This window comes from Streptomyces sp. JHA26, assembly GCF_002005565.1.
Taxonomy (GTDB): domain Bacteria; phylum Actinomycetota; class Actinomycetes; order Streptomycetales; family Streptomycetaceae; genus Streptomyces.
Window position 1 is genome coordinate 1 of record NZ_BDJC01000002.1, and the last position, 115343, is coordinate 115343.

The following is a 115343-nucleotide window of genomic DNA, read 5'->3' on the forward strand; positions in this document are numbered from 1 at the left end:
GCCGCCGCCGCGGCCGCCGCCCGCTCCGCCGCCCGGCGCGCCTCCTCGGCGCGCATCAGGGCCTCCTCGGCCTTGCGCTGCTTCTCCAGGCGCCGGGCCTCGGCCTCGGCGCGCAGCCGGGCCTCCTCCTCGGCCTGCCTGCGCAGCCGCTCCTGCTCGGCGCGGCGGCGGGCCTCCTCCTCGGCCCGCGCCTTCTCCTCCGCGAGGAGCCGTGCCCGCTCCTCCTCCGCCTTCCGGCGTGCCTCCTCGGCCCGCTGCCGGGCCTCCTCGGCCTGCCGCTCGGCCTCGCGCCGCTGCGCCTCCTCCAGCTCGCGCCGCTTGCGCTCCTCCTCCTCGGCGCGCAGCCGCTCCAGCTGCTCGAGGCGCTCGCGCTCCAGGCGCTCCTCCTCGGCCTTGCGCGCGGCCTCCTCCTCGGCCTTGCGCCGGGCCTCCTCCTCGGCCTTGCGGCGCGCCTCTTCCCGGGCCTCGATCTCGGCCTCGGACAGCGGCAGCACCTGGTCCAGCCGGTGGCGGACGACGGTGGTGACGGCCTCGGGCTCCTGGCCCGCGTCCACGACGAGGTAGCGGCCGGGGTCGGCGGCGGCCAGCGTCAGGAAACCGGCCCGCACACGCGCGTGGAACTCGGCGGGCTCCGACTCCAGGCGGTCCGGTGCCTCGGTGAACCGCTCGCGCGCCGTCTCCGGCGGGACGTCCAGCAGGACCGTCAGGTGCGGGACGAGCCCGTTGGTCGCCCAGCGGTTGATCCGGGCGATCTCGGTCGGCGACAGGTCGCGCCCGGCGCCCTGGTAGGCGACCGAGGAGTCGATGTACCGGTCGGAGATGACCACGGCGCCGCGCTCCAGCGCGGGCCGGACCACGGTGTCGACGTGCTCCGCGCGGTCGGCGGCGTACAGCAGTGCCTCCGCGCGGTGCGACAGACCCGCGCTCGACACGTCCAGCAGGATCGACCGCAGGCGCTTGCCGACCGGCGTCGCCCCCGGCTCGCGGGTCAGCACGACCTCGTGCCCCTTGCCCCGGATCCACTCGGCGAGGGCCTCCGCCTGGGTGGACTTGCCGGCGCCGTCGCCGCCCTCCAGGGCGATGAAGAAACCGTTCGCCGCGGGGCTCGGCACCGGGTCGTCGCCACCGAGCAGCGCGTCCTTCAGGTCCTGCCGCAGGGGCACTCCGGAACGGTCGTCGACCTTGGCCAGCACCAGCGCGGCCACCGGCAGCAGCAGCGCGCCGACCAGCATCAGCACGAACGCGGCGCCGCCGTGCGCGAAGACGAACTTGCCGTTCTCCAGCCGGTGCGGCCCGATCGCCGCCGCCACGACGGGCGCGATCACCGCGCCGAGCGCCACGTAGACCCGGACGACGGCGTGCAGGTGCTCGGTCGTCCGGCTCCGGCGGTGGTCCTCGGTCTCCTGGTCGAGCAGCGCGTGCCCGGTGTTGGCGGCCACGCCCGCGCCGACGCCGGCCAGGGCGAGGAGCAGCAGCACGGTGGTGACGTCCGGGACGAGGCCGGCGGCCAGCAGGGCGACGCCGACGAAGGCGATCGCCAGGGCCAGCAGCCGCCGCCGCGACAGGGACGGCAGCAGGGCCGGCGCCGTGCGGATGCCGACGACCACCCCGCCGGTCAGGGCGCCGACCATCAGCCCGTACAGCACCGGGCCGCCGCCCAGGTCCTTGGCGTGCAGGACCGCCACGGCCACGGCGGCGGACACGACCGCGGCGACGGCCGCGCAGGCGAACACCAGCAGCGGCAGGGCGCCGGTGCGGCCCTTGTCGACACCGGCGGCCGTCCGCGGGCGGCGCATGCCTTCCAGCGGCGACCGGGCGCGCGGGGTGCGGATCGCGGGCAGCTCGAGGAAGGCCACCAGGGACAGGGAGGCGGCGAACAGTCCGGCCGCGACGTACGAGGCGAGTGCCGCCTGGTGCTGGGCGAACCAGTCGACGCCGGCGCCCAGCAGGTTGTTCAGCAGTCCGGCGACGACGAGCACGGCTCCGGCGAGGGGGATCGCCGCGAAGCCGGTGCGCAGCGACAGGCGGCGCAGGGCGTCCATGTGGTCCGGCAGGGGGCGGACCGTCGCGCCCTCCGGCGGCGGCGCGGGCAGCAGGGCGGGGGCCGCGCTCTCCCGGCACACGGTCCAGAAGCGCTCGGCGACGCCGGTGACGAAGCCGGTCACCAGGAGGGCGGCGAGGGCGTCGTCCGGTGTCCAGTCGATCCACAGCGGCGCCACGATCAGCAGCACCGCCCGCAGACCGTCCGCGCCCACCATGGTCCAGCGGCGGTCGAGCGGACCGTCCTGCGAGGTGAGCGACGTGAGCGGGCCGAGCAGGACCGCGCCGAAGAGCAGCGTCGCCAGGATGCGGACGCCGAAAACCGTCGCCACTGCGAACGCCACGCCCCGGTAGCCCCCGCCGAACGAGCCCGCTCCCGTGGCGGCCTGCACGGCGAGGAGGACCAGCACCAGCAGGGCGAGGGTGTCGCCGACACCCCCCACGAGCTGTGCGCCCCACAACCGCCTCAACTGCGGTCGTCGCAGCAGGGCGCGGACGGCACGCTCGCGGGAGTCCGCGACGAGGGCGTCGTCCGGGGCGGGGTGAGAGGCCGTTGGCTGCTCGGCTCGCGTCATGCGTTCAGCCTATCGGGCGCCACCGTCAGGCCGTGGTACCCGGCCGAACGTACGCACGCCCCGACACCGAATCGATGCCGGGGCGTTCGCTCAGCGAACGACAGTACGTGCCGCGCGGAGGACCTGAGACCGGCTCAGTCCTCCGACCCGGGGGACGTGGTCGCCCTCTCGGCGGCCGCCTTCGCCGTCGTCCCGGCCGTCGTCGTCTTGGCCGTCGTCTTCTTCGCCGTCGTCTTCTTCGCCGTCGACTTGGCGGTCGTCGACTTGGCCGCGGTCTTCTTCGCCGCCGCCTTCTTGGCCGGGGCCTTCTTGGCGGTGGTCTTCTTCGCCGCGGTCTTCTTCGCCGTCTTCTTGGCGGGCCCCTTGGCGCGCTTCTCGGCGAGCAGCTCGTAGCCGCGCTCCGGCGTGATGTCCTCGACGCTGTCGCCGGAGCGCAGGGTCGCGTTGGTCTCGCCGTCGGTGACGTACGGGCCGAAGCGGCCGTCCTTGACCACGACCGGCTTCTCGCTGACCGGGTCGGTGCCCAGTTCTTTCAGCGGCGGCTTGGCCGCGGCCCGGCCACGCTGCTTGGGCTGGGCGTAGATCGCCAGCGCCTCCTCCAGCGTGATCGTGAAGAGCTGCTCCTCGGACTGGAGGGACCGCGAGTCCGTGCCCTTCTTCAGGTACGGGCCGTAGCGGCCGTTCTGCGCGGTGATCTCGACGCCCTCGGCGTCGGTGCCGACGACGCGCGGCAGCGACATCAGCTTCAGGGCGTCGTCCAGGGTGACGGTGTCCAGGGACATCGACTTGAACAGCGAGGCCGTCCGCGGCTTCACGGCGTTCTTGCCGGTCTTCGGGGTGCCCTCGGGGAGCACCTCGGTGACGTAGGGGCCGTAGCGGCCGTCCTTGGCGACGATGGTGTGGCCGGTGGCCGGGTCGGTGCCCAGTTCGAAGTCGCCGCTCGGCCTGGCGAGCAGCTCCTCCGCCAGCTCGACGGACAGCTCGTCGGGCGCCAGGTCGTCGGGCACGTCGGCGCGCTGGTGGTTCTCGGCGTCCTTCTCGCCGCGCTCGACGTACGGGCCGTAGCGTCCGACGCGCAGCACGATGTCGTTGCCGACGGGGAAGGACGACACCTCGCGCGCGTCGATCGCGCCGAGGTCGGTCACCAGTTCCTTGAGGCCACCGAGGTGGTCCCCGTCGCCGTTGCCGGCGTCGGCCGCGCCGCCCCCGCTCTCGCCCTCGCCGAAGTAGAACCGCTTCAGCCACGGCACGGACTGGGCCTCGCCGCGGGCGATGCGGTCGAGGTCGTCCTCCATCTTGGCGGTGAAGTCGTAGTCGACGAGCCGCCCGAAGTGCTTCTCCAGGAGGTTGACCACGGCGAAGGACAGGAAGGACGGGACGAGCGCCGTGCCCTTCTTGAACACGTAGCCGCGGTCGAGGATCGTGCCGATGATCGACGCGTACGTCGACGGGCGGCCGATCTCCCGCTCCTCCAGCTCCTTGACCAGCGACGCCTCGGTGTAGCGGGCCGGGGGCTTGGTGGCGTGGCCGTCGACCGTGATCTCCTCGGCCGTGAGCGCGTCGCCCTCGGCGACCTGGGGCAGGCGGCGCTCGCGGTCGTCCAGCTCGGCGTTCGGGTCGTCGGCGCCCTCGACGTAGGCCTTGAGGAAGCCGTGGAAGGTGATCGTCTTGCCGGACGCGCTGAACTCGACGTCCCGGCCGTCGGAGGCCGCGCCGCCGATCTTCACGGTGACGCTGTTGCCGGTCGCGTCCTTCATCTGGGAGGCGACGGTCCGCTTCCAGATCAGCTCGTAGAGCTTGAACTGGTCGCCGGTCAGTCCGGTCTCGGCGGGCGTGCGGAAGCGGTCGCCGGAGGGGCGGATCGCCTCGTGCGCCTCCTGGGCGTTCTTGACCTTGCCGGCGTACGTGCGCGGCTGCGTGGGCAGGTAGTCGGCGCCGTACAGCTGCGTGACCTGGGCGCGGGCGGCGGCGATCGCCGTGTCGCTCAGGGTCGTCGAGTCCGTACGCATGTAGGTGATGTAGCCGTTCTCGTACAGCTTCTGGGCGATCTGCATGGTCGCCTTGGCGCCGAAGCCGAGCTTGCGGCTGGCCTCCTGCTGGAGCGTCGTCGTACGGAACGGGGCGTACGGCGAGCGGCGGTACGGCTTGGACTCGACGGAGCGGACGGCGAAGCGGGTGTGCTCCAGCGCGGCGGCGAGCGCGCGGGCGTTCGCCTCGTCGAGGTGGAGGGTGTTCGCGCTCTTGAGCTGCCCCAGGGAGTCGAAGTCGCGGCCCTGCGCGATGCGCCGTCCGTCGACGGTCTGCAGGCGGGCGACCAGCGACGACGGGTCGGAGGCGTCACCGGCGCGGCCGGTGCCGAAGGTGCCGGTCAGGTCCCAGTACTCGGCGGAGCGGAACGCCATGCGCTCGCGTTCCCGCTCGACGACGAGCCGGGTGGCGACGGACTGGACGCGGCCGGCCGACAGGCGCGGCATGACCTTCTTCCACAGGACCGGCGAGACCTCGTAGCCGTAGAGGCGGTCGAGGATGCGGCGGGTCTCCTGGGCGTCGACGAGCTTCTGGTTGAGCTGGCGCGGGTTGGCGACGGCGGCGCGGATGGCGTCCTTGGTGATCTCGTGGAACACCATGCGCTTGACCGGGATCTTCGGCTTGAGGACTTCCTGGAGGTGCCAGGCGATGGCCTCGCCCTCGCGGTCCTCATCGGTGGCGAGGAAGAGCTCGTCGGAGTCCTTCAGCAGGTCCTTGAGCTTCTTGACCTGCGCCTTCTTGTCAGCGTTGACCACATAGATCGGCTGGAAGTCGTGTTCGACGTCCACACCGAGGCGGCGGACCTCGCCGGTGTACTTCTCGGGTACCTCGGCAGCGCCGCTGGGAAGGTCGCGAATGTGCCCGACGCTCGCCTCGACGACGTAGCCGGGACCGAGATAGCCCTTGATCGTCTTCGCCTTGGCAGGCGACTCGACGATGACGAGTCGGCGGCCGCCGTTCGCGGTCTCGCTGGTCGGGGACAACTTCGCTCTTCTCTCCGGTCGACGCTGGGGCCTGACCCAGGCGGTGCTCCCGGGGTCGGGTCGTACTGCACTTCGGTCGTGACGCTGCGGAGTGTGACGGTACCTCCCGCCCCCGTGTCAAACGGGAAAAGCCCGCAACGGCCACTCGAACGGTAACCCGACGAACCCTGTTCCTGCCGCCCGGAGTGTCCACCGGCCCGGATACGCATATCCGGAGCGCAACCCCCCGGTTACTGGGACGGGGGACGGGCGCCGACCGGATCCGGCCTCTCACATGCGCGTCAGACACCATGCCCCGACGGCCAGCGCGGTCACGGCGACGACACTCGCGACGGTCGCCGATGCGACGGGCCTCACACCCAGCGCGACGGGCCGACCGTGCCGCACCCGTGTCACGGTCCACACCAGCAGACCGGCCCCGAACAGGGCGAACACCATTCCCGCGAAGACCGCCGGCCCGCTCTCCATGGTCCCCGTGCCCCTTTTCTCCGTCCGCGAGTGCCCAGCCTCCGCGAGGCTGTCACGCGTGGACGGCGGGCAGGCGAACCCGAAGTGAACGAGGAACCGACGGCTCCCGCCCGTGGCTCGTTCCGCCGGGTCCGCCCCCGGCGCCAGGGCCTCCGGGGGCGGTCGGCCGCGCCTCCTCCGCCGCCGGGAGAAATCCCTACGCCGGTTCCAGGAACCCCTGCTCCACCAGCAGCCGGATCTGCGCGGGCGTGCGGTCGCGCAGCGCCACCGGGTCCTCGCCCACCAGCTGGGCGATGGCGTCCAGGATGCGGCCGGCGCTCATCGTGCCGTCGCAGACGCCCGCGAACCCGGCGCCGACGGTGTCGACCCGGGTGGCCCGGCGCATGCCGCGGTTCTGCCGCAGCACGACGTGCTCCGGGTCCTCGGCGCCGGGCAGCCCGACCTGCTCCTGGACGACCTCTGCGGCCAGCGTGAAGCACGACTCCAGCAGGGCCGCGTCGTCGTGCTCGCGCAGGTAGTCGAGGCGGGCGAAGTGTGCCCGCACCGTCTCGCCGAGCGGCTGCTCGACCGGGTGCGGCCACTCCTCCGTCGTGATCGACGGCTCCGCGGCCGCCGTCCTGCGCAGCGTGATCCAGCCGAAGCCGACGGCCCTGACCTTGCGCGCCTCGAACTCGTCCAGCCACGCGTCGTAGCGCGCCTGGTACTCGGTCTCGTCGCCGCGGTGGTCGCCCGCGTCCCTGAGCCATAGCTCGGCGTACTGCGTGACGTCCTGCACCTCGCGCTGCACGATCCACGCGTCGCAGCCGCGCGGCACCCAGGAGCGCAGCCGGTCCGTCCAGTCCTCCCCCTCCACGTGCTGCCAGTTGGCGAGGAAGTGCGCGAACCCGCCCTCGCTCAGGCGCTCCCCCGTCCGTTGGACGAGCGTGCGGCACAGCTCGTCCCCGCCCATCCCGCCGTCGCGGTAGGTGAGGCGGGCGCCCGGGGAGATCACGAACGGCGGGTTGGAGACGATCAGGTCGTACGTCTCGTCGTCGCGGACCGGCTCGTACAGCGAGCCCTCGCGCAGGTCGGCGGCCGGGGCCCCGGACAGGGCGAGCGTGAGCGCGGTGATGCGCAGCGCGCGCGGGTTGACGTCCGTCGCCGTGACGCGCGTGGCGTGCCGGGCGGCGTGCAGCGCCTGGATGCCGGAGCCGGTGCCGAGGTCGAGGGCGGCGGAGACGGGGGTGCGGACGGTGAGGCCGGCGAGGGTCGTGGAGGCGCCGCCGACGCCGAGGACGACGCTCTCCGCCCGGCTGCCGGCGTCGCCCTCCCGTCGCCCGTCGTCGCCCCTCGCGGGAGCGCCGACGCGCACGCCTCCTGCTCCACCGACCGCGCAGCCGAGGTCGGACACGATGAACCAGTCCTCGCCGTCGGGTCCGCCGTACGGCCGTACGTCCACGGTGGCCGCGAGCTCGCCGTCGACGGACACGAGCCACCCGCTCTCCAGGCACGCCTCGACCGGCAGGACGTCCGCCGCGCGCGCGTGGGGCACCGGTTGCTGGAGGAGGAACAGCCGGACGAGCAGTTCCAGCGGCGTGTCACCGCGGGTGACCCGGAGCGCGGGCACGACCTCGCCGCGCGACAGCGCCGCGTAGGCGGGGGCGCCGAGCAGCTCCAGCAGTCCGTCGGCGGTGAAGGACGCCCCGAGCAGGGCGTCCCGCAGCCGCGCGGTGACGTCGGGGCGGTCGGCGGAGGGCAGGGGGGAGAGGCTGGCGTTACTCACCTCACCATTGTGGCCCGCGCTCCGCCCCGTGCCCGCCGGGCGCGGGCCCGTCCGCCCCACGGCCGCCGTCCGGCCGTGCCACGGTGTCAGCCCGCGGCCGCCGGTGACGCGGTGGCCGACTTGCAGCTGGGCTGCTGGGCCATCGCCTTGCCGACGTCACCCTCCTCGAGGGTCTTCAGCGCGTCGCTGCCGGACTTGCCGAGCTTGTTCAGCTCGGTGGCGACGTCCTTGAGGCCGTCGGCGAACTTCGCCTGGTCCTTGGTGTCCAGGCCCTCCACCTGCTTCTTCAGCGAGGCGTAGGAGGCGGAGAGGCCGTTGAGCTCCTTGACCGCGTCCTGCTGCTTCTTCTCACCGTCCTCGACGTCCGGCGCCCCGGCGTTCTGCACCGTGCTCGCCATCGCCTTGTAGGCGTCGGACATGTCCTGGAAGGCCTTCGCGTCGGTCTTCTGGACCTGCTCCGGCGTGCTGTTGTCCGAGGTCTCCTTCTGGATCGCGGCGTTGGCGGCCTCGATCTTCTTGGCCTGCGGCTGCACCCCGTCACAGACCTGCTTGGCCCAGGCGTCCAGCTTGTCGTCGCCGTCGTCGCTGCTGCATCCCGTCAGCGCCAGTACCAGTACCGCACCGCCGGACAGTGCGGCCGCGAGCTTCTTGTTCACCGGATTGGTCCCTTCCATGGCTCTCGGCCCCGGAACATACACGCCGGATGGAGGACACTCGCAGGACGAACATCCATTAGGACCGTATTGCAGCCATTTGCACCAGAGAGAGAAGGGTCACGGCGAGGGCGTGCGAACGACGGAAAGGGCGGACGCCGCGTCAGTACGCGTCGTCCGCCCGTGCCTTGAGCGGGACTTCCCGCCGTCGTCGAAGGCGGCGGTTACGAAACCACCGCCGCATCAGGCGACTTGGGTTCCCGGTCGGCGCCGCCCTCGTCGCCCACGGCGATTCCGCGCCGCTTGGACACGTACACCGCCGCGGCGATGACGACGAACGCGACGACCGCGATCAGCACCCGCACGCCGACGCTCCTGTCGGCGCCGTAGGAGAACTTGATGACCGCCGGCGCGATGAGCAGCGCGACCAGGTTCATGACCTTCAGCAGCGGGTTGATGGCGGGGCCCGCGGTGTCCTTGAACGGGTCGCCGACCGTGTCCCCGATGACGGTGGCCCCGTGGGCGTCGCTGCCCTTGCCGCCGTGGTGGCCGTCCTCGACGAGTTTCTTGGCGTTGTCCCAGGCGCCGCCGGAGTTGGCGAGGAACACCGCCATCAGCGTGCCCGCGCCGATCGCGCCCGCCAGGAACGCGCCGAGCGCGCCCACACCGAGTGTGAACCCGATGAAGATGGGTGCCATCACGGCGAGCAGCCCGGGCGTGGCGAGTTCCCGCAGGGCGTCCCTCGTACAGATGTCGACGACCTTGCCGTACTCGGGTTTCTCGCTGTGGTCCATGATCCCGGGCTTCTCCCGGAACTGCCGCCGCACCTCGAAGACCACCGAACCCGCCGACCGCGACACCGCGTTGATCGCCAGCCCCGAGAAGAGGAAGACGACCGCCGCGCCCGCGATGAGCCCGACGAGGTTGTTGGGCTGCGAGATGTCCATCATCAGGCTCATCGGGGCGCCGTCGCCGCTGAGCCTCTCGCCCACGTCCCGCGCGCCGGTGGTGATCGCGTCGCGGTACGAACCGAACAGCGCCGAGGCGGCGAGGACGGCCGTGGCGATGGCGATGCCCTTGGTGATGGCCTTGGTGGTGTTGCCGACGGCGTCCAGGTTGGTGAGCACCTGGGCGCCGGCGCCCTCGACGTCGCCGGACATCTCGGCGATGCCCTGGGCGTTGTCGGAGACCGGCCCGAAGGTGTCCATGGCGACGATCACGCCGACGGTGGTGAGCAGGCCGGTGCCGGCCAGCGCCACCGCGAACAGCGCCAGCATGATCGACGTACCGCCGAGCAGGAAGGCCCCGTAGACGCCGAGACCGATCAGCAGGGCGGTGTAGACGGCGGATTCCAGGCCGACGGAGATACCGGCGAGGACGACGGTGGCGGGGCCGGTGAGCGACGTCTTGCCGATGTCCCTGACGGGCCGCCGGGTGGTCTCCGTGAAGTAGCCGGTGAGCTGCTGGATGAGGGCGGCCAGCACGATGCCGATCGCCACGGCGACGAGCGCGAGGATCCGCGGGTCGCCGTTCTTCCCGGCGATGGCCGCGTCGGTGACGCCGTCGAGGTCGGCGTACGTGCCGGGGAGGTAGACGAAGACGGCCACCGCCACCAGGACCAGCGAGATCACCGCGGAGACGAAGAAGCCCCGGTTGATCGCGCTCATGCCGCTGCGGTCGGCCCGGCGGGGCGCCACCGCGAAGATGCCGATCATGGCGGTGATCACACCGATCGCCGGCACGAGCAGCGGGAACGCCAGTCCCGCGTCGCCGAAGGCCACCTTGCCGAGGATCAGCGCGGCCACCAGCGTCACGGCGTACGACTCGAAGAGGTCGGCCGCCATGCCCGCGCAGTCGCCGACGTTGTCGCCCACGTTGTCGGCGATGGTCGCGGCATTGCGCGGATCGTCCTCCGGGATGCCCTGTTCGACCTTGCCGACCAGGTCGGCGCCGACGTCGGCGGCCTTGGTGAAGATGCCGCCGCCGACCCGCATGAACATCGCGATCAGCGCGGCACCGAGACCGAACCCCTCCAGCACCTTCGGCGCGTCGGCCGCGTACACCAGCACCACGCAGGAGGCGCCCAGGAGGCCGAGCCCCACCGTGAACATGCCGACGACGCCGCCCGTGCGAAACGCGATCTTCATCGCCTTGTGCGAGACGAGGGTGAGGTCCTTTTCCGGTTCACCCGCGGCCGGTGTCGCTTCCCGCGCCGCCGCGGCGACGCGCACATTGCTGCGTACGGCGAGCCACATGCCGATATAACCGGTGGCCGCCGAGAACGCCGCGCCGATCAGGAAGAACACCGATCGCCCGGCACGCTGATTCCAGTCGTCCGCGGGCAGCAGCATGAGCAGGAAGAACACGATGACCGCGAATACGCCGAGCGTGCGCAGCTGCCGGGCCAGATAGGCGTTCGCGCCTTCCTGGACGGCGGCCGCGATCTTTTTCATGCTGTCGGTTCCCTCGCCCGCCGCGAGCACCTGGCGTACCAGGACTCCCGCGAGCACCAGCGCGGCCAGCGCGACGACCGCGATGACCGCGACCAGGGCGCGGTTCCCGTCGGTCAGTACGGCGGCGGCGACGGTCGAGGCGTCGACCGACCGATGAGGGAGGGAAAGCTCCGCCATTCGTCCTCCTTGACGCTTGGGCTGAGCTCAAGATGTGGACGGGATCGTAGGTACCGGAACCTGATCGAAACAGTGCACGACAAAGGGAATACCTCTGTCAACCGGAAGGACGCCGGACGTAGTAATGCCCTTCCGGCATTAATCCGTGATCCCTCCGCCTGATCCTTTTCCGCCCGCCTGATCCTTTCCGCTTACCTGATCCTTTTCCGCATCCTTTTCCACGGGATCGATCGTGAATGAATTCACTTATCGCCCGCACGGCACCACTGTATGCGCGCCCCGCACCTTCCGCACATGACGAAGGGCCCTACGAGGTAGGGCCCTTCGGATGACCGGGAGTACCGGGTGATCGGGAGTGTCAGACCGGCGGCAGTACCGCGGGCGTGGTCGGCCACGTCATGCGGATCCGTCCGCCGTCCTGTCCTGCCGAGACCTCCACGTCGTCGACGAGACCGCTGATGACCGCGAGGCCCATCTCGTCCTCCTCGGTCTCCGCGTCGTCGGCGGCGCCCGGCGCTCCGGTCCCGGGTGCCGCGTGCGGCGCCTTGTCGCCGACCTCGATGGAGAACTGCTTCTCCTCCTCGATCAGCGACACGTTGACCGGCGCCGTGATGCCGCCGTGCTGATGCAGGCCCACGGCCCGGGTGCAGGCCTCGCCGACGGCGAGCCTGACCTCGTCGAGGACGGCCTCGTCCACTCCGGCCCTGCGTGCCACCGCCGCCGCCACGAGACGGGCGGTGCGGACATGCTCGGGCAGCGCGCTGAAACGGAGTTCGACGGTGGCCATGCATCCCCCTCGGAACTGCGGGCGTGCTTCGAGGGGCCGGGCCGCCGACAGCCTGGCCCCTCCTTGGTTCGGTCGTCCCGGGCCCGCGGCCCGGGACCGGTCGTCAGTCGGTGGCCGCCACCGCTTCCTCGACCGAGGTGTGAATGGGGAACACCTTGGTGAGGCCGGTGATACGGAAGATCTTGAGAATGCGCTCCTGGTTGCAGACCAGGCGCAGCGAGCCCTCGTGGGCACGCACCCGCTTCAGTCCGCCGACCAGCACGCCGAGCCCGGTGGAGTCGAGGAAGTCCACGCCCTCCATATCGACGACGAGGTGGAAACTCCCGTCGTTCACCAGCTCGACCAGCTGCTCGCGCAGCTTGGGCGCGGTGTATACGTCAATTTCGCCACCGACCTCGACGACCGTACGATCGCCGACGGTACGGGTCGACAGGGACAGGTCCACGGATCCTCCAGCACCTTGCTATCGAGCGGTCGTCCCTCGGGACACCTCGGCTTGAAGCCCCCAGGACGGTTCGCCAGCCGCGATGGCATTCAATCACTTACCGGCAGGCGTGCACGACGCCTTGGTCCCATTGTCCGTCACGCCAGTGACACACTCGGTGCCGATGGCCGAGAATCACCGATCCGATCGACCCCCGACGGGGCCCGGCTCCCGGCCGGATCCGGGCACGGTCCTGGGCCGGCTCGCCGCGGGACCGAACCGGGCTGCGCGCATCACTCATACGGAGCACTTGCCCCCGCGTGCGGGCCGTCATGCCGTCTGGCCGGACCGGATTCGCCCGGAGGTCGTCGCGGCGGTGCAGGCCGCGGGCATCGAACACCCCTGGGCCCACCAGGCACGGGCGGCGGAACACGCCCTGGACGGCGACTCGGTGGTCGTCGCCACCGGCACCGCCTCCGGCAAGTCCCTGGCCTATCTGGTGCCGGTCCTGTCGACGCTCCTGGACGGCTCCGAGGCCCCCAACGGGCGCGGCGCCACCGCCCTCTACCTGGCCCCCACCAAGGCACTGGCCGCCGATCAGTGCCGGTCCGTGAAGGAACTCGCGCGGCCGTTGGGCACATCTGTGCGGACCGCCGTGTACGACGGCGACACGCCGTTCGAGGAACGCGAGTGGATCCGCCAGTACGCCACCTACGTCCTCACCAACCCGGACATGCTGCACCGCGGGATCCTGCCGTCCCACCCCCGCTGGTCCTCCTTCCTGAAGTCGCTGAAGTACGTGGTCGTCGACGAGTGCCACACCTACCGCGGCGTCTTCGGCTCCCACGTCGCGCAGGTCCTGCGCAGACTGCGCCGTCTGTGCGCCCGCTACGGCGCGTCGCCCGTGTTCCTGCTGGCCTCCGCCACCGCCGCCGAGCCCTCGGTGGCGGCCCGCCGGCTCACCGGGCTGCCGGTGGTCGAGGTCGCCGACGACGCCTCACCGCGCGGTGAGCTGGTGTTCGCCCTCTGGGAGCCGCCGCTGACCGAACTGGAGGGCGAGAAGGGCGCACCCGTCCGCCGCACCGCCACCGCCGAGGCCGCCGACCTGCTCACCGACCTCACCGTGCAGGGCATGCGCTCGATCGCCTTCGTACGCTCCCGGCGCGGCGCGGAACTGATCTCGGTGATCGCCCAGGAGCGCCTGGCCGAGACCGACCGGTCGCTCGTCCGGCGCGTGGCGGCCTACCGCGGCGGTTACCTCCCCGAGGAACGCCGGGCCCTGGAGCGTGCCCTGCACTCGGGTGAACTCCTCGGTCTCGCGGCGACGAACGCCCTCGAACTCGGCGTCGACGTCTCCGGCCTGGACGCCGTGGTCATCGCCGGCTACCCGGGCACCCGGGCGTCGCTGTGGCAGCAGGCCGGGCGGGCGGGCCGGTCCGGGCAGGGGGCGCTGGCGGTCCTCGTCGCCCGGGACGACCCGCTGGACACCTTCCTCGTCCACCATCCGGAGGCCCTGTTCGACCAACCGGTGGAATCCACCGTGCTCGACCCCGACAACCCGTACGTCCTCGCCCCCCACCTGTGCGCCGCCGCGGCCGAGCTGCCCCTGACCGAGGACGACCTGGAGCTCTTCGGCCCCGCCTCGGGGGAACTCCTCCCCCAGCTGGAGGCCGCGAAGCTGCTGCGCCGGCGGACCCGGGCCTGGCACTGGACGCGCCGTGAGCGGGCCGCCGACCTGACCGACATCCGCGGGGAGGGCGGACGCCCGGTCCAGGTCGTCGAGGCCGGGACGGGCCGGCTGCTGGGCACGGTGGACGCCGGTGCCGCCCACACGACCGTCCACGAGGGCGCCGTCCACCTCCACCAGGGCCGCACGTATCTCGTACGGTCCCTGGACCTGGAGGACTCCGTCGCCCTGGTCGAACAGGCCACGCCGTCGTACTCGACGGTGGCCCGCGACACGACGTCGATCTCCGTCCTCGACACCGACGTCGAGGTGCCGTGGGGCGACGGCCGCCTGTGTCTCGGCTCCGTCGAGGTCACCAACCAAGTGGTCTCCTTCCTGCGCCGGCGTCTGATCACCGGTGAGGTCCTGGGCGAGACGAGGCTCGACCTCCCTCCGCGGACCCTGCGCACGCGGGCGGTGTGGTGGACGGTCACCGAGGACCAGCTCGACGAGGCCCGGATCGGTCCGGAGATCCTCGGCGGCGCCCTGCACGCCGCCGAACACGCGTCGATCGGCATGCTGCCCCTGTTCGCCACGTGCGACCGCTGGGACATCGGCGGCGTGTCGGTGCCGCTGCACCCGGACACGCTGCTGCCGACGGTCTTCGTGTACGACGGCCATCCGGGTGGTGCGGGCTTCGCCGAGCGCGCCTTCCACACGGCCCGGGCCTGGCTCACGGCCACCCGGGAGGCCATCGCCTCCTGCGAGTGCGACGCCGGCTGCCCGTCGTGCATCCAGTCCCCCAAGTGCGGCAACGGCAACGATCCGCTGCACAAGCGGGGGGCGGTACGCCTGCTCACGACGCTGCTGCGGGGAGCGGCTGGGGCGGAGGCGGACGCGGAGGTGGAGGTGGAGGTGGAGACGGGCGCGGATGCGGAGACCGGGACGGAGGCGCGATAGGCGTCGAGCAGCCGCCGTCCCGCCGTCCCGTCGCGCCGTGCCGTCCCGTCTCCGGGGCGGCACCGTCTCCGAGGCGGCACCGTCTCCGAGGCGGCACCACGGACTCACCCCGCGGGGGCCGCGACCGCCGACTCCGCCGCCGGAACCGGTCTCGCCCCGGCCACCACGTCCGCCCCCGCCGGACCGGCCCGGGCCCGGATCTCCGCTCCGAAGGGACCCCGGCCCGACGCCACCGTCACGTCCGAGACCTGGCCGATGACCGCGCACCGCACCAGCCGCACGCCCTGGGCCCGCGCGATCCGGTCCGCCCGGGTACAGGCCCCCGTGGCGCCGAGCGACCAGTGGTCGGCCGCCGCGAGCGCCGCGAGGTCGGCCCCGCCGGCCGCGCGGTGCCGGACCACGACGGCCTGCCCCAGGGCCAGCACGACGCCGAACACCAGGCACAGGACGGCGATGGCACCGACGCTCCAGACGGTCGCGGACCCCTGGTCACGCCTCCCGGGCGCGTACCGGCCGGTCACCCGGCGGAACGAGAAGCCGCTCCTCACGGTCCCGCCCCCGTCTCTTCGCCCACCGGCGTGTCGGCCGTCCGGTCCGGCTCCGGCCCCGGCGTCGGCTCCGCTGCCGGTTCCGCAGGCGGGTCCACCGCGGGACCACCCGCACCGTCCCCGGTCGGGCCCACCGCCTGCTCGACCGAGGCCACGGCCTCCTCCCGTACCTCGAAGGGCAGGCCGTGCAGCATCGGTGGTGCGGCCACGACCACCACGCGGACGCGGTCCGCCTCCCGGGTGACGGTGACCCGCGCGCCGTGCGGCGCCGCTTCCCGGGCGACCCGGACGACCGCGTCGGCCGGGTCCTGACGGGCCGCCGCGCGGGCCCCCGTGCGGGCGGCGTCCACGCACTGGATCTGGGCGGCCACGACCAGCAGGCCCCACACCAGCGCCATCGCGAACACCACGAGCACGGGCAGCACCACGGCGGTCTCCGCGGTCACGAACCCCCCGTCGGCTCTCCCGCGGGCCCCCGGCCCCGCCCGCCGCTCACATCCGCGCATCGAGGGCCTTCTTCACGATGCCCTGGAGCTCCGCGCTGACCGCCCCGCTCGTCACCACCTTGTAGAGCACCACGGCGAACGCCACCGCCGCGACGATGCCCATCGCGTACTCGGAAGTGACCATTCCCGTGTCCCGCCGCAGCGCAGTCCACCGCCACGCCGCACGTGCCCTGCGCACCAGGGCACGCAGCCGTGCCCGTACCAGTCGATTCATCACAACCCCCGTGAGGTCCGGTTCCGTCGTTCACTCGTTCGTCATTCGCTCGTCCGCCGGGCACTCGCCCGCCGGCCTCATGCCATTCCGTTCCGCCCCGTCACCCACCACTCCCTCCAGCGCCCAGCACCCCGCCCGCGAGGCCGATCACCACCGGCAGTACGCCGACCGCGACGAACGCGGGCAGGAAGCACAGCCCCACCGGCGCGGTGACCATGACGGCCGCCCGGCGGGCGCGGACCGTCGTGGCGCGCGCCCGGTCGGCACGGGCCTGGGCGGCGAGCCGGGCAACCGGCCCTGCGGCGGGCAGGCCGGACACGTCGGCGCGTTCCAGCAACCGCGCCAGGGGAGCGGCGTCCGGCAGCGCGGCCAGCCCGCGCCAGGCACCGACCGGTTCACCACCGAGCCGTACTTCCGCGGCGCCGCGCACCAGCGCGTCCCCCACGGGCCCGCCGAGGGCGTCACCCACGGCCCGGGCCGCGATCACCGGGCCGGCGCCCGCCGCGACGCATGCCGCCAGCAGGTCGGCGGCCAGGGGCAGTTGACGCGCGGCCTCCACGGCGACGGCCTCCTGCGCGGCCGGTCCGGCGGCCGACCGCTTTGCGTGGCGGCGCCACAGCGCCGCCGCCACGGTCAGCCCCACCACGGCACCGGTGACGCCGCCCACCAGGACCCATCCGGCCCCCGCCGTCCCCACCAGGGGCAGCCACCTGCGCGCGGTGTCCAGCACCTCGCCGCGCCGTGGACCGGCGCGGGCCGGCACCGGGACCAGCAGCAGCGCGAGCCGCCTGCGCACCGCCCGCTCCCGCCGCACGGCGTCGGCCCGGCCCACCAACCACCCGACGACCAGCACCGCCCCCAGCACCACCCCCAGCCGGTGGACCACGTCCCCGTTCACGCCGCCGCCTCCGCCGCACGCACGATCCGGGAGACCCACCACACCCCGAGGCCCTCCAGCACCGCGCCGGCCAGCAGACAGCCCAGACCCCCTGCGGTGTGCAGCAGCACGTGCAACGGGTCGGAACCGAGGGCGACACCGAGCAGGAGGCCCAGCACCGGCAGGCCGGCGAGCATCACCGCCGTGGCGCGGGCACCCGCCAACTGAGCACGCAGGTCGGCCCGTTGGTCCCGCTCGGCGCGCAGCGCGCCCTCCAGCCGTTCGAGCCCAGCCGCGAGTCCGGCGCCCTGGTCGACGGCCACCCGCCAACAGGCCGCGAGGCCCCGCAGCCCGTCGGCGCCCGGCCGGCGTGCCGCCGCGACGAGCGCGGCCGGTACGTCCCCGCCGAACCTGGCCGCCGCCAGCACCCCCGCCCGTGCGTCGCCGAGTCCTCCCGAGTCGTGGGCGGCGCACAGCAGCGCCTCGCCCGGCTGCCGTCCCGCCCGCACCTCCCCGGCGAGCGCGCCGCACAGCGCGATCACCGCGTCCTGCCGCCGCTCCCGGTCCCGCCGTTCCCGACCGGCCAGCCGCACTCTCCGCAGCACCGGCACCCCGGCCACCCCCGCGACGACCGGAAGCACCGAGGCGCCCAGTACCGCCAGCACCAGCCCGGCCGCCAGGGACCACCACTCGCCCCGCAGCCGACCGCGGACCTGCCGCAGCCCGTCCCTCACCCGGCGCACCGTGAGCGGCCCGGTCCCGACCGTCCCGCCGCCCGCGAGCAGTACCCGCGCGCGCCGGGCCCCCGAGTGCCACCCGGCCGTCAGCCACGCCCCCGTTCCCAGACACGCCAAGGCGGCGGCCGTCGTCAGTTCACCCGTGCCCATCACCTGTTCGCCTCCCTTCCGCGGGGCGTGTCCCGAGCCCTTCACCGCACAGCAGTTCCCGCAGTCGCCCCCACCCGCGCTCGGCGACGAACGCCTCCGCGCCCCACCGCAGCGCCGGAACCGTCCGCACCAGGCCCGACGGGTCCCGTTCCAGTACGTGCACCTCGGCGATCCGCCGCCGCCCCGCCCGGTCCCGCTCCAGGTGCAGGACGACCGACAGGGCTGCCGCCAGCTGGCTGTGCAGGGCCGCCCGGTCCAACCCGGCGGCGGTGCCGAGCGCCTCCAGTCGGGCGGGTACGTCGGCGGCGGCATTGGCGTGCACGGTCCCGCACCCGGCGTGGCCGGTGTTCAACGCGGCGAGCAGGTGGACCACTTCGGGTCCGCGCACCTCGCCGACGACCAGCCGGTCCGGCCGCATCCGCAGGGCCTGCCGCACCAGGTCCTCCAAGGTGACCAGGCCCGCGCCCTCCTGGTTGGCGGGTCTGGTCTCCAAGCGGACGACGTGCGGATGGTCCGGCCGCAGCTCCGCCGAGTCCTCGGCGAGCACGATCCGTTCACCGGGGCCGACCAGTCCGAGCAACGCGCTCAGCAACGTCGTCTTCCCGCTGCCGGTGCCGCCGCTGACGAGGAAGGACAGCCCGGTCCGCAGGAGCGCCCGCAGCACGCCGTCCCCTCCGGGCGGTACGGTGCCGGCCGCCGCCAGCTCGTCGAGCGTGAACGCGCGCGGTCGTACCACCCGCAGCGACAGACACGTACAGCCGACGGCCACCGGGGGCAGCACGGCGTGCAGCCGGGTGCCGTCGGGCAGCCGGGCGTCCACCCACGGCCGGGCGTCGTCGAGCCGGCGCCCGGCGACGGCGGCGAGGCGCTGCGCGAGCCGCCGCACCGCTCCGGCGTCCGCGAAGGCGACCGGCGTGAGCTCCAAGCCGCCGCCCCGGTCCACCCAGACCCTGTCCGGCGCGGACACCAGTACGTCGGTCACCGACGGGTCGGCGAGCAGTGGTTCCAGCGGTCCGCTGCCGACGAGTTCCGACCTCAACTGCTCGGCGGCACCGAGGATCTCGGCATCCCCCAGCACGCGCCCCTGCTCCCGCAGCGCCTGTGCCACGCGCGCGGGAGTCGGCTCCGCCCCGCTCTCGGCGAGCCACCGCCGCACGCCGTCGAGCAGCCCGGAGGCAGACCCCGGGGCCGTCCCGGGACCGGCCCCCGGGGCCACCGCGGAAGCCGGGGCCGGCGTCACCGCGGAAGCCGGCGTCGGCGTCATCGCGGAAGCCGGGACCGGCGTCACCGTGGAAACCGGGGCCGGGAACGTCCTCGAAGCGCCCGGCATCTGCCACCGGGCCGGCCCGGTGGTCACCCGGGAGGCCGCACCGGCGGACGGCTTCGGAGCAACCCCCGTGGCGGCCCCCGCCTCCGCCCTCGCGCACGACCCGGCGGTCGGCCCCGGGGACTGCTCGGGCCCCATCCCCGTGGCCGCCCACGCTGGTCGCCTCCACGCCTTCCGAGGGCTCACCCCGGTGGGCCGCCCGGGTGCCACCCCAGCGCCCACCCCGGCGGGTCGCCCGGACGCCGCCCCAGTGCCCGCCCCGGCGGGCTGCCCGGGACCAGCCCCCGCGGTCGCCCCCGCAGGCCGTCCCACCAGCCCCGTCACCTCCGGGGGCCATCCGGCCGAACCGAAGGTCAGTCCCATGGTCGGCCGGTCCGCACCGTCCGTCGCACCGGCCCGCACGCCCTCGCCCACCGCGGCGTCGGCACCCGTCGGCGTCCTCATGCCGCACCGCCCGTCTCCGCCGCCAGCGCCCGCTCCCAGAACTCCCGGCAGAAGCGCGCCAGGGGCCCGCGTCCGGCTCCGCCCGGCGGCCGCTTGCCCTCGGTCACCCGCAGCAGCCCGGCCTCGACGGGCACGTCACCGACCAGGGGCAGCCCGAGCAGCCGGGCCACCTCGCGGTCGTCGAGCCCCGGCGCGTACGGGCCCCGCACCGCGACCCGCAGGTCGCGCAGGACCATGCCGACCGCGGAGGCGACCCGTCCGGCCGCCGCGACGGCGCGCAGTTCGGCCGGGACGACGAGCAGTCCGACGTCGATCTGGGCGAGGACCTCCGCGACCCCGTCGTCGATCCGGCGCGGCAGGTCGACGACGACCGTGCCGCCCCTGCGCCGCGCCGCGGCGAGGACCGCCCGTACGGCCTGGGCCGGCACGGTGAGGCAGTCCCCCCGGTCCCAGCTGAGGACACGCAGCGAGTGCAGCTCCGGCAGCGACTCCTCCAGGGCGCTCCCGCCGACCCGCCCGCGTGAGGACGCGAACGCGGGCCACCTCAGTCCCTCGGCCGTCTCGCCGCCGAGCAGGACGTCGAGTCCGCCGCCCAGGGGGTCGGCGTCCACCAGCAGGCTGCGCAGCCCCTGACGGGCGGAGGTGACGGCGAGGGCGCAGGCCAGCGTGGACGCTCCGGCACCGCCCCGGCCGCCGATGACACCCACGGTGAGGGCGGGCCGGCCGACGCCCTCCGCGACGTCGGCGATGCGGTCGACCAGCCACTGTTCACCGTCGGGCAGCATCAGGACGTGGTCGGCGCCGATCTCGACGGCCCTCTGCCAGACCCCGGAGTCGTCCTGGTCGCGGCCCACCAGCACCACGCCCCGTCTGCGCACGGCCCCGCGTACGCGCCGTGCGGCGTCGTCGCCCACCAGGACGAGCGGCGCCGTCTCCCAGCTGCCGCGCCGCCCGGGCACCGAGGGCTCCCCGGGCACCGAGTGGTGCACCTCGGGTGTGGCGCCCGCCGCCGCGCACAGGCGCAGCAGGTCGTCGAGGAGGTCGGTGTCCTCGGTGACGATCAGCGGGCCGCTCTGCCGCCCACCGGCGGCGGGCGGCGGATCGTGTGTGACGGTCCCGGTCATGACCGTGTCCCCCTTCGTCGTGTCCTACGTCGTGTCCTGCGTCGTCGCGTCATCGCCTTGTCGCGTCGTCGCCTTGTCGCGGCCCGCTTCTTCGCTTCACCGCTCGCCATTGCTCGCGTGGTCCGCGGTCCGCGGTCCCGTGATCCCGAGGCCCGCCTCTCCGAACCGTGTGAAGAACCGGAAACCGGCCATATGCGTCCGGCAAAGCGAACCGGCCATGAGTGGTCGCGGCCCGAACGCGTGGAATCACGGTGCAGCGATCCGCGAAAACGTGTGGATCTTGGTCAATAACTGTGGAGGGCACGGACGCTGTGAATATCGCCGTCACCCATACCGGTGAGTCCGGAACCGTCCCGGCGCACCCTGCACACAGCTCCCGCAGCGCAGCTCGACAACCACCCACAGTCATAAATCATGAGCATGACAAACGCATGGACGCACACCGTCCGGACGCGCCGACCGCGCCACCAGCGGAAAGGAAAACCCACCCGGACATGCGACGACCCCCGCCGGGGGGGAGAGCGGGGGTCGTCTCCACGGCCGACTCGGGGGGGGAGGAGTCGGACCGGGTTAGCACGGTCGCGAACGATCCGTGACTTCCATGGTGTACCCGAGAGCCCTCTCAGGCAAACCCACACGCCCCACCTTACGCCGAATGGGCTGCGCCTATGCTCGGGGTCGTGGAAAACCACTCCTCGCCCCGTACCGCGGCCTTCTTCGACCTGGACAAGACGGTCATTGCGAAGTCGAGCACACTCACCTTCAGCAAGTCCTTCTACCAAGGCGGGCTGATCAACCGCAGGGCCGCCCTGCGTACCGCCTATACCCAGTTCGTCTTCCTCGCGGGCGGCGCCGACCACGACCAGATGGAGCGGATGCGCGAGTACCTGTCCGCGCTCTGCCGCGGCTGGAACGTGCAGCTGGTCAAGGAGATCGTCGCCGAGACGCTGCACGACCTGATCGACCCGATCATCTACGACGAGGCCGCGTCCCTGATCGAGGAGCACCACACCGCCGGCCGTGACGTCGTCATCGTCTCCACGTCGGGCGCCGAGGTCGTCGAACCGATCGGCGAGCTGCTGGGCGCGGACCGGGTGGTGGCGACCCGCATGGTCGTGGGCGACGACGGCTGCTTCACCGGGGAGGTGGAGTACTACGCGTACGGCCCGACCAAGGCCGAGGCGATCCGCGAACTGGCCGCGTCCGAGGGGTACGACCTCACCCGCTGCTACGCGTACAGCGACTCGGCGACCGATCTGCCGATGCTGGAGACCGTCGGCCACCCGCACGCCGTCAACCCGGACCGCGCCCTGCGGCGCGAGGCGCTCGCGCGCGGATGGCCGGTTCTCGAGTTCCACCGGCCCGTACGGCTCAAGCAGCGGATCCCCGGCTTCGCCGTGCCGCCGCGCCCGGCACTGGTCGCCGCCGCCGCGATAGGCGCCGCGGCGGCCACCGCGGGCCTCGTCTGGTACGCGAGCCGACGCCGGGCGGCGGTGGCCTGACGACAACCCTTTCACCCGTGTTTGACCGTAGAAGTAAAGAAGTGCGGCAAGGGCTTCCGCTTGCTTCCGGTCAGGAGTACAAAGGACTCAACGGCCCGCGAGACCAAGGACATCCGAAAGGATCGCCTTCACAACGCATCTGGCCCCACGGACCGAGCATGAACACCGGGCACCCACGCGACGTCGACCCGTCGATTACGGGCCAGCCGCACCAGGTGACGGGCAAAGTCCCGACCTGATGGGCATATATCGAGGACGCTTGGTAACCCGGTGAGCATGCCAGCGGCGGTACGAATTCTCGTACCGCCGCATTTCGTCGCGCCGCCGGTTTCCGTTCAGGCCGCCCCGCGCTGGAGCGCCTCGCAGACGGCCGTCGACTCGCGGGCCCCCAGTTCCACCGCTCGGCCGCAGTGCGCGATCCAGGCGGCCATGCCCTCGGGGGTGCCGGAGACGTAACCGTCGAGTGCCGCCAGGTAGGCCGCCCGTCCCAGCTCGGCGTGTCCGACCTCGGCGGCGCAGACCGCCTTCGGGTCCAGACCGCTGCCGATCAGGACGATCCTCTCGGCCGCACGCGCGACCAGGCCGTTGTGCGAGGTGAAGGGGCGCAGCGCCAGGAGTTCGCCGTGCACGACGGCGGCGGTGACCAGCGCCGGCGCGGAGCCTCCCGCGATGACCAGTTCGGCCAGGCCGTCCAGGCGGCCGTGCGCCTCGGCGGCGCTCGGCAGCGGCAGTTCGACGAGCGGTTCACGCACCGGCTCGCCCTCCTGCCGCGGCCGCCCCACTTGGTCGTCCTTGTCCGCGGCCGCCACCAGGTGCAGCCGGGCCAGCACCCGCAGCGGGGACTGACGCCAGATGGACAGCAACTGGCCCGCCTCGGCGGTCAGCCGCAGGGCGGCGCCGACCGTGCGCGCCTCGTCGTCGCCGCTGAAGTCGGTCCGGCGGCGCACCTCCTCCAGCGCCCAGTCCGCACCGGACAGCGCCGCCGAGCCCCGGGCGCCGCGCAGCGCCGCCTCGGACGTGATCTCGTTGCTGCGTCGCCGCATGATCCGGTGACCGTAGACCCGGTCCACGGCCTTGCGTACGGACTCCACGGTCTCGGCCACACCGGGCAGCGAGCCCAGGGCCGCGAGCGGATCGGCGGTCGCGCCTGTCGTACTCATAGGTACGACCCTACGCACCCCGACGCCCCACCCCACGAATGAGTGGTCTTCTTCACGCATCTCCGGGATCCCGTGCCACTTACAGCTACCAGACCACTACCCTTGGTGAACATGAAAATTGCTTTCGTCGGGAAGGGCGGCAGCGGCAAGACCACTCTGTCCTCCCTGTTCATCCGCCACCTCGCCGCCACCGGCGCACCCGTCGTCGCGATCGACGCCGACATCAACCAGCACCTGGGGGCCGCGCTGGGCCTCGACGAGGCGGAAGCGGCCGGGCTGCCCGCGATGGGCGACCACCTTCCGCTGATCAAGGACCACCTGCGCGGCACCAATCCGCGCATCGCCTCCGCCGACACGATGATCAAGACGACGCCGCCCGGCGACGGCTCACGGCTGCTGCGGGTACGCGAGGACAACCCGGTCTACGAGGCCTGCGCCCGGCCGGTGGAACTCGACGGCGACACCGTCCGTCTGATGGTCACCGGGTCCTTCACCGAAGCCGACCTGGGAGTCGCCTGCTACCACTCCAAGACCGGAGCGGTGGAGCTGTGCCTGAACCACCTGGTCGACGGCCGTGACGAATACGTCGTGGTCGATATGACGGCGGGCTCGGACTCGTTCGCCTCCGGGATGTTCACCCGCTTCGACATCACGTTCCTCGTCGCCGAGCCGACCCGGAAGGGGGTCTCCGTCTACCGCCAGTACAAGGAGTACGCCCGCGACTTCGGTGTCGCCCTGAAGGTCGTCGGCAACAAGGTGCAGGGGCAGGACGACCTCGACTTCCTGCGCGAGGAGGTCGGGGAGGACCTGCTGGTGACCGTCGGGCACTCGGACTGGGTGCGCGCCATGGAGAAGGGCCGCCCGCCACGGTTCGAGCTCCTGGAGGACGCCAACCGCCGGGCGCTGCGGGCGCTGCACACGGCCGTCGACGCGACGTACGAGCTGCGGGACTGGGAGCGTTACACGCGCCAGATGGTCCACTTCCACCTGAAGAACGCCCGGAGCTGGGGCGACGAGCGAACCGGGGTCGACCTCGCCGCGCAGGTCGACCCCGGGTTCGTCCTCGGCGAGGAGGTCGTCACCCCGGCGTGACGCCTACCGCCCGGCCGCCGGCGCTCCGGGCACGCCCTTCGGCGCCGGCGCGGGGGCGGCCGACAGGAAGGACGCCCAGCCCTTCTCGGGGGCCTCGCCGACGCCCAGGGTGCGCAGCTTCTTCAGGATCTTCGGGTCCTGGGCGTCCAGCCAGTCCGCGAGCTGGCGGAAGGAGACACAGCGCACCTCCTCCTTGGTGCACACCTTCTCGACGACCTCCTCGACGGCCCGCATGTAGGTGCCGCCGTTCCACGACTCGAAGTGGTTGCCGATGATCAGCGGCGCGCGGTTGCCGTCGTAGGCCCGCTGGAAGCCCTGCAGCAGGCCGTCGCGCATCTGGTCACCCCAGAACTCGTGCTTGGCGGGGTCGCCCTGGGTGGCGGTGCCCGACTGGTTGACCATGAAGTTGTAGTCCATGGTGAGCTGCTCGAAGGAGTGCCCGGGGAACGGGACGAGCTGCATCGACAGGTCCCACAGCCCGTGCTTCTTCTTGGGCCAGACCTGGTTGTTCACGCCGCTGCTGTCGTAGCGGAAGCCCATCTGGCTCGCGGCCCTCATGAAGTTCTCCTGGCCCTCCAGGCACGGGGTGCGGGCGCCGATCAACTCCTTGTCGTAGTCGAAGGGCAGCGGTGCGGCGTCCCTCAGGCCGGTGTTGGTCTTCCAGGTCTTCACGAACTGCTTGGCCTGGTCGATCTCGCTCTTCCACTCCTCGACGGACCACTCGCCCACACCACCCCCGGCGCCGCAGAAGTGACCGTTGAAGTGGGTGCCGATCTCGTTGCCCTCCAGCCACGCCTGCCGCAGCTGCGCGACGGTGTCGGTGATGCCCTCCTCGTCGTTGAAGCCGATGTCCGAGCGGCCCGGGGAGTGCTGCGGCGGCTGGTACAGGTCCTGCTTCTCCTCCGGCAGCAGGTACACGCCGCTCAGGAAATACGTCATGGTGGCGTTGTTCTCCTTGGCCACCTTCCGGAAGTGGGAGAACAGCTTCTGGCTGTCCTCGCCGGCCCCGTCCCACGAGAACACCACGAACTGCGGAGGTTTCTGACCGGGCTTGAGACGCTCGGGCCGGGGCAGATACGGCTGGGCGCCGGTGTACGCCGTCGAGCCGTCGCCGATCAGCCGCACCGCGCTCCCGGGCGCCGGCGCCCCTTTCTCCTTCTGCGGGCCGTGCGCCCCTTGATCGGAATGGTTGCCGCTGCTGCCGATCGCGCAGCCGGCGAACGACGCGGCGCAGACCGCGGCGACCACGGCGCGCGCGGCGATCCTGCGGGTGGCGGCCATGTTCCGCCCACCTTCTTCCTTCTCTCGGGCCAACGCCGACGAGGGCGATGTCGGGTGCTGTACCGGGATGTGCCGTCAGCGCCGTCAAGGTGGCACGAGACCGAGAAGGAATTAATACGACAAGCCGATGAAAAGACTGATTCACTCTCCAGAGCCGCCCATTACTCCATTTGCGCGAAAAATCTATGCCTTCCTTTTACTCTGAATTACGATCCGTTTACCGAGCGCATTCATGGGTGCATTCATGAATGCATTCGGAGAGTGCTCGAGCATCCCGCCGCTGTACGCCGTGATCCCCGGCCGCGAACCGCCTCCGCCGAGCGGGGGCCCCTGACCGCGACCGCACAGCCCCGGAGGAGACGGGAAACATGTCAGCCTGCGTCCCCGCCCGCGCCGATTCGGCCCGGACCAAGCACGTCCACCCACCCCACAGTCCGCCGCACGGCCGCCCCGGGCGCTTCCGCGTCGAGGGCGCCGACCTCTCGGCCGCGATCGCGGTCTTCCTGATCGCCCTCCCCCTTTCCCTGGGCATCGCCCTCGCCACCGGCGCACCGCTCCAGGCCGGCCTCGTCGCCGCCGCGGTGGGCGGGATCGTCGTCGGCCGGCTCGGCGGCTGCCCGCTCCAGGTCAGCGGGCCCGCGGCGGGACTCACCGTGGTCACCGCCGACCTCATCCAGCGCTACGGATGGCGCACGACCTGTGCCATCACCGTTCTCGCCGGGCTCGCCCAACTGGGTCTGGGCTGTCTGCGGGTGGCCCGTACCGCCCTCGCCGTCAGCCCCGCCATCGTGCACGGCATGCTCGCCGGCATCGGCATCACCATCGCCGTCGCCCAGGTGCACATCGTCCTCGGCGGCACCCCGCAGAGCGCGGTCCCCGACAACCTGCGCGCACTGCCAGCCCAGTTGGCGAACGCGCAGCCCGCCGACCTGGCGGTGAGCGTGCTGACCCTGACCCTGCTGCTGCTCTGGCCCCGCCTGCCCGGCCGCGTCGGGCAGCTCCTGGGCAAGGTGCCCGCCGCCCTGGTCGCCGTGGCCAGTGCCACCGCGGTCGCCGCACTCGCCGGACTCCGGCTGCCCAAGGTCGACCTGCCGTCCTGGAGCAGCCACGCCCTGGCCGCGCTGCCCGACGGTCCGGTGCTCGGCCTCGTCGCCGCCGTCCTCACCACCACGCTCGTGTGCAGCGTGCAGTCCCTGCTGGGTGCGGTCGCCGTCGACAAGCTCGTCGCCGCCCGGCCGGGTCCGGCCCGCCGCGTCGAGCGGTCCGACCTGGACCGCGAACTGCTCGGCCAGGGCGCCGCCAACGTCGTCTCCGGAACGCTCGGCGGTCTGCCCATCGCCGGTGTGGCCGTGCGCAGTTCCGCCAATGTGCACGCGGGTGCCGTCAGCCGGAACTCCACGATGCTGCACGGCGTTCTCGTAGTGATCGCCACGCTGCTGATGGTCCCGGCCCTGGAGCTCATCCCGCTCGCCGCGCTCGCCTCCCTGGTCATGGCCGTCGGCCTCAAGATGGTGTCCCTGAACCACATCCGCACAGTGACCCGCCACCGTGAGGTGCTGGTCTACGCGGTCACCACCTGCGGCGTGGTGTTCCTCGGCGTCCTGGAGGGCGTCGCCCTGGGCATCGCCGTGGCCGTCGGTGTCGCCCTGCACCGGCTGACCCGCACCCGCATCACACACACCGAAACGGAAGGAGTCCATCACGTACAGGTCCGGGGCCAGTTGACGTTCCTGGCGGTGCCACGGCTCAGCAGAGTCCTGCACCACGTGCCCCACGGAGCGGATGCCGTCGTGGAGCTGGACGGGTCGTTCATGGACCACGCGGCGTACGAGACGCTGCAGGACTGGCAGAAGACGCACGCCGCACAGGGTGGCTCCGTCGAGATCACCGGCCGCCGCCCCGGTCTCCGCATCTCCGAGCCGGCCGGTCCGGGCGGCTGCCGCTGCCACCCCTGGACGCCCTGGCGCAACCACCAGTGCGAACGCCCGCAGACGGCCCCCGCGCCCCCGCCCGGCGGTGCTCGGCGCTCCGACGGCGACCAGCGGTCCGGGACCGGCGGTCCCGGCGGGGCCGGCGGGGCCGGCGGTGTCGAGGGCACGACCGGGGCCGCCGGGACCGGCGAGCCGACGGCCCCCGGCAGCCACCGCGGAACCGGCGAGGCCGGCGAGGCCGGCAGCTCTGGCGGGTCCGGCGGGGCCGACGGCCCTGGCGGGACCAGCGGGCCTGGCAGCTTCGGCGGCTTCGGCGGCTTCGGCGGCTTCGGCGGACCGCTCGGGTCCAGCGCACGCGACCTGGCACGCGGCATCAGCGCGTTCCACCGCAACACCGCCCCGCTGGTGCGCGGTGAACTGGCCCGGCTGGCGCGCGAAGGACAGCAGCCCTCCCAGCTGTTCCTCGCCTGCGCCGATTCCCGGCTGGTCACGTCGATGATCACCTCCAGCGGCCCCGGCGACCTCTTCGTGGTGCGCAACGTGGGCAACCTCGTGCCCCTGCCCGGCGAGGAGAACGGGGACGACTCGGTCGCCGCCGCGATCGAGTACGCCGTGGACGTGTTGAAGGTGCGGTCCATCACGGTGTGCGGGCACTCGGGGTGCGGTGCCGTGCAGGCGTTGCTCAACACCGGGCCCGGGGGCGCGAGGACGCCGCTCGAGCGGTGGCTGCGGCACGGCGTGCCCAGCCTGCGGCGCCTGTCCGAGGACGAGGACTCCTGGATCCGGCTGGCGGGACGGCGGCCCGTCGACGCGGCCGAGCAGCTCTGCCTGGCCAACGTGGTCCAGCAGCTGGAGCACCTGCGCGCCCACGCGTCGGTGTCCCGGACCCTGGGCGACGGGGAGCTGGAACTGCACGGCATGTACTTCCACGTGGGCGAGGCCCAGGCGTACCTGCTCACCGAGGAGGACGGGGCCGGGCGGTTCGAGCTGGTACGGGAGACCGACCTGACCGCCTGAACCGTACGACCGCCGACGGTGCGGGGTGTGAGAGGCGTTACACACGCTGAACCCCGCACCGTCGGTGCCCGTGGGTACGGATGACCACTGGCCACGGAGTCGGCGGGCGACCCGACAGGTCTAAACCAATTGTCCGCCGACCCTTGTCACCGGCCCCCCGGGTCTGATGAGGTGTGGCCTGGGACACAACGGACAACCCTGAGAAAGGGAGATGTCGTGAGCAACGACTCCTTGGCCAACCTCTTGAAGGAGGAGCGACGCTTCGCGCCGCCCGCTGACCTGGCCGCGAACGCCAACGTCACGGCGGAGGCGTACGAACAGGCCAAGGCTGACAGGCTCGGCTTCTGGGCCGAGCAGGCCCGCCGACTGACCTGGGCGCAGGAGCCGACCGAGACCCTGGACTGGTCGAACCCCCCGTTCGCCAAGTGGTTCAAGGACGGCAAGCTCAACGTCGCCTACAACTGCGTCGACCGCCACGTCGAGGCCGGCCACGGGGACCGCGTCGCCATCCACTTCGAGGGGGAGCCCGGCGACAGCCGCGCCATCACCTACGCCCAGCTCAAGGACGAGGTCTCCAAGGCCGCGAACGCCCTGCTGGAGCTGGGTGTCCGCAAGGGCGACCGGGTCGCCGTCTACATGCCGATGATCCCGGAGACGGCGATCGCCATGCTGGCCTGCGCCCGGATCGGCGCCGCCCACTCGGTCGTCTTCGGCGGCTTCTCCTCCGACGCGCTCGCGACCCGCATCCAGGACGCCGACGCCCGCGTCGTCATCACCTCCGACGGCGGCTACCGGCGCGGCAAGCCCTCCGCGCTCAAGCCCGCCGTCGACGAGGCGGTCGAGCGCGCCGGCAACGTCGAGCACGTCCTCGTCGTCCGCCGCACCGGCCAGGACGTCGCCTGGAACGACTCCCGCGACAAGTGGTGGCACGAGACCGTCGACCGGCAGTCCGCCGAGCACACGCCGGAGGCGTTCGACGCCGAGAACCCGCTGTTCATCCTGTACACGTCCGGCACGACGGGCAAGCCGAAGGGCATCCTGCACACCTCCGGCGGCTACCTCACGCAGACGGCGTACACGCACTGGGCGGTCTTCGACCTCAAGCCGGAGACCGACGTCTACTGGTGCACCGCCGACGTCGGCTGGGTCACCGGGCACTCGTACATCGTCTACGGCCCGCTCGCCAACGGCGCGACCCAGGTGATGTACGAAGGCACCCCGGACACCCCGCACCAGGGCCGCTTCTGGGAGATCGTGCAGAAGTACGGCGTGACGATCCTCTACACCGCGCCCACCGCGATCCGGACGTTCATGAAGTGGGGCGACGACATCCCCGCGAAGTTCGACCTGTCCTCCCTGCGCGTCCTCGGCTCGGTGGGCGAGCCGATCAACCCCGAGGCGTGGATCTGGTACCGGAAGACCATCGGCGCGGACGCCACCCCCGTCGTCGACACCTGGTGGCAGACCGAGACCGGCGCGATGATGATCTCGCCGCTGCCCGGCGTCACCGAGACCAAGCCGGGCTCCGCCCAGCGCCCGCTGCCGGGCATCAGCGCCACCGTCGTCGACGACGAGGCGAACGAGGTGCCCAACGGCGGTGGCGGCTACCTGGTCCTCACCGAGCCGTGGCCGTCGATGCTGCGCACCATCTGGGGCGACGACCAGCGGTTCATCGACACGTACTGGTCGCGGTTCGAGGGCAAGTACTTCGCCGGGGACGGCGCCAAGAAGGACGACGACGGCGACGTCTGGCTGCTCGGCCGCGTGGACGACGTGATGCTCGTGTCCGGGCACAACATCTCCACCACCGAGGTCGAGTCGGCGCTCGTCTCCCACCCCTCGGTCGCCGAGGCGGCCGTGGTCGGCGCGGCGGACGAGACGACCGGCCAGGCCATCGTGGCGTTCGTGATCCTGCGCGGCACGGCGGCGGAGAGCGAGGACCTGATCGCGGACCTGCGCAACCACGTCGGCGCCACCCTCGGCCCGATCGCCAAGCCCAAGCGGATCCTGCCGGTGGCCGAGCTGCCGAAGACCCGCTCGGGCAAGATCATGCGCCGCCTGCTGCGCGACGTCGCGGAGAACCGCGCCCTGGGTGACGTGACCACCCTGACCGACAGCAGCGTCATGCAGCTCATCCAGGACAAGCTCCCGGCGGCACCCGGCGAGGACTGATCCACGGGACCGGTCCGCGGGACCGGACCGGCTGACCGGGGGCACCCGGCGGGAGACCGCCGGGTGCCCCTTCGCACGGGGCGTCCGGGGCGCGGGTACCGCCGCCCGTTCGCGCGGGAGCGGTCCGTTAGGTAGGCTAAGGAACACCGAGGAGTCACCACTGACTCCTCATGGTGCGCCGGGAAGTCTGGTCGGCACGTGTTCCGTGCTGCCCATCGACCGGAGGTCCCCCCGTGACGTCGCCCCACACCCCCCGCAAGGCCTTCGGCCGGCTGTCCCTCCCGGAGCGGACCTACCTCGCGGACGCGCTGCGCACCGAGACCGTCGGCGGAGTCCTGCTGCTCGCCGCCGCCGTCGCCGCGCTGATCTGGGCGAACGTCCCGGCGCTCCACGACAGCTACGAGAGCGTCAGCCACTTCCACTTCGGCCCCGGGGCCCTTGGCCTGAACCTGTCCGTCGCGCACTGGGCGGCGGACGGACTGCTGGCCGTCTTCTTCTTCGTCGCCGGGATCGAGCTCAAGCGGGAGCTGGTGGCCGGCGACCTCAAGGACCCGAAGGCCGCCGCGCTGCCCGTGGTGGCGGCCCTGTGCGGCATGGCCGTACCGGCGGTCGTCTACACGCTGACCGGCGTCGTGGGCGGCGGCTCCCTGGCCGGCTGGGCCGTGCCCACCGCGACCGACATCGCCTTCGCGCTCGCCGTGCTCGCCGTCATCGGCACGTCCCTGCCCAGCGCCCTGCGCGCCTTCCTGCTGACCCTCGCCGTCGTCGACGACCTCTTCGCCATCCTGATCATCGCGGTCTTCTTCACCGACGGCCTGAACTTCGCCGCGCTCGCCGGCGCGGCCGTCGGCCTCGTCGTCTTCTGGCTGCTGCTCCGCAAGGGCGTGCGCGGCTGGTACGTGTACGTCCCGCTCGGCCTCGTCGTCTGGGGCCTGATGTACAACAGCGGCATCCACGCCACCATCGCCGGCGTCGCGATGGGCCTGATGCTGCGCTGCCACACCCGTGAGGGCGAGGAGCACTCCCCCGGTGAGCGCATCGAGCACCTCGTGCGCCCGCTGTCGGCCGGCCTGGCGGTACCGCTGTTCGCGCTGTTCAGCGCGGGCGTGTCCCTGTCGGGCAGCGCGCTGGCCGACGTGTTCACCAGGCCGGAGACCCTCGGCGTCGTCCTCGGGCTCGTCATCGGCAAGACGCTCGGCATCTTCGGCGGCACCTGGCTGACCGCGCGTTTCACCAGGGCCTCGCTCAGCGACGACCTCGCCTGGGCCGACGTGTTCGCCGTGGCGACCCTGGCCGGCATCGGGTTCACCGTCTCCCTGCTCATCGGCGAGCTGGCCTTCGAGGGCGACGCGGCGACGACCGACGAGGTCAAGGCCGCCGTCCTGACCGGATCGCTCATCGCGGCGACCGTGGCGACCGTGCTGCTGAAGATCCGGAACGCCAAGTACCGCCGCCTGGTCGAGAACGAGGAACGCGACGACGACCTCAGCGGTGTGCCGGACGTCTACGAGGAGGACGACCCGGCGTACCACCTGCGCATGGCGGCCCTCTACGAGCGGAAGGCCGCCGAGCACCGGCGGATCGCCGAGGAGAAGGAGGCCGCGCGGCTTGCCGAAGTGCCGGACGGGGCAGGCGAGGAGGGCGGCGGTCCGGCATGATCTGACGAGACGGTACAAAAGACGAGACCGTTCGCGATCGGACAGAAGACGACGACCGCAACGGAACCGTACGCAGCAAGCCAGCAGGAGAGGGAGACCGCGATGAGCGCACCCGACGGCAGCCCGGTCGGCACCGAACGCAGCATCGGCCAGCTGTTCGCCTCGGCGACCACCGAATTGTCGGCGCTGGTGCACGACGAGATCGCGCTGGCCAAGGCCCAGCTGAAGCAGGACGTCAAGCGCGGGGCGACCAGCGGCGGCGCCTTCTCGCTGGCGGGCCTGCTCCTGGTGTTCTCGCTGCCGATGCTGAACTTCGCCCTGGCCTACGGGATCCGGACCTGGAGCGGCTGGAACCTCGCGGTCTGCTTCCTGCTGTCCTTCGCGGCGAACGTCCTGATCGCCGGCCTCCTCGCGCTGATCGGCGTCTCCTTCGCCAAGAAGGCCAAGAAGGGCCGTGGTCCGCAGAAGGTCGCCGCCTCGGTGAAGCAGTCGGCGGGCGTCCTGCAGAACGCCAAGCCGCACCCGCGTCCGGAGCTCCCGGCCGACCGGTCCCCCGAGGCCATCGAGGCTGTGGCACGCTCGTCCTCATGACGGACCCGGCCACTCCATCGGCGCAATCCACCTCGGTCGTACGACCCGGCATCCCCGGCGGGCGGGACGTGACCCACCGGGACGTCGCCGCCAACGGCGCCCGCTTCCACATCGCCGAGCTCGGCGACGGACCGCTGGTGCTGCTGCTGCACGGCTTCCCGCAGTTCTGGTGGACCTGGCGCCACCAGCTGACGGCGCTGGCCGACGCCGGTTTCCGCGCGGTCGCCATGGACCTGCGCGGCGTCGGCGGCAGCGACCGCACGCCGCGCGGCTACGACCCCGCGGGCCTCGCCCTGGACGTCACCGGCGTGATCCGCTCGCTCGGCGAGCCGGACGCCGCGCTGGTCGGCCACGACCTGGGCGGCTACCTGGCCTGGACGGCCGCGGCGATGCGCCCCAAGCTCGTGCGGCGGCTCGCGGTGTCGTCGATGCCGCACCCGAGGCGCTGGCGCTCCGCCATGCTCGGGGACGTCCGCCAGACCCGGGCGGGCTCTTACGTCTGGGGCTTCCAGCGGCCCTGGATCCCGGAGCGGCAGCTGACCGCGGACGACGGCGCGCTGGTCGGCCGGCTGCTCCAGGACTGGTCGGGGCCGCGGCTGCCGGACGACGAGACCGTGGAGGTCTACCGCCGGGCCATGTGCATCCCGTCCACGGCGCACTGCTCCGTCGAGCCGTACCGCTGGCTGGTCCGCTCCCTGGCCCGCCCCGACGGCATCCAGTTCTACCGCCGCATGAAGCGGCCGGTGCGGGTGCCGACGCTGCATCTGCACGGTTCGCTGGACCCGGTGATGCGGACGCGGAGCGCGGCGGGATCCGGACAGTACGTCGAAGCGCCGTACCGCTGGCGACTGTTCGACGGACTCGGGCACTTCCCGCACGAAGAGGATCCGGTCACCTTCTCCACCGAACTGATCAACTGGCTGAAGGACCCCGAACCCGATCGGTGACCGAACGGACGCATCCGGTACCCGAACCGGAATGCTTGTCCTATGAACGGCCACTTGCCCGGCGCATAGGCCAATTGGGCGCCCCCCGAGCGGTTATCGACCTTGGGGCGGGGGCAGACGTCCGGGTATGGGCTGGACGCACGACTACAGTGACGTAGCACGCGACGGCCGCTCCACGAGCGGCGCGAGCACCCACCGACGCGGCGGCACCCCGCAACTGGCGGGAGCGGATCCGAGGGTGGGCATTCCGCGCATTCTGCGCCGCAGGGCCCGCTGGGTCTCCGTACGCCTGCGTCATCCGCGCGGCTGAGCGCCACGCGGCCCGCGTCCGCGGAACCGGACTCCCCTGGGGCCGCTTTCGCCACGGGCCCTAGAGCGCGCAGCTGTCGCTGTCCACCTGCTGGCTCGCGGTGCGGCCCTCGATGATGTCCTCGCGGATCTCGTCCGCGGTGAGCGCGTAGCCGGTGTCCGGGTCGTCGAGGGACTTGGCGAAGACCACGCCGTAGACCTCGCCCTCGGGCGTCAGCAGCGGGCCGCCGGAGTTGCCCTGACGGACGGTCGCGAAGAGCGAGTAGACGTCGCGGCGGACCCTGTCGCGGTGGTAGATGTCCGGGCCGCTGGCCGTGATGCGCCCGCGCACCCGCGCGGCCCGCACGTCGTACGCCCCGTTCTCCGGGAAGCCCGCGACGATGGCGTCGTCGTCCCTGTTGGCGTCCTCGTCCGTGAACCGCAGCGCGGGGGCCCGCAGTTCCGGTACGTCGAGGACGGCGATGTCGCGCTGCCAGTCGTAGAGGACGACCGTCGCGTCGTACTTCCGGCCCTCGCCGCCTATCTGCACGGTGGGTTCGTCGACGCCGCCCACCACGTGGGCGTTGGTCATCACGCGGCGCTCGTCGAAGACGAACCCGGTGCCCTCCAGGACCTTGCCGCAACCGGTGGCCGTGCCCACCACCTTGACGATGGAACGCTTGGCGCGGGCGGCGACGGGGCTGCCCGCGAGCGCCGGGTCGGGCGGCTGGACGTTGGTGATCGGCTCGTTGGAGAACGGGCTGAAGACCTGGGGGAAGCCGTTCTGCGCGAGCACGGAGGAGAAGTCCGCGAACCAGGTGTCCGCCTGCGCGGGCAGCGCCCGGGAGACGCCCAGCAGCACCTTGGAGCTGCGGACCTCCTTGCCGAGCGTCGGCAGCGTGGTGCCGGCGAGGGCGGAGCCGATGAGCCAGGCGACGAGCAGCATGGCGACGACGTTGACCAGGGCGCCGCCGGTGGCGTCCAGGGCGCGGGCCGGGGACCACGTGATGTACCGGCGCAGCTTGTTGCCCAGGTGCGTGGTCAGGGCCTGGCCGACGGAGGCGCAGATGATGACGACGACGACCGCGACGACGGCGGCGGTCGTGCTCACCTCCGCGTTGTCCGTCAGGGCGTCCCAGACGACCGGGAGCAGGTAGACGGCGACGAGACCGCCGCCGAGGAAGCCGATCACGGACAGGATGCCAACCACGAAGCCCTGGCGGTAGCCGACGATCGCGAACCAGACGGCGGCCAGCAGCAGCAGGATGTCCAGCACGTTCACTGATTCAGGCCTCGCCTCGTCGTCCTACGCTCACACCGGTCACCCTGTCATGACCGCCAGTCCAGCGGGACCTGCTTGTCCCTGTCCCAGGGCCGCTCCCAGCCCGCGAAGTGCAGCAGCCGGTCGATGATCCCGGCGGTGAAACCCCACACCAGGGTCGATTCGACCAGGAACGCCGGGCCCCGGTGGCCGCGGGGGTGGACGGCGGTGACCCGGTTGGCCGGGTCCGTGAGATCGGCCACGGGGACCGTGAAGACCCTCGCCGTCTCGTTCGGATCGACGACACCGACCGGGCTGGGTTCGCGCCACCAGCCGAGCACCGGCGTGACGACGAAGCCGCTGACCGGGATGTACAGCTTGGGCAGGGCCCCGAAGAGCTGCACACCGGCCGGGTCGAGCCCGGTCTCCTCCTCCGCCTCGCGCAGGGCGGCCCGCAGCGGGCCCTCCCCCTGCGGATCGCCGTCCTCGGGATCCAGGGAGCCGCCGGGGAACGAGGGCTGGCCCGCGTGCGAGCGCAGGGAGCTCGCCCGCTCCATGAGCAGCAGCTCGGGGCCGCGACCGCCCTCGCCGAACAGGATCAGCACGGCGGACTGCCGCCCGGCACCGTCGGCCGGGGGGAGGAAGCGGCTCAGCTGGCCCGGCCGCACCGTCCGGACGGCCCGCGCCACCGGCTCCAGCCAGCCGGGCAGGCCCACCTCGCTGAGCGCCACGCCCTGAGTGTTGCCCGCCCGCGTCATCGCCACCCCCGTTCTGCCGTGTCCAACGCCCGGGGCCCCCGGGATCGTTCCGTCATCCGGCCCCCAGCGGCGGTGCCGGGATGCCGCCCGCGTCCAGGTAGGCCTGCGGCGGCTTGAGCCGCTGGCCGGGGAGGCCGCCCTTCTCGTACTTCAGCAGCTTCTTCGCCTTCTCGGGGTCCGTCTCGCCCTCGCCGTACGCCGGACAGAGCGGGGCGATGGGACAGGCCCCGCAGGCGGGCTTGCGGGCGTGGCAGATGCGGCGGCCGTGCCAGATCACGTGGTGGGACAGGTCCGTCCAGTCGCTCTTGGGGAACAGCGCGCCGACGGCGGCCTCGATCTTGTCCGGGTCGGTCTCCCCGGTCCACCGCCAGCGGCGCACCAGGCGCTGGAAGTGGGTGTCCACGGTGATGCCGGGGCGGCCGAAGGCGTTGCCGAGGACGACGAAGGCGGTCTTGCGGCCGACGCCGGGCAGCTTGACGAGGTCTTCGAGGCGTCCGGGGACCTCACCGCCGAAGTCCTCCGTGAGGGCCTTGGAGAGCCCTATGACGGACCTGGTCTTGGCCCGGAAGAACCCGCACGGGCGGAGGATCCGCTCGACCTCCTCCGGGTCGGCGGCGGCCAGGTCCTCGGGGGTGGGGTACGCGGCGAAGAGGGCGGGCGTCGTCTGGTTGACGCGCAGGTCGGTGGTCTGGGCGGAGAGCACCGTGGCCACCAGGAGCTGGAAGGGGTTCTCGAAGTCCAGTTCCGGGTGGGCGTACGGATACACCTCGGCGAGCTCGCGGTCGATGCGGCGGGCACGGCGGACCAGGGCGGTGCGCGACTCGCTCCGCGGGGCCTTCGCCGGGACGGAGACGGACTTCCCGGCGGACGCCGCCTTCTTCGCGGGGGCCGCCTTCTTCTCGGCCGCCGTCGCCTTCTTCGCAGGGGCCGCCTTCTTCGCAGGGGCCGTCGCCTTCTTCGCGGCCGCCGCCTTCTTCACGGGCTCCGACCCCTCGGGCACGGCCGGTTCCCCTTCCGCGTTCTTCGTCAAGGCACCCTTCTCCGCGGTCACTCGCTCGGCGGGCGCCGCCCTCTTTGCCGTTTTCGCCGTTTCCCTACCGCCATCGGGGCCCTGTTCGCCCACAGCGGAATCGCGACGTACAACCACCCGCGCAGCTCCCTAGGCCTGTGCTCTCACCGGCGATTTGGACACCCGGCCAGCCTACGGCCCGGCACCGTCATCCGCCCCGGACCCCGAAGATCGGCGCCCGATCGGACCCCTGCCGCGTACCCCAGGACATGTGTGCGGCATCCTTGTGACAGATCACACTGTTTGGACTGTCCGGCAAAATGGGCACCACGGACCCCTGGTACACCGGGGGAACAAGATCCTCTGAGCCGGTCGACAAGGAGAGAACTCGTGGACGACGTTCTGCGGCGCAACCCGCTCTTCGCGGCGCTCGACGACGAGCAATCCGCCGAGCTCCGCGCCTCCATGAGTGAGGTGACCCTCGCCCGCGGTGACTCGCTGTTCCACGAGGGCGACCCCGGAGACCGCCTCTACGTGGTCACGGAGGGCAAGGTCAAGCTCCACCGCACCTCCCCCGACGGCCGCGAGAACATGCTGGCCGTGGTCGGACCGAGCGAGCTGATCGGCGAACTGTCGCTCTTCGACCCGGGCCCGCGCACGGCGACCGCCACCGCGCTGACCGAGGTCAAGCTGCTCGCCCTCGGCCACGGCGACCTCCAGCCCTGGCTGAACGTCCGCCCCGAGGTCGCCACCGCGCTGCTGCGCGCCGTCGCGCGCCGGCTGCGCAAGACCAACGACGCCATGTCGGACCTGGTCTTCTCGGACGTCCCCGGCCGCGTCGCCCGCGCCCTGCTGGACCTCTCCCGCCGCTTCGGCGTGCAGTCCGAGGAGGGCATCCACGTCGTGCACGACCTGACGCAGGAGGAGCTGGCCCAGCTGGTCGGCGCGTCCCGCGAGACGGTCAACAAGGCCCTCGCCGACTTCGCCCAGCGCGGCTGGCTGAGGCTGGAGGCCCGCGCCGTGATCCTGCTGGACGTGGAGCGGCTGGCCAAGCGCTCCCGCTGACGGGCCTCAGTCGGGCAGCTGGATGAGCCCGTGCTCGCCCAGGTACTCCAGCTGCGCCCGCACCGACAGCTCCGCCGCCGGCCACAGCGACCGGTCGACGTCCGCGTACACGTGGGCGACGACCTCGCCCGGCGTCCGGTAGCCGTCCTCCACCGCCGTCTCGACCTGGGCGAGGCGGTGGGCCCGGTGGGCGAGGTAGAACTCGACGGCGCCCTGGGCGTCGTCCAGGACCGGCCCGTGACCCGGCAGCACCGTGTGCACGCCGTCGTCGGCCGTGAGCGACCTGAGCCTGCGCAGGGAGTCCAGGTAGTCGCCGAGACGGCCGTCGGGGTGGGCCACCACCGTCGTACCGCGGCCCAGGACGGTGTCGCCCGTCAGGACCGCCCGGTCGGCCGGGAGATGGAAGCACAGGGAGTCCGCGGTGTGCCCCGGGGTCGGTACGACCCTCAGTTCCAGGCCGCCGACCGTGATCACGTCGCCCGCGGCCAGCCCCTCGTCGCCCAGGCGCAGCGCCGGGTCCAGCGCCCGCACGTTCGTGCGCGTCAGCTCGGCGAAGCGTGCGGCGCCCTCCGCGTGGTCCGGGTGACCGTGCGTCAGCAGGGTGAGGGCGACGCGCCTGCCCGCCCGCGCGGCGGTGTCGACGACGTTCCGCAGGTGGGTGTCGTCCAGCGGGCCCGGGTCGACCACGACGGCCAGGTCCGAGTCGGGCTCGGCGAGGATCCAGGTGTTCGTGCCGTCCAGCGTCATCGCGGAGGCGTTGGGCGCGAGGACGTTCACCGCGCGCGCGGTGGCGGGCCCCGAGAGGACCCCGCCGCGCGGCTGGCCGGGCAGTGCTGCTGCGTCCGTCATGCGGGGGCTCCCCCGGTCGGGTCGGAAGGTGTCGCCGGCGTCGGCGTGGTGGCCGGGACGTGCTTGGTGAACTCGTCGTGCCCGGGCCAGGAGAGCACGATCTCGCCCTCGACCAGCCGCGCCCGGGCCAGTACGGGCGTCATGTCGCGGTCCGGCGCCGACGCGAGCGCCTCGGCCGCCGTACCGCACTCCGCGAGCGCGCGCAGGGTCGCGATGGTCGGCGGCATCATCAGCAGCTCGCCCTTGTCGTAGCCCGCCGCCGCGTCGGCCGGGGTGATCCACACCGTCCGGTCGGCCTCCGTGGAGGCGTTGCGCGTGCGCTGGCCCTCGGGGAGGGCGGCCACGAAGAACCACGTGTCGTAGCGCCGGGACTCGAACTCCGGGGTGATCCAGCGGGCCCAGGCGCCCAGCAGGTCGGACCGCAGGACGAGGCCCCTGCGGTCCAGGAACTCCGCGAACGACAGGTCCCGGGCGACCAGGGCGGCCCGGTCGGCCTCCCAGTCCGCGCCCGTCGTGTCGCCGACGACCGAGTCGGGGGTGGGCCCTGCGAGCAGGACGCCCGCCTCCTCGTACGTCTCCCTCACGGCCGCGCAGACGATCGCCTGGGCGCCCGCCTCGTCGACGCCGAGCCGGTCCGCCCACCACGCGCGCGTGGGGCCCGCCCAGCCGATGTCACGGTCGTCGTCGCGCGGGTCGACCCCGCCGCCCGGGTACGCGTACGCGCCCCCGGCGAAGGCCATGGAGGTGCGGCGGCGCAGCATGTGGACGGCGGTGCCGGTGCCGGTGTCCTTCAGGAGCATGACGGTGGCCGCGCGTCTCGGGGTGACCGGGGTGAGCATGCCGTCCGCCAGCGCACGGATGCGGTCCGGCCACTCCGGGGGGTACCACTGACCATTCGCCTGCCCATTCGCCATGGCCGGAGGCTATCCGGTGACGGGCGGATGTTCGAGTGGCCGCCGGGACGGAGTGCGTCAGCCGGGGAGGGCGGCCAGCCAGTCGGTGAGCAGCCGGTTCGTCTCCTCGGGGCGCTCCTGCTGGAGCCAGTGGCCGCAGCCCTCGACGACGTGCGAGGCGGTCAGGCCCGGCAGGGTGGCCGGGTGGGAGGAGCGCCCGTAGCCGCGCACGTCGATCGCGGCGGCGCGGAAGCCCGCGGCGGCCAGGGCGGGGAGCTGGCGGCGCCAGGAGTACCAGGACTCGGGGAAGCCGTGGACCAGCAGGACCAGGGGCCCGCTGCCCTGCTCCACCAGGTGGGTCCGGCCCGCCGGTGACGGCACGAGCCGGTGGAGGGGGGCTGGTGGACGGGGGGCTGGTCGGACACGGGCGACTGCGGCATGGCTCCTCCGGGCACCTCGGTCGGCACGGCGCCGGCGGCGGCCGGACCCGGCGGACGCCGGGTCCCCGCCGCACGGGGCGTCGCGGCCGTCCTGCGAGGCGGCCCGGCCGTGGGCCAGGCTTGTTGCCGTTCCGGCAAAGCGACACGGGGCCGACCCGGCCGTACGGCGGGGACCGGCCCGACCGCACCACAGGGGTCGGCGGCTCCGGGACGGGCGGGACCGGGCGCCCCGCTGGGCGCGGAGCCCGTACGCAGCACGACCAGGGCACCGCGGACGGCGCAGGGCCCACCGACCCCGCCGGCACCCGACCGCACCGCCGCCGGGGCGGGTCAGGCCTGGGTGAGCTCCACCTGGATCTCGACCTCCACCGGCGCGTCCAGCGGCAGGACCGCCACGCCGACCGCGCTGCGGGCGTGCACGCCCTTGTCGCCCAGGACCGCGCCGAGGAGTTCGCTGGCGCCGTTGACCACGCCCGGCTGGCCGGTGAAGTCGGTCGCGGAGGCGACGAAGCCGGTGACCTTCACCACGCGCGCGATGCGGTCGAGGTCGCCGACGACGGACTTCACCGCGGCGAGGGCGTTCAGCGCGCACGTGCGTGCCAGGTCCTTGGCCTCCTCCGGCGTGACCTCGCCGCCCACCTTGCCGGTGACGGAGAGCTTGCCGTCCACCATGGGCAGCTGGCCGGAGGTGTGGACGTACGGGCCGGACTGCACGGCCGGCTGGTAGGCGGCCAGCGGCGGGACGACCTCGGGCAGCGTCAGGCCGAGCTCGGCCAGCTTCTCCTCGACGGCGCTCACGCCTGCTTCTCCCGCTTCAGGTAGGCCACGAGCTGCTCGGGGTTGTTCGGCCCGGGCACGACCTGGACGAGCTCCCAGCCGTCCTCGCCCCAGGTGTCCAGGATCTGCTTCGTGGCGTGGACGAGCAGCGGCACGGTTGCGTATTCCCACTTGGTCATGTGGGCGACTCTAGCCGCTGCCCGGGGCCCGGCAGACGGCCGACCGCGGCCACGTTCTCCCCAGCCTCCGGCGTACTCCGCGGGCGGACTGGTTACGCTCGAATACGTGAGCAGGCTCCAGGTCGTCAGCGGCAAGGGCGGAACCGGAAAGACCACGGTGGCCGCGGCCCTCGCGCTGGCCCTGGCCACCGAGGGGAAGCGCGCGCTTCTCGTCGAGGTCGAGGGTCGCCAGGGCATCGCGCAGCTCTTCGAGACCGAAGTGCTGCCCTATGAGGAGCGGAAGATCGCCGTCGCTCCCGGGGGCGGGGAGGTGTACGCCCTCGCCATCGATCCCGAACTGGCCCTTCTGGACTACCTCCAGATGTTCTACAAACTGGGCAGCGCCGGTCGGGCCCTGAAGAAGCTCGGCGCGATCGACTTCGCGACCACCATCGCGCCGGGGGTCAGGGACGTCCTGCTGACCGGCAAGGCCTGCGAGGCGGTGCGGCGCAAGGACAGGAGCGGGCGGTTCGCGTACGACTACGTCGTCATGGACGCGCCCCCCACCGGGCGCATCACGCGCTTCCTCAACGTGAACGACGAGGTCGCCGGGCTCGCCAAGGTCGGCCCGATACACAATCAGGCGCAGGCCGTGATGCGGGTGCTGAAGTCGCGCGAGACGGCCGTGCACCTGGTGACCCTGCTGGAGGAGATGCCGGTCCAGGAGACCGCGGACGGCATCGCCGAGCTGCGCGCGGCCCGGCTCCCGGTGGGACGGGTCGTCGTCAACATGGTCCGGCCCGCGCTGCTGGACGCGACCGACCTGGAACTCCTGCGGAGCACGCCGCGCACGGCGCTCGCGCGGTCCCTGTCCGGGGCCGGGCTCGGCGGGGCGCGGCGGGGCGGGCACGCCGAGCGGCTGGTGGACCCGCTGCTGGCGCAGGCCGACGAGTACGCGGAGCGGTACGCGCTGGAGCAGGAGCAGCGGGCGGCCCTGGGCGCGTTGGACCTGCCGCTGCACGAGCTGCCGCTGATCGCCGAGGGAATGGACCTGGCGGGCCTGTACGAACTGGCCCACGAGCTGCGGAGGCAGGGGATCGCATGAGTCCGGAACCGGACCGGCGGGGAGAGGGCGGACGTCGTCTGACCGCCGCGCGCGTGCTGGACGTCGATCCGCTGCTGGAGGACCCGAGGACGCGCATCGTGGTGTGCTGCGGCTCGGGCGGCGTCGGCAAGACGACCACCGCGGCGGCCCTCGGCCTGCGCGCGGCCGAGCGGGGCCGCAAGGTGGTCGTCCTCACCATCGACCCGGCCCGGCGGCTCGCCCAGTCGATGGGCATCGACTCGCTCGACAACACCCCGCGCCGGGTGAAGGGCGTCGACGACTCGGCGGGCGGTGAGCTGCACGCCATGATGCTCGACATGAAGCGCACCTTCGACGAGATCGTCGAGGCGCACACGGATCCCGACCGGGCGGCCGCGATCCTGGGCAACCCCTTCTACCAGTCGCTCTCGGCGGGCTTCGCGGGCACGCAGGAGTACATGGCGATGGAGAAGCTGGGGCAGCTGAGGGCGCGGGACGAGTGGGACCTCATCGTCGTCGACACGCCGCCGTCCCGTTCGGCGCTGGACTTCCTGGACGCGCCCAAGCGTCTCGGGTCGTTCCTGGACGGCAGGCTGATCCGCGTCCTGCTGGCCCCGGCGAAGGTCGGCGGCCGGGCCGGCATGAAGTTCCTGAACGTCGGCATGTCGATGATGACCGGTGTCCTCGGGAAGGTGCTCGGCGGGCAGTTCCTGAAGGACGTCCAGACGTTCGTGGCCGCGATGGACTCGATGTTCGGGGGGTTCCGTACCCGCGCGGACGCCACGTACAAGCTGCTCCAGGCGCCGGGGACGGCGTTCCTGGTGGTCGCGGCCCCGGAGCGGGACGCGCTGCGCGAGGCCGCGTACTTCGTGGAGCGACTGGCGGCCGAGGACATGCCGCTCGCCGGTCTGGTGCTCAACCGCGTCCACGGCAGCGGCGCCGACGGGCTGTCGGCCGAGCGCGCGCTCGCCGCCGCGGAAAATCTTGAGGATCCCCGCATTGTGGATCAGGACGGCGGGAAAGCTGGAGTTCGTAACTCCCCCGACATATACGGAAGTTCAGATTCGTCCGACACCGAAGACCCTGCCGGAGACCACGATTCCGATCCCCTGCCGTCGGCTGCCGCGACGACGTCCGAGCACGCCTCCGAACACACCTCCGGGGACGCTCCCGAGGGCGCACCCGAGGCTCCGGGCACGTCGGAGGACACGTCGGAGCGGTCCGTCGACCAGCTCGCCGCGGGCCTGCTGAGGCTCCACGCGGAGCGGATGCACCTGCTCTCCCGCGAGCAGCGCACGCGTGACCGCTTCACCGCGCGTCACCCCGAGGTGGCGGTCACCGAAGTGGCCGCGCTGCCCGGCGACGTGCACGACCTGGCGGGGCTGCGGGACATCGGGGCCCGTCTCGCGACGGGCCGGCCCGAGCTGCCCGAGCCCGGCGCCTGATCCGACCGGGGCGTCCGCTTCCGAGGAACGCCCCCGGCCGCCTCAGCCCACGGCCGCGTAGTTCTCGTAGACCTCGTCGTCGAGGGGCACGACACCGGCCCCTCGTTCGTACTCCGTACGCGCCGTCTCCAGCAGTCGGCGCCAGGAGGTCACGGTGGGCCGCCGGCGCAGCAGTGCGCGACGCTCCCGTTCCGTCATGCCTCCCCACACGCCGAACTCGACGCGGTTGTCGAGCGCGTCGGCCAGGCACTCGGTCCGCACCGGACATCCGGTGCACACCGCCTTGGCCCTGTTCTGCGCTGCTCCCTGCACGAACAGTTCGTCCGGATCGGTAGTGCGGCAGGCGGCCTGCGCACTCCAGTCGGTTACCCAGCCCATACCGGCGCCGTCCTCTCCCGAATCGAGGCTCCCCCACGGCGGCAGCGGCATATTCACCGCCGCCAGTTGAGGACGTTACGGAAGGCGGGCACAGCGCAACACCCCCTTCGGGCCCAATCTTGAATGGCCCGAACGGACTATGCGTAAGCGGCAGATCACCCGGGGGAGTGAGCGGGCGACATGCGCGTCGAACCCGGCATTCGGGTCATCCCCGGCTCACCACAACGGACACCAGGTGACACACGAGGTGGATCCGGACACGCACCCCCTGTGCTGCGGACACGCGCTCGCACACACCAATGCGCCCCCCAGCGGGGCCTCTCGGAAGAAAATCGAGCGGGTCCGGAACGATTCGGGGTCGCCGGACGTATTGATACATGGCCGCACTGCTGTGACAGTTGGGTGCAGCTTAGGCCAAGGCATATACGCGTGTCCGGCGAATGAGAACGTAGGCTGCCCCCATGCCAAAGAAGCGCTCGGGCGGTGGTCTGTCGCCAACGCAACAGGCCGCCAAGTTCCTCGGTGTCAGTGTGCTCGCAGGAGCCGTCCTGGCCGGCATCGCGTTGCCGGCCGTGGGCGCGCTGGGGCTGGCCGCCAAGGGTTCGGTGGAGAGTTTCGACGAACTCCCGGCCAACCTGAAGACTCCCCCGCTCAGCCAGCGCACCACCATCCTCGACTCCGAGGGCGGCACCATCGCCTCCGTCTACTCGCGCGACCGCACGGTGGTCGGCCTGAAGGACATCTCGCCCTACCTGCAGAAGGCGATCGTCGCCATCGAGGACTCGCGCTTCTACGAGCACGGCGCGGTCGACCTGAAGGGCGTGCTGCGCGCGCTCAACAAGAACGCCCGCAGCGGCGGGGTCTCCGAGGGCGCGTCCACCCTCACGCAGCAGTACGTCAAGAACGTCTTCGTCGAGGAGGCCGGTGACGACCCGACGAAGGTCGCCCAGGCCACCCAGCAGACCATCGGCCGCAAGATCCGCGAGCTGAAGTTCGCGATCCAGGTCGAGGAGGAGCTGGGCAAGAAGAAGATCCTCGAGAACTACCTCAACATCACCTTCTTCGGCCAGCAGGCCTACGGGGTCGAGGCGGCCGCCCAGCGGTACTTCTCCAAGCACGCCAAGGACCTCAACCTCCAGGAGTCCGCCCTCCTGGCCGGCATCGTCCAGTCGCCCAGCCGGTACGACCCGGTCAACGACGAGGCCGAGGCCGTCAAGCGGCGCAACGTGGTGCTGGCGCGCATGGCCGAGGTCGGCGACATCTCCCAGGCGGACGCCGACAAGGCCAAGGCGGCACCGCTCGGACTGAAGATCAGCAAGCCCGCGAACGGCTGCATCACGGCGACGCAGGGCGCGGGCTTCTTCTGCGACTACGTGCACGAGGTCTTCCTGAACGACCCGGTCTTCGGCAAGACCCGCAAGGACCGCGCCAAGATCTGGAACCAGGGCGGCCTGACCATCCGCACGACGCTCGATCCGCAGGCCCAGAAGTCGGTGCAGCAGTCCCTCAAGGACCACGTCTACCAGTCGGACGCCGTCGCGGCGGCGAGCACGCTGGTCGAGCCCGGCACCGGCAAGATCGTCGCGATGGGCCAGTCGAAGCCGTACGGCTACGGCAAGAACGAGACCGAGATCAACTACTCGGTCGACCACGAGTGGGGCGGATCCAACTTCGGCTTCCCGACCGGCTCGACGTTCAAGCCCTTCGTCGCGGCGGCCGCGCTCGAACAGGGGCGGCCGGCCACCCAGGTGTACTCGTCGCCGTACGAGATGCCGTATCCGGAGCCGGTGCAGACGTGCAGCGGCAAGCCCTGGCTCAACGAGGACGACGAGACCGTCCCCAACGAGAGCAAGTCCGAGGTCGGCCCGTACCCGCTGAAGGAGGCGATGGCCCTCTCGGTCAACACCTACTTCGTGCAGATGGTCGCCGACATCGGGCTGTGCCCGGTGGTGAAGATGACGGACGCCCTGCACGTCGTGCAGGGCAACGGCGAGAAGCTCCCCGAGGTGCCCGCCGTCGCCCTCGGCTCCAAGGGCATCTCCCCGCTGAGGATGGCGAGCGCGTACGCCGCCTTCGCCTCCCGGGGCATGTACTGCACGCCGGTCGCGATCGAGTCGATCACGCAGAAGATCGGCGACAAGGAGAAGTCGCTCGAGGTTCCGAAGTCGACGTGCTCCCGCGCGATGAGCGAGAAGACCGCGGACACGGTGAACACCCTGCTGCAGGGCGTGATCGACTCCGGTACGGGTAAGGCGGCCGGCCTCAGCGACCGCGCCAACGCGGGCAAGACGGGTACGACGGACGAGCGGAAGAACGCGTGGTTCGTCGGCTACACGCCGAACATGTCGGGCGCCGTCTGGGTCGGCAGTGCCACGCAGAAGGTCCAGATGCGGGACATCACGATCGGCGGCCAGTACCACGATCTGGTCTTCGGCGGCGGCGTGCCGGGTCCGATCTGGAAGGACGCCATGACCGGTGCCCTGGAGGGCAAGGAATCCCCGTCCTTCAATCTGGTCGACGTGCCGGACGTGGACACCGACAAGGACAAGAACAAGAACAAGGACAAAGACAAGGAGAAGGACAAGGACAAGGACAAGGGCCGGGGTGACGACGGCCTGATCGGCGGCCTGCTCGGCGGCGGGGGCAACGGAGGCGGCAACGGCGGCACCGAGCCGAACCCCGGCTTCTCCTTCCCGGGCGGCTTCGTCCAGGGACCGGGCAACGGCCCCGGGGGCCGCTGACGCGCGGCCCGCGCGGTGGAGCGCTCCGCGGTGCCGCGGAGCGCTCCAGGGCCCGGATCACGTCCAGGTCGTGACCCACTCCATCATCTTGTCGTAGCTGTCCCAGATGATTCCGCCGGTGGGCGTGCCCTGCCAGTCGCCGACCAGGCAGCGGAGCGTCACATGGTGGTCCTCGGCGAAGTCGAGGTTGACGTCGCGCGTGGTGCCGCTGCCGTTGCTGTTCCAGTAGTAGTACGTTCCGTAGCCGTCGACGCGGAGCTCCGCGACGATGGAGTGACCGTCGGCGTCACGGTCCTTGATGATGAGGTGCTCTCCATAGGGCCGGAACTCGCAGTAGCCGACCTGGTTCCAGCCCGTGTAGATGCCCGCGTTCGCGTCGTCGGCCTGAGCCGAGGAGGCGGCGAACCCGATCATCGTGCAGGCGGCGGCCACGGTGGCGGCCCATTTCGCCGTACGGCGCATGGTCATCTTCCTTTCGTCGTTTCCTACGGGTATCAGGCCTCGCCGAAGGCCCACGGGCCGCAGGAGTCCCAGATCACCGTCTTGCTCCCGTACTCGCCGACGCAGGCCTGGATGACGACCGGCGTTCCTTCGGGAAGCTCGAAGTCGTAGAGCGTGTTGGTGCTCTTGCCCTTGGAATTCCACAGGGTGTAGGTCTTCGGCGTGCCGGTGTTGACATCGAAGATCGCGACCGCCGAGTGGCCGTCCGCCTCCTCGTCGATGATGTTCACCTTTTCCCCGTAGTGAGTGAACGTCACCATGGACGCGTAGTAATTCTTCGCCTGCGTGTAGCAGTCCGTTCCCGCCATCGCGCTGCCGCTCAGCCCGATCGTGAGAGCCGCTGCGGCGCCCACCGTGAACGCGACCTGCTGGTATCGACGCATTATTGTCTCCATTCGACTTTCAGAATGCCGCAGCGATCATCCGGGGCGAAATCGCGACCCGCCACCCCGTGACTGCGGCACGGAGCATGAATTGACGGGCGGAATTCAGTCGGCCCGTTCAGGCCACCCGGTCCTCGCGAACCATGTCCGGCCCGGTCCCGACGGACCCGTGGAAGCCGGCCCCGGACGGCAGCAGGCCGAGCTCGTGCGCGCGGGCGCCCAGTGCCACACGCCCCTTGACGTGCCATCGGAGCATGAGGCCCCGCATCTTCCGCTGGACCGTCCGGTGTCCCAGTCCCAGGCGCCGGCCGATGGCCGCCTCGCCCAGCCCTTCGAACAGCAGACGAAGAATGCGCAGCTCGACCTCAGTGATAACCGCTGGATGATTCATACGCGATTCCCCCATGAGCACGTCACACCCGTTCACCCACTGGTGATCCTAGGTGGCTCACAGCTTCCGTCGACAGCCGCACAAAGTCGACCATGCACACCAACCGTGCATTTAGGGTGGCGTAATTACGCCAGACCCCGGGGAATACGCCGGGCCGGTTTGACGTCTTTGCGACAGAAGTGGCCCTTTGGTCATGGAATGGCGCGATACGACTGAATGGGCAACAGATATCGGGAGATCAGGGAATCAGGAAGGCGATAAAGAGGCCGAGCGGTAGAAAGATACCGGCTGCGGCCATTGCCCACCCTGTCCTCCACGAGGTCTTTTCCCCAACTTTGACGCACAGCCATGTCATCGGGAGCAGGTAGAGGAACAGTGGAACGGAGACGAAGAACAGCAGGCCGGCACCCATGGCATCTCCTCGCGTTCCACGGGGGCCGTCGTCGTCCGGCGGCCCCCGTGGTCCGTCGCCCTACGGCGTGATGTTGTCGACGAAGCCTACGCTCGGCTCGTCACAGTGGACGACGCCGCCCGGGTTGTGCCCCGGCCCGTCGCCGATGACCGGCACCGGCGGGTCGATGCCCCAGGGGTTGCCGCCGCTGCCGCGGTCGAACGCGTCGCACATGCCGTACGCGTGGCCGTTCCCGATCGGCAGGTTGGAGAAGTTCTTCCAGTCGCCCAGCTTGATCCTCTGGTTGGACGGCCGGCCGAGGTTGTCGGTCATCCTGTCGTCGATGTAGAGGTACAGGTCGGGCATGTAGCTCTGGAAGACGATGCCGTTCGGCGGGACCGCGTCACGGTTCTCGGTCTTGTGCGTCGGCTTGACGGTGCCGTCCGCGCAGAACGCCGCCGCGATGTCCTGCCAGATCGGCGGCGCGTTGCCGATCACGCTGCCGAACGCGTTGTTGCTCCCGTCGTTCTTGAAGAACATCGAGTAGATGTCCCCGGCGAAGTTCTGGATCATGATGTTCGTCTCCGGGTGCGCCTTGACCTTGTCGACCCACGCCTTGACGTTGTCGTTGATGTACTTGTGGGCGATCATCGGCCGGTACCCGTGGACGCCGCCGCCGATCGCGCGGACGTCCACGCAGGTCTGGTCCCCGTTCAGACGGGCCCCGCGGAAGTGCGGGAAGTAGACCTGTCCCGGCGTGTTCCCGTCGGCGTACGGGTGTGCCCGCTCGTCGTGACCGTACTCGAGCGCGTTCTCGGTGGTGTAGTCGATGTCGGGCCGCGTGATGCCGTAGTCCGCCTCGATCGCCTCGATGATGTCCGTCACGAAGTGCGGCAGGTGGGCGTTGCCGATCCGGAGCTTGTACCCCGCCCCCTCGCTCCCGGAAATGATCTTCCCGGTGGAGTCGTCGACGATGAAGCTGACCTCGATATCACTCTTGATCTTGTAGCTGTCCTCGCCCTTCAGCGCTTCGCTGGCGGGCTTCGACGGGTCCGGCCGCTGGTTGGCCATCGCCATCCACCACGGGATCGACTTGTCCGGTGCCGAGCCGTCCGCGCGCGGGGTGTACCCGCCGGCCTTGATCTCCTGGTACCACTTCTCGGCCGCGTCGTAGGTCTGCTGGCCGCTGCACTCGCCCACGGGCACGACGGTCGGGCAGCGGGCGGCGCCGGTGATGCCCACCGTGTCGGCGCCGGGGTTGTCCCAGCGCGGCCCCTTGTACGCCAGGCCCATCGCCCAGTCGTACAGGGTCTTCATGGTGCGCAGTGGCGTGTTGAGCTCCTCCGGCATGTCGGAGTTGAGGTCCTGGTTGGGGTCGAAGATCGCCGCCGCCGTCAGGGTGCGCTCGACGAACCGGCCGTTGATCGGCTGGACCGCGACGGCGTCGTAGGCGACGTCCTTGTCCCCCGTGCCGTCCTGCGCGATGGTCGACAGCGTCACCTTGGGCTTGCCGTTGAACATGAACGCGCCCAGCGCCACCCAGCGGTTCTTGCTGCCGTTCTGGTCCAGGACGCGGGTCTTGACGCCCTTGGCGGTGTGGATCTTGTACACGGCGTACTTCTCCTGGGCGCCGTGGTCGGGCAGGTGCACCCAGATCTTCGCGGGCCCGTCGACGCTCTGGCCGAGCGTCCAGGTACCCGTGATCTTCAGCCGCTCGCCCTTGGCGTCGTCGGCGCGCGAGTGGCCGAAGTAGAAGTGACCGCCGAAACCGGCGCCGAGCTGATGCAGGTCGACCTTGGCGGGCCACACCGCGGAGATGGTTTTCCCGTCATGGGCCAGGCCCGCCTCGCCGTCGCCGAAGTCGAGGGAGAAGGTGCCCTCGTTCGACCAGTCGCTGTTGGAGCAGCCCGGCCGTACGGAGGGCGTGCCCCCCGCCACGTCGTCGATGATCATTGCCCCCGAGGGCAGGCCGGAGCGGCTGCAGTTGGGCGGATAGGCGGTGCCGTCGGCCTGTTCGGCGTCGTAGTCCGGCGAGGGAAAGCGGAAGAACTCGTTGCCGCATGCGTAGTCGCAGTCCGTCTTCCACTGCACCGACTGGTGGTACCAGCACTTGAAGTCGTCGCGGGTGCACGGTCCCTGGCCGGGCTCGTTGGCGGCGCCGTCACCGATCTTGGACGGCTCGCACCAGTTGTAGGGGCCGCAGAACAGGTCCTCCGGCGGCTTCACGCGGGCGCGGTTGTACTTCGCGGACCCCTCGATGGTCGCGTCACCCGCGGAGCCGTTCCACCAGGCGGCGCGGAACGCCGGCACCATCGTGCCCGGCGACTCCAGGAACGCGGGCGGGTGGGCGGCGAAGCCGAGCACCTTCTCGGGGTAGGGCCAGTGCTGCGGGCGTGCGGCGTCCGCGGCGTCCTCGTTGCCGAGGTTGTCCTCCATGAACGGCGTACGGCCCGCGTCCCACTCGGGGTTGGCCGGGTTGTTGGCCCAGCCCACGCCCCAGGGCTCGTTGCCGTTGACGTTCTCGTAGAACCCCGAGTTGTAGGCCCACAGCGCGAAGAACCAGTTCTCCAGCTTCGTCGGGTCGCCGTCGTGCACGACCAGCCCGGCCCGCTTGGTCTGGTTCCACTTGGAGACCAGGATCTCCAGACCGGCGGCCACGTTCGCCGCGTAGTCCAGGGCGACCGCGCGCTGCTCGTCGTACGGGAGGGCGGCGCCGCCCTTGCCGTGCTCGCGCCCGGCCAGCCGCATGTGGTCGGTGACCTGGGTGATGCCGTAGCCGCAGTCGGCCTCGGACCAGTCCACGTCCCAGTCGTTGTCGCTGTTGCCGTCGTAGTAGTCGATGCCGTAGTAGTTGCCGATCAGCGGGTTCCCGGTCACCCCGGGGACGGCCGACCGGGCCGCCTGCCACATGTTCGACTCCTGCGTGGTGACGCCCAGCATCACCTGCGCCGGGACCCGGCCGCCGCCGTCCAGCTGGTAGTCCGAGAAGAGGCTCTGCGGCGAGTACGCCGGCATGCCGAGGTTCTTCCAGTTGGCCGGGCGGGAGGCACCGATGTTCAGCTTCCCGGTGATCGCCTTGTTGACCGCCCACTCCACCTGACGCGGCTTCGGCTGCATCGCCTGGTTGCGCGGATCGTTGCGCGGCACGGAACACGTGCGCTCCGACTCCACGATCTCCGTACGCGTCCCCGTCACATCGCCCGGGTCCGCGGCCGCGGCGTCGACCGCCCGCATCCCGGCCGTCTGCGTGCTCGTGCCGCTCCTGCCGCCCTTCGCGCCGGGCGCCTTGCCCGCCGTGCCGAGGAGGGGCGACGGCTCGCGGGACGTCTCCCACCGCGGCGACGTGGACTTGAGGGGCGTCACGGTGAAGCCGGTCTTCGCGCCGGAGTCACGGACCGTCGCGGTGATGTCGACCGGCCGGGCGTCGAGGGCCGACTCCGGCTGGAGGTACTTCGGGGAGCCCTTGCCGTCCGCCCACACCGTCCGCTGGACGATCATGGCGCCCGTGGTGGAGACCGTGGCGTCCTTCGACGCGCCGGCCAGGTGGGTGACGGTCTTCGGGAGGCTCTTCGCGGCCTTGACGCCACCGGTGAGGTAGACCTGACCGCCGCGCCGGGTCAGACCGGTGTCGGCGAGCGGTCCGGAACCGAGCTGGGCCACCTTGTTCCCGGCCCAGCGGCGCACGAGCGCCGTCTCCTGGGTCTTCAGGCTGTCGCGCTGCACGCGCTCCAGGAAGACGTACCCGCCGGCGCCGTCCTTGCTGATGCGGTACGGCACCGTGCCCGTGGTGGCGAGCTTCTTCTTCCGGCCCTCGGCGTCGACCTCGACGAGCGTGCGCCCGGAGGCCGCGGCGATCTTCCCGCCGCCGGCCGGCACCGAGGAGGTGAGCTGCCCGTCCACCACGACGGGACGGCTCACCGTGCCGGTCGCCGCGTCCACGCGGATCAGCCGTGTCTGCTTCTTGTCCTCACCCGGGGACTGCGTCAGCACGGCCTCCTCACCGGTGCCGCACCCCGGGTTGTAGTACGACAGCGACGCGTTGACCTTCAGTTTGGTCACCGCGCCGGTGACCAGGTCGACCACGGCGGTGAAACCACCGCGCGCCATCAGTGCCGGGTCGTTGGTGAAGGTGCGCGGGGCGTAGACGACCACGGCGCGCTTGCCGGAGCCGGTGACGCACACGTTGCCGATCCACTGGTCGGCGTCGAAGCCGGGCTCGGCCAGCGAGGCCAGCGTCTGCCACGCGTACCCGCTCTTCTCCGTGGCGGTCAGCAGGTGGAAGCCCTGGGCGTCGCCGGTGCTGGTCCAGGCGATGTCGGCCGACTTCAGGTAGTCGTCGCCGAGCACCTCCGCACGGTCCTCGCCGGGCACCGAGTCCGGTGCAGGGGCGGCGGCCGGTGCGGACTCGCGGGGCGCGGGCTCGTCGGCCCAGGCGACGCTCTGCAGCAGACCCGCCAGCAGTCCGCCGGCCGTCAGCAGCGCCAGCGGTGCTCTGACGCGTCTGCGTCCGCCGGATCGTGGGGCAGGTCCCGTACGAGACCTGCCGTGATCGCGTACTGTCAACGATTCGTCCTTTCCGTGCTGGGCATGACTGAAGGAAATGGACATACGTCGACGCGAAAAGCGGCCGTCACGCTGCTTTCCGCGTCGTCGAATTCAGAAGGACGTCTTCAGGACGCCTTCAGGACACCCTCTCGGGGAATTTCAGCCACAGTGGACGTTCTGCCACTGGTCGCCGACGATTTTGTTGTACGCCGGGTCGGCGACCCAGCCGGAGAGGGTGATGCACTTGCCGTTGGAATTGGTGACCGTGGCGGGACCGGCGTACTGGGTGAAGTAGCCCTCGTCCTTGTCGCTGTCGCCGCTGTGCCACAGCTTGACGTCCATGTAGTGCCGCTGACCTGCGTACTTCTTGGTCATGTTGATGACACAGTTGGTCCCGCCGTTGGCGCTGGAGTAGTAGAGGTAGATCGATCCCCACGTACTCCCGTTCTCGTCCTTGATGTTGTACGTGTCGATCTGCGAACCCGGGCATCCGTAAGCCTCGGCGGCAGCCGACGCCGAAGGGGCGGCCACGAGATTGAGTCCGGCCGCGACGAGAAGGCCGGACAGGAGCGCGGCGGTTCTGCGCATGGTGATATCCCCACTTGTGTCGATCGGGCACGACTGGTCACACACGTTCCGTGCACAATTCGATCAGGATCGACAATGCGGCTCAACCGTCGACGGGAAATCGGCGTCATTACGCCAGGGGAAGAAGACGGGAGCAATCGACAGACAGGAGAAACAGGGGGAACAGGGGGAACAGGAAAAGCGGCCCGGAATGTGACACGGAGGGAACAGAGCACACAAAGCACCGCGCCTGCCCCGGGGATCCGGAAGACCGGACCCAGGACAGGCGCAGGGACGAGGCGGGCGGCACGCAGGGACGGGGCGCGCGGCTCTTCTCAGCCGGCGGCAGCTTCTGGACCTCAGCCGGCCAGCAGCTTCTTGACCGCGGCGGCGACCCGGCCGCCCTCGGCCTGCCCGGCCACCTTCGGGTTCACGATCTTCATGACGGCGCCCATGGCCCGCGGCCCCTCGGCACCGCCCGCCTTCGCCTCCTCGACGGCCTGGGCGACGATCGCGTTCAGCTCGTCGTCCGACAGCTGCTTGGGCAGGTACGCGGCGAGCACCTCGCCCTCCGCCTTCTCCCGCTCGGCCTGCTCGGGGCGGCCGCCCTGGGCGAAGGCGTCGGCGGCCTCACGGCGCTTCTTCGCCTCGCGGGTGATCACCTTCTGCACCTCGTCGTCGGAGAGCTCCCGCTTCTCCTTCCCCGCGACCTCCTCCTTGGTGATCGCGGCGAGCGTCAGCCGGAGCGTCGAGGAGCGGAGCTCGTCGCGCTCCTTGATCGCGGCGTTGAGGTCGTCGTGCAGCTTCGACTTGAGCGTGGTCATGGGGGCGATTGTCGCAGGTGCGGCGGGAAGGACGCCCGTTGATTTACGGGAGCCCGCGAGGAGTCCCCGCGCGGTCGGCTCCGGCCCCCGCTTCTGACACGATGGACGTATGCGCGCGCGATACGGAGTACCCCTGGGAATCACGGCGGTCGGTGCCGCCGGCCTGGTCTACGCGGCGGGTTTCGAAGCCCGTTCCTTCCGTCTCCGACGGGTGACGATCCCCGTCCTGCCCTCCGGGATGCGTCCCCTGCGCGTGCTCCAGGTGTCCGACATCCACATGGTCGGCGGCCAGCGCAAGAAGCAGCGCTGGCTGCGCTCGCTGGCCGGACTTCGCCCCGACTTCGTGATCAACACCGGCGACAACCTGTCCGACCCGGAGGGCGTCCCGGAGACGCTGGACGCGCTGGGCCCGCTGATGGAGTTCCCGGGCGCGTACGTCTTCGGCTCCAACGACTACTACGGCCCCAAGCTCCGCAACCCCGCCCGGTACCTGGTCGAGAAGGTCCAGGGCCGTCACGGCCTCAACGGCAACGAGCCCGCCGTCGGCGCCGTCCACAACCCGTGGGAGGACCTGCGGGACGGCTTCGACGAGGCGGGCTGGCAGAACCTCACGAACACGCGCGGCACGCTGAAGGTCGAGGGGGTGTCGATCGAGCTGACCGGCCTCGACGACCCGCACATCAAGCGGGACCGGTACGCGGAGGTGGCGGGCGGACCGTCGGACACGGCGGACTTCTCGATGGGCGTGGTCCACGCGCCCTACCTGCGCGTCCTCGACTCCTTCACGGCGGACGGCTACCCCCTGATCCTCGCCGGCCACACCCACGGCGGCCAGCTGTGCATCCCCTTCTACGGTGCGCTGGTCACCAACTGCGACCTGGACACGGACCGCGTGAAGGGCCTGTCCGCGCACACGGCCGAGGGCCGCACGGCCTACCTCCACGTGTCGGCGGGCTGCGGCACCAACCGCTACACCCCCGTGCGCTTCGCCTGCCCGCCGGAGGCGACGCTGCTGACCCTGGTGGGGCGCGAGCAGCGGGGGTAACCCACTCGGCCCACCCGCATGGTCCGGTATGTCCGGCCTTCCTAACGTGAGGCCATGACAGCTCCGATACCCAGGGACATCCCGGACCTGCCCGCGATCCCGCGCCCGCCCGGACTGCTGCCCTCACCGGTCCCGGCGAGCGCGGTCCTGCCGCCGGTCCGGCGCCCGTCGGCCGCCGCCCTCCGTCTGTTCACCGCGCTGCTGGCACTGACCGGCGCGGCGCTCGAGCTGACCCTCGGCGGCCCGGCCCTCCGGGCCCTGAGCCAGATCGCGGTCCAGAGCAGCGTCCTGCTGGCACTGGTCATGCTCGCCTCGGCCCGCCGCGCCTGGTCCGCCGGGCGCCCCCTGTCCGGCGCCCTGACGGGCGCGGCGCTGCTCTACTCCGTCGTCGCCGGCCTGGTGCACCACCTGCTCCTGGCCGACGCGGCGAGCCCGTCCGCCCCGAGCGGGCACTCCGTCGCCTTCCACCTCATGTGCACGGCGGCACCGGCCGCCGCGGTCCTGGACTGGCTCCTGCTCACCGGCCCCGGCCGCCTGCACCTGCGCCAGACCGCCGCGTGGCTCCTGTACCCCCTGGCCTACCTGGGCTTCTCCCTGGCCCGCGGCGAGCTCCTCCTCCCCGGCGCCGAGGGCCGCTACCTCTACCCCTTCCTCGACGTCGACCGGCACGGCTACAAGGGCGTCCTCGGCAACGCCCTCCTCCTGGGCCTCGCCCTCTACGCCCTGGCCGTCCTCCTCGTGGCCCTGGACCACATCCGCCCGGACCCCCTCCGTCGCCGCTGGTAAACCCGATTTCGTGTCCGGGCGCCGGTGGGCTAAAGTAAACGACGTCGCCGCGACGAGCAGCGACAATCGGGGTGTGGCGCAGCTTGGTAGCGCGCTTCGTTCGGGACGAAGAGGTCGTGGGTTCAAATCCCGCCACCCCGACAGAGAAGTACCAGGTCAGGGGCCTGATCCGCAGTGCGGGTCGGGCCCCTGGGTGGTTCCAGAGATCGGACGGGGAGCCGCTTGGAAGGCGGACCACGAACTCGGCTCCCAGACGGCTCGCCGTTTTCTCCCACGAGATCAACACCTGACGCATCAGGAAACCGTCAAACTCAGGTGCGGGTGAGGCTCGCCATAGCGTGAGACAGACGATAACGAGGAAGCCATCCGCAGGTCTCTCCTCATCCGAGCCGGCACCCTCCCAGGGTTCTTGGCCGTGCGGCCAGCAGCGAGGCCGAATGGCTCACTGAGGTTCAACCTCGGGAGTGGACACCAAGCTTCATGCGACGAGTGACAGCGTAGGCGACAAGGTCAGTTGTTGTTCGAACTCGGCTGGTGTGAGGTAGCCGAGGGCGGAGTGGCGGCGGCGTCGGTTGTAGTAGGTGAGCCAGCGGAACAGCTCAAGGCGTGTCTGGGCCTTCGAGGTGAGGCGTCGCCCGTGGAGCAACTCGCGCTTCAGGCCCTGGAAGAACGATTCGGCCAGGGCGTTGTCGTAGCTCGTCCCGACGCGCCCCATGCTGCGGCGGATGCCGTGCCGACGGCAGACTTCGACGAAGGCCCGGCTGACGTTCTGGGCGCCCCTGTCCGTGTGAAAGACGACACCGTCGACCCGGCCGCCGCGGGCGGCGACCGCCATCTCCAGTGCGTCCGTGACGAGCTGGGTGCGCATGTGGTCAGCAATGGACCAGCCGATCACGCGGCGCGAGCAGATATCGATGACCGTCGCCAGGAACATCCACGACGAGCCGACAGCGACATAGGTGATGTCGCCGCACCACCTGGTGTTCAGCGCCGTGGCCGTGAAATCACGCATCACCAGGTCCGGTGCGGGCGGAGTCGTCTTGTCCGCGATCGTGGTCCGCTTCTTCCGGCGCAGATGACGGCCGACGATGTGGTTCACCCGCATCAGCCGGGCCACCCGCTTGCGGTTGATCTTGCGGCCGCGAGCCCGGAGTTCGGCATGGATGCGCGGGGCGCCGTAGGCGCCGTGGTGCTCGGCGTGGATCTGCCGGATCTCAGCGACCGCGGTGGCCTGCTCGGCCTGACGCGCGGCGCGGGCCTGCGCGGTGGCCTGATGCCGGTAGTAGCCGGACCTCGAGACGCCCATGACCCGGCAGATCCGCTGCACGCCGAAGGCGGCGCGATGGTCGGAGATGAAGTCCCAGCGGTCGGGGCTCACTTCACCTCCCGAGCGAAATAGGCGGCTGCCCGGCGCAGGATCTCCCGCTCCAGCTGCCACTCCTTCTCCGCCTTCAGCAACCGCTGGTTCTCCGCCCGCAGCCGGGCCAGCTCCTCGGCCGGGCTGAGCGCGGTGCCACCCGGCGGCCCGGGCGCAGGCCAGCCGGCGTCCTTGCGGACCCACGTACGCAGCGTCTCTCCGGTGATCCCGAGATCCGCGGCCACCGCCGCGTACGTCCGCTTACCGCCCGACGCGCGATACAGCGCGACAGCATCCTTCCGGAACTCCTCCGGATACGGAGACTTCCGTCCCACCTGGACATCCCTCCCTGGACCATCAAGATCCATTGTCAGGGTGTCTGCTCCAAAGGGTCAGCCTCAGCCGGCTTCGTCACCCGTTTCGAGGTCGAGTCGGAGTTCTTGAGTCGGCACCCCGTCCAACAGGTCGGCGGGCGGGCGATCCTCGAACTCTGGGTTCCGGCCGAGGAACTGGACGACTTCAACGCCCACCTCGTCGGCTAGATCCAGGTGGTCCACGAGTTCCGCCGAGGCGGGCAGGGTGGCCGGCAGGGCGCCCTCCGGCGTTCCCTGTCTCAGCCCTTAAGGTCGATCATGCGAGCCGGCTGCCCGGTGGTGCGGGCGATGGTTTCGAAGTCGCGGTCGTAGTGCAGCAGCGTGAGTCCCGCTTCTTCCGCGGCCGCGGCCACGAGCAGGTCGACGGCCCCGGCACTGCGGTGCTCGCCCTTGGCGGTGAGCTCACGCTGGACGACACGGGCACGCCGGTAGATACCGTCGGGCATGGGGCACCAGGTGAACTGGTTCAGCCGTTCCTGGATGGCCTCGCGGTCCTTCTCGGAACGTGCGGAGTAGAGGACTTCCAGTTCGGTGAGGTCGCACAGGGCGACCAGACCGGCGCCCATCCTCTGTTCCCACCCTTCGGTCGCCTGACGCAGCAGGACGCGAGCCAGGGCCGACGTATCGATGAGGTAGTCCGCAACGCTCACCGGGCAAAACCACCTCGGTAGTTGCGCTTGTCCAGGAGGAGCTCGACGGCGAGGGCGCCTTCATCCGCGAGATCCTGCAGCTCGCGCAGGGCGCGCAAGCGACGGTTACGCGCGACGACCTCACGTAGGGCGGTGTTGATGGTGTCCCGTTTTGTGGAAGTGCCCAGCTCCTTCGCTGCGGCTTCCAACGCGTCGTCGTCGAGATCGATGACGGTTCTGCTCATGAACCCACCTCCGTATACATCAGTCAGTGTATCATGATACATGATCGAATGTATCATGCAGGAGGATCGGGGCCAGGTTTGACGCCTGCGAACCGACGAGCACCCCGCGAGCAGCAGGGACAGGCCAGGACTCAGCTCGATCTACGTCGCGGCGGAGCGCAGAGCGCACCCCGTATCGGCGGGGGACTCCGAGATCCCCGCCGTACGACTCCGGGAGCCGTTCGGGAGCCGATCTGCTCCCCAGGCCCTCCCCACACCTCGCGAGACCCCTCGACGCCAAGGACCTGACCAGCGGAAATGCCAGACCGGCAGGTCTCGGGCTCGCCCGAACCTCATTCGGGACGAAGAGGTCGTGGGTTCAAATCCCGCCACCCCGACAGTGAAGTACCAGGTCCTCAACCTACTCACGCGAGTAGGTTGAGGACCTGCTTCGTTTGCGTGTCCCTTTGCGTGACTATCGATTCCCCCGTGTCTACAGCCGCTGCGGATCAGCGCAGAAGATCCCGTTCACGACCACGGCACCGGCCTGGATCACGGGCCGGATCCGCTTCCGGTAGACCTCCTCGGTCACGACCGTCCCCGAGTGCCCGACGAACCGGGAGATCGCTTCCAGCGGAACGCCACGGTCGGACAGCAGGGACACGAAGCCGTGCCGGAGCTTCCGGGGCGTCCACTCGTCGGCGTTGATCGGCCTAAGGCAACCGAATCGCTCGCACACGCCTGCCCGGGGGATTGCCGCAGTGCTCAGCAGTGCTCAGGCTCCACGGCCAGCCACAGTTCGGCGTCGACCTCGGTCTTCTGCGGCGACAGGCGGGTGCGCAGGATCTCAGGGCCGGTGCGGGTGCGGTACGGGTTCGACGGGAACCACTCGGTGAACACGTCCCGCCACAGCTCCTGGATGGCGTGCGGCGCCGGCCCGGAGGTGGTGAAGACCGCCCAGGTGCCGGCCGGGACCGCCAACGTGGTCGTGCCCTCCGGAGCGGCCGCGGAGGTGATCACGCCGTGGTGGTAGTCGAGGACGGTGCCCTCGGCGCGGCTGGGGTCCATGTCGTCGCAGACCGAGACGATGCCGTGCGGCTCCTGGTCCGAGAGCTTCTCCAGGCGCTCCAGGGTCCGCGGGTCGATCCCACGGACAAAGTCCATGATCGCCTGGTTCGGCCCCGCATGCACCAGCGGTACCCGGGTCTTGAGCCCGACGACGGTGAAGTCCGCCTTGTCCACAACGCGGTACCGCATACTGCTGCTCCCCTCAACGGTGAGGCGGAAGGCCATCCGGGACTGGGAGGTGAGCGCGGCGCCGGTACGCCGGGCCTCGCCGGGTCCGATGCCGTGCATGGCACGGAACGCCCGCGCGAACGCCTCGCCGGAGCCGTAGCCGTAGCGCACAGCGATCTCCAGCAGCGTCTCACGTCCCGCGAGCACCTCGGCGCCCGCGAGGGTGAGCCGGCGGCGCCGGACGTACTCCGACAGCGGCATTCCCGCGAGCGCGGAGAACATCCGGCGCAGGTGGTGCTCCGAGGTGGCCGCGATGCGTGCCAGTTCCTCCACGTCGAGGTCCTGGTCGAGACGGCCCTCGATGTGCTCCATGGCCTGGTTCAGCCGCTCCAGCATGCCCGGCCTCCCTTCTCTTTCCGCTTCTCACGATCACCTTGCCGGTGATGGTCGTGAAGCATGTCTATCCGGCGCTGCGGTCGGTGCCGTCTCCGTCCGGACCGGGGGTGTCCTGTCCCAGGCCGCGGCGGATCGCGATCTCCACGGGTGAGTACGCGCCGTCGGCCCGCTCCAGTTCGTACGGTGCCGCCGGCATCAGCGGCGGCTGCGCCATGAAGCGCGGCCGCACCCCATGGTGCGGTTGCGCCGCGTGCACCAGGAACGGATGGCACAGGAAGACGTCGCCCGGGGACCCGGTCGCAAGGGCGAGTGGCCGGTGGTCGGACGCCGCCACCAGATCGGGGGCGAGGGTCAGCCCGCTCGCCCCGTCCTCCCCGTACTTCTCAAGGACCTTCGGCACGTCGAGGTGCGAGCCGACCCGGATCCGGGTCGGGGCGTCCTGTTCACCGACCTCGCTGAACAGGAACAGCATCAGCAGCGCCCGGCCCTGGGAGCGCAGATTGGTGAAGTACCAGCTCTCGCCCTCCGGCAGATAGCTCCCCTCGATGTGCCAGCCCGCGTCGTCCGGCTCCTCCTCGTGCGGGAAGCGCAGCGGGAACGTGCCCAGCGAGTAGCGCGGCTCCCAGCGTCCCGCGCCGACGAGCAGGTCGTACGCGCGGTGCAGGGACGGGGAGTTGGGCGCGGCGGCGAACGGCCCCTGCGCCATGTCGGCCACCCAGTGCACGGGCTGCGTCCACGTCGACGGGTCGTCCGGGTCGCAGCCCGTCTCCCGCCACAGCAGCCGCGCGCAGTGTGCGGCCACGCGCGGCGCGACAGCGCCCTCCAACTTCACGAAGCCGTCGCGGAGGAAACGGGATACCAAGGTCGTGTCGTCCATGCCCCCAGCGTGGAGCGACACCTGTCCCGATCACCCGACATTCCCCGCACCGCCTCTGTCGGGTGATCACCGGACTGACGTCGCTCCGCGTACCGCTTGGCCACCGACGGGTCCTCGGTGCCGAGCTGCACGGCCAGGTGCTCGACCACCGACCACATCACCACCGCCCGGCTCGCCCTGGCACAGCTGCCCAAGCGCTACCGGCGAGGCCGGCGGACGCTGATCCACACGGACTCCGCCGGCGGCACCCACGACTTCGTGTCCTGGCTCGTCAGGCGAGGACGATGGCTGTCCTACTCGGTCGGCATGACGGTCACCGAGGCGATCCATGAGCACGTTTGGACGATGACCGACGTCGACGGTTACCGACACTTCAGCAGAAAGTCGGGGCGTTGATCGATGATGCGGCCGCTGGTCGAGCCCACCTGTGATGAGTTGTGGCCGTACTGGCGAGTGGCAGGCCATGGTGGCCGGATCGCTCCCTTGTGTCCCCTTCGTGCACGTGTCACACGGTTGGATACGGGGTGGCTGGCGTACGCCCTCACGGCTGTCTCCGCTCGGCCGTGTACCGGGTGTTCGGGTGGGCGAGCAGGTGACGTGGGTCCGCCGCGCGCGTGATGGCCGTCTCGACGGCCGTGATCCGGTCCGCGAGGAGTCCGAGTGCCGCCACGGCTCGCGTGAGGGGGTCGTCCTCCGGGCCGCCGAGGGTCCGGGCACGGACGTACGCCGCCTTCACCTCCGCCCAGCGGGCCGCCTGGTCGGCGGTGAGGGTGCCGCGCAGTTCGGCCAGTTTCAGCAGGTTGGTCTCGGCGCCCGTCGTCAGGGTCTGGGCCTCGGCCCGGTAGTGGTCGTCGATCAGGGCCGTCAGCTCGGTGTCGTTCATGACCGGCCGGACGCGCTGGGCGATCTTGTTCATGTTCCGGTAGGAGCCCTGGAGCTGGAAGGGCGGTTCGGTGCGGGTCGCGTCCGACCGGGCGGCCGAGGCGATGTAGGCCGCGTTGACCGCCAGGACCGTCTCCCGGACGGTCAGCAGGTGCCGCAGGACCGCCAGGATCCGCTCCAGCTCGGCAGGCGCGTACGGGTGGGTCAGCCGGTCGGCTCCGGCTGTCGGATCGCCCTGGGCGAGGCGGACCAGCAGGTCGAGGTCGGCGCGGTCGCGGGCGGCGAGCGGGGCGAGGACGGGGTTCGCGGTGAGCGCGTTCTCGATGAAGCTCAGGGCGAAGTGGTCCTGCTTGCCGGTCAGGACGTCGCCGAGGTTCCACACGTCGGCACGGTTGGCGAGCATGTCCGGCACCCGGAAGCGGCTGCCGGACTCGGTGTACGGGTTGCCGGCCATGCAGACCGCGAACCGCTTGCCGCGCAGGTCGTAGGTGCGCGGTTCGCCGTCGCGGACGCCGTCGATGCGGCGGGTGGCGTCGCACAGCGGGATGAACTTCTGGAGCAGTTCCGGTGAGGTGTGCTGGATGTCGTCCAGGTGGAGGAGGGTGTTGTTGCCCGCCTCCAGCGCGAAGTTGATCTTCTCCACCTCCTGGCGGGCGGTGGCGTTCGGGGCCTCGGCGGGGTCCAGCGAGGTGACCGCGTGGCCGAGCGCCGGGCCGCTGACCTTCACCAGCATCAGGCCGAGGCGGTCGGCCACGTACTCCATGAGGGTCGTCTTGCCGTAGCCGGGTGGGGAGAGGAGGAGCAGCAGGCCGCCGGTGTCGGTGCGCCTGGTGTCGCCCGTGGTGCCCAGCTGCTTGGCCAGGCTGTCGCCGATGAGCGGCAGGTAGACCTCGTCCACGAGCCGGTTGCGGACGAAGGAGGACATGACGCGGGGGCGGTGGCCGTCCAGGCGCAGGCGGGCGCGTTCGGCGGCCACGAGGGCGGTGCGCCGCTGCTGGTAGGCGCGGTGGGCGGGCACCTCCTGCTCCGCGAAGCGTGCCGTTCGGGCGAGGAACTCGTCCAGACGCAGGGACAGTCGGCGGTCGGTGATGCGGGGGTGCGTGCCCAGCAGGCCCTGGACCGTCGTCGTGAGCGGGGCGTCGCCGTCGTAGCGCGGCAGGTCCGGGCAGAGTTCGGCCGCCACGGCCTCGGCCAGATCGCCCGGGGCGACCTCCGTGCCGGTGGCCGCCGCGTACGAGGACAGCCACGCCTCGGCCAGTTGGCGGCGGGCCGCGAGGTCGTCGAGTGCGGTCAGGTCGTCGGCGTAGGCGCTCGTTCCGGCCGTGCGGCGGAAGCTGTCCAGCAGGGTGCGGGTGCTCGCGTTGAGGACGAAGCCGTCGGGGGCGGTCGTCAGCTCCTCGAAGAGGTAGGAGGCGGCGGCCTCCGCGTGCTCCCCGCCGATCTCCTCCGCCAGCTCCCGTTCCAGGTCGGCGATCGCGGGTGCGAGCCCGAACGTGTCCCGGGCGCGGGCCAGTGAGCGTGCGCGCCTGGTCCAGGTCTGGCGTGTCCCGGAGGTGGTGCCGTGGGTCCAGAAGAGCTGGGCGGCGGCGCGGGCGGCGGGTTCGTGGCGCAGGGCACCGGCCCCCTCGTACAGGGGCAGGAGCGCGGTGAGGACGAGCGTCGCGTCGTGGTCGTGGACGCCGGTCTCGTAGCCCTCGTCGTACGCCTCCCGTGCCGCTGTGCGTACCAGGTCCGGGAGGTCTTCGGCCGCCGCGAGGGCGGCCGGGCCGTGTGCGCGCAGCAGGCGGGCGGCCAGGTACTCGGCGCGGTAGACCTCTGGTGACTCCGAGGGCAGCGTGCGGTGCCAGTACGCGCGCGTGGCCGCGAAGCCGGGATCGGTGACCGGGGCGCGGTAGTCGGTGCCGGTGACCGCGAAGGCGAGGCCGTCGCCGTCCGGGAGCAGGGTGAGGTCGAGGGGCTGGGTGTTGACGGCGAAGCGGTGGGCGCCCAGGCGGAGGGTGCGGCCGTCGTCGGCGTACAGGTCGGTGCGGTCGCGCAGGGCGCGGCCGGCTTCCTGGCGGGCGGACTTCAGGCGGCCGTCGAGTTCCTCGGCCCGTCCGCTCTCGCCGAGGACGCGCAGGTCGTCGGCGGTGCGGCGGACCTTGGTCACCATGGGGTCGGAGGCGAAGAAGGTGGCGATCGCGTCGGTGTCGGCGAGGGCGGCGCAGCGTCGGCCGATCGTCTCCAGGATGCGGTCGGCCGAGGCGGCGAGTCGCTCGGCGCGGCGGGCGCGGGCGTCGGTGAGGGACTGCTTGCGGGCGGCGAAGGCGTCGTAGACCTCGGTGCGCTTGTCGGCGAGCGCGCCGAGGAAGTCGTCGGACTCCGCGAAGCGGGACTCCAGGTCCTCCAGTCTGCTCAGGAGCCGGGCGAGCTGGTCGTCGCACGCCTGCGGGGTGTCCGCGGCGGCGAGGGCCGCGGTGACGGCCTGCCCGAGCAGCGCGCTCTCGGCGGCGAACTCGGCCCGGCCTTCGCGGTCGGCCAGTGCGCGGCGGCGGGCGTCGAGGGTGGCACGGGCCCGGTTGACGCCGGCCAGCACCCCGGCGATGCGCTCCAGGACGGACGTGCGGACGGTGGCGTCGCCCGTGTCCAGGGCGGCGACGACGTCCGTGACCGTCCGGAGGGCGTCGCCGAGTGCGTCCAGCCTGGCGGCCACCGGGGCCCCCTCGGCGACGGTGGTGAGGGCCTCGGCGTCGGTGACGAGCTCCTCGACGTCCCTCTGCTGGCTCGCGAAGGCGTCCTCGCGGGCCAGGAGGACCACGGCCCGCTGCCCGAGAGCGGCCAGGTCGGCCTCCGCGTCGGCGGCGAGGGCGTCGATGCGGGCGCCGTCCGCGTACCGCATCTCCTTGAGGGTCAGCAGGTGGCCGTGGGCGTGCCGCAGCTCGGTCAGCCCCCGCACCCAGGCCGCGGCCTCCTTCGGTGCCTCACCGCGCAGGCGGCGGACGACGGAGGCGACCCGCTCGGCGGCCTCGTCCACGGCGTCGGCGGCCCGCCGGGTCAGCGCGCGCACGGTCTCGGACTCGGCCACCACCTGCTCGGCCGTCCCGCGGACCGCGTCCAGGGCGTCCAGCAGGTCGCCCAGGTCGTCCTCGGCCAGCCAGTGGTGGGCGTCGGCGGCGCGCACACAGGCGGTGGCCAGTGCCCGGTAGCCCTCGCTCGTCGAGATGTCCTCCCGCGCCAGGCCCGCGACGGACAGGCAGGCGGAGATGCCCCGCACCAGGTCGGCGTTGCCCACGCGCCCCAGGGCGCCGCTCCCGGTGGGGGCGGTGGCGACGTGGGCGTCGGAGGCGTAGGGCGAGTTCCACAGCTGCACCGGGTGCACCTGTGCCGGTTCCTCGCCCTCGGCGCGCAGCACCGCGAAGGTGCCGTCGTCGAACAGGGCCCAGCCGCGGCAGGGAAGCGGGGTGGCGAACTCCTTGCGGATGGTGTTGTGCGACAGCAGCAGCCCGCGGCTCTCCCCGCGGGCGTGGAACGCGTACAGCACGTCCTCGCCGTTGGGCGAGCGGATCTCCCGCTCGAACTCCAGGCCGCTCGCGTCGGTCTCGTAGGTCTTGTGGGCGCCGGTGACCAGGTAGTAGCCGCCGGGGAACACGATGCCCTGGTCGTCGGGCAGGCGGCGGCACGCCTGCCCGACGCCGTCCAGGCGGACGACCGTCTTGGTGAGGGTGTTGAACACCAGGTACCGGTGGGCGTCCTCCTTGTACGGCCGTACGCGCAGCAGGATGAGGGCGCCCACGCGCGCGTGGGCGACGTCCGCGTCGGCGAGCGCCTGGAGCGGCTCGTCCACCGGTTCGTGGTGGATGCCCTCGCCCGTCTCGGTGTCGTTCTCCAGCTTGACGGTCAGCGTGCCGCCGACGGCGGAGACGTACAGCTCGTCCAGGACGGAGACGTGCGGGTGGCGGCCCGGGACGTGGTCCTCGCGGGTCGCCTCGGTCCAGGTGAAGTCGTGGGAGGGCGGGAAGGTGTCGTCGCGTTCGCCGCGCGCGTCCAGGAACGCCGGCCGGCCGGCCTCGTCCAGGGACCAGCGCAGCACGCGGATGTCGTCGGCCTTCTCGCCGGTGCGGAAGACCGCCAGCAGCCTGCCCTCGACCCGGCGCAGCCGGAGCAGGCGGGCCTGCCGGTAGTAGCGGTGCAGGTCCGCGAACTCCCGCTCGAAGGCGGGGTCGTCCAGCAGTCCCGGTACGGCCGTCCCGGGCAGGCGGTTCAGGTCGCGGTCGTACAGGGCGAACACGTCGGCGACCGCCGTCCGCGGGCGCGGGCCGGGCCGACCAGTGGCGCCGACGAGCAGGGCGTCCCCGACGGCCACGACGTCACGCGGCACGCACGCGTGTTCCGTACGCAGGCGCCGGGTGCCGGCCAGTTCCAGCCGTGCCGTGCCGAACTCCTCGACGCGGCGGGCGTCGAGGAGTTCGGCACGGCGGGCGAGTTCGCCGGCCTGCGCGGTGAGCCGGTCGCGCAGCACCTCGTAGGTGCCGGCGTCTACGGCGTCGTACGCACCGGTCTCCAGGGCGGTGGCCATGGACGGTTCATCCCTTCGCGGAGGTGGCGGGAGCGGGTGGTGCCGGAACTGCCGTCCCCTGCGCGGCAGTTCCGGCACCGCCTGGCCTGGTCAGACCCTCGCCGTGCCGTTGAGGGCGGTGAGCGGGGTGTCGGCGAGGCCGAGTTCGCCCGCCTTGTCGAGGAGCTGCTGGAGGTGCCCGGCGTTCGTGCCGCCCGACTTCATCAGCCGCATCAGCAGGGCCGAGACGGTGAGGTTCTGCACGTCGGCCGTGGAGACCGAGCCGAGGATGCGGCCGAGGTCGTCGGTGAAGCTCGACGTGCCGTCCAGCCAGGGCCCGGCCAGCGTCCGCGCGGTCTCGGAGTGCTGGACGAACGCGTCGACGCCCTTGCCGAGCGCGATCGAGCCGACCAGCTTGTCGAAGAAGACCGAGTCGCCGCCGACGATGTTGATGTCGGCGTTCTCCAGACCGGTGGCGAGCACCGTGGCCTGCGCCTCGGCGACCTGGCGCTGCGCGTCCAGTCCGGCCAGCCGGACGGCCTTCTCCGCCTCCAGCCGCAGCCGGTACTCCTCGTGCCCGCGGGACGCCTCGTCGAGGGCGGCCATCGCTGCGGCCTTCTCGGTGAGACCGGCGGCCTCCGCCTTGAGCTTCTCGCCGATCGCCTCCGCTTCGGCGAGGGCCTTGGCCCGTACGCCCTCGGCCTCCGCGCGCAGCCGGGCCTGGGCCGCCTCGGCCTCGGCGCGGCCGGTCTTCTCGATGACCTCCGCCTCCTTGTCGCGGACCTGCACGGCGGCCAGTCCCTCGGCGGCGGACTCGGCCTGCACGCCCTCGGCGAGCTTCAGCTTGGCCTGCGCGTCGAGGTCGGCGGTCTTCAGCCGGGCCTCGGCGAGGGTCAGTTCCTCGGCGGCGCGGTGGGTGGCGGCCTGCTCGGCGGCCTCGGCGGCCTTGATGTCCTTGACCAGCTTCTCCTGCGCCTCGGCCTCCGCGGCGATGACCACGGCCTGCCGCTGCCGCTCGGCCTCCTCCACGGCGCGCAGCTTCTTGATGGCCTCCTCCTGCTCGGCGACCGTGCGGTCCACGGCGACCCGCTCGCGGATGACCTCGGCGATCTCCCGCTTCTCCGCCTCGACCTCCTTCTCGGCGGCGATCCGGGTCAGCTGGGTCTCCCTGTCGCGTGCGATGACCTCCAGCAGGCGGTCCTTCTCGATCCGCTCGTTCTCGACGGCGATGACCCGCTCGCGGTTCTTGGCGGCGACGGCGACCTCACGGGACTGGTTCTCCCGCTGCACGCCGAGCTGTTCCTCGGTCCGCAGGAAGGCGGACTGGGCGCGCAGCCGCTCCTCCTCCACCACCCGCGCGGTCTCGGCCTCCTCGCGGGCGCGGGAGGTCTCGATCTCCCGGCGCTGCTTGATCTCGGCGTCCGCCTGGCGCCGCTCCAGCTCCAGGATGGCTTCGCGGGCGTCGACGTTCTGCCGGGTGATCTCCTTCTCCTCGGTGCGCTGGAACTCGTTGGTGCGCACGTGCTCGATCGTCGTCAGCTCGGTGATCTTCCGGATGCCCTGGGCGTCGAGCACGTTGGCCGGGTCCAGCTGGGTGAGCGGCGTCTGCTCCAGGTAGTCGATCGCCGCGTCCTCCAGGTGGTAGCCGTTGAGGTCGACGCCGATCAACTCGATGATCTTGTAGCGGAGTTCCTCACGCTGGGTGTAGAGATCGGTGAAGTCCATCTGCTTGCCGACGGTCTTCAGCGCCTCGGAGAACTTCGCGTGGAACAGCTCCTGCAGCGTCCGCTGGTCGCTCGCCCGCTGGGTGCCGACGGCCTGGGCGACCTTGATGACGTCCTCCACCGTCTTGTTGACCTTGACGAAGAACGAGATGCGGATGTCGGCGCGGATGTTGTCCCGGCAGATCAGCCCCTCCTTGCCGGCCCGGGTGATCTCGATCGTCTTCACCGAGATGTCCATCACCTCGGCCTTGTGCAGCACCGGCAGCACGACCTGCCCGGTGAAGGTCACGTCGACCTTGCGCATCTTGGAGACGATGAGCGCCTTGCCCTGCTCCACCTTGCGGAACAGCCGGGAGACGACCAGCAGTACGACGGCGACGACGAGGAGGGAGGCGGCTGCGAGCACGCCGATGACAGTCATGGCATACGTCCTTGAGGCAGAAGCGGTCGACGAAACAGGCGCGCGTCAGTGGACGGTGCACTGCTTCGCCGCGGGTTCCGGTGCCGGGGCACCTGCCGGTGCCCGGCACCGGGACCCTCAGCAGTGCTCCCCGCGGGTCATGATGGGCGACCGGTGCACGCCCGCGCATTGCCGGTTTCCGGCAGTGTTCACTAGGGTCTGCATGCCGGTGACCCACTGGGGAAACGTCATCGGCGCGTCAAGATCCTGGGGGGCGGCGCGATGGGGCGGGACATTCCCGAGCAGTACCTGGACGGCTACGCCCGCATCCTGGCCGAGGCCTCCGGCACAGGCCGCCGCCTCACCCGGGAGGAGCTCGAGTCCCGGCGCGCCCTGGGCGAGCAGGCGGCGGAGGCGGGGTACGGGCTGCGGTCCCTCGTCAGCGCCCACCTGGCCGCCGCACGCGCCGTCCGCGCGCAGAGCCCCGGCTCGCTCGACGGCACCCTGGCCGCCGTGCAACAGGCCGTGGACGCCTTCGCCGAGGGGTACGAACGCGCCCAGCGCCTCGCCGTGCGCCAGGAGGAGGCCGCGCGCCGGGAGTTCATCGACGACCTGCTCTACGGCCGCAGCGACCTGGGCCGCCTCGCCGAGCGCGCCGAACGCTTCGGGCTGCGCCTGTCCCACGCCCACGCCGTCGCCGTCGCGGAAGGCCCGGTGGCCTACGAGGAGGGCGCGCCGGTCGCCCGGCAGGTGGAGCAGGCGCTCCTGGCCCGCTTCGGCAACCGCAACGTCCTGCTCACCACGAAGGACGGCCGGCTGCTGTGCGTCGCCCCCGGCCACGAGGACGAGGTCCTCCCCTACTTCGCGAAGCAGGCGCACGCCGCCACCGACGGCGGCACGGTCGCCATCGGCCGCCCGCAACCCGGTCCCGGCGGAGTCGTCCAGTCCTACGAGGAAGCGCTGAACACCCTGGAACTGGCGGAGCGGCTGGGCCTGGACGACCCGGTACTGCGCGCCGCCGACCTCCTCGTCTACCCCGTCCTGACCCGCGACCGGCAGGCCATGGCCGACCTCGTCCTCGGCGTCCTCAGCCCGCTCACCGCGGCCCGCGGGGGCGCCCAGCCGCTCCTCGACACGCTCACCGCCTACTTCGACTCGGGCTGCGTCGCCGCCGAGGCCGCGCGCCGCCTCTCCCTCAGCGTGCGGGCCATGACCTACCGCCTGGAGCGCATCCACCAGCTCACCGGCACCAACCCCGCCGACCCCGCACACCGCTACATGCTGCAGACCGCGGTGATCGGCGCCCGGCTGCTCGACTGGCCGGCCAGGGACCTCTGACCGGGACCGGCGTACGGGGGGCAGCCCTACCCGCAAGCAGGTGGTTGGCGGGATCCCGGACCGGACCCCGATCGAAAATACTGGGCCCGGTTCAGCCGCCGCCCACCGATCGGGAGCCTTTTCGTGTACGAACACGCGCATGCAGCAGCCGGGGCACGTTCGGCCGGCCGAGGTGGCCGCAGGCGGGGAAAGCGCGGCCTGCGGACCGTCGCCGTCGGGGCGGTCGCGACGGCCGTGATGACCGCCGGTCTCACCCTGCCCGCGTCGGCCGGGAGCACCGGGGACGGGTCGGCGGCGCGGGGCGGGCACGCGGCCACCCGGGCGGCCCTGGACTCGGTGGTCCGGGACGGATCGCCCGGTGGTATCGCGCTCGCCGAGCTGGGGCACACCACCTGGTCGGGACGCGCGGGCACCTCGGACCTGGCGACCGGCCGCACACCGCGGGCCGACGACCGCTTCCGGGTCGGCTCGATCACCAAGACGTTCGTGGCCACGGTGATGCTCCAACTGGAGGCCGAGGGAAAGCTGAGCCTGGACGACACGGTGGACCACTGGCTGCCGGGTCTGGTGACGGGAAACGGCAACGACGGCAGCGGGATCAGGCTGCGGCAGCTCCTCAACCACACCAGCGGCATCTACAGCTACACCGACGACGAGGACTTCAAACGGAGGGAGTTCGGCACCGACTTCCTCCGGCACCGCTACGACACCTGGACGCCCCGCCGGATCGTCCGGCTCGCCATGACCCACCGGCCCGTCTTCGCCCCCGGCGACGACTGGAGCTACTCCGACACCAACTACGTCATCGCCTCCATGGTGATCCAGCGGGCCACCGGCCACTCCTACGCCCACGAGATCGAGCAGCGGATCCTCCGGCCCCTGCGCCTGGACTCCACCAGCCTGCCGGGCACCCGCACCCGCGTCCCCGGGCCCAGCGGCCGCGCCTACTCGAAGCTGACCGGGGAGCTCGCCGGACCGGGAGGCCCGGACAGCGCGACCTACGACGTCACCGAGTTCAACCCCTCCTTCGCGGGCGCCGCGGGAGAGGTGATCTCCGACAGCCGCGACCTCAACCGGTTCTACCGGTCCCTGCTCTCCGGCCGGCTCCTGGAGGAGCCCCAGCTGAAGGAGATGATGACGACCGTGCCGATCAAGGGCATGCCGACCTTCGCCTACGGCCTGGGGCTGATGAAGATGACGTTGGCGTGCGGCACCGAGGTGTGGGGGCACAACGGCGGCATCCAGGGCTCCATCTCGCAGACCATGGCGACGGCGGACGGCCGTCACGTGCTGTCGGTGAACTTCAACGGCGACTGGAACGTCCACGAACAGCGGGTCGTCGACGCCGAGTTCTGCGGCGCCTGAGCGACGGGGACGCCCCCCTTCGAGTCGGGCGCGTCCGTATCGAGGACGCCCTCGCGCGTCAGGGGAAGGCATCGCGGCGTCCTGTGCCCGCTCCACGGGCGAGGGGCGCGCGGTGATGCCGTCCACGACCGCGGCGCCGGTCCGGATCACGGGCCGGGACCGCTTGCCGGCGTTGACGCCCTCGGCGTCCTCGAGCGCTCGGCGGAAAGCGCGCCGGACGTGCGGAGTGCAGGGCCTGGTCGGCAGGGGGAGACTGGAATCGGTGGCACGGTCGAGGACGTGGATCTCGCATCCCGGGCGCCGGCTGGGTGACGGCGGACGAGGAGCGCCTGGCCGAGGCGTTCGCCGTGGTGGACGAACCGGCGCCCTCGGCCTTCCACTTCACCGCGCCGGTCCCGTTCCCGGCACTCCAGTCGCTGTTCGACCACCTCATCCCGAAGGGGCTGCAGTGGTACTGGCGGGGTGACCTGTTCGACGCGGTACCGGACGGCGCGATCGACGTGCACGCGAAGTACCTGGAGGCCCTCCCGACCGACCTGTCGACGATGCACCTGTACCCCGTCGACGCGGCGGGATCCCGCGCGGGTGCGGACGACACGGCGTGGACGTACCGGGACGCCGTCTGGTCCGGCGTGATCGGCGGCATCAGCCCGGAGCCGGCCGAGGCGGACCTGGTCCGGAGCTGGTGCGTGGACTACTGGAGCGAGCTGCACCCGTACTCGATGGGCGGCGCGTACGTGAACTTCATCGGCGCGGACGAGGGCCAGGACCGGGTCCGCGCCACCTACCGAGGGCACTACGACCGCCTGGCCCGGGTGAAGCGCACCTACGACCCGGACAACTTCTTCCGCCACAACCAGAACATCGCTCCGGCAGCCGCCTGACGGAGGCTCCTGGCCGCTCGGCCGCGCTCGACGGCCGAGCGGCCGGGCCGTCCTGGCGCCGAGACGTGCGGCCGCGCCGGGAACAGGGGCTCCGGCCCGGGCTGTTGCACCGACCGGGGGGCCGGTGCCGCACGGGCGGAGCCCGGAGACCGCACGGTCGTCCGACCCGACGGGACCCGTGCCCCGGGCCCCGGACCCCGGGATCGCGGTGCGCCCGCCGTGGCGCGGACCGAGACGTACTTCTGCAGGAGGACTGCTTGATGACCGACCGTCCCTTGACGCTCATGGCGGTGCACGCCCACCCCGACGACGAGGCCACCGGAACCGGAGGGGTCCTCGCGCGGTACGCCGCGGAGGGCATCCGCACCGTCCTCGTGACGTGTACCGACGGCGGTTGCGGTGACGGACCGGGGGGTGTCAAACCCGGCGACCCCGGGCACGACCCGGCGGCCGTCGCACGGATGCGCCGTCAGGAACTGGAGGCGAGCTGCGAGGTCCTGAAGATCAGCGATCTGGAGATGCTGGACTACGCCGACTCCGGGATGGCGGGCTGGCCGAGCAACGACGCCCCGGGATCCTTCTGGCGGACCCCCGTGGAGGAGGGCGCGGCCCGGCTCGCGGAGCTCATGCGGCACTACCGGCCCGATGTGGTCGTCACCTACGACGAGAACGGCTTCTACGGCCACCCCGACCACATCCAGGCCCACCGCATCACGATGGCGGCGCTGCGGATGACCACGCTGACGCCGAAGGTGTACTGGACCACGGTGCCCCGCTCGGCGATGCAGCGGTTCGGCGAGCTCATGCGCGAGTTCCAGCCGGACATGCCGGAGCCGGACCCCGCCGAGGCCGCCGCGATGGCCGAGATCGGCCTCCCCGACGACGAGATCACCACGTGGGTGGACACCACCGCGTTCAGCGGCCAGAAGTTCGACGCGCTGGCCGCGCACGCCAGTCAGGGCGAGAACATCTTCTTCCTCAGGATGGGCAAGGAGAGGTTCGGCGAGCTGATGGGCATGGAGACCTTCGTGCGCGTCCGGGACGCCACCGGCGCGGCCGTACCCGAGAACGACCTCTTCGCCGGACTGCGCTGATCCGCTCACCCGGCGCGTCACCCTCCCGCTCCGGGGAGGGTGGCGCGGTTCGGCCGGGACTGCTTCTCGTCGCCCTCCGTCACCGGGATCCGGGCGCTCACCGCTCCCCCCTGCGCGGGGGACACGGAGACGGCTTGCATGACCATGCGACGTGATGCATACTTTTTCCATGTCCAAAGTCCTCACCTCCCTGCCCACCGGTGAGCGCGTCGGTATCGCCTTCTCCGGCGGCCTCGACACCTCCGTCGCGGTCGCGTGGATGCGCGACAAGGGCGCCGTGCCGTGCACCTACACCGCCGACATCGGCCAGTACGACGAGCCCGACATCGCCTCGGTGCCCGGCCGTGCGAAGACCTACGGTGCCGAGATCGCGCGCCTGGTCGACTGCCGTGCGGCACTGGTCGAGGAGGGGCTGGCCGCGCTGACCTGCGGCGCGTTCCACATCCGCTCGGGCGGACGGGCGTACTTCAACACCACGCCGCTCGGCCGCGCCGTCACCGGCACGCTGCTGGTGCGCGCCATGCTCGAGGACGACGTCCAGATCTGGGGCGACGGCTCGACGTTCAAGGGCAACGACATCGAGCGGTTCTACCGCTACGGCCTGCTCGCCAACCCGCACCTGCGGATCTACAAGCCCTGGCTGGACGCGGACTTCGTGACCGAACTGGGCGGCCGCAAGGAGATGTCGGAGTGGCTGGTCGCGCACGGCCTGCCCTACCGCGACAGCGCGGAGAAGGCGTACTCCACCGACGCCAACATCTGGGGCGCCACGCACGAGGCCAAGACCCTGGAGCACCTCGACACCGGCGTGGAGACCGTGGAGCCCATCATGGGCGTGCGGTTCTGGGACCCGTCGGTCGAGATCGCCGCCGAGGACGTGACCATCGGCTTCGACCAGGGCCGCCCGGTGACGATCAACGGCAAGGAGTTCGCCTCCCCCGTCGACCTGGTGATGGAGGCCAACGCCATCGGCGGCCGCCACGGCCTCGGCATGTCCGACCAGATCGAGAACCGGATCATCGAGGCCAAGAGCCGCGGCATCTACGAGGCGCCGGGCATGGCCCTGCTGCACGCCGCGTACGAGCGGCTGGTCAACGCGATCCACAACGAGGACACCCTCGCCCAGTACCACGTCGAGGGCCGACGGCTCGGCCGGCTGATGTACGAGGGCCGCTGGCTGGACCCGCAGGCGCTGATGATCCGCGAGTCGCTGCAGCGCTGGGTCGGCTCGGCCGTCACCGGCGAGGTCACGCTGCGGCTGCGGCGCGGTGAGGACTACTCGATCCTCGACACCACGGGCCCGGCGTTCAGCTACCACCCGGACAAGCTGTCGATGGAGCGCACCGAGGACTCCGCGTTCGGCCCGGTGGACCGGATCGGCCAGCTCACCATGCGCAACCTCGACATCGCCGACTCGCGCGCCAAGCTGGAGCAGTACGCCGGCCTCGGCCTCATCGGCACCGGCAGCCCCGCCATCGGTGCCGCGCAGGCCGCCGCGACCGGACTGATCGGCGCCATGCCCGAGGGCGGCGCCGAGGCCATCGCCTCCCGCGGCGAGGTCTCCGGCGAGGACGAGATGCTGGACCGCGCCGCGATGGAGTCCGGCACGGACTGATCCGGACCGACCTGGTTCGACCGATCCGCGGCCGAGGGGGCCGGTGCGACGCCGAGGCGTCGCACCGGCCCCCTCGTCATTGTCCGCCACCTTGCCCCACCTATCGAATTTCGATAACTTTCCATCGTTGCTCGATCGAAGGAGGGGTGATGGGACAGCTGACCGTGCTCGCGCTGCGCGCCGTGATCGGAGTACTGCTCGCCGGTTCGGTGTTCGTCCAGGCCGTGATGGTGCCGCTGCTGGCCGAGGACCTCCGGGGCGCGGACCCGGACCTGGTGGCCGCGCGGACCCCCGTGCTCGTGATCGTCGTCCTGGGTGTCGTCACCGCCCAGGTCGTCATGGTCTGCGTGTGGCGGCTGGTGACGATGGTGCGACGCGGGACGGTGTTCTCCCCCGGCGCCTTCCGCTACGTGCACATCGTGATCGGTGCCTTCGTGGCGGCCGCGCTCCTGGTGTTCGCGCTCGGGACCGTCCTGGCACCGGGCGAGGCCGTCGCCCCGGGCGTCGTCCTGCTGCTGGGCGGGATCGCCGTCGCGGTCCTGGGTGTCGCGCTGATCGTGCTCGTCCTGCGGATGCTCCTCGCCCAGGCCGTCGCCCGCGACGTCGAGGCGTCGCGGATGCGGGCCGAGCTGGCCGAGGTGATCTGATGCCGATCGTGGTCGACATCGACGTGATGCTGGCCAGGCGCAAGATGTCGGTGGGCGAGCTCGCGGAGCGCGTCGGCATCACCCCCGCCAACCTGGCGGTCCTCAAGAACGGCCGCGCCAAGGCCGTACGCTTCGCGACGCTCGCCGCGCTCTGCGAGGCGCTCGACTGCCAGCCCGGGGACCTGCTCCGCTGGGAGGCCGGGGACGCCACGAGCGGCGCGGACGCCGCGGGCACCGGGGCCGCCGCGGGCACCGGGGCCGCCGCGGGCACTGGGGCCGCCGGGGCCGCCGGGGGCGGGTGACGCCGCACGCGGGCGGGGCGGTTCCGGGTGGTCGGCGGCAGCCGTCCGGGCGCACTCTGGGAGAAGATCCTCCTTGTCCACAGGCACCCGTCCGGGAAGGACCCGACCCGTGATCATCTTCGGCACCAAGGGATACCTCTACCAGCTCGCGATACTGACGCTGGTCTGCCACTCCTGCGGCACCCCCTCCGCGCACACGCTCAGGAAGCGCGTCGTCAAGTTCACCCTGTTCTTCGTGCCGCTCTTCCCCTTCTCCACCAAGTACGCGCTCCAGTGCACCTTCTGCGGCGCCGAGCAGCAGGTGACCAAGGAGCAGGCCGAGCAGCTCCAGGCCCAGGCCGCGGCCGGCCAGGGCGGACCGGCGTACGGACAGCCGCAGCAGCAGCCGTACCGGTCCTAGGGCCACTTTCGCAACAGGCCCTAGGCTCCCGCCCGTCGCCACGTCTCGGTGAGACGCACCGTCACCCGGGAGGTGACGTCCGGTCACCGCCGGGACCGGCAGTCCTCACGCGTCCTCGACGCCGCCCCCGCGCCCTGGAACCGGCCGGACCGCTCGGGGAGTCTCCTGCGGTGTGGTGAGCGTTCCGAACCAGGTTCCGCCGGGCGGCGCGCCCGGCGACGCGTCCGCGCACATGGTGGTGTGCGGCGACGACGGGCTGGCGCACCGGCTGGCGGCCGAACTGCGCGGGGTCTACGGCGAACAGGTCACGCTGGTCGTCCCGCCCTCCGGGCGCCGGGTGCGCCAGCCGGTGGTGGGCCGGGCCCGCGCGGCCTCGGCGGCGCTGCTGGACCGCTTCAACGCGGCCGTCAACCGGACGGGCAACGGCGACGCGGGAGGCTCCGGGCGGGAACTGGAGGCCGCCGAGGCGACCGAGGACGTGCTCGCCGAGGCCGGCGTGGACCGGGCCGCCGCACTCGCCCTCGTCTACGACGACGACGAGACCAACATCCGCGCCGCCCTGACCGCCCGCCGGCTCAACCCGCGGCTGCGACTGGTGCTGCGCCTGTACAACCGGCGGCTCGGCCAGCACATCGAGGCGCTCCTCGACCAGAGCGCCGCGCTCGCGGCCGGTGGCGGGCGCCCCACCGGGCCGGACGGCGCCGAGGCCTCCACGACCGTGCTCTCCGACGCCGACACGGCGGCGCCCGCCCTCGCGGCGACCGCGCTCGTCGGCACCAGCAAGGTCGTCCAGACGGACGGGCTGCTGCTGCGCGCGGTGGAACGGCAACCGCCCCGTCCCGGCGAGGTCGCCGACCCCGGGCTGTGCACGCTGGCCCTGCTGTCCGCGACGAGCAACGACCCCGCCGGTACGGACGGTTCGGAGGGCAGCGGCGAGCAGGGGCCGCAGCTGCTGCCCGACGCCGCGGCGGTCCGGGCGGCCACCGGCCGCGGCACCGTCGTCCTGGAGCAGGTGTCGTACTCGGGCCCGTCCCTGCCCGCCGGGCGGGCCGGGGTGCCGCCGTTCGCCTCGCTGTTCTCGCGGCGGCTGCGGTGGTCCCTGGCCGGCCTGGCGGCCTGCGTGGTCGCGCTCGCCGTGGCGCTCATGGTGGTCACCGGCGACCATCCCCTGCACGCGACGTACGTGACGCTGCTCGACCTGTTCGCCATCAACGAGCCCGCGCACAACGAGGACTCCGGGCGCCAGGTGCTGCAACTGCTGTCCGGCTTCGTCGGACTGCTGCTGCTGCCGGTGCTGCTGGCGGCCGTCCTGGAGGCCCTGGGGACCTTCCGCACCGCCTCCTCGCTGCGCAAGCCGCCGCGCGGGCTCGGTGGGCACGTCGTCCTGCTCGGTCTCGGCAAGATCGGCACGCGGGTGCTGACCCGGCTGCGGGAGATGGACATCCCCGTGGTGTGCGTCGAGGGCGATCCCGAGGCACGCGGCATGGCGACCGCACGGCGGCTGCGGGTGCCGGTGGTGCTCGGGGACGTCACGCAGGAGGGCGTCCTGGAGGCGGCCAAGATCCACCGCGCGCACTCCCTGCTCGCGCTGACCAGCGTGGACACCACGAACCTGGAGGCGGTGCTGTACGGCCGGTCCGTGCGGCCCGACCTGCGCGTGGTGCTGCGCCTGTACGACGACGACTTCGCGACCGCCGTGTACCGCACCCTGCGCTCCGCGCATCCTCGTGCCCTCACCCGGAGCCGCAGCGTGACGCACCTGTCCGCGCCCGCGTTCGCGGGGGCGATGACGGGCCGCCAGATCCTGGGGGCGATCCCCGTCGAGCGGCAGGTGCTGCTGTTCGCGGCGGTGCGGGTGGCGGGGCATCCGCAGCTGGAGGGGAAGACGGTCGGGGAGGCGTTCCGGGCGGGGGCGTGGCGGGTGCTGGCGCGGGAGGTCTCCGACGGGGTGGGTGCGGGTGCCGGCGGCGGCGCCGGTGCCGGTGCGGAAGGGGCTCGGGGGGCGCGGTTGGTGTGGGAGCTGCCCGACACGTACGTCCTGCGGGGCGAGGACCGGGTGGTGCTGGCGGCGACGCGGCGGGGGCTGGCCGAGCTGCTGGGGCGGCGGGCGCGGCAGGGGGCGGGGTCATAGGGGCGCCGCCCCTCTGCGACCCCGCCAGGGGACCGGCCCCCTGGACCCCCGGCCCATGCCCACCCACCACCCGACTCGGTCGGCCGAGAAGCGGACCCGCAGGCCGCGACCCGGGCAGCCGGGGAACCGACCCACAGGCCGACCCGAGCAGCCGGAAAACCGGCCCACCGCCCGGCCCGGGTCGCCGGGACGCCGGGGACTACCCCTGCGGCAGGTGCCTCGCTGCGAAGTCCAGTTCCAGGCGGACCTGCTTGATGCGTTCGTCGACCACCAGGGAGCCGTGGCCCGCGTCGTAGCGGTAGACCTCGTGGACCGCGCCCCTCGCCTCCAGGCGCTCGACGTAGTTCTCGATCTGGCGGATCGGGCAGCGCGGGTCGTTGACCCCCGCCGAGATGTGCACCGGGGCCTTGACCCGGTCGACGTAGGTCAGGGGCGAGGAGGCCTCGAAGCGGTCGGGGACCTCCTCGGGGGTGCCGCCGAGCAGCGTGCGGTCGAGGGCCTTCAGCGCCTCCATCTCGTCGTGGTACGCGGTGACGTAGTCGGCGACCGGGACGGCGGCGATGCCGAGGGCCCACGCCTCGGGCTGGGTGCCGAGGCCGAGGAGGGTGAGGTAGCCGCCCCAGGAGCCGCCGGTGAGGACCAGGCGGGCCGGGTCGGCGAGCCCGGAGGCGACCGCCCACTCGCGCACCGCCGCGATGTCCTCCAGCTCGATGAGGCCGACCCGGTGCTTGAGGGCGTCGGTCCAGGCCCGCCCGTACCCGGTGGAGCCGCGGTAGTTGACGCGGACCACCGCGTACCCGTGGTCGACCCAGGCGGCCGGGCCCGCGGCGAAGGAGTCGCTGTCGTGCCAGGTCGGTCCGCCGTGGATGTCGAAGACGGTCGGCAGCGGCCCGCTCGCGCCCGCCGGCTTCTGGACCAGGGCGTGGATGCGGCCTCCCGGGCCCTCCACCCACACGTCCTCCACCGGGACCGAGCGGGGCGACTTCATGCCGGGCGGGTCGAGGACGACCCGCCCGCCGGTGGAACGGACGGCCGACGGCTCGGCGGCCGAGGACCACAGGTACTCCACGGTGCCGTCGGGGCGGGCCGTCGCCCCGGAGACCGTGCCCGCGGGCGTCCCGATCTCCACCAGCTCGCGCGCGGCGAAGTCGTAGCGGAACAGTTCGCTGCGGGCCTCGAAGCCGTGCACGATCAGCAGGCCGCTGCCGTCCGGGTACCACTCGGCGCTCACGTCGCCGGGCAGCTCCAGGGCGAGGTCCGTCTGCTCGCCCGTCGCCACGTCCCACACCAGGGGCTCCCAGCGGCCCCGGCGCTGGTGCCCGATGAGCAGCCGGGTGTCGCCGTCGACGGGGGCGAAGCCCAGCACCTCCAGGCCCAGCTCCTTCTCGCCGCCCTCGGTGTCGTCGAGCTCGGCGACCGTCGTGCCGTCGGGGCGCAGGACGCGCAGCGCCGAGTGCATCGCGTCGCCGTGCTCGGTGTGCTCGATCGCGATCAGCGTGCCGTCGTGGGAGAGGTCGCCGACGCCCGCCGACTCGCGGTGGCGGTAGATCTCCACCGGGGCGGCGCCCGCGCGCGCCAGGTGGATCGTCGTGCCGTCCTCGTCGGTCGAGCGGCCGATCACCGCCGTCCGCCCGTCCCGGCCGAGGGCGAGGCCCGCCGGGTAGGAGGGGTCGAGGCCCGGCACCGCGAGCTCGTCCTCGCCGCCCGCGAAGGGCTGGCGGCGCCAGACGCCGAACTCGTCGCCGTCCTTGTCGTCGAACCACCAGATCCACGCGCCGTCCGGGGAGAGCACACCGTCCGTCGTGCCGTTGGGCCGGTCCGTGACCTGCCGCTGCTCACCGGTCGAGCGGTCCCAGGCGTACAGCTCGTACGTCCCCGTCGCGTTCGACACGAACAGGGAGCGGTCCGGCGCGTCCTCGGCCCAGTCGGGCAGCGAGACGCGCGGCGCCCGGAACCGCTTCTCCCAGTCCGGCATCTCCTCGTCCGCTCCCCGCACGCCGTCCCGTACGCCCCGCGTGTCCTGCTGATCCGGTGACACGGACCCGTTGCTCTCAGTCATGGCCCCATACTGCCCCGCCGCGCCGACGACGCGCGGACCGGATCCCCAGCCTGTGGAAAACTTCGTCCGTCCACAGCCCCGCGGACCGGTCACCGGCGCGCGCCCCGTACCGTGGAGGGCGTGTACCGGTTTCTGCTGACCCCCCGCTGGTGGGGAATCAACGTCTTCGTCGTGCTCGCCATCCCCTTCTGCGTCTTCATGGGGTCGTGGCAGCTGGGCCGGTTCCAGGACCGGGTGCAGGACCACAACAGCGCCACCACCCAGGCGGAGTCGGCCCGGCACGAGCCGGCCCGCCCGCTGGCCGAGCTGCTGCCCGTCGACAAGGCCACGGTCGGCAAGCAGACCACCGCGAGCGGCCGGTACGGCGAGCAGCTGCTCGTGCCGGACCGGACGCTCGACGACCGGCAGGGCTACTACGTCCTCACGCTGCTGCGCACCGACACCGGCCGGGCGCTGCCCGTCGTGCGGGGCTGGCTGCCCGGCGACCCCGACCCGGCGAAGGCCCCGGCCCCGCCCACCGGCGAGGTCACCGTCACCGGTGCGCTCCAGGCGCCCGAGACGCCCGGCGACAACGGCGTCAGCTCCCGCTCCGGGTGGCCTGAGGGCCAGACCGGCGCCATCGGCGCGGCGACGCTGGTGAACCTCGTGCCGTACGACGTGTACGACGCGTGGGTCACGCTCAACCGGGGCGACTCCGGGATGCGGGCCGTGCCGGTGAGCGCGCCGCAGAACTCCGGCCTGGACCTGAAGGCCTTCCAGAACCTCGGCTACACCGCCGAGTGGTTCGCCTTCGTGGGCTTCGTCGTCTTCATGTGGTTCCGGCTGCTGCGCCGGGAGACGGAGCTCGCCCGGGACGCGGAACTGGGCCTGGCCCCGGACGGGGACGAGGCCGCCGCCGGCACCGGGCAGGAGGCCCGCCCCAGCCCGACCGGCGTCTGAGCCCCGCCCGACCGCCCGACATCTGAGCCCCGCCCGACCGGCGTCCGAGCCCGGACGGGCCCGGCGCCGCCCGGGCGCCGGTCACGTCCCGACCAGCACGCCCGTCCAGTACACGGTCCCCGCGCACGCGTCGGGCACCGTGACCGCGGCCGGACCCGAGCCCCCCTCGGGGGCGTACGTCACCGTCACGCTCCCGTCGGCCGGGCCCTCCTCGGTGACCAGCTGCGTGGTGGTGCCGGTGTCACCGCCCGTGGAGGTGCCGGGGGAGGCGACCGGTTCCCCGGTGGGTGACGGATCGGGCGTGGGCTCGCCGGTGCCGCCCCCCGTGGTGCCGCCGCCGGTGGTCGGGCAGGTCTCCGAGGGCACCCACGCGAACCGCACCTCGTAGGAGGCACCGGACGCCAGCGTCGGCGCGGCGGACTCCAGCGACGGGTCGGGCAGCGCGGTCGCCGCGTCGCCCGCCGCGTGCCGTGCCGTGCCGATCCTGGCCGGGTCCGCCGCGCCCTGCGGGGTGACGGTCACGCTGCCGGGAGCGGTGACGGTACAACCGTCCGAGGAGACGTTGGTGACGCGGAAGGAGCCGTAGACGGCGCCCGCGGAGTCGGGTTCGGCGCTGCTCGCGACGGCCGGACCGAGCTGCCGCGCCGTGCACGGCGGGAGGCCGGCGGCGCTGCTGGCGGAGGGCCCGGCGCCGGTGGCCGATCCCGTGGCGGAGCCGGTCTCCTCCTGGTCCTTCGGCTTCCGCGTCGGACCGGACTTCTCCTCGCCCTCGGTCCGCCCGGAGGAGCCGGCGACACCGCTCTGGCCGCCGGCCGGGTCCTTGCCCTGGCTGGTGCCGCCCTGCGCCTGCGAGGCGTTGCCGGCCACGGACGGGTCGACGCCGGGGCCGGCGGCGTTGGTCACGTGGACGAGGGCGGGGACCGCCGTGCCGATGAACAGGACGGCGGCGGCCACGCCGACGACCGCCTGGCGCTTGCGGGCCCGCCGGGCCGGTACCGCCCGACGGAGGTGCTCCAGGGCGCCGTCGCTCGGCTCCACGTCCCGTACGGCGCCGTGCAGCATCCCGCGCAGCACCAGTTCGTCGGGGGTGAGCCCGGTGGGCCCCTGGGTGTCGGGGCCCTTGTCGGCGGGGCCGTCGTTCACTGTTCCGTTTCCCGTGTGCGTCTGCTTCGGTTCCTGCCCGGTCGGCTCGGCCGGCCCGTGACCCCCGGGGGCGTCACGCCGTGCCTCGTTGCCGTCGCTCATGCCGGTGCCTCCATGGCCACCCTGAGCGCCGCGATGCCGCGTGAACCGTACGCCTTCACCGAGCCCAGCGATATGCCGAGCGTCTCGGCGACCTGCGCCTCGGTCATGTCGGCGAAGTAGCGCAGGACCAGGACCTCGCGCTGGCGGCGCTGCAGTCCCTTCATCGCCTTGATCAGGGAGTCGCGCTCCAGCTGGTCGTAGGCGCCCTCCTCCGCGCTCGCCATGTCCGGCATGGGCTTGGAGAGCAGCTTGAGGCCGAGGATGCGGCGGCGCAGTGCCGAGCGCGAGAGGTTGACGACGGTCTGCCGCAGGTAGGCCAGCGTCTTCTGGGGGTCGCGCACGCGTTTGCGTGCCGAGTGGACGCGGATGAAGGCCTCCTGGACGACGTCCTCGCAGGAGGCGGTGTCGTCGAGGAGGAGGGCGGCGAGACCGAGCAGCGACCGGTAGTGGGCGCGGTAGGTCTCGGTGAGGTGGTCGACGGTGGTGCCCGTCGCCACGACGTCCTCGGCGCCGTCACGCTGGTTCGAGATGCGGGCCGGCCGCGCTGCGGGCATCGGCGCGATCACCGGCATGCCACCGGCCGCGCCGGCCGCACGGGGACGGGCCGGACGGACGGGAGCCCGCACGGCGGGACCGCGCGCTGCGGTGAATTCGAGTACCTCTGCCACGCCAGTTGGACACGCCCGTCCCGACGAGGGTTGTACGTGCCGGGCGTCACGTTCCCGCGTCTGCCGGGCAGGCACTCGACTGACGGTGCGTCATAGGCCCTCATCGTCCCGCTCTTCCCCTATGTCCCATGCGAACGGGCGTCTCCACGCCCGCTCTCGGCGCCCCCGCGCCGGCCCACGCGCCCCGCGCCCCGCGTGGATGACCGCAAAGACGCCCCCGCCCTTCGCGCGGTTGCGGAGGGCGGGGAACAAATCCTCTGATGCCGCGGGTACCGGGGACAAGTGCCCCGGGTCCACTTCCCGATCACATCTCGCCCACGGATCATACAAACGAAGCCCGCGGCGACCGGGTCTCCCGACCCGCCCCGGTCAGCCGAGCTCGGCCGCCACCAGCTCCGCGATCTGCGCGGTGTTCAACGCGGCGCCCTTGCGCAGGTTGTCGCCGCACACGAAGAGTTCGAGCGCCGTCGGGTCGTCCAGGGCCCGCCGCACCCGGCCGACCCAGGTCGGGTCGGTGCCGACCACGTCGGCGGGGGTGGGGAACTCACCGGCGGCCGGATCGTCGAAGAGGACGACGCCGGGCGCGGTGGCCAGGATCTCCCGCGCCCTGTCGACGGTGACCTCGTCCTCGAAGCGGGCGTGCACGGTCAGGGAGTGCGTGGTGACCACGGGGACCCGCACGCACGTCACCGCCACGGGCAGCCGCGGCAGTCCGAGGATCTTGCGGGACTCGTCCCGCACCTTCATCTCCTCCGACGACCAGCCGTCCTCGCGCAGCGATCCGGCCCACGGCACGACGTTCAGCGCGACCGGCTCCGGGAAGGGCCCGGTGTCGTCGCCGACGGCCCGCCGCAGGTCACCGGGGTGGGTCCCCAGCTCGGTGCCGGCCACCAGCGACAGCTGCCGGCGCAGCGTGTCCACACCGTCCCGCCCGGCCCCGCTCACCGCCTGGTACGAGGAGACGACCAGCTCGCGCAGCCCGAACTCGGCGTGCAGCGCGCCCAGCGCCACGATCATGGACAGCGTCGTGCAGTTCGGGTTGGCGACGATGCCGCGCGGCCGCATCCGCACCGCGTGCGGGTTGACCTCGGGCACGACGAGCGGCACGTCCGGGTCCATCCGGAACGCGCCCGAGTTGTCGACCACCACCACGCCCTTGGCGGCGGCGACGGGCGCCCACTGCGCGGAGACCTCGTCGGGCACGTCGAACATGGCGACGTCGACCCCGTCGAAGACCTCCTCGGCGAGCGCCACCACCTCGACCTCCTCACCGCGCACGGTCAGCTTGCGGCCGGCCGAGCGGGGCGAGGCGATCAGACGGATGTCACCCCAGATGTCCGCGTGCTGGGACAGGATCTGGAGCATCACCGAACCGACGGCGCCGGTCGCGCCGACGACGGCCAGGGTCGGCCGTCCGGTGCGCCCGGCGCCCGGGAAATCGGACATCAGCGCCCGGTGCCCCCGTAGACGACGGCCTCGTCGCTGTCGGAGTCCAGCCCGAAGGCGGTGTGCACGGCGCGCACGGCCTCGTTCACGTCGTCCTTGCGGGTGACGACCGAGATGCGGATCTCGGAGGTCGAGATCAGCTCGATGTTCACGCCCGCGTCGGACAGCGCGGTGAAGAAGTCGGCGGTGACTCCGGGGTTGGTCTTCATCCCGGCGCCCACCAGCGAGATCTTCCCGATCTGGTCGTCGTAGCGCAGCGAGTCGAAGCCGATGCCGGAGCGGCTCTTCTCCAGCGCGTCGATGGCCTTGCGGCCCTCGGACTTCGGCAGGGTGAAGGAGATGTCCGTCAGGCCCGTGGAGGCGGCGGACACGTTCTGCACGACCATGTCGATGTTGACCTGGGCGTCGGCGATCGTCCGGAAGATCGCGGCGGCCTCGCCCGGCTTGTCCGGCACGCCGACGACCGTGATCTTGGCCTCCGAGGTGTCGTGCGCGACTCCGGAGATGAGGGCCTGCTCCACCTGCTTTTCCCCTTGCTTGATCGGCTCGCTGCTGACCCACGTGCCCTGCAGTCCGCTGAAGCTGGACCGCACGTGGATCGGGATGTCGTACCGGCGGGCGTACTCCACGCAGCGGTGGAGGAGCACCTTGGAACCGGAGGCCGCGAGCTCCAGCATGTCCTCGAAGGAGATCCAGTCGATCTTCTTCGCCTTCTTCACCACGCGCGGGTCGGCGGTGAACACGCCGTCGACGTCGGTGTAGATCTCGCAGACGTCCGCGTCCAGCGCGGCGGCGAGGGCGACGGCCGTGGTGTCGGAACCGCCGCGGCCCAGCGTGGTGATGTCCTTGCTGTCCTGGCTGACGCCCTGGAAACCGGCCACGATGGCGATGTTGCCTTCGTCCACCGAGGTGCGGATGCGGCCCGGCGTCACGTCGATGATCCGGGCTTTGTTGTGGACCGAGTCGGTGATGACACCTGCCTGGCTTCCGGTGAACGACTGCGCCTCGTGGCCCAGGTTCTTGATCGCCATGGCCAGCAGGGCCATGGAGATACGCTCTCCGGCGGTCAGCAGCATGTCGAGCTCGCGCCCGGCAGGCATCGGGGAGACCTGCTCGGCGAGATCGATCAGCTCGTCCGTCGTGTCGCCCATCGCGGAAACGACGGCGACCACCTGGTTGCCGTTCTGCTTCGCTTCCACGATCCGCTTGGCGACGCGCTTGATGCCCTCGGCATCGGCTACGGAGGAGCCTCCGTACTTCTGCACGACAAGGCCCACGTGCGCTCCTCGCTCAATCCGTCATTTTCCGCACGTACGTACCTGTACTGCGGTCGGCTCATTCTATCGAGCGTCCGAAATTCCCCCCTGCGGTACCGCATGGTGAGATCTCAGGGCCCGTCCAGGCAGGCTCATGCCCAACGGGAGACGGGCCACTCGGGAAAGTGCTCCGAGTCACACGTTCACAAACGGGGGCGACTCAGCCCGTCGGCTCTTCGCCTCGAGGGGCTCGGTCCCGGGGGTCATGGCGTCGCCTCCTCGGCACCATGGTGCCCCGACCGGCGTCTCCCGCACGCTCACAACGCCCTCCCGGCCCTCGGGCGCAGGCCGCCCGCCTCGCGGACCTCCGCCGCGCGACGGGCGACGTCCACGACCTCGTACACGGCGTCGGGGACGGCCAGGAACGTGTCCGGCACGTACCCGGCGTCCAGCTCTCCGGCCGCCTCGGCGGCCTCGGCCGCCTCGAACTCGGCGAGGCAGTCGGGGCACATGCCGCCCACGATCCTCGTCGTCCGCTCGTCCGCGTCGCAGGACATGCAGCAGATGACCGCGCGGGTCACGCGGGCCCGGCGCGGGGCGGCCTTCTGGCGGATCTTCGCCTTCTTCGGGGGCATCTTGTTCTCCAGTCGGTTGCGGGCGAATCCGCCCGGGTTGTCCACGGTCGCGGGCAGGCCCTCGGTCACCGCACGGGTGATGTCCCGGGGCGTCGCGCCGCGCGCCAGCCACTCCTCCGCCAGGGAGGCGAGGGACCGGCAGTCGGATGCGGACAGGGACATGCGCGGGTCCGCGTCGCGGATCCCGGCGAGGGCGAGGTACGAGGCGGAGGCCTCCAGGCCGGACTCGGCCCGCGGATCGCCCTGCGGACCGGCCTGAGGGTCGGCCTCCGGCTCGGGCAGCTCCGGCTCGGGCAGCTCCGGCTCGGGCAGCTCCGGCTCGTCGGTGCGGGCCAGGCCGGGGCGGAGGTCACCGGACACGATCCGGCCGTTGCGCTTCCGCGCGAACTCCTCCCACCAGGCCTCCGACCTGCACGTACGCGACCAGTACGTCCGCGTGACCCACCGCTTGGTGTTGTCCTCGACGGTGATGTGCTCCCTGATCCAGCGCAGGTGGCCGGCTTGGGCGAGGCGGTTGAGCGACGTCCGCATCGCCTGCTGGCCGTAACGGGGGTGCTGCGCCGCGAGCACCTTGTGGCCCATCGCGTGGCCGTCGTCGAGGTGGTCGACGAAGACGGCGATCTCGGCCTCGCGTGGGGGCAGGTGTGCGAAGTCCGGGTCCGCGTGCGGGTCTTCGTCACCTACGGGGCGCTTCCCGTACCCCGGATTGGCCATGGGGTGGGACGGGGAGGGCAGGGCGGGACTAGTGTTGGCGCAAGCCACCATCGACTCTTCCTCGATGTGTCGGTCAGGCCCCGGAATTGGTGTTGGCTGCACCGCCGGGGCCGACATATGTGCTGGTCGTGTGCCGCGAACCTAGGACGGCGTGACACAGCGACGCAAGCCGATCACGGAACGTCACCCTTACGAGTTACGCCTGCTCAACTCACGTGCAGACCTGGTTGGTTGGGTATGTCAACCAAACCGGAAAACCAAGGGAAGAGCTCGGATCCCGGGGCTCGAGCTCCGGGCCGAACTGCGGCGACGAAGGCCGATCAGATGGTGGCGGAGACGCGGAGTTCGGGGCCCTTACTTGAGCTGGCGCAGGCCCAGGGGGCCCGCGATCTCCTCGACCATGACGCGGCCCGCCTCGCGCTCCAGGGCGTCGTCGCCGGGGTCCTGGTCGGTGTCGAGGCCGTCCAGTTCCTCCAGGGGCTGGTTCAGGCGGACGTGGGCGACGACCGACTGCAGGGCGCGCAGGGTCGCCGAGGCCGTGGAACCCCAGTTGGAGAAGTAGGAGAACTGCCACCACCACAGCGCCTCCGTGGTGCGGCCCGCCTTGTAGTGGGCCATGCCGTGGCGGAGGTCGGTGATGACGTCGGTGAGGTCGTCCGAGAGACGGGCCGGGACCGAGGCCCTGCGCGGCTCGTAGGGGTCGAAGACCTCGGAGTAGACGTCGATCGGCTCCAGGAGGCGGGCGAGGTTCTCGCGGAGTTCGTCCACGTCCAGCTCGGGACCCGGGTCGGGCTCGTAGCGCTCGTCGGGGACGATGTCCTCGTGGGCGCCCAGGCGGCCGCCGGCCAGCATCAGCTGGGAGACCTCCAGGAGGAGGAAGGGGACGGCCGAGTCGGGCTCGTCGCCCTTCGCCACCTCGGTGACGGCCACCAGGAAGCTCTCGATCTGGTCGGCGATCTGGACCGCGAAGTCGTCCGGGTTCTGGTGCGTCGCGTGCAGCGTGGCGTCAGACATCTAGGAGTCGTCTCCCCTCGAAGGCGCGGCCGAGGGTCACCTCGTCCGCGTATTCCAGGTCGCCGCCCACCGGGAGGCCGCTGGCCAGGCGGGTGACCTTGAGGCCCATGGGCTTGATCATGCGGGCGAGGTACGTGGCCGTGGCCTCGCCCTCCAGATTCGGGTCCGTGGCCAGGATCAGTTCCGTGACCGTGCCGTCGGCCAGGCGGGCCAGCAGCTCACGGATGCGGAGATCGTCGGGGCCGACCCCGTCGATCGGGCTGATCGCGCCGCCGAGCACGTGGTAGCGCCCGCGGAACTCGCGGGTGCGTTCGATGGCGACGACGTCCTTCGGTTCCTCCACCACGCAGATGACGGAAGGATCGCGGCGGGCGTCGCGGCAGATGGTGCACTGCTCCTCCTGCGCGACGTTGCCGCAGGTCGCGCAGAAGCGGACCTTGGCCTTCACCTCCATGAGGGCCTGCGCGAGACGCCGCACGTCGGTCGGTTCCGCCTGGAGGATGTGGAAGGCGATCCGCTGCGCGCTCTTGGGACCGACGCCGGGCAGTCGCCCGAGTTCGTCGATGAGGTCCTGGACCACGCCTTCGTACAACGGACTGCCGTCCTTCCTGAGGTTCCTGCACTACGTACGGTAGAGGGCTGCGGCCCGTCTTAGAAAGGCAGACCGGGGATGCCGCTGCCGCCCAGGCCCTGGGCGAGCGGGCCCAGCTTCTGCTGCTGGAGGCTCTGCGCGTTCTCGTTGGCCGCCTGGACGGCGGCGACGATCAGGTCGGCGAGGGTCTCGGTGTCCTCCGGGTCCACCGCCTTCGGGTCGATCCGGAGGCCGCGCAGCTCGCCGGAGCCCGTGACGGTGGCCTTCACCAGGCCGCCGCCCGCCTGCCCGTCGACCTCCGTCCGCGCCAGTTCCTCCTGCGCCTTCGCGAGGTCCTGCTGCATCTTCTGGGCCTGCTGGAGCAGCTGCTGCATGTTGGGCTGGCCACCACCGGGGATCACGTTCAGCTCCTTGTCGCCACTGTCACCGCGCCGTCGCGGCGGGTTTTTCCCGTTCGGCACGAGCCTACGTGGTCCGGGCGGCCCCCGCCCCAGCACTCTTTCGAGTGATGCGGTGGTGCGCCCTATACCTGATCAAGGCCCACTTCCGGGCGGAAAAGAGGCCGAAATCGGTTCTCCGCCACCCATTGGGCGGTAGGAAGGGTCCGGCGCGTCGGCCTCGGGTGTCCTACGAGCGCCGCGAGGTCTTGACGGACGGTGATCAGTAGGGAGTGCCGGGTGGGTCAGCCGGAGATGCAGCCCGAGGGGCTGCCGCAGGACGGGCCGCGCGGCGAGGGGGCGGCCGGACGCGCTCCGGGCGATCTGACCGGGCGGGCGCTTCCGCTCGGCGACTGGGCGCTGCCCGCCGAGCGGCTGGACGAGCTGTACCGGTGGGTGGAGCGGGGCGCGCTGGAGACGGCGGCCTGGTACCTCGCGGACCGGGTGGGGAAGCGGCGGGGGGCGCGGCTGCTGCGGGCCGGGGCCGCGACGGGCGTGCTCGCCGGGGCGGTGCTGCCGCTGCTGGACATGACGGGCGTCGCGGGCGGGGTCGCGCCCTGGGGGTACCTCGCGTTGCTGCTCGGGGTGGCGTGCGTGGCGGCGGACCGGTACTTCGGGGTGACCTCCGGGTGGATGCGGGACGTGGCGACGGCGCAGGCGGTGCAGCGGCGGCTGCAGGTGCTGCAGTTCGACTGGGCCTCGGAGAGTGTCCGGGAGGTGCTGGGGCCCGCGGACGGCACGGCGAGCGAGGCGGCCGAGCGGTGCCTGGGGGTGCTGCGGCGGTTCTCGGAGGACGTGACGGAGCTGGTGCGGGTGGAGACGGCGGACTGGATGGTGGGGTTCCGGTCCGGGGCGGCGCCGCTCGGTCTGCAGTCGGCGGGGATCGGCGGGGGGCGGCCCGAGGCGGGGGCGGGAGCGGTGGGGCGGTTCTCGGTGCCGGCGAACGGGACCCGGCCGAACATGCCCCGGCAGCGGCCGCCGGAGCCGCGGTGAGCGACGGGCGGTGAGGGGGCCGCGCGGGCCGGCGCCGAGGCCGGAGCGCGGGTGGGGTGCGCGGTCCGGCGTCGGCGGGGTACCTACCGGCGGGTGTAGGTCAGGGTCTCCCCCGTTGCCGTGTTGGTGCGGGTGAGGGAGCCGTCGGGGAGCAGGGTGACCTCGGTGGGCTCGCCCGGGGTGCAGGTGGCGGCGGGGCCCGTCGTCACCGTGGAGGGGCCGAAGCGCAGGGGGCCGCCGGCGCCCGGGGCGGTGGACAGGTCGGCCTCGAAGACGCAGTGGTAGGTGCCGTTGCCGGCGGGGCCCTCGGCGACCAGGGACAGGACCGTGTCGCCGACCTCGCCCTGCCGGATGGTGAGCTGTCGGGTGTGCACGCCGGAGGCGTTGTCGATGGTCGTGGCCCACGTGCCCAGGTACGCGGACGGGATCGTGCCGTCCGGTGACGGCGGGTCGTCCGGGGTGCTCGTTCCGGGCGCCGGTGCCGGGCCGGCCGTGTCGGTGCCCGGGGTCCGGGGCGCGCCGGTGGTCGGGGTGGCCGTCGGGTCGCCGTCGGCCCGGTCGCCCTTGCCGCCGCTCATCAGTGCGTAGACCGAGCCGCCAGCGCCGAGCGCGACGACCAGCGCGACGACGATCAGCAGCGCCGTGGAACGTCCTCGGCGGGCCGGCTCCTGCGGCGGCCCGTAGGGGGGCGGCGGAGGGCCGTACGGCGGGGTGGAGCCGGGCGCCGGCCCGTAGGGCGGGGTCGAGCCGAGTCCGCCGTACGGGTGGTACGGCGGCGTCCCCTGCCCTCCGGGCGGCCGGCCCCAGGCGTCCGGTGCCGGGGCGTAGCCGTGCGCGGGGGGCAGGGAGGGCTGCTGCGGAGGCTGCTGCGGGTGCTGGCGGGGGTACGGGCGGGGGCGCCGGGGTGTTCTGGGCGCCCGCGATCTGGGTGGGGAGGTGGTTGAGCGGAGCGCCGCTGCCCGGCCGGCGCGGGGGCGGCGGGCCCGCGGCGGCGGGCGGTTCCGCGACAACGGGCGGTTCCGGGGCCGTGCCCGGAGCGTCCGGGGCGTCGGGGGCCGGCGTGCTCGTGGGGCCCGGGAGGCCGGGGCCGGGCGTGATCGCGGACCCCGCGGTGCCCGGCGGTCCCGGTGCCGGCGCGGCCGGCGCCCCCGCGTCCTGCGGGTTCTCCGTGTCCAGCAGCCGTACCGCGTGCCGGCCGAGCTGGGCCACCAGCGCGCCGGGGAGCCAGGGGTCCCTGGAGCGACCCTCGGCGACGGTGTCCTGCGCGCCCGTGCGCTCCAGCACCTCGGCGAGGGAGGGGCGGGCCGCCGGGTCCTTCTGCAGGCAGTCGCGGACCAGGTCGGCGACGCCCTCGGGCACGTCCTCCAGGTCGGGTTCCTCCTGCGCGATGCGGAACATCAGCGCGTGCACCCCGCTGTTGGCGGTGCCGAAGGGCAGGTCGCCGGTGGCGGCGTAGGCGAGGACCGAGCCGAGGCAGAAGACGTCGCAGGCGGGCGTGATCCGGTCGCCGCGCACCTGCTCGGGCGCCATGAAGCCGGGCGAGCCGACCAGCGCGCCGGTGCGGGTGAGCCCGCCGTCGGTCACCGTCTCCAGGGCCCGCGCGATGCCGAAGTCGATGACGCGGGGGCCGTCGATGGTGACGAGGACGTTGGACGGCTTGAGGTCGCGGTGCACGATGCCGGCGGCGTGGATGTCCTGGAGGGCGTGCGCGAGCCCGGCCGCCAGGGTCCGTACCGAGCGTTCCGGAAGGGCCCCGTGGTCCTGCCCGACGACCTGCTGGAGGCTGGGCCCGGCGACGTACCCGGTGGCGACCCACGGCACGGCGGCCTCGGTGTCGGCGTCCAGTACGGGCGCCGTCCAGTACCCGCCGACCCGGCGCGCGGACTCGACCTCCTGGCGGAACCGCTGGCGGAACTCCTCCTGCGCGGCCAGTTCCTCGCGCACCAGCTTCACCGCGACGGTGCGTCCCCGGTCCGACCGGGCGAGGTAGACCTGTCCCATGCCGCCCGCGCCGAGGCGCCCCAGGAGCCGGTAGGCGCCGATCTGCCGCGGGTCCCCGTCCCCGAGCTTGTGCATGGTGCGCCGCCTTCCCCCACGTGAGCAACATTCCGAGGATAGTGCGGTGCGCACGTCCGGTGACCCTGCGTCGCCTACGGTTCCGTAACAGAGGCGGGTCCTCGACAGAGGCGGGTCCTCGCGTTCGCCCGGCGCCCCGGACCGGCGCCCGACGGCCTCGGCCACCGCGTGGACAACCTGTCGCGGAAAGCCCCCGACCCCATACAGGACGCCGATTCCGCTTCCGCATCGCGGACATCTACCCTCGGCCGCATGACTCCTCAGCCCAACCCCCAGGCCGGCGCCGCCGTGAAGGCCGCGGACCGTGCGCACGTCTTCCACTCCTGGTCCGCGCAGGAGCTCATCGACCCGCTCGCCGTCGCGGGCGCCGAAGGGTCGTACTTCTGGGACTACGACGGCAAGCGCTACCTCGACCTCGCCAGCGGGCTCGTCTTCACCAACATCGGCTACCAGCACCCCAAGGTCGTCGCCGCGATCCAGGAGCAGGCCGCGAGGATGACGACGTTCGCGCCCGCGTTCGCCGTCGAGGCGCGCTCGGAGGCGGCGCGGCTGATCGCCGAGCGGACGCCCGGCGACCTGGACAAGATCTTCTTCACCAACGGCGGCGCCGACGCCGTCGAGCACGCCCTGCGCATGGCCCGGCTGCACACCGGCCGCCCCAAGGTGCTCTCCGCCTACCGCTCGTACCACGGCGGCACCCAGCAGGCGGTCAACGTCACCGGCGACCCGCGCCGCTGGGCCTCCGACAGCGGCACGGCCGGGGTCGTGCACTTCTGGGCGCCGTTCCCGTACCGCTCGCGCTTCTACGCCGAGACCGAGGAGCAGGAGTGCGCGCGGGCGCTGGAGCACCTGGAGACGACGATCGCCTTCGAGGGGCCCGGCACGGTCGCCGCGGTCATCCTGGAGACGATCCCGGGCACCGCGGGGATCATGACGCCGCCGCCCGGCTACCTGGCCGGGGTCCGCGAGATCTGCGACAAGTACGGCATCGTCCTCGTCCTCGACGAGGTCATGGCCGGCTTCGGACGCACCGGCACCTGGTTCGCGGCCGACCTGTACGACGTCGTGCCCGACCTGATGACCTTCGCCAAGGGCGTGAACTCGGGCTACGTCCCGCTGGGCGGCGTCGCGATCTCCGCGAGGATCGCCGAGACGTTCGCCGAGCGCCCCTACCCCGGCGGACTGACCTACTCCGGGCACCCGCTGGCCTGCGCCGCCGCCGTCGCCACCATCGAGGTGATGGCGGAGGAGGGCATCGTGGAGCACGCGGCCCGGCTCGGCGCCGAGGTCGTCGAGCCCGCGCTGCGGGAGCTGGCCGAGCGGCACCCGAGCGTCGGCGAGGTGCGCGGCGTCGGCATGTTCTGGGCGCTGGAGCTGGTGAGGAACCGGGAGACCCGGGAGCCGCTGGTGCCGTACAACGCGACCGGGCGGGACAACACCCCGATGGCCGCCTTCGCCGCCTCCGCCAAGGCCCACGGCGTGTGGCCGTTCGTGAACATGAACCGGACGCACGTGGTGCCGCCGTGCAACATCGGTGAGGCCGAACTGAAGGAGGGCCTGGCGGCGCTGGACGCGGCACTGTCCGTGGCGGACGAGTACACGGAGTAGGCCCCGTCGGCCGACCGGACCCGGGGACGCCCCGGGCGCGTAAGGTGACGTGCTCGTACACGCCGACCAGGTGGACGAGCACGCCACCCGCACCCGACGAGGAGAACGCCCGACCATGCCCGGCCCCAACGGCGCCGTGACGCGCAGCACCCTGCGGCGCCAGATCGCCGACGCGCTCCGCGACGAGGTGCTGGCCGGACGGCTCCGGCCCGGGCAGGAGTTCACCGTCAAGGAGATCGCCGAGCAGTACGGGGTGTCCGCGACGCCCGTGCGCGAGGCGCTGGTCGACCTGTCCGCGCAGGGACTCCTCGACGCCGACCACCACCGCGGCTTCCGCGTGCACGAGTACTCCGTCGCCGACTTCCGCGGCATCGTCGAGGCCCGCAGCCTCGTCACCGACGGGATGTTCACCGCCCTCGCCGCGGACACCCGGGCGCTGCGGTTCCCCGACGGCCAGCGGCTCGCCGCCGCCCTCTCGGGGGTGCGGCGGCGCGGCGAGGAGGCCCAGCGCGCCGCCGCGGCCGGCGACCTCACCGTCCTCATCGGCTACGACCTGCGCTACTGGCGGGAACTGGCCCTCCTGTTCGGCAACCCCTACCTCTCCGACTTCCTGCACCGGCTGCGCGTGCAGAGCTGGGTGTGCACGGTGCAGCACCTGAGCGGGCTCAGCGACCTGCGCGGCGCCCTGTGGTCCGGGCACACCGAACTGGTCGACGCCCTCACCCGCCGCGACGTCGGGGCCTCCCGCGCGCTCGTCGACGCCTACAACGCCCACTCCCTCGCCCTGATCGAACGGCTCACCGGGGGGTGAGCGCGGGGCGTGCGGCGGACGGGGACCGGCCGAGGACGGGCGCCCGACGTGTCGTGGCCCGGCCCCAGATGGGTAAGGGACCTGCACGCGCCGCGCACCGCGCGCTGCGCACCGACTACGCTTCCCTGACCACCGTGCTGCGTGAGGAGCCCTCTTTTGGCCTGTGACCTGTGGCTGGTACCGCTCGTCGACATCCTGTGCCACACGCCGGACAACCCGTTCGCCGAGGAACTCGCGCAATACGACAAGGTGCTCGCCGCGGCCGGGCTTCCGCCGGTGCCGGTGTACCAGTACATGCCGGGCCTGTCCGGCGAGGTCGCCCCGGTCGCCGGTTTCGACTACGACGCGCTGCACTTCCTGCGCCGGGCGTACCTGCTCCAGGTGTGCGGGCTGCCGGTGACGCCGGTGGACGAACTCGGCGGTGACTACGAGCAGTTGCTGGAGATGTTCGAGGCGACGGCCCAGCAGTCGCACCTGGTCTGGCACTACGACCACGCGGGCGCCTACGTCCCGGTCGACTTCCCGCACCCGCTGTCGAGCGACGAACTCCTGGAGAACGGCGGCCCCCTGGGCTCCTCGCACACCCTCCTGCGGGAGTTGGAGGCCGTCGCCCCGGCCCTCGGCATCGACCCGGTCAACCCGCCGGCACCGCCGCAGACGCCGCTCGCCCCGACGGAGCTGGAGGAACCCGCCGCGGCGGCGCCGTACGATCCCAGTCCCTTCGCCCGTGAGCGCCACGTGTGGCTGGGGCTGCACGCGGCGGCGACCCGGAGCCTGGCGCAGGGGTCGATGATCGTCTTCAGCTGAGCGTCACCGCACCTGGGAGAGCCCCTTCTCCAGGTCCTCCATGGTCATCACCGGGGTCATCTCAACCTCGGCGTCGAACTGCGAGAAGAGGGGGTCGGCCGTGGCCGCGATCTGCGAGCTGTCCTGGAAGTCGAGGACGAACAGACAGGTCCGCCGGCCGCCGAACGGCCCGAAGTAGGCGGCCTCGGGGTGCAGCCGCTCCACGGTCTCCTTCATCAGCGCGGGCATTTTCCCGCTGCGCAGGGCCTCGTTCGCCTTCTGCGTGTCCAGCATCGCCTTGACCATCACGCGCATCGCTCTCACCTTCTTCTGGTCGACGCACGTGGAGGGACACCTTCAGGCTATGCCTGTGCACCGGCGCCCGCGCGGGGCGCCGGTGCACAGGACGGCGGGTCCGAGGTGTGTCCTCGGTGGCCTACAGGAACGAGTTGATCTCGATCGTCTCGTCCCGGCCCGGGCCCACGCCGATCGCGGAGATCGGGGCGCCGGACATCTCCTCCAGGGCCTTCACGTACGCCTGCGCGTTCTTCGGCAGCTCGGCGAAGGTCTTCGCCTTGCTGATGTCCTCGCTCCAGCCCGGCAGCATCTCGTAGACCGGCTTCGCGTGGTGGAAGTCGGACTGCGAGTACGGCAGCTCCTCGACGCGCTTGCCGTCGATCTCGTACGCCACGCAGACCGGGATCTGCTCCCAGCCGGTGAGGACGTCGAGCTTGGTGAGGAAGAAGTCGGTCAGGCCGTTCACGCGGGTGGCGTAGCGGGCGATGACCGCGTCGAACCAGCCGCAGCGGCGGTCGCGGCCGGTCGTCACGCCCCGCTCGCCGCCGATGCGGCGCAGCGCCTCGCCGTCCTCGTCGAACAGCTCGGTCGGGAACGGGCCGGCGCCGACGCGGGTCGTGTACGCCTTGAGGATGCCGATGACGCGGCTGATCTTCGTGGGGCCCACGCCGGCGCCGGTGCAGGCGCCGCCCGCGGTCGGGTTCGACGAGGTCACGAAGGGGTACGTGCCGTGGTCGATGTCGAGCAGCGTGCCCTGGCCGCCCTCGAAGAGGACCACCTTGTCGTCGTCGAGGGCCTGGTTGAGGACCAGGACGGTGTCGGCGACGTACGGCGCGAGCTTGTCCGCGTAGCCCAGCAGCTCCTCGACGACCTGGCCGGTGGCGATGGCGCGCCGGTTGTAGAGCTTGGTGAGCATCTGGTTCTTGACGTCGAGCGCCGCCTCGACCTTCTGGGTGAGGATCGACTCGTCGTACAGGTCCTGGACGCGGATGCCGACGCGGTTGATCTTGTCGGCGTAGGTCGGGCCGATGCCGCGTCCGGTGGTGCCGATCTTGCGCTTGCCGAGGAAGCGTTCCGTCACCTTGTCGACGGTCACGTTGTACGGCGTGATGATGTGCGCGTTACCGCTGATCAGGAGCTTGGACGTGTCGACGCCTCGCTCGTTCAGCCCATTCAGCTCGGAGAACAGGACCGACGGGTCGACGACGACGCCGTTACCGATGACCGGCGTGCAGCCGGGAGACAGGATTCCGGAAGGGAGCAGGTGGAGGGCGTACTTCTGGTCGCCCACGACTACCGTGTGGCCGGCGTTGTTGCCGCCCTGGTAGCGCACCACATAGTCGACGGATCCACCGAGCAGGTCCGTCGCCTTTCCCTTGCCTTCGTCACCCCACTGAGCACCGAGCAGCACAAGTGCGGGCACGCGCGTACACCCCTTCCGGGCGGGGCATGTCCATGGTCGAGGGCGTACGCGGAGGTCTCCGCCGCGTGCACCGCGACCGTCGTTGGCCGCCAACCGTCGGACCGGATGCCCCGGAATAGACGAAGCCCCTGGCGCAATAGCGCAAGGGGCTCTTGCACAAAGATGCTACCCGAGGAAGCGAGGCATGGCCGAGGTGGCGACTTCCGCACGATCGTCCGCGAGATCGTCCGCGACACCCGATCAGCTTCTGGTGGTCGTGGATCCGGTCGCCCGCCGGGCGGACGGCGAGTCCGTCCGGATCGCGAAGGACGTGCTCCGCGCGGGTGCGGCGCACATGAAGGTGTGCCTGCCGGAGGACGCCGAGGAGTTCGCGCGGGCGCTGCGGCGGCGGGGTTCGCGGCGCCCCGTCGTGATCGGCGACGACCGTGCGCTGCTGCGGGCCGTCGCGCTGCTGCACCGGCAGCGGGAGCTGGCGGGGTGTGCGCTGTCGGCGGTGCCGGTGGGGCCGGTGCTCGGTCTCGCCCGGTCGCTCGGGCTGCCGACGGGCGCGGTGGCGGCGGCACGGGCGGTGCTGGACGGGACGGTGCGGCGGCTGGACCTGCTCGTCGACGACAGCGACGGGGTGGTGCTGGGCGAGGTGGGCATCCCGCCGGTCACGGCGCGCGAGGACGCGGACGCGGACGCCGGGGGCGGGGCGCACGCGGCGGGCCGGCCCTGGCTGCGGACCTGCCAGTCCCTGGTCCGGACGCTGGCTCCGGCACGGCCGGCCCGGATCACCGCCGGTCCCGGCGCGTCCGGTCCGGCCCGGCTGCGGGTGGAGGTCGACGGGGTGACGCTGGTGGACCTCGACCGGCCGGTCGACGCGGTGTCGGTCCTGCCGGGCTCCGGCGGGCTGGCCGAGGTGGAGGTGCGGCCGGTCCCGGTGGGCGCGGAGGCGTCGCCGCTGAGGGCGGTGGGGCGGACGGTGACCGTGTCGGGGGCGCACTACCGCTACCGGGCCGACGCGGTGGTGTCGGGACCGGTGCGGACCCGGACGTGGGTGGCCCGGGAGGGGGCGTGGGGGCTGACGCTGCCTACGGGGTAGGGCTGGGGCCTGTCGTTCGGATCAGGGGGCCTTGAAACCGGCGGTGTTCGGCGGGCGCGCTGGCCTGGCGGTTGCAGCGGGGCGGCGTCCTCGGCTGGAGCGTCGGCTTCCTCCTCGCCGGGGTCGTCTACGGCTCGATGACGGAGGGCGCGGCCGATCTGGTCGGGGACAACGAACAGGCCCGCGCGATCATCGAGCGGATGGGCGGGCAGGCCGGGATCACCGACGCGTTCGTGTCGGCGATGGTCGGGATGCTCGGGCTGATCGCCGCACTGTACGTGGTGGCGTCGGTACTGCGGCTCGGCGGCGAGGAGACGTCCGGGAGGGCGGAGCCGGTGCTCGCGGGCGCCGTGGGCCGGCTGCGGTGGGCCGCCGGGCACCTGGTGATCGCCTTCGGTGGATCGGTCCTCATCATGCTGCTCGCCGGGCTCGGTTTCGCCGCCGGGTACGGCAGGGACGCCGGGGTGATCCTGGGCGCGTGTCTCGTGCAGGTGCCCGCGGTGTGGGTGATCGGCGGCGTGGCGGTCCTGCTGCACGGGCTGCTGCCCCGGGCCGCGGTGGCCGCGTGGGCCGTCGCGGGCGCGGTGCTGCTGCTGGGGTGGGTCGGGCCGGCGCTGGACGTGCCGCAGACCGTCCTGGACGTGTCCCCGTACGGGCACCTGCCGAAGCTGCCGGGCGGGGCGATGAGCTGGTCGCCGGTGCTGGTGCTGCTGCTCGTCGCGGCGGTGCTGGTCGGGACGGGGCTGGCGGGACTGCGGCGGCGGGACATGACGACGTGACGGTTCGGCGGCGTGACGACGTGACGGTCTGGCGGCGTGGCGGTCCGGCGGCCTGGCGGTCCGGCGGTCTGAGGCGCAACCGGTGGTCGGGGTGGGGGCGTCCGGACAGGTATGCGTCGGGATGCGGTGGCGGGTGGTGGGTGTGCGGTCTCGTTGGCCGGGGCCGTGGGTGCGGTGGTCGTGTGGGGGCAGACCGCACGCACCCAGCGGCACCTGGGCAACGAGTTCGAGAACAACGGGCAGGACTTCGGTGCCGTGCTCACCGAGCTGCCGTTCGTCTTCCTCGCCGGGGCCGTCGTGCCCGCCGTGCTCTGGGGGCTCGGCGCCTGGCTGCTGGGACGGCGGCGCCTACGGCGGGAGTCGGCGCGGGCCTCAGAGCTCCACTCGTAGCCCCGTCAGTCCGCGCATCACGAAGTTCGGCCGGCGTTCCGGCTCCGCCGCCAGGCGCAGGTCCGGTGCCCGCTCCAGCAGGGCCGTCATGGACGCCGCCAGTTCGATGCGGGCCAGCGGGGCGCCGATGCAGTAGTGGATGCCGGCGCTGAACGAGATGTGGGGGTTGTCCCGGCGGGCCAGGTCGAGGCGGTCCGGGGCGGTGAAGACGGCCGGGTCGTGGTTGGCGGAACCGAACAGCATCGCGATCTCCGCGCCGCGCGGGATCACCGTCCCGTCGATCTCGACGTCGTCCAGCACCCAGCGTTCGAAGAGCTGGAGCGGGGTGTCGTAGCGCAGCAGCTCCTCCACGGCGGAGGGGACCAGGGAGTGGTCCGCGCGCAGGGCCACCAGCTGGTCCGGGTTGCGGAACAGGGCCAGCCAGCCGTTGACCGTCGCGTTCACCGTGGCCTCGTGGCCCGCGTTCAGGAGCAGGACGCAGGTCGAGATCATCTCCTGCTCGGTGAGGCGGTCGTCGTCCTCGTCGTGGGCCGCGATCAGCCCCGAGATCAGGTCGTCGCCCGGCTCCTCGCGGCGGGCGGCGATCAGTGCGCGCAGGTACTCCGAGAAGTCCAGGGACGCCCGGACCGCCTTCGCCGCCGTCTCCTCGGACGGGTTCAGCTCGTACATGCCGCAGATGTCCGCCGACCAGGGGCGCAGGGGGGCGCGGTCGGACTCCGGGATGCCCAGCATCTCGGCGATCACCGCGACCGGCAGCGGTTCGGCCAGGTCCGTCAGCAGGTCGCCGCCGCCCGCCGCGACCAGCCGGGCCACCAGGTCGTCCGCCAGGTCGTGCACGTAGGGCCGCAGCCGCTCCACCGTGCGCGGGGTGAACGCCTTCGACACCAGGCGCCGGATCCGGGTGTGGTCCGGCGGCTCCAGGTCGAGCATGCCGTGGTCGTTGAGCGTGTGGAACGGCTCGTGCTCCGGCGGGGGCGGGGTGCGGCCGAAGTCCTCGTGGGTGAACCGGTGTTGGTAGGTGCGGCCCAGGCGGCGGTCGCGCAGCAGCGCCGAGACGTCCGCGTGGTGCGGGACCAGCCACTGGTCGGTGGGCTCGTAGTAGTGCACGCGGCCCCGGGCCCGCAGCTCGGCGAAGGCGGGGTAGGGGTCGGCGACGAACGCCGGGTCCCACGGGTCGAAGGCTGCCATGGCCGGACGCTAGCGCGAGAGCACCGGCACTGACCAGGGGCCGCCGGCCGGCCCGCCGGTCAGCCCGGCGTCACCAGCCGGGCCTCGTAGGCGAAGACCGCCGCCTGGGTGCGGTCGCGCAGGCCCAGCTTGACCAGGATGCGGCTGACGTGGGTCTTGACGGTGGACTCGGCCACGAACAGGCGCTCGGCCATCTCCGCGTTGGACAGGCCCTGGGCGATCAGGACCAGCACCTCCGTCTCCCGCTCCGTGAGGTCGCCGTAGGCCGCCTGGGCCGAGGGCATCAGACGGGGGCCGTCGGACAGCTTGGAGAACTCCGTGATCAGGCGCTTGGTGACCGAGGGGGCGAGGAGCGCCTCACCGGCGGCCACCACCCGCACGCCGTCGGCGAGCTGACGGGCGGAGGCGTCCTTGAGGAGGAAGCCGGAGGCGCCCGCGCGCAGCGCCTGGTACACGTACTCGTCCAGGTCGAAGGTGGTCAGGACGAGCACCTTCGCCGCGCCGTCCGCGGCGATGATCCGCCGGGTCGCCTCGATGCCGTTCAACTCGGGCATGCGGATGTCCATCAGGACCACGTCCGGGGCGAGTTCGCGGACCTTCTCGACCGCCTCCCGGCCGTTGACGGCCTCGCCGACGACCTCGATGTCCGGCATCGCGTTCAACAGGACCGAGAAGCCCTCGCGCACCATCATCTGGTCGTCGGCGATCAGGACCCGGATGGTCATGCTTCCCCTTCGGTCTGCACGGTGACCGGCAGGAACACCGCCACCTCGTACCCTCCGTCGTCGGCCGGGCCCGCCGTCATCTCGCCGTCGAGCATCGACACCCGCTCCCGCATGCCCGTGATGCCGTGCCCCGCGCCGGGCGAGGGCTTGACCAGGGACGGTTCGGGCATCGGGCCGTTGACGACTCTCAGGCCCAGACCGCCCAGGACGTAGGAGACCTCGACGCGGGCGCTCGCGCCGGGCGCGTGCCGCAGGGTGTTGCTCAGCGCCTCCTGCACGATGCGGTACGCCGACAGCTCCACGCCGGGCGGCAGCTCGCGCACCGCGCCGGTCACCGCCTTGTCCACGGTCAGGCCCGCGTCGCGCACGTTGGCGAGCAACGCGTCCAGGTCGGCGAGCGTGGGCTGCGGGGCGTCGGGCGCCTCGTGGTCCTCGGCGCGGACGACACCGAGGACGCGGCGCAGCTCGGTCAGCGCCGCCACCGCGTTCTCCCGGATGGTGGCGAAGGCCCGCTCCAGCTCCTCCGGCGGATTCTCCACCCGGTACGGCGCGGCCTCGGCCTGGATGGCGACCACCGACATGTGGTGGGCGACCACGTCGTGCAGCTCGCGGGCGATGGTGGTGCGCTCCTCCAGCAGGGTGCGCCGGGACCGCTCGTGCGCGGTGACCGTCCGCTGCGCGGTCACCTCCTGCCGGGCCTCGCGGCGGACGTGCCGGACCGCGACCATCAGCAGGGCCAGGGCGGAGAGGAACAGCATGGGCGCGGAGGTGTTGTACTCGCCGTCGCCGATCACGGTCTCCGTGAAGAGCGCGTAGGCCGCCGTGAGGACCCACATCCAGGCTGCCGTGCGGGGCCGGGTGCGTATGGCCACGATCACCAGCACCGCCAGGTGGCAGACGAAGACGCCGGGCTGCCACGGCCACTCCCTCAGGCTGCCGTCCAGCAACGCCACCAGCGGTGTCGCCGCCATCGACATCCAGAAGGCGCCGACCGGCCGGACCAGCGTGGCCAGCACCGGTGCCGCGCACATCAGCCCGCTCAGCAGGGCCGGCGGACCGCCCATGGTGCCCGCGCCGGCGGAGCCGGCGAACAGCGCGATCACGGCGAGGGCCACCACGACCGCGTGCGGCAGGCGGGCGGCGTACCGCTGCGGCTTGCCGGAGAGCCGACGGGTCAGCGGGCCGTCCGTCGCCATCGGCGGCAGCGGACGGTAGGCGAAGGCGTCGTGGAACAGGTCCCGGCGCAGTCCGCCCAGGGCGTCCATGGCCAGCCGGAACTCCGGGCTGCGCGTGCCGCCGCTGCTCCCGGAGGGGGCGGTCCGCGTCTGAGTCGTCTCGGTCACCCTGGCAACGGTAGGCGCAGCCGGGGTCGCGGTCGTCACCAGTGAGAGGGGTCCTGCGGTGTCCGTCTCAAGTACTACGGCCCCTGGAATTCGCCTCAGTACCCGGAGGGCCGCACCAGCCCCGACTCGTACGCGAACACCGCCGCCTGCGTCCGGTCCCTGAGCCCCAGCTTCACCAGGATCCGGCCCACGTGGGTCTTCACCGTCTGCTCGGCGACGACCAGCCGCGTGGCGATCTCCGCGTTCGACAGGCCCTGCGCGATCAGGGCCAGCACCTCCGTCTCCCGCTCGGTGAGACCCGCGACCCGTTCCTTCAGCGGGGCCCGGGGTGGTTCGCGCAGCCGGGAGAACTCGGTGAGCAGCCGCCGGGTGATGCCCGGTGCGAGCAGCGCGTCGCCGGCCGCCACCACCCGGACCGCATCGGCGAGCTGGTCGGCGGAGGCGTCCTTCAGCAGGAACCCGGACGCGCCGGCCCGCAGCGCCTCGTACACGTACTCGTCCAGGTCGAAGGTGGTCAGCACCAGGACTCTGATCTCCGGGGTCGCCCCGGTGATCCGCCGGGTGGCCTCGATGCCGCCCAGCTCGGGCATGCGGATGTCCATCAGGACGACGTCCGGCGTGAGTTCGGCGACCTTGGCCACGGCGTCCAGTCCGTCGACGGCCTGCCCGACCACCTCGATGTCGGGCTGGATGTTGAGCAGCACGGTGAAGCCCTGCCGGACCATCTGCTGGTCGTCGGCGATCAGTACGCGGATCACACGGCCGTCGCTGCCGGTCGTCATGGGGTGTCGTCCTCGGTGGAATGGCGGATGGGCTCGTGGGCGGAGTCGGACGTCGCGTCGGGCACGGGCCGGTCGGGGCCGCTGTCCGTCGGCAGGAACGCCGACACCCGGTAGCCGCCGTCCGGCAGCCGCTCCGCCCTCAGGGTGCCGTCGAGCATCGCCACCCGCTCCCGCATGCCGAGCAGCCCGTGCCCCGCCCCCTGCGACGGCGCCGGGGCCCGCGTGGGCCGGGTGTTGGAGACGTCGACGCGCAGCCCGATCGGGAGGTGCGTGAGCTGGACCCGGGCGCTCGCGCCGGGCGCGTGCCGCAGGACGTTGCTGAGCGCCTCCTGCACGATCCGGTACGCCGACAGCTCCACGCCGGGCGGCAGCGGCCGACGTCGGCCGCTGTGCTCGACGGTCACGGTCAGTCCGGCGGCCCGGGTGTTCTCCACCAGCGCGTCGAGCCGGTCGAGCGTGGGCTGCGGGGCGTGCGGGGCGGTGCCGCCGCGGTCGGGTGCCGCCCCCGGGACGTCGGGGGCCTCGGAGCGCAGCACGCCGAGGACGCGGCGCAGTTCGGTCAGCGCTTCCAGCGCGTTCTCCCGGATGCCCTCGAGGTTCTCCTTCAGCTCGTCCGAAGGGTTCTCCACGAGGTGGGGGGCGACCTGGGCCTGGATGGATATGACCGACATGTGGTGGGCGACGACGTCGTGCAGCTCGCGCGCGATGCGGCTGCGCTCCTCCAGGAGGGTGCGCCGGGCGCGTTCCTCGGCGGTGAGCGAGGTCTGCTCCGCGAGTTGGGTCCGGGCCTCGCGGCGGCCGCGCAGGGCGATGCCGAGCACGACGACCACCGCGAACAGGACGACGGCGACCTGGCCGGTCGGCTGGTAGTTGCGCGCACCGACCAGGCCCTGGACGACGTAGGTGACGAGCACCGTGAAACCCAGTGCCTCCAGCGACACCCGGGTGCGGACCCGCAGGGCGAGCAGGAGCAGGACGAACAGGTGCGCGATGAGTCCGGCCACCGTCCAGGGCCAGGTGAACTTGTACCCGTCGTCCATCACGGCGCGCACCGCCGTCGCCCCCACCAGCATGGCGGCCAGGGACAGCCACCACGCCGGGACCGGCCGCCACAGGGCGAGGACCATCGCGCCGCTGTGGCCGAGCGCGATCAGGAAGGCGAACTCTCCGTCGAGTCCGCCGTTGTCGCCGAGCTGGGCCGCGTCGCCGAGCAGCACGCCCAACGCGGCCAGCCAGACGATCCCGTGCGGCAGCCAGCGCAGCCATGTGGACGGCGGCAGCGGATCCGCCCGCGCGGTCCACAGGTCGTCGCGCAGCGTCCCCCACCAGCGCGTGCCGGCCGCGCGCTTGCTCCCCCGTGGCATCACGCCGCCCAGCCTAGACATGCCGCGCCCCCTTCGTCGTCGCCCGGGGCCGCGGGTGGTGCCCGCGGACGACCCGTGGGCGGCGGTGGCCGCCGCCGCGCTCGAAACCGTGGAACGCCGCCCAGCACACGCCCAGGAACAGGGCGAACACCGGAAGCCAGACGAGCCGGGCCGCGACCCAGTCCGGTCCGTCGGGGAGCGTGTGCAGTCCGGGCAGCCGACCCGCGAGGAGACCGGTGACGGTCGTGGCCATCATCGCCGTCTGGTGCCACAGGAAGATCGTCATCGCGAAGAGGTTCACCAGCGCCACCGCCGCCCAGGCCACCGGCCGCCGCAGCGCACGGCGCAGCCGCTCCCGCAGCAGCAGGGCGAGCCCGCACTGGGCCAGGCCGAAGGTGACGGCGGCCAGCGTCGGCGGGTCGAGGTTCGAGACGGGGGCGCCGGGGACACCGACCATGGACGCCGGGTAGCCCGCCCAGGCGACGAGCGCCGCGGTCGCCGCCGTACCCCCGGCGAACAGGGCCCAGCCCACCCCGCGGTGCTCCAGCTCGCCCCGTGTCCAGGCGGCGCCGAGGGTGTAGGGCACGGCCCAGCCCGCGGCGAGATCGATCCAGCCCAGCCAGGACGGACCGCCGAGCCCGAAGCGCAGCAGATCGACGTGGAGGACGACGGCCAGCGGCCACAGCGGGTGCAGCCGGGCCAGCAGCGGCGTCGCCGCGGTCAGCGCGGCGAAGACCAGCAGGAACCACAGCGGGGACAGGGCCAGCTTGACCAGCGTGCGGACGGTCCCGTGGTCGGCGCCGGTCAGGAACAGCAGGACCGCGATCACCGCCCACAGGGCGAGGACGGCCACGACCGGCCGGAACAGCCGGCCCAGCCGGGCGGCCAGCCACCGCCGGTACGGTGTGCCCCGGTCGCGGGCCGCGGCCCAGCCACGGGTGGCCACGTGCCCGCCGACCAGGAAGAACACCGCGAGGGTCTGGAAGGCCCAGGAGACCGGGGCCAGCCGGGGCATGTGCTGCAGAGGGCTGGCGGTGTGCAGGCCGCCGCCGTCGGAGACCAGGGCCGTCACCAGCCAGTGGCCGAGGACGACGCCGAGGATGGCGAGGGCGCGCAGCGCGTCGACCGCGCGGTCCCTGGAGGCGGGCGTCGCCGCGTCGATCCGGGCGGCGGCGGCACGCAGCGCGCCGCGCGGGTGCGCCGGGGTCACGTCAGTCACGGGTCACCTCCGTGGTCCCGCCCAGGACGGTCTCGCCCAGGACGATCCGGGCCAGGTTCGTCAGGGAGCGGGAGCCGGCGTCGAAGTAGTCGCTGTGGCCGCCGTCGCCGGCGTCGAAGACCCGGGCGCCGAAGGCCGGGGAGACCGGGTCGGTGCCGAAGCCGACGGTCGTGCCGAACAGTCCGGCGCTGACGTGCGGGACGTGCTCCACCCAGTCGTCGGCGCCCCGCGCCGCCCAGACCCGGGCGTCCGTGCGCAGGCCCGCGGCGGAGTCGGCGCCGGTGCCGGGGCTGCCGACCAGGGCGATGTCGGCGACGTCCAGGCCGGCGGCGGCACGGGCGCAGACGACCGAGCCGTAGGAGTGGCACAGGAGGGTCACCTGCGCGTGGGGGCGGAGGACGCCGCGCAGGTCGTCGACCAGGCCGCGCAGTTTCGGGGCGGCTTCGTCGGCGCGGCCGGTCGTGGCGACCGTGGTGCTGACGGTGCCGGGCGTCCGGTAGCCGAGCCAGGCCACGACCGCCGTACGGGTGCCGTCCGGTGCCTGCGTGCGGAGCTGCCGGTGCAGGGCGAGGGCGGCGGCGCGGAACCGGCCGTAGGTGTCGAGGCCGGTGTCGGAGCCGGGGACCAGGACGGCGACGCGGTCGGCGTGGGCCAGGTCGCCGAGGACCTCCGTGGCCAGGCCGGCGCCCCGGCCGTCGAAGGCGAGCAGCTGCCGGGACGGATCGGCCAGGGAGCGGTCCGCCGCCGCGCGGTGGCGGTCGCCGTGGGCGTCGGCCATCCGGGCCGCCTCGGCGGCGTTGGCCCGGTTGGCGGCGTAGGTGGCCGCCAGCGTGTCCGCCGTCGGGGCGGCGAGCACCGCGGGAGGCGGGGCGGGGATCTCGGGCTGTGCGGCGGCGGAGAGGGGGAACGCCACGGCACCGGCCACGAGTGCCGCCAGCGCGGCCCTGCGGCCCCTCCCCACGCGCCGCCGCGGACGTACCGCCGTACCGGACGCCGTACCCGACCCCATGACCGCTCCCCTCCCGCGCACCCGCTCATCGGGCTCGCCTGGGACGGAAGTTATGAATCGGAAGGGGTAGTCGGCGTCCCGCCGGAGAGCTCATTCGCGACGTAGCTCTCAGGTACTACGGGTCTGACATGACGCCCGCCGGAAAGACCGGAGAAGACCGGGGAGCCCGGAGGAGCACCACCGCGAAAACCCCTCACCACGCCAGCTGGGCGATCTCCTCCGCCACCACCGCGCACGCGTCCGCCGCCGGGTCGATCAGCGGGAAGTGACCGACGTCCTCCAGCAGTGTCACGCCCACCATCTCACCGGCCCTCGCCGCCGCGTCGGCGTACGCCTCGACAACCGCCTGCGGCACGTCCACGTCGGCGCGGCCCTGGACGACGGTGGTCGCGATGCCGGTGGGCAGCAGCAGGGCCGGGTCGGCGTACGGCCGGCGCTCGGCGTAGTGCTCCTCGCCGCCCAGGAGTTGCCGCGCCGCTCCCCCGCACACGTCCAGCTTCCCGGCGACCTCGAAGTCGGCGATCGGGGCGAGGGCGACCACGCCGCGCAGGGACGGCGGGCGGTCGAGGCGCCACGGCGCGTCGGCCGGCAGCACGTGCCGGGCCGCCGCCCACAGGGCTAGGTGGCCGCCCGCCGAGTGACCGGTGAGCACCGTGCGGCGCGCGTCGGCCCCCGGCAGGTGCCGCCCGGCCAGCGCGGGCAGGGCGTCCAGCGCGGCGGCCACGTCGTCGAAGGTGTCGGGCCAGCGCCCCGCGACCAGGTCGTCGCCCGCGCCGCCCCGCACACCGTCCCCCGCCCCGTCCCGCGCGCCGCGCCGGTACTCCACGCTGGCCACGGCGAAGCCCCGGCCGGCCAGGAACCGGGCGAACGGGCTGACATGGCGCCGGTCGTACGGAGCCCGCCACGCGCCTCCGTGCAGGACCACCACGACGGGCGCGGGCACACCCGGCCCGCCGCCCGCACCGCGCGGGACGTAGAAGTCGATCACCTGGTCGGGGTGGTCGCCGTACGCGGCGGTGCTGTCGGGCTCGACGGCCGGGTGCGAGAAGGCCGACCTCTCCTCCGCGGCGTTCCGCGCGGCAGCGGTGCCCGGTTCTGCGGCGGCGTCCGGCATGCTCCAACCTCTCAGCGACGAAACGGTGTTGGCGGACCAGGGGAAGACGATCGGCCGTCGGCGGGACGTTATCAGGCCGGTGACGTGCGCGGACACGGGGATGTCACGCTGGGTGAGCTGCGGCGCCGGGCCGGACCGGTCTGGTCCGAGCCGGACCGGCACCGCCCTCACCCGGCCCCGTCCGTCAGGCCGTCGACACCGCCCCCTCCGCCGGCCCCTCCGCGAGCACCTCCGCGAGCACCCGCGCCGCCCGCTCCACGTCCGCGAAGCCGACGTACAGCGGGGTGAAGCCGAAGCGCAGCACGTCGGGGGCGCGGAAGTCGCCCACCACCCCGCGCGCGATCAGCCGCCGCATGACGTCGCCCGCGTCGGGGGCCCCTCCCGCTCGAGCGGATCCGAGAGCGGGGGGACAGCGCAGCGCCACCTGGCTGCCCCGCTCGGCGTGCGCGACCGGCGTCACGGACTCGACCCGCCCCTCGGGCACGTACTCCCCGACGCAGCGCAGGAAGAAGTCCGTCAGCGCGAGGGACTTGGCGCGCACCGCATCGATCGACACCCCGTCCCACACGTCGAGGGACGCCTCCAGGGCGAGCATGGACAGGATGTCCGGCGTGCCGACCCGGCCGCGCACCGCACCGGAGGCCGGGGCGTAACCGGGCCGCATGCCGAAGGGCTCGGCGTGCGAGTTCCAGCCGGGCAGCGGGGAGTCGAAGCGGTCCTGGAGGTCGCGGCGCACGTACAGGAACGCGGGCGAACCGGGGCCGCCGTTGAGGTACTTGTAGGTGCAGCCGACCGCCAGGTCGACGCCGTGCTCGTCCAGCCCGACCGGCAGGGCGCCCGCGCTGTGGCACAGGTCCCACACCACGTACGCCCCGGCCGCGTGCACGGCGGCCGTGAGCCCGGGCAGGTCGTGCAGCCGGCCGGTGCGGTAGTCGACGTGGTTGAGCAGGACGGCGGCGGTGCGCTCGCCCAGCGCCGACGGCACCTCGGCCGGGACGACGGCCCGCAGCGTGCACCCGGTCATCCGGGCCGCGGACTCGGCGACGTACCCGTCCGTGGGGAAGGTGGTGGCGTCGACGAGGATCTCGTCCCGGCCGGGAGCGTCCCCGCCCGCCATGCGGACGGCCGCGACGACCGCCTTGAAGACGTTGACGCTGGTGGAGTCGCCCACGACGATCTGCCCCGGGGCCGCGCCGACCAGCGGGGCGATCCGGTCGCCGACCCGCTCGGGCGCCGTCCACCAGCCGCTCTCGTCCCAGGACCGGATGCGCAGCTCGCCCCACTGGCGCCGCACGACGTCCGCGACGCGGTCGGGGACGTGCGCCGGGAGGGCGCCCAGCGAGTTTCCGTCGAGATAGGTCACGTCGTCGAGGACGAACCGCTCGCGCACCGCGGCCAGCGCGTCGGCGGCGTCCAGTTCCTCGGCGACGCTCATCAGCTCAGACATAGGACCGCGCCGTCCACAGCTCGGGAAAGACGTTTCCGCGGGCGCGCTTCTCCAGCCAGGCCACCCCGGCGGAGCCGCCGGTGCCGGTCTTGGCGCCCATCGCGCGGCGGGTGGCGACCAGGTGGTCGTTGCGCCACCGCCACACCAGCTCGGCGACGTCGGTGAGGGCCTCGCCGAGGCGGGCCAGCTCCCCGTTCTGGTCGCCGGAGTAGACGGCCGTCCAGGCGGCCTCCACCTCGGGCGACGCCTCGTACTTCCGGGTGACGTCCCGCCGGAGCACGGCGTCCGGGATGTCGTACCCGCGCCGGGCGAGGAGCCGGACGACCTCGTCGTACAGGCTCGGCTCGTGCAGCGCCTTCTCCAGTTCCGCGTGGACGCGCGGGGCGCCGCGGTGCGGGACGAGCATGGACGCGGACTTCTCGCCGAGCAGGAACTCCAGGCGGCGGTACATGGCCGACTGGAAGCCGGAGCCCTCGCCGAGGGCGCCCCGGTAGGAGTTGAACTGGGCGGGCGTGAGGCCCGCGAGCGGCGTCCAGGAGGCGTTCAGCGCCTCCAGCTCCCGCACCGAGCGCTTGAGCGCGTCGGTCGCCACCGGGATCCGGTCCTCGCGCAGGGCGCGGGCCGCGGTCTCCCACTCGTGGACGATGACGGTGAACCACAGCTCCATGACCTGGGTGGTGACCAGGAAGACCATCTCTCCGGGATCGTCGGAGAGGGTGTGCTGGAGGTGGGTGAGCACGTCCGCCTTGACGTAGTCCTCGTACGGCGTGCTGCCCTCGAAGTCGAGATTCGGGGCGTCGTGGGACATTTCTGTCTCCTGATGGCACTACGGGTAGCGGTCCGCCCTGCCGTTACCGGCACGGGGCCCCGGTCCCCGACGGCATCCTCCGCAATGCTGCCAGGAAATCGCAAGACCCGCCCGTCGCGGGCCCCGCGTGCGGCGCTCGCGCTCCCCCTCGCGGGCGTCCCGGACGCCCGTCCCCGAGTGGCAGACTGCTTCCATGACGACGCACAAGAACCTGCTCGGCGGCCCGGATCCGACGTACCTGCCCGAGAACGAGGAGGCGAACCGCCTCCTCGGCGAGGAGTCCCTGCCGCCGGCCGAAGTGGCGGCGAAGGACCCCACGTTCTCGCTCGCCTGGGCGATGCTCGCCGACGACGCCTTCGCGGCGGGGCGCGTGATCGAGTCGTACGCGTACGCCCGCACCGGCTACCACCGCGGTCTGGACGCGCTGCGCCGGGCCGGGTGGAAGGGACACGGGCCCATCCCCTGGGACCACCAGGCCAACCGCGGGTTCCTGCGCTGCCTCGCCGCCCTCGCCCGCGCCGCCGGCGCGATCGGCGAGAAGGACGAGACGGAGCGGTGCTGGCAGTTCCTGAAGGACAGCAGCGCCGAGGCGTACGACGAGCTGAAGCGCTGACGAGCACGTGCGAGGGCCCGGCACCCCTGGGGTGCCGGGCCCGTCGTGCGCTTCGCGGCCTTACTTGATCTTCTGGCCCGCCGAGCGCAGGTGGCCGCAGGCCTCGACGACGCGCGCGGCCATGCCGGCCTCGGCCAGCTTGCCCCAGGTGCGCGGGTCGTAGGTCTTCTTGTTGCCGACCTCGCCGTCGACCTTCAGGACGCCGTCGTAGTTGCTGAACATGTGGGCGACGACCGGACGCGTGAAGGCGTACTGGGTGTCGGTGTCGATGTTCATCTTGACCACGCCGTTCTCCAGCGCGGTCGCGATCTCCTCGGCGGTGGAGCCGGAGCCGCCGTGGAAGACGAAGTTGAACGGCTTGCTGCCGGCCGGCTGGCCGTACTTGGCGGCGACGCCCTCGTTCAGCTCCTTGAGCAGCTCGGGACGGAGCACCACGTTGCCCGGCTTGTAGACGCCGTGCACGTTGCCGAAGGACGCGGCGAGCAGGTAGCGGCCCTTCTCGCCCAGGCCCAGGGCCTCGACGGTGCGGACCGCGTCGTCGACGGTGGTGTAGAGGGAGTCGTTGATCTCGTGGGAGACGCCGTCCTCCTCGCCGCCGGTCGGGGTGATCTCGACCTCGAGGATGATCTTGGCGGCGCGGGCGCGCTCCAGCAGCTCCTGCGCGATGGCGAGGTTGTCGGACAGGGTCTCGGCGGAGCCGTCCCACATGTGCGACTGGAACAGCGGGTTGCGGCCGGCCTTGACGCGCTCCTCGGAGACCGCGAGCAGCGGACGCACGTACCCGTCGAGCTTGTCCTTCGGGCAGTGGTCCGTGTGCAGCGCGACGGTGACGTCGTACTTCTCGGCGACGATGTGCGCGAACTCGGCGAGGGCGACGGCGCCGGTCACCATGTCCTTGTTGTGCTGGCCGCCCAGGAACTCGGCGCCGCCGGTGGAGATCTGGACGATGCCGTCGCTCTCCGCCTCCGCGAAGCCGCGCAGGGCGGCGTGCAGCGTCTGGGAAGAGGTCACGTTGATGGCCGGGTAGGCGAACTTTCCTGCCTTCGCCCGGTCCAGCATCTCGTTGTAGACCTCGGGAGTTGCGATGGGCATCTGTCCGCTCCTTGTATGTGCGGGTGGGCGTGTTGGTGCTTATGGCCCTGACCTAGGACTGGGGGGCGACGTCATCGTCGGCCCCATCCTTCCAGACGAAGCGGGAATACCCGAGTGGACCCCGGCCCCGTCTCGGCCCCTGGTATCAGTCCAGGCCCAGCTCGTCCTTGGCGTAGGCGTACCGGTACGGCACCCCCGCGCCCTCCTGGATCTTCTCGGCGGCGCCCGTCGCCCGGTCGACGATCGTCGCCACGGCCACGACCTCGGCGCCGGCCTCGCGCACGGCCTCGACGGCGGTGAGCGGGGAGCCGCCGGTGGTGGAGGTGTCCTCGACGACGAGGACGCGGCGGCCCTTGATGTCCGGGCCCTCGACGCGGCGCTGCAGACCGTGCGCCTTGGCGGCCTTGCGGACGACGAACGCGTCCAGGCGCCTGCCGCGCGCGGCGGCGGCGTGCAGCATGCTCGCGGCGACCGGGTCGGCGCCCATGGTCAGCCCGCCGACCGCGTCGAACTCCAGGTCGTCGGTCAGGTCCAGCAGCACCTGTCCGACCAGCGGCGCGGCCTCGCCGTCCAGGGTGATGCGGCGCAGGTCGACGTAGTAGTCGGCCTCGAGACCCGAGGAGAGGGTCACCTTGCCGTGCACCACGGCCTTGTCCTTGATCTGCTGCAGCAGCGCGCCGCGTACGTCCGTCATGCGCACCAGCTTAGAGCCGGGTCCAGCTCCAGGTCGTCGTGGCCTCCAGCGGCTCCAGCGGCGTGACCAGGCGCGGGTGGGTGTTCAGGCCGTCGGGCGGCCCGGTCTGCGGCTCGACGCAGACGGCGGCCTCCTGCTCGTCGTAGACCACGGCCCACTGCTCCGGGCTGGTCACCTTCAGCTCCAGCCGGCCCGGCCAGGTCAGGGTCACGTCGACACCGTCCGGCATGCCGAAGCAGTCGTCCCAGGGGCCCGGCTTCGGGTCGATGCGGTGGCCGGTGGGCAGGTGGTCGTCGCCGCGCTCCTCCTGCCAGGCGGGGTCGAAGGCGATCGCCACGTCCGCCCCGTCGAGGGTGCGGTTGAACCACGGGTGCCAGCCGATCTGCGCCGGGAAGGACGACTCGTACGTCTCCACGGACATCGTCAGCGTCAGGGCGTCCCCGGCGAGCGCGATCACCTGCGTGACGCGACCCGAGTAGGGCCAGGGGTCGACGAGGTCGTACGTGATGACGGCCTCGTTCCCGGTGACGCGGGCGGTGCGCCAGGCACCGTCGCGGGCGGTGCCGTGGATGGCGTGCGGCGGGGAGTTCAGCGGCATCCGGTGGACGGCGGCACCGTCCCGGAAGCGGCCCTCGCGGATCCGGCCGCACCAGGGGACCATCGGGAAGCAGCCGTAGCGGTCGCCCTGGCGCAGCAGCTCGGTGCCGCCGACACGGAGCCCGCCGATCCGGCCGCCGTTGCCCGGCAGCACGGTCGCCTCCGCGTCACCCGCGGTCAGCGTGATGGGTTCGTTACTCACGCCACGACCCTACTGGGGTGATCAAGGGTGCCCCACCGGGCCGGGGCCACGGGGCGGACGGCGGGGGCGCCGGCGGTCCGGGGCCCGGCGCCGCGGCCCGGGGCGCGCCCGCGGGTCAGTGGCGCTTGTTGCGCAGCGCCCTGCCGACCACGATCGCCGAGGCCACGGCCAGGGCCGCCGCCGGGGCGGCCCAGCGCAGGGGGCTGCCGGACGCGTTCGCCTGGGGTGCCGGAACGGGGGCGTAGCGGCCGCGCGGCGGGGCGTGGTCCACCTCCTCGGCGCTGCGGCCGATCATCGTGCGGCGCGCGTGCGCGGCCTCGGCGGGGGGTTCGGCGGCTTCGGGGGCGGTGGGGAACCGCGGGGCGGCCGGGGCCTCCTCGGCCTCGTCGCCGTCGTGCACCTCGGGTCCGGCCACGCCCACGCCCGCGTCGGCGTCGGTGTCGACGTCCACGTCCACGTCCGCGTCCGCGTCCGGGTCGAGGGAGGACGGGGGGACCTCGGTGTCGAAGACCGACGTGTGCCCCGGCTCCGTCTGCGCGGCCGCCGCACCCAGGTTCTCCGCGAACCGGGTCACCAGGCGGGTGGCGGCCGACGTCACCGACTCCTTCGGCAGCTCCGTGACACGCCCGTCCGCGGTGGCCGTCCCGGTGCA

Annotated in this window: 94 protein-coding genes, 1 tRNA gene and 7 pseudogenes (1 of these 102 running past the window's edge); 35 read left to right on the forward strand and 67 right to left on the reverse strand. The window is 72.3% G+C overall.

What is annotated here, in order from left to right:
- From tmk to bldG, 8 genes are all read right to left on the reverse strand, one after another.
- On the reverse strand, positions 1 to 2615 hold a 2615-nt coding region (tmk, locus tag JHAT_RS01355; RefSeq protein WP_077796339.1), incomplete at its 3' end, for a dTMP kinase.
- Positions 2616 to 2749: 134 nt separating this feature from the next.
- Positions 2750 to 5626: a type I DNA topoisomerase gene (gene topA / locus JHAT_RS01360; protein ID WP_077796148.1), complete on the reverse strand. Its 2877-nt coding sequence runs from the start codon at positions 5624 to 5626 to the stop codon at positions 2750 to 2752.
- Positions 5627 to 5896: 270 nt separating this feature from the next.
- Positions 5897 to 6094, reverse strand: a complete 198-nt coding sequence (locus JHAT_RS01365) for a hypothetical protein (protein WP_077796149.1) — start codon at positions 6092 to 6094, stop codon at positions 5897 to 5899.
- Between the two features lie 196 nt (positions 6095 to 6290).
- A complete protein-coding gene (locus JHAT_RS01370; protein ID WP_077796150.1) occupies positions 6291 to 7856 on the reverse strand; it encodes a class I SAM-dependent methyltransferase in 1566 nt (521 codons plus the stop codon).
- 86 nt (positions 7857 to 7942) lie between these two features.
- Positions 7943 to 8530: a small secreted protein gene (locus JHAT_RS01375; RefSeq protein ID WP_077796151.1), complete on the reverse strand. Its 588-nt coding sequence runs from the start codon at positions 8528 to 8530 to the stop codon at positions 7943 to 7945.
- Between the two features lie 203 nt (positions 8531 to 8733).
- Positions 8734 to 11139 carry a sodium-translocating pyrophosphatase gene (locus JHAT_RS01380; protein WP_077796152.1) on the reverse strand — a complete coding sequence of 802 codons (2406 nt, stop codon included), beginning with the start codon at positions 11137 to 11139 and terminating at the stop codon, positions 8734 to 8736.
- A gap of 358 nt (positions 11140 to 11497) precedes the next feature.
- Positions 11498 to 11926: an ATP-binding protein gene (locus JHAT_RS01390; RefSeq protein WP_077796154.1), complete on the reverse strand. Its 429-nt coding sequence runs from the start codon at positions 11924 to 11926 to the stop codon at positions 11498 to 11500.
- 103 nt (positions 11927 to 12029) lie between these two features.
- Positions 12030 to 12371 carry an anti-sigma factor antagonist BldG gene (bldG, locus tag JHAT_RS01395; RefSeq protein ID WP_003975386.1) on the reverse strand — a complete coding sequence of 114 codons (342 nt, stop codon included), beginning with the start codon at positions 12369 to 12371 and terminating at the stop codon, positions 12030 to 12032.
- An 82-nt stretch (positions 12372 to 12453) separates the two neighbouring features.
- Between bldG and JHAT_RS01400 the strand changes: the two genes are divergently transcribed.
- Positions 12454 to 14976: a DEAD/DEAH box helicase gene (locus JHAT_RS01400; protein WP_253195366.1), complete on the forward strand. Its 2523-nt coding sequence runs from the start codon at positions 12454 to 12456 to the stop codon at positions 14974 to 14976.
- Between the two features lie 104 nt (positions 14977 to 15080).
- Here the strand turns inward: JHAT_RS01400 and JHAT_RS01405 are convergent, their stop codons facing one another.
- The 7 genes and pseudogenes from JHAT_RS01405 to ssd all read right to left on the reverse strand — a co-directional run bounded on the left by JHAT_RS01405 (position 15081) and on the right by ssd (position 20903).
- Positions 15081 to 15524, reverse strand: coding sequence for an Rv3654c family TadE-like protein (locus JHAT_RS01405; RefSeq protein WP_253195367.1), 444 nt, complete (start codon positions 15522 to 15524; stop codon positions 15081 to 15083).
- Between the two features lie 113 nt (positions 15525 to 15637).
- Positions 15638 to 16030 (reverse strand): annotated as a pseudogene (locus tag JHAT_RS01410) (TadE family type IV pilus minor pilin); the annotation flags it as partial.
- Positions 16017 to 16244 carry a DUF4244 domain-containing protein gene (locus JHAT_RS01415; protein ID WP_077796340.1) on the reverse strand — a complete coding sequence of 76 codons (228 nt, stop codon included), beginning with the start codon at positions 16242 to 16244 and terminating at the stop codon, positions 16017 to 16019. The gene JHAT_RS01415 and the pseudogene JHAT_RS01410, both read right to left, overlap by 14 nt.
- A gap of 100 nt (positions 16245 to 16344) precedes the next feature.
- Complete coding sequence (locus tag JHAT_RS01420; protein ID WP_077796158.1) at positions 16345 to 17142, reverse strand: type II secretion system F family protein; 798 nt, start codon at positions 17140 to 17142, stop codon at positions 16345 to 16347.
- Positions 17139 to 18008 carry a type II secretion system F family protein gene (locus JHAT_RS01425; RefSeq protein ID WP_077796159.1) on the reverse strand — a complete coding sequence of 290 codons (870 nt, stop codon included), beginning with the start codon at positions 18006 to 18008 and terminating at the stop codon, positions 17139 to 17141. Before JHAT_RS01425 ends, JHAT_RS01420 begins: the two co-directional genes overlap by 4 nt.
- On the reverse strand, positions 17995 to 19272 hold the full coding sequence (locus tag JHAT_RS01430) for a TadA family conjugal transfer-associated ATPase (RefSeq protein ID WP_375603540.1): 1278 nt from the start codon (positions 19270 to 19272) through the stop codon (positions 17995 to 17997). The genes JHAT_RS01425 and JHAT_RS01430 overlap by 14 nt, the downstream gene beginning before the upstream one ends.
- Before the next feature lie 503 nt (positions 19273 to 19775).
- Positions 19776 to 20903 (reverse strand): septum site-determining protein Ssd, encoded by a 1128-nt coding sequence (ssd, locus tag JHAT_RS01435; RefSeq protein WP_077796160.1) that lies wholly within the window; start codon positions 20901 to 20903, stop codon positions 19776 to 19778.
- 668 nt (positions 20904 to 21571) lie between these two features.
- On the opposite strand from ssd, the gene JHAT_RS01440 reads away from it, so the two are divergent.
- A complete protein-coding gene (locus JHAT_RS01440) occupies positions 21572 to 22405 on the forward strand; it encodes an HAD family phosphatase (protein WP_077796161.1) in 834 nt (277 codons plus the stop codon).
- Positions 22406 to 22740: 335 nt separating this feature from the next.
- Here JHAT_RS01440 and JHAT_RS01445 read toward each other — a convergent pair whose 3' ends face one another.
- The gene (locus JHAT_RS01445) at positions 22741 to 23565 is read right to left on the reverse strand and encodes a Fic family protein (protein WP_077796162.1); all 825 of its coding nucleotides are present in this window, start codon (positions 23563 to 23565) and stop codon (positions 22741 to 22743) included.
- A gap of 111 nt (positions 23566 to 23676) precedes the next feature.
- Here JHAT_RS01445 and JHAT_RS01450 point away from each other — a divergent pair, with 111 nt between their 5' ends.
- Positions 23677 to 24657: an ATP-binding protein gene (locus JHAT_RS01450; RefSeq protein WP_171990695.1), complete on the forward strand. Its 981-nt coding sequence runs from the start codon at positions 23677 to 23679 to the stop codon at positions 24655 to 24657.
- A 3-nt stretch (positions 24658 to 24660) separates the two neighbouring features.
- Here JHAT_RS01450 and JHAT_RS01455 read toward each other — a convergent pair whose 3' ends face one another.
- Complete coding sequence (locus JHAT_RS01455; RefSeq protein ID WP_077796164.1) at positions 24661 to 25938, reverse strand: hypothetical protein; 1278 nt, start codon at positions 25936 to 25938, stop codon at positions 24661 to 24663.
- Between the two features lie 368 nt (positions 25939 to 26306).
- On the opposite strand from JHAT_RS01455, the gene JHAT_RS01460 reads away from it, so the two are divergent.
- From JHAT_RS01460 to JHAT_RS35055, 6 genes are all read left to right on the forward strand, one after another.
- The gene (locus JHAT_RS01460; RefSeq protein WP_077796165.1) at positions 26307 to 28886 is read left to right on the forward strand and encodes a SulP family inorganic anion transporter; all 2580 of its coding nucleotides are present in this window, start codon (positions 26307 to 26309) and stop codon (positions 28884 to 28886) included.
- Positions 28887 to 29102: 216 nt separating this feature from the next.
- On the forward strand, positions 29103 to 31058 hold the full coding sequence (acs, locus tag JHAT_RS01465) for an acetate--CoA ligase (RefSeq protein WP_077796166.1): 1956 nt from the start codon (positions 29103 to 29105) through the stop codon (positions 31056 to 31058).
- 233 nt (positions 31059 to 31291) lie between these two features.
- Positions 31292 to 32716 (forward strand): Na+/H+ antiporter NhaA, encoded by a 1425-nt coding sequence (gene nhaA / locus JHAT_RS01470; protein ID WP_077796167.1) that lies wholly within the window; start codon positions 31292 to 31294, stop codon positions 32714 to 32716.
- A 102-nt stretch (positions 32717 to 32818) separates the two neighbouring features.
- Entirely contained in the window at positions 32819 to 33307 is a 489-nt protein-coding gene (locus tag JHAT_RS01475) for a phage holin family protein (protein WP_077796168.1), read from the forward strand.
- Positions 33304 to 34254: an alpha/beta fold hydrolase gene (locus JHAT_RS01480; RefSeq protein ID WP_077796169.1), complete on the forward strand. Its 951-nt coding sequence runs from the start codon at positions 33304 to 33306 to the stop codon at positions 34252 to 34254. Before JHAT_RS01475 ends, JHAT_RS01480 begins: the two co-directional genes overlap by 4 nt.
- Before the next feature lie 127 nt (positions 34255 to 34381).
- The gene (locus JHAT_RS35055; protein WP_077796170.1) at positions 34382 to 34564 is read left to right on the forward strand and encodes a hypothetical protein; all 183 of its coding nucleotides are present in this window, start codon (positions 34382 to 34384) and stop codon (positions 34562 to 34564) included.
- Positions 34565 to 34624: 60 nt separating this feature from the next.
- Here the strand turns inward: JHAT_RS35055 and JHAT_RS01490 are convergent, their stop codons facing one another.
- Genes JHAT_RS01490 through nth form a run of 3 tightly spaced genes read right to left on the reverse strand, consistent with a single transcriptional unit; the run spans position 34625 to position 37591 of the window.
- Entirely contained in the window at positions 34625 to 35824 is a 1200-nt protein-coding gene (locus JHAT_RS01490; RefSeq protein ID WP_077796171.1) for a MarP family serine protease, read from the reverse strand.
- Between the two features lie 47 nt (positions 35825 to 35871).
- Positions 35872 to 36561, reverse strand: a complete 690-nt coding sequence (locus tag JHAT_RS01495) for a CoA pyrophosphatase (RefSeq protein ID WP_077796172.1) — start codon at positions 36559 to 36561, stop codon at positions 35872 to 35874.
- A 52-nt stretch (positions 36562 to 36613) separates the two neighbouring features.
- Positions 36614 to 37591 carry an endonuclease III gene (nth, locus tag JHAT_RS01500; protein ID WP_307718339.1) on the reverse strand — a complete coding sequence of 326 codons (978 nt, stop codon included), beginning with the start codon at positions 37589 to 37591 and terminating at the stop codon, positions 36614 to 36616.
- A gap of 369 nt (positions 37592 to 37960) precedes the next feature.
- On the opposite strand from nth, the gene JHAT_RS01505 reads away from it, so the two are divergent.
- A complete protein-coding gene (locus tag JHAT_RS01505; RefSeq protein ID WP_019329813.1) occupies positions 37961 to 38635 on the forward strand; it encodes a Crp/Fnr family transcriptional regulator in 675 nt (224 codons plus the stop codon).
- Positions 38636 to 38641: 6 nt separating this feature from the next.
- On the opposite strand, the gene JHAT_RS01510 is transcribed toward JHAT_RS01505, so the two are convergent.
- From JHAT_RS01510 to JHAT_RS01530, 5 genes and pseudogenes are all read right to left on the reverse strand, one after another.
- On the reverse strand, positions 38642 to 39484 hold the full coding sequence (locus JHAT_RS01510; RefSeq protein WP_077796173.1) for an MBL fold metallo-hydrolase: 843 nt from the start codon (positions 39482 to 39484) through the stop codon (positions 38642 to 38644).
- Complete coding sequence (locus JHAT_RS01515) at positions 39481 to 40398, reverse strand: NUDIX domain-containing protein (RefSeq protein ID WP_077796174.1); 918 nt, start codon at positions 40396 to 40398, stop codon at positions 39481 to 39483. Before JHAT_RS01515 ends, JHAT_RS01510 begins: the two co-directional genes overlap by 4 nt.
- Positions 40399 to 40539: 141 nt before the next feature.
- Positions 40540 to 40758 (reverse strand): annotated as a pseudogene (locus tag JHAT_RS01520) (alpha/beta fold hydrolase); the annotation flags it as partial.
- A 389-nt stretch (positions 40759 to 41147) separates the two neighbouring features.
- Positions 41148 to 41615, reverse strand: coding sequence for a RidA family protein (locus tag JHAT_RS01525; protein WP_077796175.1), 468 nt, complete (start codon positions 41613 to 41615; stop codon positions 41148 to 41150).
- Entirely contained in the window at positions 41612 to 41773 is a 162-nt protein-coding gene (locus tag JHAT_RS01530) for a DUF4177 domain-containing protein (RefSeq protein ID WP_003975360.1), read from the reverse strand. Before JHAT_RS01530 ends, JHAT_RS01525 begins: the two co-directional genes overlap by 4 nt.
- A gap of 106 nt (positions 41774 to 41879) precedes the next feature.
- Here JHAT_RS01530 and JHAT_RS01535 point away from each other — a divergent pair, with 106 nt between their 5' ends.
- Together JHAT_RS01535 and JHAT_RS01540 are read left to right on the forward strand one after the other, a co-directional pair.
- Positions 41880 to 42857 (forward strand): ArsA-related P-loop ATPase, encoded by a 978-nt coding sequence (locus JHAT_RS01535; RefSeq protein ID WP_077796176.1) that lies wholly within the window; start codon positions 41880 to 41882, stop codon positions 42855 to 42857.
- Entirely contained in the window at positions 42854 to 44281 is a 1428-nt protein-coding gene (locus tag JHAT_RS01540) for an ArsA family ATPase (protein ID WP_077796177.1), read from the forward strand. Before JHAT_RS01535 ends, JHAT_RS01540 begins: the two co-directional genes overlap by 4 nt.
- A 42-nt stretch (positions 44282 to 44323) precedes the next feature.
- On the opposite strand, the gene wblA is transcribed toward JHAT_RS01540, so the two are convergent.
- Positions 44324 to 44659, reverse strand: a complete 336-nt coding sequence (wblA, locus tag JHAT_RS01545; RefSeq protein WP_171990696.1) for a transcriptional regulator WblA — start codon at positions 44657 to 44659, stop codon at positions 44324 to 44326.
- A 461-nt stretch (positions 44660 to 45120) separates the two neighbouring features.
- On the opposite strand from wblA, the gene JHAT_RS01555 reads away from it, so the two are divergent.
- Positions 45121 to 47400: a transglycosylase domain-containing protein gene (locus JHAT_RS01555; RefSeq protein ID WP_077796179.1), complete on the forward strand. Its 2280-nt coding sequence runs from the start codon at positions 45121 to 45123 to the stop codon at positions 47398 to 47400.
- 57 nt (positions 47401 to 47457) lie between these two features.
- On the opposite strand, the gene JHAT_RS01560 is transcribed toward JHAT_RS01555, so the two are convergent.
- The 7 genes from JHAT_RS01560 to JHAT_RS01585 form a co-directional block, all read right to left on the reverse strand.
- The gene (locus JHAT_RS01560; protein ID WP_143660337.1) at positions 47458 to 47862 is read right to left on the reverse strand and encodes a hypothetical protein; all 405 of its coding nucleotides are present in this window, start codon (positions 47860 to 47862) and stop codon (positions 47458 to 47460) included.
- Between the two features lie 32 nt (positions 47863 to 47894).
- Positions 47895 to 48284: a hypothetical protein gene (locus JHAT_RS01565; protein ID WP_077796181.1), complete on the reverse strand. Its 390-nt coding sequence runs from the start codon at positions 48282 to 48284 to the stop codon at positions 47895 to 47897.
- A 118-nt stretch (positions 48285 to 48402) separates the two neighbouring features.
- Positions 48403 to 48675 (reverse strand): LuxR C-terminal-related transcriptional regulator, encoded by a 273-nt coding sequence (locus JHAT_RS01570; RefSeq protein WP_077796182.1) that lies wholly within the window; start codon positions 48673 to 48675, stop codon positions 48403 to 48405.
- 238 nt (positions 48676 to 48913) lie between these two features.
- Complete coding sequence (locus JHAT_RS34500) at positions 48914 to 49087, reverse strand: hypothetical protein (protein WP_171990697.1); 174 nt, start codon at positions 49085 to 49087, stop codon at positions 48914 to 48916.
- A 60-nt stretch (positions 49088 to 49147) separates the two neighbouring features.
- Positions 49148 to 53629, reverse strand: coding sequence for a hypothetical protein (locus JHAT_RS01575; RefSeq protein ID WP_143660339.1), 4482 nt, complete (start codon positions 53627 to 53629; stop codon positions 49148 to 49150).
- Positions 53630 to 53770: 141 nt separating this feature from the next.
- Positions 53771 to 54199 carry a hypothetical protein gene (locus JHAT_RS01580; protein ID WP_077796184.1) on the reverse strand — a complete coding sequence of 143 codons (429 nt, stop codon included), beginning with the start codon at positions 54197 to 54199 and terminating at the stop codon, positions 53771 to 53773.
- 338 nt (positions 54200 to 54537) lie between these two features.
- Positions 54538 to 55002: a GatB/YqeY domain-containing protein gene (locus tag JHAT_RS01585; protein ID WP_077796185.1), complete on the reverse strand. Its 465-nt coding sequence runs from the start codon at positions 55000 to 55002 to the stop codon at positions 54538 to 54540.
- A 109-nt stretch (positions 55003 to 55111) separates the two neighbouring features.
- Between JHAT_RS01585 and JHAT_RS01590 the strand changes: the two genes are divergently transcribed.
- The 3 genes from JHAT_RS01590 (at position 55112) to JHAT_RS01600 (ending at position 56974) form a co-directional block, all read left to right on the forward strand.
- Positions 55112 to 56047, forward strand: coding sequence for a metallophosphoesterase (locus JHAT_RS01590; RefSeq protein ID WP_077796186.1), 936 nt, complete (start codon positions 55112 to 55114; stop codon positions 56045 to 56047).
- Positions 56048 to 56101: 54 nt separating this feature from the next.
- Positions 56102 to 56833, forward strand: a complete 732-nt coding sequence (locus tag JHAT_RS01595) for a Pr6Pr family membrane protein (protein WP_077796187.1) — start codon at positions 56102 to 56104, stop codon at positions 56831 to 56833.
- A 67-nt stretch (positions 56834 to 56900) separates the two neighbouring features.
- Positions 56901 to 56974, forward strand: a tRNA-Pro gene (locus JHAT_RS01600).
- A gap of 337 nt (positions 56975 to 57311) precedes the next feature.
- Here the strand turns inward: JHAT_RS01600 and JHAT_RS01605 are convergent.
- From JHAT_RS01605 to JHAT_RS01630, 6 genes and pseudogenes are all read right to left on the reverse strand, one after another.
- A protein-coding gene (locus tag JHAT_RS01605; RefSeq protein ID WP_107481791.1) for an IS3 family transposase occupies positions 57312 to 58525 on the reverse strand; the annotation gives its coding sequence in 2 pieces (ribosomal slippage) (positions 57312 to 58276 and positions 58276 to 58525; 1215 coding nt in all).
- A 278-nt stretch (positions 58526 to 58803) separates the two neighbouring features.
- Entirely contained in the window at positions 58804 to 59214 is a 411-nt protein-coding gene (locus tag JHAT_RS01610) for a PIN domain nuclease (RefSeq protein WP_077796188.1), read from the reverse strand.
- Entirely contained in the window at positions 59211 to 59438 is a 228-nt protein-coding gene (locus JHAT_RS01615; RefSeq protein ID WP_077796189.1) for a type II toxin-antitoxin system VapB family antitoxin, read from the reverse strand. Before JHAT_RS01615 ends, JHAT_RS01610 begins: the two co-directional genes overlap by 4 nt.
- A gap of 472 nt (positions 59439 to 59910) precedes the next feature.
- A pseudogene (locus JHAT_RS01620) lies at positions 59911 to 60126 on the reverse strand (site-specific integrase); the annotation flags it as partial.
- A 56-nt stretch (positions 60127 to 60182) separates the two neighbouring features.
- Complete coding sequence (locus JHAT_RS01625) at positions 60183 to 61049, reverse strand: AraC family transcriptional regulator (RefSeq protein WP_077796190.1); 867 nt, start codon at positions 61047 to 61049, stop codon at positions 60183 to 60185.
- Between the two features lie 64 nt (positions 61050 to 61113).
- The gene (locus JHAT_RS01630; RefSeq protein WP_077796191.1) at positions 61114 to 61926 is read right to left on the reverse strand and encodes a phytanoyl-CoA dioxygenase family protein; all 813 of its coding nucleotides are present in this window, start codon (positions 61924 to 61926) and stop codon (positions 61114 to 61116) included.
- A gap of 141 nt (positions 61927 to 62067) precedes the next feature.
- Here JHAT_RS01630 and JHAT_RS01635 point away from each other — a divergent pair.
- Positions 62068 to 62265: pseudogene (locus JHAT_RS01635) on the forward strand (IS1380 family transposase); the annotation flags it as partial.
- A 202-nt stretch (positions 62266 to 62467) separates the two neighbouring features.
- Here the strand turns inward: JHAT_RS01635 and JHAT_RS01640 are convergent.
- Together JHAT_RS01640 and JHAT_RS01645 are read right to left on the reverse strand one after the other, a co-directional pair.
- The gene (locus JHAT_RS01640; protein WP_077796192.1) at positions 62468 to 67363 is read right to left on the reverse strand and encodes a DNA repair ATPase; all 4896 of its coding nucleotides are present in this window, start codon (positions 67361 to 67363) and stop codon (positions 62468 to 62470) included.
- A gap of 90 nt (positions 67364 to 67453) precedes the next feature.
- Entirely contained in the window at positions 67454 to 69487 is a 2034-nt protein-coding gene (locus tag JHAT_RS01645) for an SPFH domain-containing protein (protein WP_077796193.1), read from the reverse strand.
- A 261-nt stretch (positions 69488 to 69748) separates the two neighbouring features.
- Between JHAT_RS01645 and JHAT_RS01650 the strand changes: the two genes are divergently transcribed.
- The 9 genes and pseudogenes from JHAT_RS01650 to JHAT_RS01690 all read left to right on the forward strand — a co-directional run bounded on the left by JHAT_RS01650 (position 69749) and on the right by JHAT_RS01690 (position 79242).
- A complete protein-coding gene (locus JHAT_RS01650) occupies positions 69749 to 70804 on the forward strand; it encodes a CdaR family transcriptional regulator (RefSeq protein WP_077796194.1) in 1056 nt (351 codons plus the stop codon).
- Positions 70805 to 71041: 237 nt separating this feature from the next.
- On the forward strand, positions 71042 to 72169 hold the full coding sequence (locus JHAT_RS01655) for a serine hydrolase (protein WP_077796195.1): 1128 nt from the start codon (positions 71042 to 71044) through the stop codon (positions 72167 to 72169).
- Positions 72170 to 72477: 308 nt separating this feature from the next.
- Positions 72478 to 73053, forward strand: a pseudogene (locus JHAT_RS01660) (BBE domain-containing protein); the annotation flags it as partial.
- A gap of 260 nt (positions 73054 to 73313) precedes the next feature.
- Entirely contained in the window at positions 73314 to 74147 is an 834-nt protein-coding gene (locus tag JHAT_RS01665; RefSeq protein ID WP_077796196.1) for a PIG-L family deacetylase, read from the forward strand.
- A 169-nt stretch (positions 74148 to 74316) separates the two neighbouring features.
- A complete protein-coding gene (gene argG, locus JHAT_RS01670) occupies positions 74317 to 75762 on the forward strand; it encodes an argininosuccinate synthase (RefSeq protein WP_077796197.1) in 1446 nt (481 codons plus the stop codon).
- Between the two features lie 149 nt (positions 75763 to 75911).
- Positions 75912 to 76409, forward strand: coding sequence for a DUF2975 domain-containing protein (locus JHAT_RS01675; protein ID WP_077796198.1), 498 nt, complete (start codon positions 75912 to 75914; stop codon positions 76407 to 76409).
- Complete coding sequence (locus tag JHAT_RS01680) at positions 76409 to 76711, forward strand: helix-turn-helix transcriptional regulator (RefSeq protein WP_077796199.1); 303 nt, start codon at positions 76409 to 76411, stop codon at positions 76709 to 76711. The genes JHAT_RS01675 and JHAT_RS01680 overlap by 1 nt, the downstream gene beginning before the upstream one ends.
- A 109-nt stretch (positions 76712 to 76820) precedes the next feature.
- Positions 76821 to 77111, forward strand: a complete 291-nt coding sequence (locus JHAT_RS01685) for a zinc-ribbon domain-containing protein (RefSeq protein ID WP_077796200.1) — start codon at positions 76821 to 76823, stop codon at positions 77109 to 77111.
- 232 nt (positions 77112 to 77343) lie between these two features.
- Positions 77344 to 79242 (forward strand): NAD-binding protein, encoded by a 1899-nt coding sequence (locus JHAT_RS01690; protein ID WP_077796343.1) that lies wholly within the window; start codon positions 77344 to 77346, stop codon positions 79240 to 79242.
- A gap of 199 nt (positions 79243 to 79441) precedes the next feature.
- Here the strand turns inward: JHAT_RS01690 and JHAT_RS01695 are convergent, their stop codons facing one another.
- On the reverse strand, positions 79442 to 81301 hold the full coding sequence (locus JHAT_RS01695) for a prolyl oligopeptidase family serine peptidase (RefSeq protein ID WP_077796202.1): 1860 nt from the start codon (positions 81299 to 81301) through the stop codon (positions 79442 to 79444).
- A gap of 120 nt (positions 81302 to 81421) precedes the next feature.
- Here JHAT_RS01695 and JHAT_RS01700 point away from each other — a divergent pair, with 120 nt between their 5' ends.
- A complete protein-coding gene (locus JHAT_RS01700; protein WP_290439795.1) occupies positions 81422 to 82240 on the forward strand; it encodes an SURF1 family protein in 819 nt (272 codons plus the stop codon).
- Positions 82241 to 82321: 81 nt separating this feature from the next.
- On the opposite strand, the gene JHAT_RS01705 is transcribed toward JHAT_RS01700, so the two are convergent.
- The 8 genes from JHAT_RS01705 to JHAT_RS01740 form a co-directional block, all read right to left on the reverse strand.
- Entirely contained in the window at positions 82322 to 83485 is a 1164-nt protein-coding gene (locus tag JHAT_RS01705; protein ID WP_307718340.1) for a hypothetical protein, read from the reverse strand.
- On the reverse strand, positions 83482 to 84057 hold the full coding sequence (locus tag JHAT_RS01710; protein ID WP_077796344.1) for a SigE family RNA polymerase sigma factor: 576 nt from the start codon (positions 84055 to 84057) through the stop codon (positions 83482 to 83484). The genes JHAT_RS01705 and JHAT_RS01710 overlap by 4 nt, the downstream gene beginning before the upstream one ends.
- A 465-nt stretch (positions 84058 to 84522) precedes the next feature.
- Positions 84523 to 85599, reverse strand: coding sequence for an aspartate-semialdehyde dehydrogenase (locus tag JHAT_RS01715; RefSeq protein WP_077796206.1), 1077 nt, complete (start codon positions 85597 to 85599; stop codon positions 84523 to 84525).
- Positions 85599 to 86876: an aspartate kinase gene (locus JHAT_RS01720; RefSeq protein WP_077796207.1), complete on the reverse strand. Its 1278-nt coding sequence runs from the start codon at positions 86874 to 86876 to the stop codon at positions 85599 to 85601. Before JHAT_RS01720 ends, JHAT_RS01715 begins: the two co-directional genes overlap by 1 nt.
- Positions 86877 to 87172: 296 nt before the next feature.
- Positions 87173 to 88204, reverse strand: coding sequence for a hypothetical protein (locus JHAT_RS34505; protein ID WP_077796208.1), 1032 nt, complete (start codon positions 88202 to 88204; stop codon positions 87173 to 87175).
- A gap of 354 nt (positions 88205 to 88558) precedes the next feature.
- Positions 88559 to 89218: a DUF5063 domain-containing protein gene (locus JHAT_RS01730; RefSeq protein WP_077796209.1), complete on the reverse strand. Its 660-nt coding sequence runs from the start codon at positions 89216 to 89218 to the stop codon at positions 88559 to 88561.
- Positions 89211 to 89810 (reverse strand): recombination mediator RecR, encoded by a 600-nt coding sequence (gene recR, locus JHAT_RS01735; protein ID WP_030183812.1) that lies wholly within the window; start codon positions 89808 to 89810, stop codon positions 89211 to 89213. Before recR ends, JHAT_RS01730 begins: the two co-directional genes overlap by 8 nt.
- A gap of 59 nt (positions 89811 to 89869) precedes the next feature.
- On the reverse strand, positions 89870 to 90211 hold the full coding sequence (locus JHAT_RS01740; protein WP_077796210.1) for a YbaB/EbfC family nucleoid-associated protein: 342 nt from the start codon (positions 90209 to 90211) through the stop codon (positions 89870 to 89872).
- 276 nt (positions 90212 to 90487) lie between these two features.
- On the opposite strand from JHAT_RS01740, the gene JHAT_RS01745 reads away from it, so the two are divergent.
- The gene (locus tag JHAT_RS01745) at positions 90488 to 91240 is read left to right on the forward strand and encodes an SLATT domain-containing protein (protein ID WP_077796211.1); all 753 of its coding nucleotides are present in this window, start codon (positions 90488 to 90490) and stop codon (positions 91238 to 91240) included.
- Positions 91241 to 91323: 83 nt separating this feature from the next.
- Here JHAT_RS01745 and JHAT_RS01750 read toward each other — a convergent pair.
- Positions 91324 to 93316: pseudogene (locus tag JHAT_RS01750) on the reverse strand (serine/threonine-protein kinase).
- 252 nt (positions 93317 to 93568) lie between these two features.
- On the opposite strand from JHAT_RS01750, the gene JHAT_RS01755 reads away from it, so the two are divergent.
- From JHAT_RS01755 to JHAT_RS01765, 3 genes are all read left to right on the forward strand, one after another.
- Complete coding sequence (locus JHAT_RS01755) at positions 93569 to 94924, forward strand: aspartate aminotransferase family protein (protein WP_077796212.1); 1356 nt, start codon at positions 93569 to 93571, stop codon at positions 94922 to 94924.
- 115 nt (positions 94925 to 95039) lie between these two features.
- Positions 95040 to 95735: a GntR family transcriptional regulator gene (locus JHAT_RS01760; protein WP_077796346.1), complete on the forward strand. Its 696-nt coding sequence runs from the start codon at positions 95040 to 95042 to the stop codon at positions 95733 to 95735.
- A 156-nt stretch (positions 95736 to 95891) separates the two neighbouring features.
- Positions 95892 to 96542, forward strand: a complete 651-nt coding sequence (locus JHAT_RS01765) for a hypothetical protein (RefSeq protein ID WP_077796213.1) — start codon at positions 95892 to 95894, stop codon at positions 96540 to 96542.
- Positions 96543 to 96545: 3 nt separating this feature from the next.
- On the opposite strand, the gene JHAT_RS01770 is transcribed toward JHAT_RS01765, so the two are convergent.
- Together JHAT_RS01770 and JHAT_RS01775 are read right to left on the reverse strand one after the other, a co-directional pair.
- Positions 96546 to 96836, reverse strand: coding sequence for a DUF3303 family protein (locus tag JHAT_RS01770; RefSeq protein ID WP_077796214.1), 291 nt, complete (start codon positions 96834 to 96836; stop codon positions 96546 to 96548).
- 121 nt (positions 96837 to 96957) lie between these two features.
- A complete protein-coding gene (locus JHAT_RS01775) occupies positions 96958 to 98241 on the reverse strand; it encodes an adenylosuccinate synthase (protein ID WP_077796215.1) in 1284 nt (427 codons plus the stop codon).
- Positions 98242 to 98425: 184 nt separating this feature from the next.
- Here JHAT_RS01775 and JHAT_RS01780 point away from each other — a divergent pair, with 184 nt between their 5' ends.
- From JHAT_RS01780 to JHAT_RS01790, 3 genes and pseudogenes are all read left to right on the forward strand, one after another.
- Positions 98426 to 99325: a diacylglycerol kinase family protein gene (locus tag JHAT_RS01780; protein WP_077796216.1), complete on the forward strand. Its 900-nt coding sequence runs from the start codon at positions 98426 to 98428 to the stop codon at positions 99323 to 99325.
- Positions 99326 to 99372: 47 nt separating this feature from the next.
- A pseudogene (locus JHAT_RS01785) lies at positions 99373 to 100104 on the forward strand (ABC transporter permease); the annotation flags it as partial.
- Positions 100105 to 100269: 165 nt separating this feature from the next.
- Positions 100270 to 100494: a hypothetical protein gene (locus JHAT_RS01790; RefSeq protein ID WP_253195369.1), complete on the forward strand. Its 225-nt coding sequence runs from the start codon at positions 100270 to 100272 to the stop codon at positions 100492 to 100494.
- Here JHAT_RS01790 and JHAT_RS01795 read toward each other — a convergent pair.
- The 10 genes from JHAT_RS01795 to JHAT_RS01840 all read right to left on the reverse strand — a co-directional run bounded on the left by JHAT_RS01795 (position 100477) and on the right by JHAT_RS01840 (position 111493).
- A complete protein-coding gene (locus JHAT_RS01795) occupies positions 100477 to 101682 on the reverse strand; it encodes a cytochrome P450 (protein WP_077796218.1) in 1206 nt (401 codons plus the stop codon). The genes JHAT_RS01790 and JHAT_RS01795 overlap by 18 nt on opposite strands.
- A gap of 59 nt (positions 101683 to 101741) precedes the next feature.
- Complete coding sequence (locus JHAT_RS01800; RefSeq protein WP_077796219.1) at positions 101742 to 102407, reverse strand: response regulator transcription factor; 666 nt, start codon at positions 102405 to 102407, stop codon at positions 101742 to 101744.
- Complete coding sequence (locus JHAT_RS01805; protein ID WP_077796220.1) at positions 102404 to 103789, reverse strand: histidine kinase; 1386 nt, start codon at positions 103787 to 103789, stop codon at positions 102404 to 102406. The genes JHAT_RS01800 and JHAT_RS01805 overlap by 4 nt, the downstream gene beginning before the upstream one ends.
- 56 nt (positions 103790 to 103845) lie before the next feature.
- Positions 103846 to 104532, reverse strand: coding sequence for a response regulator transcription factor (locus JHAT_RS01810; protein ID WP_077796221.1), 687 nt, complete (start codon positions 104530 to 104532; stop codon positions 103846 to 103848).
- Positions 104529 to 105917, reverse strand: a complete 1389-nt coding sequence (locus tag JHAT_RS01815) for a sensor histidine kinase (protein WP_077796222.1) — start codon at positions 105915 to 105917, stop codon at positions 104529 to 104531. Before JHAT_RS01815 ends, JHAT_RS01810 begins: the two co-directional genes overlap by 4 nt.
- On the reverse strand, positions 105910 to 107115 hold the full coding sequence (locus JHAT_RS01820; protein ID WP_077796223.1) for an acyltransferase: 1206 nt from the start codon (positions 107113 to 107115) through the stop codon (positions 105910 to 105912). The genes JHAT_RS01815 and JHAT_RS01820 overlap by 8 nt, the downstream gene beginning before the upstream one ends.
- Positions 107108 to 108124 carry an alpha/beta hydrolase gene (locus tag JHAT_RS01825; RefSeq protein WP_077796224.1) on the reverse strand — a complete coding sequence of 339 codons (1017 nt, stop codon included), beginning with the start codon at positions 108122 to 108124 and terminating at the stop codon, positions 107108 to 107110. Before JHAT_RS01825 ends, JHAT_RS01820 begins: the two co-directional genes overlap by 8 nt.
- 193 nt (positions 108125 to 108317) lie before the next feature.
- Positions 108318 to 109238, reverse strand: coding sequence for an alpha/beta hydrolase (locus JHAT_RS01830; RefSeq protein WP_077796225.1), 921 nt, complete (start codon positions 109236 to 109238; stop codon positions 108318 to 108320).
- Between the two features lie 184 nt (positions 109239 to 109422).
- Positions 109423 to 110685 carry a kynureninase gene (gene kynU / locus JHAT_RS01835; protein WP_077796226.1) on the reverse strand — a complete coding sequence of 421 codons (1263 nt, stop codon included), beginning with the start codon at positions 110683 to 110685 and terminating at the stop codon, positions 109423 to 109425.
- The gene (locus JHAT_RS01840) at positions 110678 to 111493 is read right to left on the reverse strand and encodes a tryptophan 2,3-dioxygenase (protein WP_077796227.1); all 816 of its coding nucleotides are present in this window, start codon (positions 111491 to 111493) and stop codon (positions 110678 to 110680) included. Before JHAT_RS01840 ends, kynU begins: the two co-directional genes overlap by 8 nt.
- Before the next feature lie 193 nt (positions 111494 to 111686).
- Between JHAT_RS01840 and JHAT_RS01845 the strand changes: the two genes are divergently transcribed.
- Entirely contained in the window at positions 111687 to 112106 is a 420-nt protein-coding gene (locus JHAT_RS01845) for a DUF3151 domain-containing protein (RefSeq protein WP_077796228.1), read from the forward strand.
- Positions 112107 to 112166: 60 nt separating this feature from the next.
- Here JHAT_RS01845 and fbaA read toward each other — a convergent pair whose 3' ends face one another.
- The 4 genes from fbaA to JHAT_RS01865 form a co-directional block, all read right to left on the reverse strand.
- Complete coding sequence (fbaA, locus tag JHAT_RS01850; protein ID WP_077796229.1) at positions 112167 to 113198, reverse strand: class II fructose-bisphosphate aldolase; 1032 nt, start codon at positions 113196 to 113198, stop codon at positions 112167 to 112169.
- A gap of 145 nt (positions 113199 to 113343) precedes the next feature.
- Complete coding sequence (gene pyrE / locus JHAT_RS01855) at positions 113344 to 113892, reverse strand: orotate phosphoribosyltransferase (RefSeq protein WP_077796230.1); 549 nt, start codon at positions 113890 to 113892, stop codon at positions 113344 to 113346.
- Between the two features lie 10 nt (positions 113893 to 113902).
- Complete coding sequence (locus tag JHAT_RS01860) at positions 113903 to 114691, reverse strand: aldose epimerase (RefSeq protein WP_077796231.1); 789 nt, start codon at positions 114689 to 114691, stop codon at positions 113903 to 113905.
- Positions 114692 to 114806: 115 nt separating this feature from the next.
- On the reverse strand, positions 114807 to 115343 hold the 3' portion of the coding sequence (locus JHAT_RS01865; RefSeq protein WP_077796232.1) for an SRPBCC domain-containing protein. 306 nt of this gene lie beyond the right edge of the window; only the last 537 of its 843 coding nucleotides appear in the window; its start codon lies off the right edge, out of view — the gene reads right to left on this strand; it ends in the stop codon at positions 114807 to 114809.

What these genes read in the sequence shown, in the direction of transcription:
- JHAT_RS01365 (WP_077796149.1), bottom strand. Translation starts at nt 6,094, where the DNA reads ATGGAGAGCGGGCCGGCGGTCTTCGCGGGAATGGTGTTCGCCCTGTTC.
- JHAT_RS01375 (WP_077796151.1), bottom strand. Translation starts at nt 8,530, where the DNA reads ATGGAAGGGACCAATCCGGTGAACAAGAAGCTCGCGGCCGCACTGTCC.
- JHAT_RS01380 (WP_077796152.1), bottom strand. Translation starts at nt 11,139, where the DNA reads ATGGCGGAGCTTTCCCTCCCTCATCGGTCGGTCGACGCCTCGACCGTC.
- JHAT_RS01390 (WP_077796154.1), bottom strand. Translation starts at nt 11,926, where the DNA reads ATGGCCACCGTCGAACTCCGTTTCAGCGCGCTGCCCGAGCATGTCCGC.
- JHAT_RS01400 (WP_253195366.1), top strand. Translation starts at nt 12,454, where the DNA reads ATGGCATTCAATCACTTACCGGCAGGCGTGCACGACGCCTTGGTCCCA.
- JHAT_RS01415 (WP_077796340.1), bottom strand. Translation starts at nt 16,244, where the DNA reads ATGAATCGACTGGTACGGGCACGGCTGCGTGCCCTGGTGCGCAGGGCA.
- JHAT_RS01425 (WP_077796159.1), bottom strand. Translation starts at nt 18,008, where the DNA reads ATGGGCACGGGTGAACTGACGACGGCCGCCGCCTTGGCGTGTCTGGGA.
- JHAT_RS01430 (WP_375603540.1), bottom strand. Translation starts at nt 19,272, where the DNA reads ATGACGCCGACGCCGGCTTCCGCGGTGACGCCGGCCCCGGCTTCCGCG.
- ssd (WP_077796160.1), bottom strand. Translation starts at nt 20,903, where the DNA reads ATGACCGGGACCGTCACACACGATCCGCCGCCCGCCGCCGGTGGGCGG.
- JHAT_RS01440 (WP_077796161.1), top strand. Translation starts at nt 21,572, where the DNA reads ATGCTCGGGGTCGTGGAAAACCACTCCTCGCCCCGTACCGCGGCCTTC.
- JHAT_RS01445 (WP_077796162.1), bottom strand. Translation starts at nt 23,565, where the DNA reads ATGAGTACGACAGGCGCGACCGCCGATCCGCTCGCGGCCCTGGGCTCG.
- JHAT_RS01450 (WP_171990695.1), top strand. Translation starts at nt 23,677, where the DNA reads ATGAAAATTGCTTTCGTCGGGAAGGGCGGCAGCGGCAAGACCACTCTG.
- JHAT_RS01455 (WP_077796164.1), bottom strand. Translation starts at nt 25,938, where the DNA reads ATGGCCGCCACCCGCAGGATCGCCGCGCGCGCCGTGGTCGCCGCGGTC.
- JHAT_RS01460 (WP_077796165.1), top strand. Translation starts at nt 26,307, where the DNA reads ATGTCAGCCTGCGTCCCCGCCCGCGCCGATTCGGCCCGGACCAAGCAC.
- JHAT_RS01475 (WP_077796168.1), top strand. Translation starts at nt 32,819, where the DNA reads ATGAGCGCACCCGACGGCAGCCCGGTCGGCACCGAACGCAGCATCGGC.
- JHAT_RS01480 (WP_077796169.1), top strand. Translation starts at nt 33,304, where the DNA reads ATGACGGACCCGGCCACTCCATCGGCGCAATCCACCTCGGTCGTACGA.
- JHAT_RS35055 (WP_077796170.1), top strand. Translation starts at nt 34,382, where the DNA reads ATGGGCTGGACGCACGACTACAGTGACGTAGCACGCGACGGCCGCTCC.
- JHAT_RS01495 (WP_077796172.1), bottom strand. Translation starts at nt 36,561, where the DNA reads ATGACGCGGGCGGGCAACACTCAGGGCGTGGCGCTCAGCGAGGTGGGC.
- JHAT_RS01510 (WP_077796173.1), bottom strand. Translation starts at nt 39,484, where the DNA reads ATGACGGACGCAGCAGCACTGCCCGGCCAGCCGCGCGGCGGGGTCCTC.
- JHAT_RS01515 (WP_077796174.1), bottom strand. Translation starts at nt 40,398, where the DNA reads ATGGCGAATGGGCAGGCGAATGGTCAGTGGTACCCCCCGGAGTGGCCG.
- JHAT_RS01530 (WP_003975360.1), bottom strand. Translation starts at nt 41,773, where the DNA reads ATGACCAAGTGGGAATACGCAACCGTGCCGCTGCTCGTCCACGCCACG.
- JHAT_RS01540 (WP_077796177.1), top strand. Translation starts at nt 42,854, where the DNA reads ATGAGTCCGGAACCGGACCGGCGGGGAGAGGGCGGACGTCGTCTGACC.
- wblA (WP_171990696.1), bottom strand. Translation starts at nt 44,659, where the DNA reads ATGGGCTGGGTAACCGACTGGAGTGCGCAGGCCGCCTGCCGCACTACC.
- JHAT_RS01555 (WP_077796179.1), top strand. Translation starts at nt 45,121, where the DNA reads ATGCCAAAGAAGCGCTCGGGCGGTGGTCTGTCGCCAACGCAACAGGCC.
- JHAT_RS01560 (WP_143660337.1), bottom strand. Translation starts at nt 47,862, where the DNA reads ATGCGCCGTACGGCGAAATGGGCCGCCACCGTGGCCGCCGCCTGCACG.
- JHAT_RS01565 (WP_077796181.1), bottom strand. Translation starts at nt 48,284, where the DNA reads ATGCGTCGATACCAGCAGGTCGCGTTCACGGTGGGCGCCGCAGCGGCT.
- JHAT_RS01570 (WP_077796182.1), bottom strand. Translation starts at nt 48,675, where the DNA reads ATGAATCATCCAGCGGTTATCACTGAGGTCGAGCTGCGCATTCTTCGT.
- JHAT_RS34500 (WP_171990697.1), bottom strand. Translation starts at nt 49,087, where the DNA reads ATGGGTGCCGGCCTGCTGTTCTTCGTCTCCGTTCCACTGTTCCTCTAC.
- JHAT_RS01580 (WP_077796184.1), bottom strand. Translation starts at nt 54,199, where the DNA reads ATGCGCAGAACCGCCGCGCTCCTGTCCGGCCTTCTCGTCGCGGCCGGA.
- JHAT_RS01585 (WP_077796185.1), bottom strand. Translation starts at nt 55,002, where the DNA reads ATGACCACGCTCAAGTCGAAGCTGCACGACGACCTCAACGCCGCGATC.
- JHAT_RS01590 (WP_077796186.1), top strand. Translation starts at nt 55,112, where the DNA reads ATGCGCGCGCGATACGGAGTACCCCTGGGAATCACGGCGGTCGGTGCC.
- JHAT_RS01595 (WP_077796187.1), top strand. Translation starts at nt 56,102, where the DNA reads ATGACAGCTCCGATACCCAGGGACATCCCGGACCTGCCCGCGATCCCG.
- JHAT_RS01615 (WP_077796189.1), bottom strand. Translation starts at nt 59,438, where the DNA reads ATGAGCAGAACCGTCATCGATCTCGACGACGACGCGTTGGAAGCCGCA.
- JHAT_RS01625 (WP_077796190.1), bottom strand. Translation starts at nt 61,049, where the DNA reads ATGCTGGAGCGGCTGAACCAGGCCATGGAGCACATCGAGGGCCGTCTC.
- JHAT_RS01630 (WP_077796191.1), bottom strand. Translation starts at nt 61,926, where the DNA reads ATGGACGACACGACCTTGGTATCCCGTTTCCTCCGCGACGGCTTCGTG.
- JHAT_RS01640 (WP_077796192.1), bottom strand. Translation starts at nt 67,363, where the DNA reads ATGGCCACCGCCCTGGAGACCGGTGCGTACGACGCCGTAGACGCCGGC.
- JHAT_RS01645 (WP_077796193.1), bottom strand. Translation starts at nt 69,487, where the DNA reads ATGACTGTCATCGGCGTGCTCGCAGCCGCCTCCCTCCTCGTCGTCGCC.
- JHAT_RS01650 (WP_077796194.1), top strand. Translation starts at nt 69,749, where the DNA reads ATGGGGCGGGACATTCCCGAGCAGTACCTGGACGGCTACGCCCGCATC.
- JHAT_RS01655 (WP_077796195.1), top strand. Translation starts at nt 71,042, where the DNA reads ATGACCGCCGGTCTCACCCTGCCCGCGTCGGCCGGGAGCACCGGGGAC.
- JHAT_RS01665 (WP_077796196.1), top strand. Translation starts at nt 73,314, where the DNA reads ATGACCGACCGTCCCTTGACGCTCATGGCGGTGCACGCCCACCCCGAC.
- argG (WP_077796197.1), top strand. Translation starts at nt 74,317, where the DNA reads ATGTCCAAAGTCCTCACCTCCCTGCCCACCGGTGAGCGCGTCGGTATC.
- JHAT_RS01675 (WP_077796198.1), top strand. Translation starts at nt 75,912, where the DNA reads ATGGGACAGCTGACCGTGCTCGCGCTGCGCGCCGTGATCGGAGTACTG.
- JHAT_RS01680 (WP_077796199.1), top strand. Translation starts at nt 76,409, where the DNA reads ATGCCGATCGTGGTCGACATCGACGTGATGCTGGCCAGGCGCAAGATG.
- JHAT_RS01690 (WP_077796343.1), top strand. Translation starts at nt 77,344, where the DNA reads ATGGTGGTGTGCGGCGACGACGGGCTGGCGCACCGGCTGGCGGCCGAA.
- JHAT_RS01695 (WP_077796202.1), bottom strand. Translation starts at nt 81,301, where the DNA reads ATGACTGAGAGCAACGGGTCCGTGTCACCGGATCAGCAGGACACGCGG.
- JHAT_RS01705 (WP_307718340.1), bottom strand. Translation starts at nt 83,485, where the DNA reads ATGAGCGACGGCAACGAGGCACGGCGTGACGCCCCCGGGGGTCACGGG.
- JHAT_RS01710 (WP_077796344.1), bottom strand. Translation starts at nt 84,057, where the DNA reads ATGCCGGTGATCGCGCCGATGCCCGCAGCGCGGCCGGCCCGCATCTCG.
- JHAT_RS01715 (WP_077796206.1), bottom strand. Translation starts at nt 85,599, where the DNA reads ATGTCCGATTTCCCGGGCGCCGGGCGCACCGGACGGCCGACCCTGGCC.
- JHAT_RS34505 (WP_077796208.1), bottom strand. Translation starts at nt 88,204, where the DNA reads ATGGCCAATCCGGGGTACGGGAAGCGCCCCGTAGGTGACGAAGACCCG.
- JHAT_RS01730 (WP_077796209.1), bottom strand. Translation starts at nt 89,218, where the DNA reads ATGTCTGACGCCACGCTGCACGCGACGCACCAGAACCCGGACGACTTC.
- JHAT_RS01755 (WP_077796212.1), top strand. Translation starts at nt 93,569, where the DNA reads ATGACTCCTCAGCCCAACCCCCAGGCCGGCGCCGCCGTGAAGGCCGCG.
- JHAT_RS01760 (WP_077796346.1), top strand. Translation starts at nt 95,040, where the DNA reads ATGCCCGGCCCCAACGGCGCCGTGACGCGCAGCACCCTGCGGCGCCAG.
- JHAT_RS01770 (WP_077796214.1), bottom strand. Translation starts at nt 96,836, where the DNA reads ATGCGCGTGATGGTCAAGGCGATGCTGGACACGCAGAAGGCGAACGAG.
- JHAT_RS01780 (WP_077796216.1), top strand. Translation starts at nt 98,426, where the DNA reads ATGGCCGAGGTGGCGACTTCCGCACGATCGTCCGCGAGATCGTCCGCG.
- JHAT_RS01795 (WP_077796218.1), bottom strand. Translation starts at nt 101,682, where the DNA reads ATGGCAGCCTTCGACCCGTGGGACCCGGCGTTCGTCGCCGACCCCTAC.
- JHAT_RS01800 (WP_077796219.1), bottom strand. Translation starts at nt 102,407, where the DNA reads ATGACCATCCGGGTCCTGATCGCCGACGACCAGATGATGGTGCGCGAG.
- JHAT_RS01810 (WP_077796221.1), bottom strand. Translation starts at nt 104,532, where the DNA reads ATGACGACCGGCAGCGACGGCCGTGTGATCCGCGTACTGATCGCCGAC.
- JHAT_RS01815 (WP_077796222.1), bottom strand. Translation starts at nt 105,917, where the DNA reads ATGTCTAGGCTGGGCGGCGTGATGCCACGGGGGAGCAAGCGCGCGGCC.
- JHAT_RS01825 (WP_077796224.1), bottom strand. Translation starts at nt 108,124, where the DNA reads ATGGGGTCGGGTACGGCGTCCGGTACGGCGGTACGTCCGCGGCGGCGC.
- JHAT_RS01830 (WP_077796225.1), bottom strand. Translation starts at nt 109,238, where the DNA reads ATGCCGGACGCCGCCGCAGAACCGGGCACCGCTGCCGCGCGGAACGCC.
- kynU (WP_077796226.1), bottom strand. Translation starts at nt 110,685, where the DNA reads ATGTCTGAGCTGATGAGCGTCGCCGAGGAACTGGACGCCGCCGACGCG.
- JHAT_RS01840 (WP_077796227.1), bottom strand. Translation starts at nt 111,493, where the DNA reads ATGTCCCACGACGCCCCGAATCTCGACTTCGAGGGCAGCACGCCGTAC.
- JHAT_RS01845 (WP_077796228.1), top strand. Translation starts at nt 111,687, where the DNA reads ATGACGACGCACAAGAACCTGCTCGGCGGCCCGGATCCGACGTACCTG.
- fbaA (WP_077796229.1), bottom strand. Translation starts at nt 113,198, where the DNA reads ATGCCCATCGCAACTCCCGAGGTCTACAACGAGATGCTGGACCGGGCG.
- pyrE (WP_077796230.1), bottom strand. Translation starts at nt 113,892, where the DNA reads ATGACGGACGTACGCGGCGCGCTGCTGCAGCAGATCAAGGACAAGGCC.